We start from the raw sequence: 111,314 nt of genomic DNA on the forward strand, positions 1-111,314 counted from the left end.
TGCCGGGTCCACCACGCCACGGGCGCGGGCATCGGGGTCACCGGCGAGGGCTCGGGCCTGGAAGCGCTGGGCTGCGAGGTGTACGAGATCAAGGGCAGCGGCGTGCAGGTCGCGGCCCGGGCCACCGCGCGGCTCACGGACTGCTCGGTGCACCGCACCTCCGCCGACGGGGTCACGCTCGACACCGACGCCGTCCTCACACTGGCCGGCTGCGACATCCACGACATCCCGGAGAACGCGGTCGACTTGCGGTCCCGCTCGGTGCTCACGCTCAGCCGCACGACGGTGCGCCGCTTCGGCCGCAACGGGCTGTCGGTGTGGGACCCGGGGACCCGGGTCGCCGCCGAGTCCTGCGAGATCCACGACAGCACGGGCGACTATCCGGCGGTGTGGATCAGTGACGGGGCCACCGTCTCCCTCGACTCCTGCCGGGTCCACGACGTGCCGGACGCGCTGTTCGTGCTGGACCGGGGCTCGCGCGTCGACGTCGTCGACAGCGATCTGTCCCAGGTGCGCAACACCGCGGTGTCGGTGAGCGACGGGGCCACCGCGCAGCTCGACGACTGCCGGATCCGGGAGGCGGCCACCGGAGCCTGGTTCCGCGACCACGGCAGCGGCGGCACCCTCGCCAACTGCACCATCGACGCCGTACAGACCGGCGTGATCGTCACCAAGGGCGCCGACCCCACCGTGGAGCGGTGCACGGTCACCTCCGCCGCCGAGTCCGGCTTCTACGTGTCGGCGGGCGGCCGCGGCAGCTTCACGGCCTGCCGGGTGACGGGCAGCGCCGGCTTCGGGTTCCACATCCTCGACGGCTGCCGCACGGCGCTCGCCCGCTGCCACACCGAGCGCTGTGCGCGCGGGGGGTACGAGTTCCCGGAGGACGGGCCGGTCGCCGAGGACTGCACGGGCGACGGCTCCGGCGTCCGGCCGGTGGCCCAGGCGGTCTCGGGCGGTGCGTTCGCCGGGGCGCGGCCGGAGATCCGTACGGTCGGGGCGGCGCAGAGCCCCGTACCGCAGGCGGCGGAGGTTCCCGTGGCGCGGTCGGCGGACGGACGGGACGGTCAGGACGGCGGCGGCCCGGCGGCGGCCCGCGGCTCCGGCGAGGTGCTGGGGCAGCTCGACGCGCTGGTCGGCCTGGACAGCGTCAAGCGCGAGGTGCGTGCGCTCACCGACATGATCGAGGTGGGCCGACGGCGGCAGCAGGCGGGGCTCAAGGCGGCTTCGGTGCGCCGGCACCTCGTCTTCACCGGCTCCCCCGGCACGGGCAAGACCACGGTCGCCCGGCTGTACGGGGAGATCCTCGCCTCCCTGGGGGTCCTGGAGCGCGGGCACCTGGTGGAGGTGTCCCGGGTGGACCTGGTCGGCGAGCACATCGGGTCCACGGCGATCCGTACGCAGGAGGCCTTCGACCGGGCGCGCGGCGGGGTCCTGTTCATCGACGAGGCGTACGCGCTGGCGCCGGAGGACTCGGGCCGGGACTTCGGGCGCGAGGCGATCGACACCCTGGTGAAGCTGATGGAGGACCACCGGGACGCGGTGGTGGTGATCGTCGCCGGGTACACGGCGGAGATGGACCGCTTCCTGACCGTGAACCCGGGGGTGGCCTCACGGTTCTCCCGGACCATCACCTTCGGCGACTACGGGCCGGAGGAGTTGCTGCGGATCGTGGAGCAGCAGGCGGAGGAGCACGAGTACCGGCTCGGGGACGGCACCGGCGAGGCGCTGCTGCGGTACTTCACGGAGCTGCCCAAGGGACCGGCCTTCGGCAACGGGCGCACCGCGCGCCAGACCTTCGAGTCGATGGTCGAGCGGCACGCGGGTCGGGTGGCCCAGCTGGCGGAGCCGAGTACGGACGAGCTCACCCTGCTGTTCCCGGCGGATCTGCCGCCCCAGCCGGCGCCTTGTTGAGCCGCTGACCCGGCACTCCCCCGGCCACCTCCGCCCGCCCCGGTCCGGGAGGACTAGCGGGCCGGGGTCCCCGGGCACGTGCCGCCGGGTCCAGGCGCGCGAGCAGGGCGTCGCGTTCGGCGGCGAAGGCGGGGTCGGCCTGGTAGTCGGAGTGGCCCAGGATCGGCGCGGGCAGCGGGTGGCCGGGGCTTCGGCCGTAGGCGACCGGGTCGGGGAGCGGGCCGCGATCCACGTCCTGCCGGGTGCCGGGGAGCACCGGGCCGCCGATGGGGTCGGTGGCCCGCCACAGGTTGCGCCAGCAGTCGACCTCGTCGTGCAGCGCGATGAGCGGGCCGGGGCCGAAGTAGACCGGGAACCAGCGGCCGTAGAGGCGGCCGAGCGGGGACCCGTAGGTGAGCAGGGCGACCCGGTGGCGGACGGCCGGCGGCAGCTGCCAGACGGCCGCCGCGGCGAGCACGCTGCCCTGGGAGTGGCCGGAGATCACCAGGCGTCCGCCGGTGCGGCCGGTCCAACCGGTCATCCGCCAGGTCAGGTCGGGGACGGCCCGCTCGGCGTAACAGGGCGGGGCGAAGGGGTGGGCGGCGCGCGGCCAGAAGGTGCCGACGTCCCACAGGATGCCGATGGTGCGGCGGGCGGCGGGATCCCGGTAGGCGCGCCGGCCCCAGGTGACGAAGAGGACGAAGCCGAAGCCGATGAGCCAGGACCCGGTGTCCTGGGCGGCTCGGGCGGCGGTCTCCAGGAACGGGCCGCTCCCGCGGGCCGCTTCGCCCGGGACCTGCCCGCCGATCCAGGCTCCGGCGAGTGCCCCCGCGCCGAGCAGCAGGGTGATGCCGGAGACGGCCGCCACGAACCACGGCGCTGAGTCGGTGAGCGCGGCGGCGGCCCGGGCCCCCGCGATCCGGCGGCTCCGGGACCGGTCCGGCGCCTCCCCCGGGTACTCGGCGGCGACGGCCCGGGCGAGCCTGCGCCTGGCTCGGGCTCCGGCCACCCCGAACCAGGCGGCGAGCAGGGCCAGTACGAGGAGCAGCGGTGGCAGCACGGCGGCCTGCCAGGACAGCAGCACGGGCGGCCCGGGGAGCGGCGTCCCGGCCATCCCGGGGGTGGCGCCCCCGTCCAGCCAGTCGGCGACGCGCTGGGCGACCCCGCCGGACATCACCCCGCCGAGCGCGCAGCCCAGCATGGCGATGGCGGGACCGCCCAGGCCGCGCAAGGCGGCGGCCGGATCGGGGGCGCGGCGGTACAGGCGGGCGGCGACCGCGGCGAGGCCGAGCACGCACAGGCCCTGGCCCAGCATGAGCACTCCGAAGGCGAAGTCCCCGGGGAGCCGCCCGGCGGAGGTCCAGCCGGGGCGCGACCAGCAGGCGTACAGGAGGACGGCGGCGAGGAGCGCGACGGCGGCGCCGGGCAGCAGGGTGACGGCGGCCCGGTCGAGCCGGTGGTCGGGCCGGGCCTCGGTGCGGCCGCGCCGGCACACCACCCAGGCCACGGTGAGTCCCCCGGCGGCGAGCAGCGCCTCCAGCGTCCAGCCGAGGGCTTCGAGTACGGGGGCCCCGGCGGCCCGGTCGTGGCGGGCGGTGGGCGCCGCGACGGCCGCGGCCACGGTGAGCAGCCCGGCGGCGGTGTGGGCGGCGCGCAGCCGGGCCACGATCCGTCGCCCGTACCAGAATCCGGGGCGGCCGAGCGCGGGCGCGGTGTCCGAGGCCGTGTCCGGGTCCGGGGCGCCGCCGGGCGGCGGCTGGGACTCGTAGGCGCTCCAGGTGCGGTTCGACAGGAACCAGAGCAGCCCCGTCAGCGCGGCGGGGACCAGCGCGCCGAGGGCGAGCCGGCGCCCCGGCTGGGCCCACCAGCCGCCGTCGGCGAGGAATCGCAGCCAGGAGCGGTCGGCGGTGCAGGTGCCGGATCCCGCGCACTGCCAGGCGAACAGGTCGAGCGCGACCTCGCAGGCGGCCGCGATCAGCAGCACGGTCAGGCTGAGCGCGAGGATCCGTACGAGCACCCCGTACGTGCGCACCGCACGCGGCGCGGGATCGGCGGCGGGCGTGGCCGGCCGGGCCCAGTGGGCGAGGTTGGCCACCATGAAGGGCAGGAGCAGCAGCCACAGGGCGCGGGCCCCGTTGCCGGAGGTGAGCCGGGACCAGCAGTAGGCCTCGGGGACCGGCCGCCCGGCGTACCGCTCGGGGTGGGCCTCGGCGTCGGCGTCCTCGGTGCGGCGGAAGACGGCTGCGGTGGAGTCCCCGGTGACGCGCACGGTGCGCGGGTCGCCGAGCAGTTCGGCGGGGGCGGCGCCGGCGACTCCGTGGACGAGGAGTTCGAGGGCGAGGGGCGGGGTCGGGTCCGGGTGCGGCTTCGGGTTCGGTGGTGTGGGGGTCTCCGGGTTCTCCGGGGTCTCCGGCACAGCTGGGCTCCGCTCGCGGGGCGGGATCGGCTCGGTTCCAGCATCCCCCGCCTCGGGGGCCGGTGGCCAGGGCCCCACGCCGCCCGGCAGCGGAAATCCTTTCCAGAGCGGACATCTGACGGACAGCCAGCTAAGGTGGCGCGCGAAACCGCTCGACGACGGGAGTACCGCCATGGCTCGCCGACTCCGCCCGGTGGGGCTGGACTTCATCGAGGACGCGCCGGTACGGCTGGCCTTCGCCGCCGAGGCGACGGCGCCGCCGGAGGCGGTGTACCAGGCTCTGGCCGCGGAGGTCGTGGCGTGGCCGCGCTGGTTCCGGGCGGTCACCCTGGCCCGTCCCACGCACGGAGGTGCGGGCCGGGAGGTACGGCTGGTGGGCGGGGTGCGCTTCCAGGAGACCATCATGGCGGCGGATCCGGAGCAGCGGTACGCGTACCGGGTGGACGAGACCAACGCCCCCGGCGTACGGGCCCTGTTGGAGGAGTGGCGGCTGACGCCCGCCGGTTCGGGCACGCGCGTCCGCTGGACCTTCGCGGCGGACGGCCCGGCCCCCTTCCGGCTGGCCCTGACGGCCGCCCGACCCGGCCTGGGCCACTCCTTCCGCACGGCGGTCCGCAGCCTGGACGGCCTGCTCGCGGCGCGGCGCGCGGCCGGCCGGTAAGGGCCGGACCCGCAGCGGGCCCGCCCGTCACACCACCGGCTTCGGGTCCTGACAGGGGTACTTGACCCTCGTCCGCGGGCGCTCAGGCGGCCGACGGCTCGCGCCAGACCCCCGTCGTGAGCAGGGTGTCGATGGTCTTCGCGTACGGGGCGATGTCGAGGCCCTGCTCCGCCAGCCACGCGTCGGAGTAGTACTTGTCCAGGTAGCGGTCGCCCGGGTCGCAGAGCAGGGTGACGACACTGCCCTTGCGGCCGTCGGCCACCATCTCCGAAACGATCTTCAGGGCGCTCCACAGGCCGGTGCCGGTGGAGCCGCCCGCCTTGCGCCCTATGGCGGTTTCCAGCGCCCGGCAGGCGGCGACGCTCGCCGCGTCCGGGACCTTCATCATGCGGTCGATGGCGCCCGGCACGAAGCTCGGCTCCATGCGCGGCCGTCCGATGCCCTCGATGCGCGAGCCGCAATCGCTGCTCGCGTGCGGGTCGTCGTTGGTCCAGCCTTCGAAGAAGCAGGAGTTCTCCGGGTCCGGGACGCAGAGGCGGGTGTCGTGCTGCATGTAGTGCACGTACCGCGCGATCGTCGCGGAGGTGCCGCCGGTGCCGGCGGTCGCCACGATCCAGGCGGGTTCGGGGTACCGCTCCAGGCGCAGCTGCTGGTACATCGATTCCGCGATGTTGTTGTTGCCCCGCCAGTCGGTGGCCCGCTCGGCGTACGTGAACTGGTCCATGTAGTGGCCGCCGGTGCGGGCGGCGAGCTCCGCCGACTCCTCGTACATCTTCATCGGGTCGTCCGCAAAGTGGCATGCGCCGCCGTGGAATTCGATGAGGCGGCACTTCTCGGGGCTGGTGGTGCGCGGCATGACGGCGATGAACGGCACGCCGATCAGCTTGGCGAAGTACGCCTCGGAGACGGCGGTGGAGCCGGACGAGGCCTCGATCACCGGGCGGCCGGGACGGATCCACCCGTTGCACAGGGCGTAGAGGAAGAGCGACCGCGCGAGGCGGTGCTTGAGGGAGCCCGTCGGGTGCGTGGACTCGTCCTTGAGGTAGAGGTCGATGCCCCAGTCCTCGGGGAGGGGGAAGCGCAGCAGGTGGGTGTCCGCGGAGCGGTTGGCGTCGGCCTGGACCTTGCGGACGGCTTCTTTCAGCCAGGCGCGGTAGTGCGCGTCGCTGCGGTCGACGTCGATGGTCGTGGCCGTCGCGCCCGGGGCGCCGGTGGTGCCGGTGGTGCCCGTCGTTCCGCTGGTGCCGGTGGTGCTCATGCGCCGTGCTCCTTCGTGCGTGTATTCGCCCCCTGCTTTCGCAATGTACCTCCCTCACCTGCACAAATAGTCACTTTGGGTTTCCATGCGGATCGCTTTCGATCGCGTTCGGTTGCACTGCGGGGCACTGTGGGTGACCCTGGTGGAGCATTACCGAGGGTGCAGCACCCGTAACACTCATGTCGGGGAGTCGCAGCCGTGATCAGTCATTCCCGCAGGCACTGCGTCGTCGAACTGCAAGCCTTGCCGTCGCGTATAGGCCAGATACGCCGGATCGTGTCGGCGCAGCTGCGTCACTGGCAGCTCGATCCGCTCATCGACCGGGCCGCGCTCGGCGTGACGGAACTGCTCAGCAACGTCCACCGCCACGCGCAGCCGGACAAGACCTGCACCGTCGAGATCGAGTTCCGTCTCGGGCGGCTGACGGTCTCGGTCATCGACAGCGATCCGCGGCTTCCGGTGCTCCGGGACGCGGCGATGGACGCTCTGGAGACCGGCGGACGCGGGCTCGCCCTCGTGGAGGCGGTCAGCGAGGCCTGGGGCGCCCGCCACCAGACGGACGGTCCGGGCAAGGTGGTCTGGTTCTCCCTCACGGCGTCCCCCGCCCCGGTGGCTTCGCCGCCTCCGGTACGGATCGAGACCAAGCCCGTACGGGAGCCCGCCCGGACCGCGCTCGTCGCCGTGGACCCGGCGGCCGTCTCGGCAGGCCTGTCGGTGGCGGCGTCGGTCGGCGTCAGGCCCGGGTAGCGCACGGCGCCGCGCCCGCCCGGGGCCGGGCCGGCAGCCTCGAGGCCGCGCCGCCGAGGCCGCGACGGCCGGGCCCCGGCGCCCGGCCGTGGCTCCTGGACCGCGGCTCCTGGACCGCGGCGCCTAGGCCGCGGCGCCCAGGGCCCCCAGCGGGTCGTCGAGCACCGGCTGCCACGCCAGCTCCGCCGCGCCGACCAGGCTGTTGTGGTCCAGGGTGCACGGCAGGATCGGCACGCTCCCGCTGCGTCCCCACAGGCTGCGGTCCGCGACCACCGCGCGCAGCCGTTCCGGATCGGCGTGGAGCAGCTCGCGGTGCAGCCCGCCCAGGATGATCCGGTCCGGGTTGAGGATGTTCACGAGCCCCGCGAGGCCGAGCCCGAGCCGGTCGATGAGCTCCTCGGCGGCCGCCCGTACCGCCGGCTCCGCGTACTCGGCCCTGAGCAGGTCCCGCGCCTGCTGGAGCAGCGACACCTCCGGGCCGGGGGTGCGTCCCGCCGCGGTGAGGAAGGCCAGCGGGTCGGCCTCCACGTCCAGGCAGCCGCGGCTGCCGCAGTGGCAGGCACGCCCCTCGGGGTTCACCGTGAGGTGGCCGACCTCCAGGGCCAGGCCGGAACTCCCACTGTGCAGCCGGCCGTCCAGCACCAGCGCCCCGCCGACCCCGCGGTGCCCGGTGGCCACGCACAGCAGGTGCTGCGCGCTGCGCCCGGCGCCGTGCCGGTGCTCGGCCAGCGCGGCGAGGTTGACGTCGTTGCCGGTCAGCGCGGGGCCGTCGATCCCCGCCGCCTTGACGCACTCCGCGAAGACCGCCCGTACGGGAGAACCTGCAGGCCAGGCCAGGTGCAGCGGGTTGAGCGCCGTACCCTCCGGCTCCGCGACCGCCGAGGGGACCGCGAGGCCCGCGCCGACGCAGCGGCGGCCGGTCTGCGCGAGCAGCACGGCTCCGGCCTCCACCACCGCGCCGAGCACCTGCGCCGGGTCGGCGGAGACGGTGACCTTGCCGGGGGCGGTGGCCACGATCCGGCCGCCGAGGCCGACCAGCGCGGCCCGGAACCCGTCCGGGTGCACCTGCGCGGCCAGCGCCACGGGGCCGTTCTCGTCCACGGAGAGCCGGTGCGAGGGGCGGCCCTGGGTGCCGCCCGCGCCGCCGGGGCGCGAGTCGACCCGGATCAGCCCGAGCGCCTCCAGCTCGGCGGCGACCGCTCCGGCGGTCGCGCGGGTGACTCCGAGCTCGGCCGTCAGGACGGCGCGGGTCGGGGCGCGGCCGGTGTGGACGAGCTCCAGCGCGGGGCCGAGGGCGCCGCGGCCCCGCTCCAGTTTGGTCCTCGCGGAAGCCGTGGACACCGTGGTCACATCCCCCACCCGCGGTGGGGCCCCGTTGCCGTTCATGCACCCGATCCTCGCATGATCGGAGGGTGCCGGACGCCTCCGGCTAGCCGAGCCCGCCGACCCGGAGCGTGATGTTCAGCCGGCCGGTGAGCCCGAGCCCTTGCGGGCCCGTGCCCGGCAGGACCTTCGGCACCCCGTGATAGGCCAGTCGGCTCGCTTTCCCGAAGACGAACAGGTCACCGCTGCGCAGCTGCACGTCCTGGTACGGCCGGCCGCGGGAGGCGGTGTTCCCGAAGCGGAAGACACAGGAGTCGCCCAGGCTGAGCGAGACCACCGGCGCATCGGACCGCTCCTCGGCGTCGCGGTGCATGCCCATGCGGGAGTCGCCCTCGTAGAGGTTGATCAGGGCGATGTCGTACACGACCTCCGGCCCCGGCGGCTTCCCGTACGCCGCGGCCACCGCCTCCCGCCCCAGTTCGGCGAGCCATCCCGGCATCGGCTTGACCGGCGCCCCGTCGCCGTCGACGGCGGTGCGGGCGTAGCCGTACGGGTACCAGTGCAGTCCGAGGCACACCTGGCGGGCGGTCATCGTCCCGCCGCCGGGGGTGCGGACCGTACGCAGGCCCGCGGGCGGGCGGGCCCACGTGCGGCAGGCGGCCAGCAACTCCCGCTGCCCCGCGGCTCCGAGCCAGTCGGGCACGTGCACGGCGCCGGGCGCGATCACGGTCCGCTCGCGCGGGAAGAGTTCCCCGTCCATGCCTTGATTGTCGCGGGCCGGCTGACAGACTTCCCGTATGGAGATCACCGATTTCGTGAAGACCTTGGAGCGGGACGGCGAGCTGCTCGCCGAGCTGGCGGAACGGGCCGGTACGGACGCCCTCGTGCCCACCTGCCCGCAGTGGCGCGTCGCCGATCTGCTCCGGCACACCGGTTCGGTGCACCGCTGGGCGGCCGGTTTCGTCGGGGAGGGGCGGCTGGAGCCGGTGCCGTTCCCGGACGCGCCGGAGCTGACCGGCGCGGAGCTGCTGGCCTGGTTCCGCGAGGGTCACGCGGACCTGGTCCGGACGCTGGCCGGGGCACCGGCCGACGTGCAGTGCTGGACGTTCCTGCCGACGGCGGCGCCCTCGCCGCTGGCGTTCTGGGCGCGGCGGCAGGCCCATGAGACGGCCGTGCACCGGATGGACGCGGAGGCGGCGCTCGGTGTCGCGTTCTCGCCGGTCGCGCCGGAGTTCGCCGAGGACGGGGTGGACGAGCTGCTGACCGGCTTCCACGCGCGGCCGCGCAGCCTGGTGCGGACTCCGGAGCCCCGGGTGCTGCGGGTCAGGGCCGCGGACACGGGTGCGGTGTGGACCGTACACCTGTCGCCGGAGCCGGCCCGTACGGTGCAGGGTGCCACGGACGATCCGGTCGACTGCGAGCTGCAGGGCGAGGCGGCCTGGCTGTACGCGGCCCTGTGGAACCGGCTGCCGCTGGCGGGACCGGGGGTGACCGGCGACCTGGAGCTGGCGCGGCTGTGGAGCGAGACGGCCGGGATCTGAGCGGAGCCTGTGCCCGGCGCGGGTTCTGGCGGCGGGGTTCTGGCGGCTCGGGTTCTAGCCGAGGGTCGCGGCGTGCTCGGTCTGGCTGCGGAACTCCCATGCCGGGCCGGTGTTCCAGGGGTTGGGCATGACCGCGCTGGTCGCGTACGCGTAGCCCGCGCCGCGGTCGAAGGCCGTGCGCAGGATCGTGCGCATCGCGTCGGCGTCCGGGACGTCGTGGACCAGGTGCCAGAACGCCGTGCCGCCCGGGTCGAGTTCGGAGCCGGCGCGGTAGCCGTTCAGGGGGTCGAAGACGTTGCCGCCGAGCCAGCCGCCGCCGGTGTAGGCGGCGTAGGTGTCCTCGTACGTGACGAAGACGTCCGCGGTGCGGCGGCCCGGCTCCAGGTAGCAGTCGGCGATGGCCGTGCCCGGGTTGTTGACGACGAGGCCGGAGGCGGCGGGGTCGACGGCGTGCAGGGCGTCCTCGACGTAGCGGCGCAGCTCCGCGTAGTGGTCGCGGGTGGCGTTGGCGGGGCCGCAGTCGCGGCTGACGACATCGAAGAAGATGCCGTCGACGTGGAGGCGGCCGTCCGGGGCCTTGAGGTAGTTGTCGACGGAGGCCCTGACGGCGGCGGCGTCGCGGTTGCCGTGGTCGGTGTGGACGTAGCCGAGCACCTTGGTCTTCTCGCCGGTGGCGGTGGTGCCGCCGCGCAGGACGTCGGCGCGGGCCCGCCAGGCGGCGTCGAACGGGGCGTCGCCGTTGCCGGGGTTGAGGACCACCACCGAGGCGGCCGGTCCGGTGGCGGTGAGGCCGGCCAGCATGGGGTCGTTCGCCCAGACGTACGCGGGGACGCCGATCTCCAGGCCCCGCACGCCGGGCATCCGCGGCACGGGTGGTGCGGTGGGGCTCGGGGCGGGTGGCAGCGAGGGCGCGCGGTCCGCGGGCGCGGCGTCCGAGGAGGCGGGGCCCGAGGAGGCCGGGCCGGCGGGCGCCGGGTCCGCGCCGCGCGCCGACGCCGGCAGCGTGGCGGCGGGCGACGGCGCGGCGAGTAACGCGGTGACCAGGACGGCGTACAGGGCCTTGACGGCGCGGCGCATGAACGTTCCTCCGGCGGCGGCTGGGGGTGTTCGACCCGAGGAACACTAGACGGGCGGCCCGTACTCCAAGGCTGAACGCCCGCATTCGTCAGACAAACAGAAGAGCGACCTGTCGCCGCATCGCGTGAACCGCGGCGCGTTCCGCACGATCCGCCGGGGTTCACCTCACACGGCGGGCAGTCCCACCCCGTGGGCCAGCCGGCCGGCGGCATGCGCGAAGAAGACGGCCCGGTCCTCGACCACCCGGTTGAACTGGCCGAACAACTCGAAGGAGACCAGGCCGACCAGCTGGGCCCAGGCGGCGACCAGCGCGGCCGTGACCTCCGGGGGCAGACCCTCGGCGAAGTCGGCGGTCATCCGGACGGCCTCGGGGCGCAGGGCCGCCGGGAGCGGCGGGAGGGCCAGGCCGTGGCCCTCGTAGGCGGCGCGGACGATGGCGATCAGGACGTTGCCCACGCGCGAGGCGGGACCGATGGTGTCGGCGGGAGCGCTGTAGCCGGGGACGGGGGAACCGTAGATGAGGGCGTACTCGTGCGGGTGCTCGAGCGCCCAGGCGCGGACGGCCTCGCAGACCGCGACCCATCGGGCGCGGGGCGGGTCCCCGGCGGCCAGGGAACGGGCGTCGGCCTCCTCCGCCGCCGCGCCGACGCTGTCGTACGCGTCGACGATGAGGGCGGTGAGCAGCTCGTCGCGGCTGGGGAAGTAGCGGTAGAGGGCGGAGGATACCATGCCGAGCTCGCGGGCGACGGCGCGCAGGGAGAGCTTGGCGGCGCCTTCGGCCGCGAGCCTGCGGCGGGCCTCGTCCTTGATGGCGGCGGTGACCTCGATGCGGGCCCGTTCCCTGGCCCCTCGCACGGTGTTCATGCGCGTCAGTGTGCCATGCGGCCGGAGCACTGCCCAAGAATCGGAGCGACGCTCCATTTCGAGAGCACTGCTCTTGCTTTGGTGCACCGATCCGTGCACACTGATCTCAAGCGAGAGCAGTGCTCTCGATACGGATTACCGCTCCGGAGGCCACCATGAACGCGTCCCGCCCGTACTACGTCCAGGCCGGCCCGCTCGCCACCCGCTTCAACTCGATCTTCGGCAAGCTGGCCCGGCTCGGCATCAGCCTCGCGGGCACCGCCGAGCTGTCGGTCCGCGGGCGCACGTCCGGCGCGCTGCAGCGGATCCCGGTCAACCCGCACACGTACGAGGGCGCGCAGTACCTGGTCTCGGCCCGCGGCCACTCACAGTGGGTGCGCAACATGCGCGTCGCGGGCGGCGGCGAACTGCGCGTGGGCCGCAAGGTGCGCACGTTCACCGCCACCGAGATCAGCGACCCCGTCGAGCAGGCGGCCATCCTGCGCGCCTACCTGGAGAAGTGGGGCTGGGAGGTCAACCGCTTCTTCCAGGGGGTCACGGCCCAGTCCTCCGATGCGGAACTCCGGGCGGCCGCGGGCGACCACCCGGTCTTCCGCATCACGGTGTCGAGCTGACCCGGCCCCGGCCGCCGCGCGGACCCCGCCGGGGCGCACCGCCCCGGCGCAGCCGGACCCCGGCACCCCGCAGCCCCCTCCGGAGACACCGCCGCCCCCGGAGGGGATCCCGCCCACTCACCGCGGGGGACCCGCGCCGGCCGGGCCTACACCTGGCCGCGGCCGCCGCTGCGGGCCGCCTGCCGGGCGTCCAGCGCCTGCAGCGCCCTGCGCGCCAGCGGGTACGTACGCACCAGGTCGGCCAGGGTCGTCGAGCCCCGCGTGATACGGGCGAAGGCCCGCCACGCCGGCCGGAATCCGGTGATCGTCGCGTGCAGCAGCCCCGGGCGGGCCTCGAAGACGGCCAGCATCCGCTTCCCGACGCCCATCTCCACGCCCAGCCCCGCCTTGACGGCGAAGGCGTAGTTGAGGGCCTGGCGGCGCGCGTCCACCCCGTCCTGCGCCTCCGAGATCTTCACCGCCCACTCCCCCGCCAGCCGCCCCGAGCGCAGCGCGAAGGAGATGCCCTCCCGGGTCCACGGCTCCAGCAGCCCGGCGGCGTCGCCCGCCACCAGTACCCGGCCGCGCGACAGCGGCGAATCGGGCGTGCGGCAGCGGGTCAGGTGACCGGAGGAGACGGCCGGTTCGAATCCGGCGAGCCCGAGCCTGGCGATGAAGTCGTCCAGGTAGCGCTTGGTCGCGGCGCCCTCGCCCTTGGCCGAGATCACCCCGACGGTGAGGGTGTCGCCCTTGGGGAACACCCAGCCGTAACTGCCGGGCAGCGGGCCCCAGTCGATGAGCACCCGCCCCTTCCAGTCCTCGGCGACCGTGTCCGGGACGGGGATCTCCGCCTCCAGGCCCAGGTCGACCTGCTCCATCTCCACGCCGACGTGCGCGCCGATCCGGCTCGCGCTGCCGTCCGCCCCGACCACCGCGCGGGCCAGCACGGTCTCCCCGTCGGCGAGCACCACGGCGACGGTGCGCCGGTCGGGCACGGCCGCCCCGTGCTGTTCGACCCGGGCCACCGCGGTGCCCGTGCGGACCGTCGCGCCGGCCTTCTCGGCCTCGGCGACCAGACCCGCGTCGAACTCCGGCCGGTTGATGAGCCCGAACAGCATGTGCTTCGAGCGCCGGGTCCGGGTCAGCTTCCCCTCGAGCGAGAAGGTGACCGCGTGGATGCGGTCCTTGAGGGGCAGCGCGAAGCCCGGCGGCAGGGCGTCGCGCGAGGGCCCGATGATGCCGCCGCCGCAGGTCTTGTACCGGGGCAGCTCGGCCTTCTCGAGCAGCAGGACGCGCCGCCCCGCCGTCGCCGCCGCGTACGCCGCCGAGGAGCCGGCCGGCCCCGCCCCGACCACGACCACGTCCCACACCTCGCCGGTCTCCCCGCTGCCCCCGGCCGCCTCGTCGTCCGCTCCCCGTGCGGCGTTTCCTGCGCTTGCGTCGCGTACGTCGTCGCTGTCGCTGTCGCTGCTCACGATGTGCTGCTGCTCCTGATCACCCGTTGCTCCGATGCCGGGGAAATCCTACGGCGAGACGCCGCCCCACCCCGCTGTGCGAGGATCGGGACTGTCTTCCGCCGTACCCGGCATACGCGCACCACGCGGATGCGGGCGGCGTACACAGAGCACAACGTCGCACCCAAAAGGAGCGTGCCCATGTCCCAGAATCCGATCGCCGAGACCATCGCCTCGCTGATGCCCCGCGCCAAGCGGGAGCTGACCGAGCTGGTGGCCTTCCAGTCGGTGGCGGACTGGGCGCAGTTCCCCAAGAGCGAGAGCGAGGGCGCCGCGAACTGGGTGGCGGACGCGCTGCGCGCCGAGGGCTTCCAGGACGTCGCGCTGCTCGACACCCCCGACGGCACGCAGTCCGTGTACGGCTTCCTGCCCGGCCCCGAGGGCGCGCCGACCGTTCTGCTCTACGCGCACTACGACGTGCAGCCGCCGCTGGACGACGCCGCCTGGATATCCCCCGCGTTCGAGCTGACCGAGCGCGACGGCCGCTGGTACGGGCGCGGCTCCGCCGACTGCAAGGGCGGGTTCATCATGCACCTGCTGGCGCTGCGCGCCCTGAAGGCCAACGGCGGCGTGCCGGTGGGCGTGAAGGTGATCGTCGAGGGTTCCGAGGAGCAGGGCACCGGCGGCCTCCAGCAGTACGCCGAGGCGCACCCCGAGCTGCTCGCCGCGGACACCGTCGTCATCGGCGACGCGGGCAACTTCCGTCTCGGCCTGCCGACGGTGACGGCCACGCTGCGGGGGATGACCCTGATCAAGGTCAAGATCGACACCCTGGGCGGCAACCTGCACTCCGGCATGTTCGGCGGCGTCGCCCCCGACGCGCTGGCGGCGCTGATCCGGCTGCTGGACTCGCTGCGCGCGGCGGACGGTTCGACGACCGTGGACGGGCTGGCGTCGGACGCGGTGTGGGAGGGCCTGCAGTATCCGGAGGCGGACTTCCGCGCCGACGCGAAGGTGCTGGACGGGGTCGAGCTGATCGGCGAGGGCACGATCGCGGACCGGCTGTGGGCCCGCCCGGCCGTGACCGTACTGGGCATCGACTGCCCGTCGGTGGTCGGCGCGACGCCGTCGGTGCACGCGAGCGCCGGCGCGCTGATCAGCCTGCGGGTGCCGCCGGGCGTGGACACCTTCGTGGCCATCAAGCTGCTGGAGGCCCACCTGACGGCGCACACCCCGTGGCAGGCGAAGCTGGAGCTCGAGGTCGTGGGCCAGGGGCAGCCGTTCCAGGCGGACACGAGCAGCCCGGCGTACGCGTCGATGGCGGCGGCCATGCAGGTGGCGTACCCGGGTCAGGAGATGCAGGTCGCCGGCATGGGCGGCTCGATCCCGCTGTGCAACACGCTGACGCAGCTGTACCCGGACGCGGAGATGCTGCTGATCGGGCTGAGCGAGCCGGAGGCGCAGATCCACGCGGTGAACGAGAGCGTCTCGCCGCAGGAACTGGAGCGCCTTTCGGTGGCGGAGGCCCTGTTCCTCGTCAACTACGCGGAGTCCAAGCGCGGTTGATGCCGGTCGCGCCGCTATCGGCGCCGCACACCACGGTGCGGCGCCCCTGCGCGGGCGGCCCCGGCTGCGCCCGGGCCCTACCGGGCCCCGCCCAGTCGGCGGGTCCGCTCTGAGCGGACTCCGCTCCTGGTGAAGTCGCGGGTTCGGGGCACGCGCGGGGCGGCGCGGGTCCGTACGTTCTCGGTATGGATCTCGTCGAAGTACTCCCGAACCGGCTCCACATGCTCCGCTTCCCCATCGGCCAGGCGTACCTCTGGCAGGACGGCGAGGCGCTGACCCTCATCGATGCGGGCAGCGTCGAGTCCGCCGGCGAGATCGAGGGGGCGGTACGGTCCCTCGGGCTGCTGCCGGAACGCCTGGAGCGGATCGTGCTCACCCACTGCCACCGCGACCACGTCGGCGCGGCCGGTGAGCTCGCCGCCCGCTGGGACGCGCGGATACTGGCGCACCGGCTGGACGCGCCCGTGATCCGCGGCGAGCGGCCCGTGCCCGAGCCGGTGCTGCTCGACTGGGAGGTGCCGCTGTACGCGCACGGCCTGACCGTCCCCGAGGCACCTCCCACGCCGGTCGACCAGGAGGTGGAGGACGGTGACGCGCTGGGCTTCGGGGACGGGGCGTACGCGGTGCACGCCCCGGGCCACACCGACGGCAGCATCGGCGTCCACCTCCCGCGCCACGGCGTGCTGTTCACCGGGGACTGCGTCGCCGCCGTCGGCCCGCTGATGCTGGGCGTGTTCAACGTGGACCGCGCCAGGGCGGTCGGCTCGTTCCGCCGGCTGGCCGCGCTGTCCCCCACCGTCGCCTGCTTCGGCCACGGCGACCCGCTGACGACGGACACGGCGGCCGCGCTCGCGAAGGCCGCGGCCGAGACCGAAACCTGAGGTTCCGGTCAGCCGACCGGGACACCCGCCTCCAAGTACAGCGGACGCCCGCGTTCCCGGGCGCGCAGGGCCCAGCGCAGGCGCTCGTAACGGTGCTGCGGGAGCATTCCGGCGGCCTCGGCCTCCGTGACGAAGCGCCAGGCCCGCAGTTCCGGGCCGGGCAGCCGGAGCCGGGCCTCCGCGCCGTCCGGGAGGCGGCCGCCGTCGAAGAGCAGCCGCAGGCCCCCGTAGCCGGGCGGCTGCGGGCGCTCCCAGTCGACCACCAGCAGTCCGGGGGCGCGGTCCAGTTCGAGTCCCAGTTCCTCGGCGACCTCCCGTACGGCCGCACAGGCCGGGGCCTCGCCGGCTTCGACGACGCCGCCCGGGAACTCCCAGCCCGCCTTGTACGTCGGGTCCACCAGCAGCACCCGGTCCTGCTCGTCGAAGAGCAGCACCCCGGACGCCACCGTCTCCCGGGTGGGCTCCGGGGTCTGCACGATGTCGCAGACGGAGGCCTCCTCGGTGCGCACGGCTTCGGCGATCCGCTCCGCGGTCTCCCGCACGCTCAGGGCGCCGTTGTCGATGACGTGCGCGTCGGCGGTGAGCCAGCCGAGCGCGTGCTGGTAGGCGGGGATGTGGTCGTAGGCCCACTGGCGGACCCGCAGGTCCTGGTCCTGCGGCGCGACGCCCGGCTCCTCCCGTGTCGCGATCCGATGCCGAAGGATCGTTTCCGCAGGGGCCAGGAGCACATGGCGCACCGGGATCCGCCGGGCCGCCAGAGCGCCGAAGATCTCGTCCCGGTACTCCTGCCTGAGGAGTGTCATCGGTACGACGAGCACCCCGCCCAACTCTGTGAGCATCGCCGCCGCCGTGTCCACCACCAGGCGCCGCCAGCTCGGCAGGTCCTGGTAGTCGGAGACCTCCGCCAGGCGCTTGCGCGGCAGCAGCACCCGCAGCGCGTCGCCGATGAACTCCGGGTCGAACAGGGTGCTGTCCGGCAGGATTCCGGTCAGTTCGCGGGCCGTGCTGGTCTTCCCGGCGCCGAATGTGCCGTTGATCCAGACAATCACGTCTACCCCTCTCCCCATGGCTCGTCCGGAGCCCCCAGTGGCTTGCCCGTCCCACCCTGGCACGGAAACCTCACTATCGGCCGAGTGCTTATCCTCAAGGTCAGCAGCCCGCCCGATATCTCCGGAGGTTTCCCCACCGTGCCCCACAGCCGCCGCCCGTCCGACCCCCGTTACGGAAACCGGCCGACCATGAAGGACGTGGCGGCCCGTGCGGGTGTGGGCCTGAAAACGGTGTCGCGCGTGGTCAACGGGGAGGCCGGAGTCACCCCCGACACCGAACGGCGGGTCCAGGAGGCCATCGACGCCCTGGGCTTCCGCCGCAACGACAGCGCGCGCGTGCTGCGCAAGGGCCGCACCGCCACCGTGGGCCTGGTCCTGGAGGACCTCGCCGACCCGTTCTACGGTCCGCTGAACCGGGCGGTGGAGGAGGTGGCCCGCGCGCACGGGGCGCTGCTCATCAACGGCTCCAGCGCCGAGGACCCGGACCGGGAGCGGGAGTTGGCGCTCGCGCTGTGCGCGCGCCGGGTGGACGGGCTGATCGTGATCCCGGCGGGCGACGACCACCGCTACCTGGAGCCGGAGATCCGGGCCGGCGTGGCCACGGTGTTCGTGGACCGCCCCGCCGGCCGGATCGAGGCGGACGTCGTCCTCTCGGACAGCTTCGGCGGAGCCCGGGACGGGGTGGCCCACCTGATCGCGGGCGGCCACCGCAGGATCGGCTTCATCGGCGACCACCCCCGCATCCACACGGCGGCGGAGCGTCTGCGCGGCTACCGGGCGGCGATGGCGGACGCGGGCCTGCCGCCGGCCGAATCCTGGGTCTCGCTCGGCTCCACGGCCCCCGAACGGGTGGCGGCGGCGGCCCGTTCGATGCTCACGGGCCCGGACCCGGTGTCGGCCGTCTTCGCCGGCAACAACCGCGTGACGGTCACGCTGGTACGGGTCCTCACCGCCCTGGACCGCCCGGTGGCCCTGGTCGGCTTCGACGATTTCGAACTGGCCGACCTGCTGCGCCCCGGCGTGACGGTGGTCGCCCAGGACCCGGCGGCCCTGGGCCGGGTGGCCACGGACCGCCTCTTCCAGCGCCTCGCGGGAGCCGACCTCCCCGCGTCCCGCATCGAACTCCCGACCCGCCTCATCATCCGCGGCTCGGGCGAACTCCCGCCGGTCAGCGGATGAGCGTACGCAGCACGGGCACGGCCCCGCCGGCGGCGGTGAGCCCGGCGAGAACCGCAAGCGCGGGCGGCACCCCGCCGAGGTGGCTCAACGCGCCGGTGACGATGCCGGCGAACAGGGCGCCGAGGAGCACGACAGTGGTGTGCAGGGTCAGGAAGGGCGGCTCGGTGTCCGAAGGTGTGGTCATACCCCGATTTCACTTCCCTTCGTGCCCGCGCACTGTCCGCACCGAACGACCCGGACCGCCTCCGAACACCGCCGGACACCGGCACTGACCGGCGCCGTTCCGCGCTGTTCGGGATTGTCCGGCGGAGCGCCCGGCACGGCCCTAACCTGTGCGGTGATGGACAGCGTGCGTGCATTCAGCGAAGAACTGGAGTCGTTCGCGGCGGACTTGCGTCGGCTGCGGCTCGACCGGGGCAAGCCGTCGTACCGCGAACTGGCCACGCGTGCGGCGAAGTCCCAGACCGGGATCCGGCTTCCCGTGTCCACCCAGAGCGACGCGTTCCGCGGTGACCGCCTTCCGGGCCTGGACCGCCTCATGGGCCTGGTCAGGATCCTTCACTCCTACGACGAGTTCGGGCAGGAGCGGCCCGTCCCGCCCCACAACTCCCCCGAACTGGAACCCTGGCGCCGCCGCTGGCGCGACCTGGCCGCCCTGGATCCGGTCCGGCGCTCGCCAGCACCTAAGTCCGTCACGGCTCAGCGAGCCCCCCTTCCAGGACCCGCACCCGTTCCCGTCGGCAGGAACGGCTTCGCCGTGGCCCACGTTCTCACCACACGCGGGAACAACAACTGGTGTGCGGTGTTCTCGCCCGACGGCCGGATCCTCGCCGTGTCCGGGGAGACCGAGGAGAGCGCAGTGGTCCAACTGTGGGATCCCGTCCGCGGAGTCGCCATCGGCGAGCTCGGAGGCGGATGCGTTGCATTCTCATTGGCGTTCTCCCCCAGCGGCCACCTCCTGGCCGTCGGAGACGACGGGGGCGCGGTCACCCTGTGGGATACCGAGACGCTCGAGCGGGCAGGGCCGCCCCTGCTCGGCCACCACAGCTCCATCGACGTGGTCGCCTTCGCGGCGGACGGCCGGACACTGGTCACGGCCGACGACGAGATCGTCCACCGTTGGGACACGGCGACCGGAGAGCCCGCCGGATCGCCTCTGATCGGCGAAATCAAGGCAATGTTCTGCCGTCCCGACGGGAGCATCCTGGCCGCGCTCCGGACCAGGCACACGCTACGTCTGTGGGATCTCGCGACCAGTGCGAGTATCGGCAAGCCCCTCATCGAGACGCTCCCTGAGACCATCGGGGCCGCGTTCTCCGCCGACGGCGCCCTGTTGGCCACGACCGTCAGGGAGGAGACCCTGCTGTGGGACACCGCGACCGGCACCGTAGCGTGCAGGCTGCCCGAAGCGGCCGGCCGTGGGGACACCATGGCCTTCTCCCTGGACGGCCGCCTGCTGGCCACCATGAGCGACCACGGCACCGTACGCCTGTGGGACCCTTCGACCGCCACTCTCCTGGGCCCGCCCCTGGCGGGGCACAAGGGTCCGTTCGACCGGTTGGCCATGTCCCCCGACGGCCGTATGCTCGCCGTCTGCGGCGAGGCCGACACCCTGGTGGTGTACCATGACGCGCCCGACGCGGCACCCTCGCCTTCTGCGCCGCTCGCGGCACGGGCCCTCGACACCGCCTTGCGTCAGCGTCAGGCCGTGCCTCTGCCTCCCCTGTCCGGGATGAGCGGAGTCGCCCTCCGCAGGCTGGCCTTCTCGCCGGATGGCAACCGGCTCCTGGTCCGCACCGAGGACGGCCGGATCCTCACCTGGGATCCGGCCGCACGCGTCCGGCTGCCCGAGACCCTGCCCGTGCCAACCGGCACAGCCCCCTGGGGGCTGGACTTCCCCGCCGACGGCGGCCCGGCCTGCCTGTGGACCCCTGGCGGGGCGCCCGACCGCCCCGTGTCCCTGGTACAGCACGTCGCGTTCTGCGACGCCACCCGGCAGGTGGCCTTGATCGGTGCGGAGGGACGGGTGCTGGTCCTGGACGTATCCGACGGCCGGACGGCCGCCGCCGCGAACGTTCCAAACAGGGTGTCGGATGTCTTCGGACTTGCCGCCGCTCCGGACGGAAGCATGCTGGCCGCCGCGATGGGCGAGCGGGTGGTGCTATGGGACCCGGCCGCCCCAGAGGGGTGCGACCTGGAGCTGGAGGCCCACCTGAGCACCGTCGGTGCCATGGCCTTCTCCCCGGACGGCCGCCTGCTGGCGACCGGCGACGTCGAAGGACACGTCATGCTGTGGGACGTGAGCAGCCGCACGGCTCAAGGCCGCCGCCTCTTCGGGCACACCGGCTCGGTGTACGACCTGGCGTTCTCCTTGCAGGGGCACCGTCTCGCCAGCGCGGGCGCGGACGGCACCGTACAGCTCTGGGATCCTGCCACGGGCGAGGCCGCCACCGGCTTGCCCTTGACCGGTCACAGTGGAGCCGTCCGCGGTGTCGCCTTCTCCCCCGACGCAAGTCTGCTGGCCGCTTCCGGGGACGACGGCACCCTGCGCTGCTGGCTGCTGCCCCACTCTCCCGGCATGCCGACGGCCCGGCTCCCGTGATCCGGGGCCGGGCCGCGCGTGGATCGGATCAGGCGGACGCCGTCAGGGTCGCCGAGCGGCGCGGGATGGCGAAGGCGTCCAGTTCGGCGCGGCTCAGGCCGGTCAGGGCGGTGACCTCCTCGGTGCCGACCGCGCCGCAGTCCAGGCCGCGGACCAGGTAGCCGGCCAGCGCCTTGGCGGTGGCGGGCTCGTCCATCACGTCGCCCTCGATCTTGGCGACGTACGCCTTCAGGCGCGCGGCGGCGGCCTCGAGGCCCTCGCGGTAGAAGGTGAAGACCGCCGCGTAGCGGGTCGGGAGGTGCGCGGGGTGCATGTCCCAGCCCTGGTAGTAGGCGCGGGCCAGGGCGCGGCGGGTCAGGCCGTAGTGGAGCTTCCAGGCCTCGTGGACGTGCTCGGTGGTGCCGATCGGCAGCACGTTCGTGGAGCCGTCCGACACGCGTACGCCGGTGCCGGCGGCCGCGACCTGCATGATCGCCTTCGCGTGGTCGGCGGCCGGGTGGTCGCTCGACTGGTACGCGGCGGAGACGCCGACGCAGGCGCTGTAGTCGAAGGTGCCGTAGTGCAGGCCGGTGGCGCGGCCCTTGGAGGCCTCGATCATCCGGGCGACGGTTGCGGTGCCGTCGGAGGCGACGATGGACTGGCTGGTCTCGATCTGGATCTCGAAGCCGATCCGGCCCGGGCGCAGGCCGCGGGTGGTCTCGAAGGCCTCCAGCAGCTTGACGAAGGCGCTGACCTGTTCGGCGTAGGTGACCTTGGGGAGGGTCAGGACGAGGCCGTCGGGCAGGCCGCCGTGCTCCAGCAGGCCGGACAGGAAGATGTCCGTGGTGCGGATGCCGCGGTCGCGGACGTTGGACTCCATGCACTTCATGCGGATGCCCATGTACGGGGCGTTCGTGCCGTTGGAGAAGGCTTCGGAGACCAGGCGTGCGGCGCGGGCCGCGGCCTGGTCCTCCTCCTCGTCGGAGCGGACGCCGAAGCCGTCCTCGAAGTCGACGCGCAGGTCCTCGATCGGCTCGGAGGCGAGCTTGGCGCGGACGCGGTCGTAGACCGGTACGGCCAGCTCGTCGGAGATGCCCAGCACCTTGGCGAAGGTGGCGGCGTCCGGGGCGTGCTGGTCGAGCGCCGCGAGCGCCTGGTCGCCCCAGGAGCGGATGGTGTCGGCGGCGAACACGTCACCGGGCACGTAGACGGTGTGGATGGGCTGGCGGGTGCCGGGGTCGCCCGGGTAGTGGCGCGCGAGTTCCGCGTCCACCGGCGCGAGGGAGGCGCTGATGCCCTCGCTGACCGCGCCTGCGAGGCTCGTCGCCACCTTCTCCTGCTGACCCATCGTGCACTCTCCTCTTTTCCGCTTCACGGAAGCTTAGATCCGCATAGCAGAATTTAGTCACGGGGTTCCGCTCAGTCAATGGTCCCCCCGCCGTCCTGGACAAACGACTCGGGGCCGCGTGGTGACAATCACCACACGGCCCCGGAGGCGGAGAGATACGCAGGTCAGGGACTAGCCCTTGCGCGCCTTGATCTCCTCGGTCAGCTGCGGGACGACCGTGAAGAGGTCGCCGACCACGCCGTAGTCGACCAGGTCGAAGATCGGGGCCTCGGCGTCCTTGTTGATGGCCACGATGGTCTTCGAGGTCTGCATGCCGGCCCGGTGCTGGATCGCGCCCGAGATGCCGGAGGCGATGTACAGCTGCGGGGAGACCGACTTGCCGGTCTGGCCGACCTGGTTGGAGTGCGGATACCAGCCGGCGTCGACGGCGGCGCGCGAGGCGCCGACGGCCGCACCGAGGGAGTCCGCGAGCTCCTCGATGATGTGGAAGTTCTCGGCGCCGTTGACGCCGCGGCCGCCGGAGACCACGATCGCGGCCTCGGTCAGCTCGGGGCGGCCGGTCGACTCGCGCGGAGTGCGGCCGGTGACCTTGGTGCCGGTGGCCAGGGCGCCGAAGGTGACGGCGAGCGCCTCGACGGTGCCGGCGGCCGGGGCGGCCTCGACCGGAGCCGAGTTCGGCTTCACGGTGATGACCGGGGTGCCCTTGGAGACGCGGGACTTGGTGGTGAAGGACGCGGCGAACGCGGACTGCGTCGCGACCGGGCCCTCGTCACCGGCCTCCAGGTCGATCGCGTCGGTGATGATGCCCGAGCCGATGCGCACGGCCAGGCGGGCGGCGATCTCCTTGCCCTCGGCAGAGGACGGAACGAGCACCGCGGCCGGGGAGACGGCCTCGTACGCGGCCTGGAGCGCGTCCACCTTGGGTACGACGAGGTACTCGGTGAACTCGGGGGCGTCGGCGGTGAGGACCTTGACGGCACCGTGCTCGGCGAGCACGGCGGCGGTGGCCTCGGCGCCGGCGCCCAGGGCGACGGCGACGGGCTCGCCGAGGCGGCGGGCCAGCGTCAGCAGCTCGAGGGTGGGCTTGCGGACGGCGCCGTCCACGTGGTCGACGTAGACGAGAACTTCAGCCATGGGACTGCTCTCCTGCTATTGCGAAGTGTCTGGGGGCTAAGAGGGATGACCGAAGTTCTTAGATGAACTTCTGGCCGGCCAGGAACTCGGCCAGCTGCTTGCCGCCCTCGCCCTCGTCCTTGACGATCGTGCCGGCGGTGCGGGCCGGGCGCTGGGCCGCGGAGTCGACCTTGGTCCAGGAGCCTTCCAGACCGACCTCGTCGGCCTCGATGTCCAGCTCCTCCAGGTCCCAGGACTGAACCGGCTTCTTCTTGGCCGCCATGATGCCCTTGAAGGACGGGTAGCGGGCCTCGCCCGACTGGTCCGTCACCGAGACGAGCGCGGGGAGGGAGGCCTCCAGCGTCTCGCTCGCGGTGTCGCCGTCGCGGCGGCCGGTCACGGTGCCGTCCTCGACCTTGACCTCGGAGAGCAGGGTGACCTGCGGGACGCCCAGGCGCTCGGCCAGGATCGCCGGGAGCACGCCCATGGTGCCGTCGGTCGAGGCCATGCCGGTGATGACCAGGTCGTAGCCGGCCTTCTCGATCGCCTTGGCGAGCACCAGCGAGGTGCCCATGACGTCGCTGCCGTGCAGGTCGTCGTCCTCGACGTGGATGGCCTTGTCGGCGCCCATCGACAGCGCCTTGCGCAGCGCGTCCTTGGCGTCCTCGGGGCCCACCGTCAGGACGGTGATCTCCGCGTCGTCGGCCTCGTCGGCGATCTGCAGCGCCTGCTCGACGGCGTACTCGTCGAGTTCCGACAGCAGGCCGTCGACGTCGTCACGGTTGACGGTCAAGTCCTCGGTGAACTGCCGGTCGCCGGTGGCGTCGGGCACGTACTTCACACAGACAACGATCCTCAGGCTCACGCCGGCTCTCCTACCGCATCGTCTTTTCTGGTACCGCCTTGTGCAGGCAGCATAGGCGCCTTGTCGGGCGGATCCCGGTCGGGGCGGCCCGCGCTCCGAAGGGAATGTTACTCGTCAGTACACCGTGGGTCCCGCGCGGGCGCAAGCTCGGTGAACTGTGATCTGTCCAACGCCGCCCCGACCCGCCCCAACAGGCACGATTCAGTCGCGCAGCGCGTTGAATCGGCCCTGGTGGTACAGCAGGGGGCGACCCTCCCCGGCCGGATCCCCCGCAACCGCCTCCGCGATGATCACACGATGCTCGCCCGCGGGCACCCGCGCCACCACCCGGCAGACCAGCCACGCGAGCACGCCGTCCAGTACCGGGACCCCGTGCGGCCCGGTGCTCCAGCCGGTGGCAGGGCCGAAACGGTCCGCCCCGCTCCGGGCGAACAGGCCCGCGAGCTCCCGCTGGTGCTCGCCCAGTATGTGGACCCCGAGGTGGTCGCTGTCGCGCACGGCGGGCCAGCTGGAGGATCCGGTGCCGATCGTGAACGACAGCAGCGGCGGATCCGCGGAGACCGAGTTGAGCGAGGTGGCGGTGAAGCCCGCCGGGCGCCCGCAGGTCTCGGCGGTGATAACGGCGACCCCGGCGGCGTGCCGCCGGAACACGGAGCGCAGGAGGTCGGGCGAGCCGGGGTGGCCGGCGCCGAGTCGGGGGGACGAAGGCGTCGGGGACGAAGCCGTCAGGGACGGGGTCATCGGGGACGAGGTCGTCGGGGCCGCAGGAGCGGTCATCGGGGCACTTCCTTCTGCCGCGGAGCACGCGGGCGCTGTCGGAGATCGGGGACCGGGGGCGTTCAGTGATCCCGACAGCGCGCGCTCGCGTAGCGGACGAGGTCCACGTGGACACGTCCGTAGAGCAGGGGTTCATACGGCATGCGGCCAGCCTGGCGATCTCCCGTGTACACAGTCAAGCGGGATCCGTCAGATGTCAGGCGCGTCACGCTGCGTACGGGCCCGCGCGACGGCGCGTGTACCGGCGCTCGCGTCATACGGCGGCGCCCAGGGCCGCGATCACATCCGCCTTGCGCGGCATCCCGGCCGCCTGCCGGACGATCCGGCCCGCCGCGTCCAGGACGAGCACGGTCGGGGTCTTCTCGATGCCCAGCGCCCGCACCAGCTCGAGGCGGTCCTCTGCGTCGATCTCGATGTGCGCGACCCCCTCGACCATCCCCGCGACCTCGGCGAGGATCCGCCGGGTGGCCCGGCAGGGCTGGCAGAAGGCGCTGGAGAACTGCACCAGGCTGGCCCGCTCGCCGGGCTCCGCACCCAGTTCCGCGGCGCCCAGCCGGCCCTGGCCGCCGTCACCGCCCTGGTCCCGGCCGTGGTCCCGGCCGTCGTCCTGCGCGCGCACCCGCGCTCCCCTCGCCGCCCTCGCTTACGCGCACCCTGCCCGTACGCTCGTACTCTGATCGCAGCGCCCGGCGCGGGCACCGCATTCCCGGCGTGACGAGAATCTCGCCGGGCACACTCGTCTGGGCTGGCCAGCAGCGCGCGTTTGGGGCACGATCCCCCATGGGTCGCGTACCTACGCTTCCGTAACTTCCGGCCGGGAGCACCTCCCCAGGCAGAAAGCGGGGTCTCCCCACCATGGCTGAGCTCGTCTATCCTCCCGTGATCGGCGCCGCGCACGGGCTGTTCCGCGCGCTGGACATCCGTATCGACATGCAGGGCACCGAGAACATCCCGCGCAAGGGCGGAGCGGTCCTGGTGTCGAACCACATCGGCTACCTCGACTTCATCTTCGCCGGCCTGACGGCGCGGCCGCAGAAGCGCCTGGTGCGCTTCATGGCGAAGGAGTCGGTGTTCCGGCACAGGGTGTCCGGTCCGCTGATGCGCGCGATGAAGCACATCCCGGTGGACCGCAAGCAGGGGGAGACGGCATACCAGCACGCCCTGGACTCGCTGCGGGCCGGCGAGATCATCGGGGTGTTCCCGGAGGCGACGATCTCCCAGTCCTTCACCCTCAAGAGCTTCAAGTCGGGTGCGGCGCGCATGGCCCAGGAGGCCGGCGTCCCGCTCATCCCGGTGGCGCTGTGGGGCACCCAGCGACTGTGGACCAAGGGCCGCCCGAAGAACCTGAAGCGCAGCCACGTCCCGGTGACGATGCGGGTGGGCGAGCCGATCGAGGCGCCGACGGACCAGTACGCCGGGGCCATCACCCGCCGGGTGCGCGAGCGCGTGCAGGAGTTGCTGGACGCGGCGCAGCGCGCCTACCCGGACAAGCCCAAGGACGCGACCGACTCCTGGTGGCTGCCGGCCCACCTGGGCGGCAGCGCGCCGACGGCGGCCCAGGTCAAGGAAGCCGGCTGACCCGGACGCCGGAGCGCGGCCCGTCCCCCTGGGGGGCGGGCCGCGCTCTCGCGGCCCCGCTCAGTTGGGGTTCTCGGCGTGGGTCAGGGTCTCCCAGGCCTCGAAGTGGTTCTCGGTGCCCGCCGGGCGCCGCCCCTCGGTGAGCCTGCGGGTGTTCTCCATGGTGATGCCGAGCCGGGTGTGCAGGGCGTTGTAGCCGACCTCGGTGGCCGGGCCGATGCCCTTGGCCAGACTTCCGCCGCAGAGCCAGGACGGCACGGCCTCGCCGAGTTCGTACCTCGCGTGGAAGCCCAGCGCGTGCCGGAAGCGGTCCTTGAACTGCGGGTACAGGTCGCGGCCCTGGATCCGCGAGGTCTCGGCGACGTGCATGGTCGCCGCGATGCCCATGCCGGTGTGGCCGAAGTCCCGGCAGGTCTCCTGTGCGAGGCCGTCCACGAAGGTGGTCTGGTCGTGCCAGTACTTGATCAGCTCGCTGCGGCTGTCGATGCCGGAGCGGGGCGGGTAGAGGGGCTGCGGCCCGTCGGACGCCAGGTAGAAGTAGGCCGGGACGCGGCCGAGGTAGATGCCCATCGCCTTGTCGTAAGCGGCCCGGTCGTCGAGATGGACCGCGATGCCGACAGCGGCGTCCATCATGATCAGTTCCCAGTTGCCGTTGCTGTTCGGCCTCCCGTTGATCACCTCGGGCAGGTAGACCTCGCGCAGCATGGTGGCGAACCGCGTCCGGTTCGCCCAGCCGCCGGTGTACGTGTGCTTGATGATCTCGGCGGCGCGCGGCCAGGTCGATCCGGCCCAGCCGCTCTGCAGGGGCGCGTTGCTGTTGGTGTGGTCCTTGATCGTGGCGGACCAGGCGTCCATCAGCTCGATCGACTTCTTGGCGTGCTTCGCGTCTCCGGTGAGGTACCAGGCGAGCGCGTGGCTGTACGCGGCGATGGCGTCCTCGCGCTCCTCGGAGCAGCCGTTGTTGGGGTTCGAGTACGAACCGCACTCGACGACGGCGCGCGGCTTGGGCGTGCGGGTCAGCGATCCGTACTTGCTCGCGAGCATGGCGTCGAACGCCTGCTTCCAAGGTTGTCGGCCCGCTTGCACCCGGTCCCGTACGAAGTCCAGCTGAGCGCGGCTGTTGAGCACTCCGGGGTGGGCGAACTGGGCGGGGGCGGCGGAAGCCGAGGGGGCCGGGGGCGCCGCGACGGTGGGGGCGGGGACCACCGCGACAAGTAAGCCGAGGGCCAGGGCGGCGAGCCCGGCGGGGAGTCCGAAACGCATGGGGGCCTTCCGGTAGGGGGGTTCCGGTAGAAGGGGTTCCGGTGGCCCGAAGATACTCATGCTCATGCCAAGCTGACAACGAGATCTGACAAGAAAGTTTCCTGTTGTTCCGCAGAACCCCGTCGGACCGTCAGGCTTCGCGCTTGCGCCGGCGATGGGCGGCCACCCGCGCGCGGCTGGAGCACGTGGTGGAGCAGTACCGGCGCGCACTGCCCGGCCCGGTGGCGAGGAAGAACCGTCCGCAGCCCTCGGCGGCGCACGCGCCCCAGGCGATCCGCCCGTACTCGGTGAGCAGTTGGGCGAGCGCGAGGGCGCCCGAGGCGAGGAACCAGTCGCCCCAGCCCGCCTCCTCGCCCCGGTCCACGTGAAGGTGCCAGGCGTGCCCGTCGTGCCGGGTCAGACGGGGCCGGGTCGCACACTCCTCCAGCAGCGCGTTGAGGGCCTCGGCGGCCCGGTCCTCGTCGCTCTCGCCGAGGACCCCCGCCATCCGCCGGGCTGCGGCCCGCAGTTCGGCGGCGCCCGCCTCGGGGAACGCCGCCTCGGTGAGGTCCGCCGGACGCTCCCCGTGCCCGGCGAGCAGCTCCGCGAGCGCGGCGCGCGGCAGTGCGGGGTCCGCGCGCACCGCCTCGGCCAGGTCGATCAGCCGCCGGGCCGCCGAGAAGCCCCCTCGCGAGTCCGCCATGCCGGATCCTTTCCCGGTACACCCGAATGCCGTAACGTCTTTATCCGTTATCACGTTACAGCAGTGGGGAGGGCCGGGATGAGCGGGTTCGGACGGTACCTGGCGGCGGCACTGGCCGCGCGGTTCGCTTCCGAGGGCATGGGCATGGCCGTGGTGCTGCTGGCCCTGGAGCGCACCGGGAGCGCCTCGTACGGGGCGTTCGTCCTGACGGCCTGGCTCGCGCCGCACGTACTGGCGGCCCCGCTCGCGGGGGCGGCCGCAGGCCGGACCGGCCGGCCGCGGCTCTTCCACGCGGGCACCCTGGCCGGGTTCACGGCCGCCGTGGCGACGCTGGCGCTGCTGCTGGGCCGGGCCCCGCTGCCGCTGGTCCTGGCGGTGGCGGTGCTCGGCGGGAGCTGCGGGCCGATGGTGACGGGCGGGCTGTCCAGCCTGGTCACGGGGCTGGTCCCGGCGGGCGCCGGGCGGGACCGGGCCTACGGCTGGGACGCCTCCACCTACAACGCCGCCGCGGTGACCGCGCCCGCAGCGGTCAGCCTGGTCACGGCACTGGGCTCGGCGGCTCCGGCGATGGCCGTCCTGGCCGCCTCCGGAGCGCTGGCTGCCGTGCTGGCGGCGACCCTCCCGTACGGGGCGCCGGGCGCGGGCGCGCCCCGGGACGGACGCCGGGCCGGGCTGGGTGCGGGGCTCGCGGCCCTGTGGCGGGTCCGGGAGCTACGGGCCGTCACCTCGGCGACGACGCTGGCCTTCGTGGGCATCGGCTCCCTCACCACCGCCTCGGTCCTGGTGGCCACCGGGCTGGGCAGCCCGGGCGCCGGGGGCGTGCTGATGACGGCGTTCGCGGTGGGCGCCCTGGCGGGCTCGCTGACGCTGGGCCGGATGACGGCCGTGGAGCCGGGCCGGCTGGTGCGGTGGGCCCTGGCCGGGACCGGGGCGGCGCTGGCGGCGGCCGCGTTCGCGCCGTCCGTCGCCGTCACGGCGGCGCTGTTCGCCGTGGCCGGGGTGTGTGACGGACCGCTGCTCACCGCCACCCTGCGGATCCGCTCGGAGCACGCCCCGGACGCGGTGCGGACGCAGGTGTTCACCCTGGGCGCCGGGCTCAAGGTGACGGCTGCGTCGGCCGGGGCGGCCCTGGTGGGGTTCGCGGCCGACGCGCCCGCGTGGACGCTGCTGACCGGGATCGCCGGGCTCCAGCTCGCGGCGGCCCTGCTGCACGCCCTGACGGCCGCGCGGGGGCCCGTACCGGCGGCCGTGGTCACAGAGCGGTCGGCAGGTTCTCCCACAACTGCGGCCGGTCGGCGGAGTCCTGGAGCGCCTTGAGCGTGGCCGGGTGCGGGGCGGCGTACAGCCCGGGATAGTCGACCTCGCCGAGGTCCGGGCGTACGGGGAAGGCCAGTTGCTCCACGTCGAGGCTGAACCGGGCGTCCACACCGGGCTTGTTGCCGCGCGGGTCCACCCGGGCCCAGCGCCCACCGCCGGGCAGCCGGAGCGCGACCAGGCCGTGGACCACGGGGTTCGATCCCCCGGGGCAAGCCCCGGCTCCACTGGAGCAGCTGTCGCTGCACGAATGATCGTCGGCGAGCAGCTGATAGCACAGGGCGGCCGGGATGCCCCGGGCGCGCAGCAGGGCGACGAGGGCGTGGGACTTGGCGTAGCAGATGCCGTTGCGGGTGGCCAGAACGTCGGAGGCGCGCCAGGAGACGCGCGTGTCGCCGGAGTCGGCGGAGTGCGGGATGGCGTCGCGAACGAACGCGAAGACCGCCTCGGCGTATGCGTATGCGTTGCCGGCCGTGGCGGTCCAGAAGGCATCGGCGGTTTCCCGGACCAGAGGATGCTCGTGATCTATGGCTTGGTCCGCCGCGAGGTAGGCCGCAAGGTCGGGATGCTCCTGGATCAGTTCCATGATCCAGGAGCATACCTATGCAGCATTCCACATGACTATCGATTTATGCGGCTCAGCGCGCCAGCTCTTCCTTCAGCGCCTGGAGGAAGCCGTCCACGTCCTCCTCCTGGGTGTCGAAGCCGCACATCCAGCGGACGTCGCCCGCGGCCTCGTCCCAGAAGTAGAAGCGGTACCGCTCCTGCAGCCGCCGCGACACCTCGTGCGGCAGCCGCGCGAACACCGCGTTCGCCTGCACCGGGTAGAGGATCTCCACCCCGTCGGCCTCGCGCACGCCGGCCGCGAGCCGCTGCGCCATCGCGTTGGCGTGGCGGGCGTTGCGCAGCCACAGGTCCTTGGCGAGCAGCGCCTCCAGCTGCACCGACACGAACCGCATCTTGGACGCGAGCTGCATCGACATCTTGCGGATGTGCTTCATCTGCCGGACCGCGTCCGGGTTGAGCACCACCACGGCCTCGCCGAACATCATGCCGTTCTTGGTGCCGCCGTACGACAGCACGTCCACGCCGACCGTGTTCGTGAAGGTGCGCATCGGCACGTCGAGCGAGGCCGCGGCGTTGGCTATCCGGGCCCCGTCGAGGTGCACCTTCATGCCCAGGCCGTGCGCGTGCTCGCAGATGGCCCTGATCTCGTCCGGGGTGTAGACCGTGCCGAGTTCGGTGTTCTGGGTGATCGAGACGACCTGGGGCATCGCCCGGTGCTCGTCCTCGAAGCCCCAGGCCTCCTGGTCGATCAGCTCGGGGGTGAGCTTGCCGTCCGGCGTCGGCACGGCGAGCAGCTTGATGCCCGCCATCCGCTCCGGCGCGCCGCCCTCGTCCACGTTGATGTGGGCGGTCTTGGCGCAGATCACGGCGCCCCAGCGGTCCGTCATCGCCTGGAGGGCGGTGACGTTCGCACCGGTGCCGTTGAAGACCGGGAAGGCCTCCGCGTACGGACCGAAGTGGCTGCGGATGACCTTCTGCAGGTGCTCGGTGTACTCGTCCTCGCCGTACGCGACCTGGTGGCCGCCGTTGGCCAGGGCGATGGCGGCCAGGACCTCCGGGTGCACCCCCGCGTAGTTGTCGCTCGCGAAACCGCGCACCGCGGGATCGTGGTGGCGACGGGCGTCGGTCTTCCCTGTATCGGTTCTCACGGTTGCGGAGTGAGCCACAGACGCTGTCCGTTCACATCGATTGCGGGCCGCTCCCAGACGCCGGCGATGGCCTCGGCCAGCTCCTTCACGTCGGTGAAGCCCGCGAACTTCGCATTGGGACGCTCGGCGCGCATCGCGTCGTGCACCAGTGCCTTGATCACCAGGATCGCAGCTGCCGCCCCGGGGCCGTCGTCTCCCCCGATCTTGCGGAAGGAGTCCGCCATGGCGAGGGTCCACGCCTCGGCGGCCGCCTTGCCCGCGTTGTACGCGGCGTTGTTGGCGACCGGCTTGTGCGCGCCGGACTGGCTGACCAGGACGTAGCGGCCGCGGTCGCTGCGCAGCAGTCCGTCGTGGAAGGCGAGCGAGGTGTGCTGGACCGTGCGGATGAGGAGCTTCTCCAGGAAGTCCCAGTCCGCGAGGTCGACGTCGGTGAAGGTCTTGCTGCCGCGCCAGCCGCCGACGAGGTGGACCAGCCCGTCGATCCGGCCGAACTCCTTCTCCGTCTGCTCGGCCCACACCTTGGTGGCGGCGAGGTCGAGCAGGTCCACGGTGTCACCGGTGATGGTGGCGCCGCCGTGGGCGTACCGCGCCGCGTCCACCGCCTCGGCGAGCCGCGCCGGATCGGCGTCGGACGCGACGACCACGGCACCCGCCTCGGCGAGGCGGAGCAGGGTGGCGCGGCCGGCGGGGCCACCGGCCCCGGCCACCGCCACTACCGCTCCGTGCAGCTTTCCGTTGCCGTTCCCGGAGCCGTTCATCTGTACAGCCTCCTGTGGGCGGTCGCTCACGCGGCGACTCGCTCGGCCTGCTCGGCATTGAGGGCGGTGATGCCCTTGGTCGAGGCGATCACGCCCTTGAGCTTCTTGGCGAGCGCCTCATAGAACATGCTGAGCGGAAACTCGTCCGGAAGCACGTCGTCCACGAGCTTGCGCGGAGGCTGCGTCATGTCGAGGGCGTCGGGGCCCTTGGCCCACTTGGACCCCGGGTGCGGGGCGAGGTACGTCGAGACCAGCTCGTAGGCCTTGAACCAGTGGACGAGCTTGGGGCGGTCGATGCCGGCCCGGTAGAGGTCCTCGATGTCGGCGCACAGCTGGTTGGTGACCTGCGGGGCGCGCATCCAGTCGATCTTCAGCTTGTTGTCCGTCCAGCGCACGACGTCGTGCTTGTGGAGGTACGCGAAGAGCAGCTGGCCGCCGAGTCCGTCGTAGTTTCGGTTGCGGTCGCCGGAGACCGGGAAGCGGAACATCCGGTCGAAGAGGACGGCGTACTGGACGTCGCGGCCGTGCTCGTTGCCCTCGGACTCCAGCTTCACGGCCTCCTTGAAGGCGGTGAGGTCGCAGCGCAGCTCTTCGAGGCCGTACATCCAGAACGGCTGGCGCTGCTTGATCATGAAGGGGTCGAACGGCAGGTCGCCGTGGCTGTGGGTGCGGTCGTGGACCATGTCCCACAGGACGAAGGCCTTCTCGCAGCGCTCCTGGTCCTGGACCATGGCGGCGATGTCCTCGGGCAGCTCGATGCCCAGGATGTCGACCGCGGCCTCGGTGACCTTGCGGTAGCGGGCGGCCTCGCGGTCGCAGAAGATGCCGCCCCAGGTGAAGCGCTCGGGGGCCTCGCGCACGGCGATGGTCTCCGGGAAGAGCACGGCGGAGTTGGTGTCGTAGCCCGGCGTGAAGTCCTCGAAGGTGATGCCGAGGAAGAGCGGGTTGTCGTACCGGGTGCGCTCGAGCTCGGCGAGCCACTCGGGCCACACCATGCGCAGGGCGACGGCTTCCAGGTTGCGGTCCGGGTTGCCGTTCTGCGTGTACATGGGGAAGACCACGAGGTGCTGGAGCCCGTCGACGCGCTCGGCGGCCGGCTGGAAGGCCAGCAGGGAGTCGAGGAAGTCCGGCACGCGGAAGTCGTCGGCGACCCACTTGCGCAGGTCCTTGACGAGCGCCTGGTGGTACGCCTCGGCGTGCGGGAGCAGCGGAGACAGCGCCTCGACGCCCTCGATCACGCACGCGACCGCGGCCTCGGCCTCGGACCGGGTGGGGGCACCGGCGGCCTCGAAGTCGATCGAACCGTCCTTGGCCTGCCAGGGGCGGATCTCCTCCACGGCGGCCTTGAGCGCGGGCCACGCGGGGTGGTCGACCACCCGCGCCCCGGCGGTTATCACGGCACCGCCGGCACCCGGCACAAGAGTTTCCGTCATGTCACTTCCTCCACAGGAGAACCTCACGTCAAGGCAGGGTAAGCGGCGGAGGCTCTCCCGTTCAAGAGGGATCTCGGGAAATTATCCTGTGACACCCCCCGCTTCACCGGAAGTCTTCCCGTTCGTCAGGGTGGAATCGATGGCTCCGCCCAGTCGCACCATGGCTTCCCGGGCCTGCGGCAGTACGCCGGCCAGCGCCAGGAAGCCGTGGAACATCCCGGGGTGGCCGTCCAGCACGGAGGGGACGCCGCACTCGGTCAGCCTGCGGTGGTAGGCCTGCCCCTCGTCCCGCAGCGGATCGCAGCCGGCGACCACCAGGTACGCGGGCGGCAGCCCGGCCAGGTCCGCGCGCAGCGGGGAGGCCAGCGGATGCCCGCCGTCGCCGCCCGGGCCCAGGTACTGCTCCCAGAACCAGCGCAGGTGCGCGGCGGTCAGGAAGCAGCCCTCCGCGTACGTCCGGTACGACGCCGTGTCCTGGGCGGCGTCCAGCACGGGATAGACCAGCGCCTGGAGCGCGACGGCCGGCCCCCCGCGCTCGCGGGCCAGCAGCAGTGCGGCGGCGGCCAGGTTGCCCCCGGCGCTGTCCCCCGCGACGACCAGGGCGCCGGGTTCGCCGCCCAGCTCGTCGAGGTGCCCGCCGGCCCAGCTCAGGGCGGCGTGGGCGTCCTCGACGGCGGCCGGGAAGCGGTGCTCGGGAGCCCGCCGGTAGTCCACGGAGACCACGGCCGCGCCGGCCGCCCGGGAGAGGGCGCGGGCGGTGGTGTCGTGCGTGTCCAGGTCGCACAGGACGAAGCCGCCGCCGTGGAGGAAGACCACGGTGGGGCGCGGCCCGGGCCGCTCCCCGGGGTCGGGCAGGTAGATCCGTACGGGGACCGGCGGGGCTCCGGGCGGGCCCGGGACCGTCCGGTCCTCGACGGCTCCCACGCGGGGCGGGTCGGCGGGCGGCCGGGGCGCGGCAGCGAGTATGCGCCGGGCCTCGCGGGCGTCGGTGACGCTGCCGCCGAGGTCGGGGAAGGCGGCGGTCAGCGCCTCGAGGAAGGGCAGGACGGCGGGGTCCAGGCCGTCGGCCGCGCCGGGTCGGCAGTCGGTCATCGCCGGCCCCGGAAGTGCGGGATGACCTTCTCGCCCCACTGGCGCAGGGTCTCCAGGCAGGCCTCCTGTTCCACGGTGCCCATCTGGATCAGGCACATGACCTCGTCGGCGCCCGCCTCCCGGAGCCGTTCCACGTACGCGATGGCGTCGTCGGCGCTGCCGTAGGCGTGGTCGGCGTTGAAGGTGGCGGTGGAGGTGGGGCGCACGGGGATGTCCAGCTCGTGCAGCCGGGCCACCACCTGCTCGGCCGCCTGGCGCATCCGCGCGGCCTCGTCGGCGCCCGCGACCACGGCCTCGTCGGGGATGCCCGCGCCGCCGTACCAGTGGCCGATGGACTGGGCGAAGAAGCGCTGGCCGCGGATGCCGATCCGGCGCGCCTCCTCGCGGTCGTCGAGCACGATGGTCGGGCAGAGCACGGAGAAGTGGTCGTTGACGACGGTGGACACGAACCGGCTGCCGTCGCGCCCGGCGATCGCCGTGTCGTAGACGGCCCGCATCCCCGCGATCGACTCGGGTCCGGCGAAGCCCATCACCAGGGCCCCGATCCCCAGTTCGGCGGCCCGCACCAGGGTCTCGCCGCGGCTGCACGCCAGGAACAGCGGCGGGTGCGGGGTCTGCGCGGGCCGCGGCAGGATCGGGTGCGGGTCGATGTCGATCAGTTCGCCGTGGTACTCCAGCTCCTCCTCCTGCCAGGCCTTGCCGATGATCCGCAGGGCCTCCTCCACCTCCGCCGTGGTGCGCTCCCGGTCCACCCCGCACAGCGAGGTCTCCTGTTCGGTGCCGCCGCGTCCGGCGCCGAGGTCGAGCCGCCCGCCCGAGAGCAGGTCGAGCATCGCCGCCCGTTCGGCGACCCGGACCGGGTGGTTGAAGTTGAAGGGCATGCACACGACGCCGTGCCCGATGCGTATGGTGCTGGTCCTGGCCGCGACCCAGGTCAGGAATATCTCGGGGGCGGACATGTGTGCGTACCACTTCAGCGAGTGGTGCTCGACCGCCCAGATGCGGTCGAAGCCCATCCGCTCGGCGAGCACGGCCTGCTCCACACAGTCGCGGATCACCTGGTGCTCCCGCTCCACGGTCGGGTCGGCGAGCTGAGCTTCGAAGATCACGGAGAATTTCACGGTGCCTCCAGGGTTGCGTCCCGTGCCCGGCCTTACTTCAATAAGGAATATGACTAGTAGTCAGAAGTCGAAGAAGCAAGAGCTGCCGCAGACCGCGTGGGCGGTTCTCGGCCTTCTTTCGTTCCCCGGGGAGCGCACGGGCTACGAGCTGAAGAAGTGGGCGGACTCCTCGCTCCGCTTCTTCTACTGGTCGCCCGCGATCAGCCAGATCTACGCCGAGCTGCGCCGCCTCGAGGAGCTGGGTTACGCGGCTTCCGCCCGCTCGGGGCCGGAGGAGGCGCGGACCAAGCGGCGGTACGCCATCACCGACGCGGGACGCGAGGCGCTGGCCGGCTGGGCCGCGGACACGGCGGAGGCCGGTCCCCCGGTGCTCAAGCACGGGCTGCTGCTTCGGGTCTGGCTGGGACACCTGGCCGATCCGGAGCGGCTGCGCGCGATGGTCGACGAGCACCTGGAGCGCACCCGGGCCGAGCTGGCTTCCGTACGGGAGGCCGTGGCGCAGGCGGGCGAGGTCCCGGAGTGGGCCTTTCCGGCGCTCGCGCTGCGCTGGAGCGAGCGGCAGCACCTTGCGGAACTGGAGCTCGGCGAAGCCCTGCTGGCCGACCTGGCCGGGCTGACCGGCGCGGTCCGTCAAGCCGACGGGGACGCGCCCACGCCCGGGTGACGACGGCGGCGGCGCAACCGGAGCCGAGACGGCTCACAACCCCGACGGGAAGCGGCCGGTACGCCCCTGCGGGGCCTTGCAAGGGCGGTCCCTTCGCACCCTCGGCGCACTAGCATGCGTCCTCATCGCGCGCGGCCGGTCGGGACACCGCGTCCGCGCGGGGAGCCGCCGTCGACGGAAGCGAGAGAACCTTGACTTTCCTCACCATCGGTCACCGCGGGGTCATGGGTGTCGAACCGGAGAACACCCTGCGGTCGTACCTCCGAGCGCAGCGGTCCGGCATGGACGTCATCGCTCTGGACGTCCAGCTGAGCAAGGACGGCGCCCTCGTCGCCCTGCACGACCCCGAGGTGGACCGGACCACCGACGGCTCGGGTGCCGTCGCCGATCTGACCCTGGCCGAACTGCGCGGACTGGACGCGGGTCAGGGCGAGCGCGTGCCGGTGTTCGAGGACGTGCTGGACGCCGTGCGGACCCCGCTCCAGGTGTCCGTACGGGACCGGGCCGCGGCCGGGGCGCTCGCGGAACTGCTACTGAACCGCGACCTGACCGCCCGGGTGGAGGTCGCCTCCTTCGACGAGGCGCTGCTCGCCGAGGCCGCGCGGCGGGTGCCGGGCGTCCGGACCGTGCTCCACGCGGCCGCTCCCCGCGACGGTGCCGGGGACGTCGTGGGCCGGGCGACGGCCGCCGGCGCGGCGACGGTCGCCCTGGACATCCGGCGGCTCACCCTGGAGGCCGTCGAAGCGGTGCACGCCGCCGGACTGCGGGTGACCGGCCGGGACGTCAACACGCTCGACCTGCTGCGGCTCGCGCGCGCGCTCGAACTGGACGGTGCGATCACCGACTTCCCGGAGATCCGCAGCACCGGCCGCTTCACCGCGTAGGCCCGGTCCGGCTACAGCGACTTGACCAGCAGCTCGAAGGCCAGGTCGTCGCGGAGCGGGACGCCGAAGCGCTCGTCACCGTAGGGGAAGGGGCTCAGCTCGCCGGTGCGCCGGTAGCCGCGGCGCACGTAGTAGGCGATGAGCTCCTCCCGTACGTTCACCACCGTCATCCGCATTTCCTTGGCGCCCCACGTGTCACGGGCCCGACGCTCGGCCTCGGCCAGGATCTCCTTGCCGAGGCCCGCGCCCTGGAGCCCGGGGCGGACCGCGAACATCCCGAAGTAGACGTGGTCCCCGCGGTGTTCGAGCTGGCAGCAGGCGACGAGCTCCCCCGCGCGCTCGACGACCACCAGCGTGCTGTCGGGCGCGGCGATGATCTGGCGGACCCCGTCCGCGTCGGTGCGCTGCCCGTCCAGGTAGTCGGCCTCCGTGGTCCAGCCGCCGCGGCTGGCGTCGCCCCGGTACGCCGACTCCACGAGGGCCACCAGCTCGCTGACGTCCGCCTCGACGGCACTGCGGAAGCCGAGGGCGGCGGGGTGGGCGGTCGACATCGGTGACTCCGTTCTGCGCGGTGGCACGTGACATGCCCGGTACGGCAGGGAGAGCGTATCCCGGGGCCGCGTGAAGGCGGTGTGAGAGGGGCATCTCTTCCCGTGACGCCGACGAACCGGGAGGTTCCGCCGTGCACGGTTCCGCCATGTCCTCCGCCGACTTGGCCTTGGCCTGGCTGCTCGTCGTGCTGTGCGCGGTGAGCGGGGCCTACTGCCTGCGGCAGGTGCGCAGATCGGGCGGCGTCGCGGCCGGGGAGGCCGTGATGGCGTTCGGCATGGCGCTGATGGCGGTGCCCCTCGGGAACCGGGACGGGTGGCAGGCGGTCGTGCTCGCGGCGGTGTTCTGCGGCGCCGCCCTGCACGCCGTGTGGCTGCTGCGCGGCGGGGTGCACCACGCGCACCACCTGGTGGGCTCGCTGGCCATGGCCTGGATGGCGCTGACGGCGGCCGCAGGGTCCGGGCACGGCGGGGGGCCGTCCCCGGTCACCGGACTGCTGCTGCTCTACTTCGCGGGGTACGTCCTGCTCGGCGGGACCCGGCTGGTGGCGGCGGGCGGCGCCGTACAGGGCACCTACCCGGTGGTTGCGACCGAGCTGACCCGGGCCTGCCGACTGGCCATGGGGATGGGGATGTTGACCATGCTGCTCATGATGTGAGGGCTTTGGCGCACGTGTCCTACGTCACCAATGCCCCGTGACCGTACCCGCAGGTAGTCCCGCGCTCATAGGCTGGCGGCCATGATGGTCCCCGCCGCTCTCCTGCTGCTCGGCGTCCTGACCGCGGTGCTCGCGCCCCGGCTGCTCGCCCGGGCCCGATGGCCCGAGCGCGAACCCGTCGTGGCCCTGTGGGTGTGGCAGTGCGTGGTGGCCGCGGTGCTCCTGTGCTTCGGGCTGTCGATGCTGCTGAGCGCGGCGGCGGCCTGGCAGGCGGTGCGCGGGCGGCTCTTCGCCGCCGCCCCGCACGGGGTCGTCGACGCGTACGCCCTGGGCGCTTCCGGCGGTCCCTGGGCCGCCGGCACCGCGCTCGTGCTGGCGGGCGGTGCGCTGTGGACCGCGGCGATGCTGGCCCGGGAAGTGCTCCGGGCGCGGGCCCGGCGGCGCGCCCAGGGCAGCGAACTGCTGGTGCGGGCCCCGCTGCTGCCCGGGGAGGAACCCACGGGCGCGCGGCTCGTCGTACTGGAGGGCCCGCGGCCCGACGCCTGGTGGCTGCCGGGGGCGGCCCCGCAGCTGGTGGTCACGACGGCGGCGCTGGGCCGGCTCAAGGGCAGCCAGCTCGACGCCGTCCTGGCCCACGAGCAGGGGCACGCGGCGGCCCGGCACGACTGGCTGCTGCACTGTTCGCGGGCGCTGGCCGGGGGTTTCCCGCAGGTGCCGGTCTTCGCGGCGTTCGAGGCGGAGATGCACCGCCTCGTCGAACTGGCCGCCGACGACGTGGCCTCCCGGCGGTACGGGCGGCTCACGATCGCGCTGGCCCTGGTCGGACTGAACGAGGACCGCGGGGTGTTCGGGCCCTCGGCGGCCCCGCAGGCGCACGTCCAGGAGCGGGTGCGCCGGCTGCTGTCGGCCGCGCCCCGGCTGTCCGCGATGAACAGGCTCCGGCTGACGGCCACCGCCGCCCTGGTCCCGGCGGTACCGCTGCTGGTGGCCCTGGTGCCCGGGCTGAGCGTTCTGGCGTAGGCCCGGCCGGCGCGACGCGCTGTCGGAGGCCGGGGGCGGTCGGTGCGAGGATCACCCCATGCGGAACGATCACTTGCGTCACGTGAGGCCGGCCGGCATCGGCTGTGCGCTGCTCGCGACCGTCCTGACGGCGCTGGTGGCGGCGCGGTGGCGGCCGCTGCTCTCGTTCGACGACCGGGTCGTCCGGGATCTGCACGGCCACGCCCTCGCCCATCCTGCGGTCACCCACACGATGCGGATCCTGACCGACTGGGTGTGGGACCCCTGGACCATGCGCGCCCTGGCCGCCGCGGCCTGCCTGCTGCTGTGGTGGCGGGGCCGGCCGGAGCGGGCGGTGCGGGTGGCGGTGGCGACGCTCGCGGTGACCGCCGTGCAGCAGGGTCTGAAGGCGGTGGTGGGGCGGGAGCGTCCGGTGTGGCCGGATCCCGTGGACTCGGCGTACTTCGCGGCCTATCCCTCGGGCCACGCCATGACGGCGACGGTGGTGTGCGGACTGCTGCTGTGGCTGCTCCCCCGCGGGACCCCGGCGTGGGCGGTGCGCACCGCCTGGGCCGCGGCCGTGGTCTCGGTGGTCGGGGTCGGCTTCACCCGGATCCACCTCGGAGTGCACTGGCCCTCGGACGTCTTGGGCGGATGGCTGCTGGGCGCGGCCCTGGTGGCACTCGCGGTGACCGTTCCCGGCATGCCCCGTGGATGTGCCTGCCCTGGGCGATCCCCCGTGTCACCCAGAGCAGGCGGCCCCGCGCGCTGAGTATATTGGCTCCGAGCCAGTCAACGCAGGAGTAAGCATGTCCCCGCGCAGCGCATCGGTCAATGAAGAATTGCGCAGACGTTCCCGGGAGCGGCTGCTCCAGGCCACGGTCGAGCTCGTCGCCGAGCGCGGCTACGAGGCCACGACCCTCGGCGACATCGCCGACCGGGCGGGTGCGGCACGCGGCCTGGTCTCGTACTACTTCCCGGGCAAACGGCAGTTGCTGCAGTCGGCGGTGCACCGGCTGATGCACCTCACCCTGCACGCCGCACTGGAGCGCGAGCCGCGCAGCGACGACGGCCGGGAGCGGCTGGCGCGGGCCATCGACGCGATCCTCGGGCTGGCCCGGGACGAGCCGCTGCTGATGCGGACGCACATGGCGGGCATCCTCACGGCCGAGGGCTTCGTGCAGTGCCCGGAGCAGCAGCGGCTCGCCGAGCTGCTGCGGGACACCGTCAGCCGGTACGGCTCGCCGGACGTGGACGCGGACTATCCACTGCTGCGGGCGCTGCTGATGGGCGCCGTGGTGGCCGTCCTGCTGCCCGGTGCGCCCATGCCGCTGGCGCGGCTGCGGGCCGAGCTGTTCCAGCGCTACGGGCTGGACTGGGAGCTGGGCGTTCCGCCGGGCGGCGGACCGCCCGGCGGAACGATTCGCTCAGGTCATCACTAGGTCACGGGGTCTCAGCGGTACTCGGGCTGGCTCTGCACGTTGAGCCGGTCCATCCACACCCGCTTGGCGCTCTCGGTGCGCCAGTCGTCGAGCCTCAGCACGTCGAAGCCCTTGGCTATGTCGTTCGAGTAGATGTGACCGTTGTAGTAGTACGCCGACCAGGATCCGCCGGTTCCGCCGGTGCTCAGCGGGCCGCGTTCGAAGTACCCGATCTCCTTGGGCTGGGCGGAGTCGGTGAACTCCCATATCGAGACACCGCCCTGGTACCAGGCCTGCACCATGATGTCGCGGCCGCCGCCGACCGGGATCAGCGAGCCGTTGTGGGCCACGCAGTTCTCGGTGTCGGCCTGATGGCGCGGGATCTTGAAGTAGCTGCGGAAGGCGAGCTTGCGCTGGTCCCCGCTGCCGGTGATGTCGTAGATCCCGTCAGCGCCCCGGTTGGGGCCGGTGGCCGCGTTGCAGGTGGCGCCGCCACCGCCGCCGAGTTCGTCGGTGAACACCACCTTGTTCGCCTGCTCGTTGAAGGTCGCCGAGTGCCAGAAGGCGAAGTTCACGTTGTCCTGCACCCGGTCGATGACCCTCGGCTGCTCGGGCTCGCTGATGTCGAAGAGGATGCCGTCGCCCATGCAGGCTCCGGCGGCCAGGTTCTTCGAGGGCAGCACGGTGATGTCGTGGCAGCCGGTGGTCTTGGAGACGCCGGGGTTGGTGGGCCCGCCCGGGTTTCCGCCGTCGGGGAACAGGATCGGGAAGGCGACGACCGCGGCCTGGGTCGGCGCCTTCTTCGGGACCTTCACCACCGAGATGCCGTCGTGCGGCGGCTTGCAGTCGGGGAAGGCCTCGTTCGGGGAGTACGAGGCCACGTAGAGGTAGATGTCGCGGCCGCCCGGCACCAGGGTGTGGGTGTGGGAACCGCAGGCCGTCTCCACGGACTTGATGTACTTGGGGTTCTTCTTGTCCTTGATGTCGAAGATCTTGATGCCCTCCCACGAGGACTTCTCCGTCGCGGGCTGCGAGACGCTGTTGCAGGAGTCGTCGCTGCGCGAGGAGTCGGTGGAGAGGAAGAGCAGGTCACCGAGGACGGAGATGTCGTTCTGGCCGCCGGGGCAGAGCACTTGGCTGACGGTCTTCGGCGCCTTCGGGTTGCCGATGTCATAGATCGTGAAGCCGTTGTAGCTGCCCGCGTAGGCGTACTTCCCCTGGAACGCCAGGTCGGAGTTGGTGATTCCGGCGAAGCTGCTGGGGACGTTGGCCAGGGGTGTGATGTTGCTGCTGTGGACGATCTCGTCCGGGCCGGGAATCTCGCCGGGGGCGAGGTCCCTGCCCTGGGCGATGCCCGCGTTCTGGCCGGAGCCGATGCCCGGAACTAAGTCGCCGGGGTCGGGCGTGGCGGCGGCGGGTCCGGCCGCCAGCAGGGTGGTGAGGAGCCCTGCCGCCGCGACGGCCACTCCCAGACTCCTGTTCCGCACTCTGGTGGTGTGCAACGAGGTCACTGTGCCCTCCCATGGGAGTCCGATCGGTTCCGCTCTGGGTGGGAGCGGAACGAGGACCCCGGCAGTATCTTCCTTTCCATGGACATGGCAAAAGACCCCCGGGGCCACAAGCCATTACGAGCGCGCTCGGGACGACTTCTCGCAGCGGCCTCGGCCGCCGGTCTCCTGCTCGTACTCGCCGGCTGCCAGGGAGACGGCGGGACGAGCGCGGCGAAGGACGGACAGGACGTGGTGATCGCACCGGGCAGACCGGGCGAGCAGTCGCGCACCCTCTCCCCCGAACAGGCCGCCGAGGAACAGCCCGACGACAGCCCGAACGCCGCCGACCACGCGTACGTGCAGGGCATGATCGAGCATCACCGGCAGGCCCTGACGATGAGCGCGCTCGCGCCTACGAGGGCCTCGGCGGAGGGCGTCAAGCGGCTCGCGGAGCGGATCGCGGCGGCGCAGAAGCCCGAGATCGGGGCCATGGAGGCCTGGGTGGACCGCCATCCGGCGCCGGCCGGGGGCTCGGGCGCCCACGACCACGGCGCCATGCCGGGCATGGCGACGGAGCAGCAGCTGCGGGAGCTGGCCGGGGCCGCGGGCGCCGACTTCGACCGGCTCTTCCTGAAGCTGATGACCGCCCACCACGAGGGCGCGCTGAAGATGGCGGGCCAGGCGCTGGCCGGCGGCAACAACGTGGCGGTGGAGGAGATGGCCACCGAGGTGGTGGCCACCCAGACCGCCGAGATACACCGGATGCGCGCGATGGGCTGACGGCCGGAGCACCCGGTGTCATGCTGGGACCACCTGCGGGAGGAGCTCCGCCGTGCTTCGTATCGCCGTCGTCGGATCGGGCCCCAGCGGGGTCTACGCGGCCCAGACGCTGGTTCAGCAGCGCGAGGTGCCGGGCGTGCGCGTCGACGTCCTGGACCGGCTGCCGGCTCCGTACGGGCTCGTGCGGTACGGGGTCGCGCCCGACCACGAGAAGATCAAGTCGCTGCAGGGCAACCTGCGCGGCGTGCTGGAGGACGAGCGGATCCGCTTCCTGGGGAACGTCGAGGTCGGCGGGGAGCTGCTGTCCACGGAGCGGTTGCTGGAGCTGTACCACGCGGTGGTGTACTGCGTGGGCGCGGCGCGCGACCGGATGCTGGGGATCCCGGGCGAGGAGCTGGCCGGGGTGCATTCCGCCACGGCTTTCGTGTCCTGGTACAGCGGCCACCCGGACGCCGTCGCGGAGGCGTTCGGCCTGTCCGCGGTGGACTCGGCGGTCGTGGTCGGCGCGGGCAACGTCGCGGTGGACGTGACACGGATCCTGGCCCGCGGCGAGTCCGAGCTGGCGCCGACGGACATGCCGCAGCCGGCGCTCGGCGCACTCGCGGACAGCGGGGTGCGGCGGGTGGCGATGGTGGCCCGGCGCGGGCCCTCGCAGGGCAAGTTCACCACCAAGGAGCTGCGGGAGCTGGGCACGCTCCCGGACGTGGACGCCGTGGTGGACCCCGCCGAGGCGGCCCTCGACCCGGTGTACGGCGATCCGGCCGCGGCCGCGGCGCTGCCCGCGGTGGCCCGGCGCAACCTGGAGGTGCTGCGCGACTGGGCGGAGCGGGGCCCGGGCGAGGCCCGGCGCCGCATCGACCTGCGGTTCTATCTGCGCCCGGTGGAGGTCCTGGGCGGGCCGGACGGCCGGGTGAGCGGCATGCGCTTCGAGCGGACCGCGCCGGACGGCCGCGGCGGGGTGACCGGGACGGGCGTGTACGAGGACATCGAGGCGCAGCTGGTGCTGCGCTCGGTGGGGTACAAGGGCGTCCCGCTGCCGGGCCTGCCCTTCGACCCGGCGAAGGGCACGGTCCCGCACGCGGCGGGCCGGGTGCTCCGCGCGGGCCGGGCCTCGGTCGGCGAGTACGTGGCGGGCTGGATCAAGCGCGGCCCGACCGGGGTGATCGGCACGAACCGGCCCTGTGCCAAGGAGACGGCGTCCTCGCTGCTCGAGGACGCGGGGGCGCTGGCCCGGCGCGAGCTCCCCGACGACCCGCTGGACGCGCTGCGCGCGGCGGGCCTGCGGCCGGTGGAGTGGCCGGGCTGGCTGGCCATAGAGGCCGCGGAAGCCGATCTGGGCCGCTCCCTGGGCCGCCGCTCGGTGAAGATCCCCGACTGGCAGGGCCTGCTGGGCGCGGCCGGGCTGGTGCCCTGACCGGAAGGGTTCACCCGGCCTAGCAGTTCTCGCTGATCACGTCCTCCAGCGTGGAAAGTGACAGGCGGTCCTCCTCGATCTTCTTGTTGAGGGCCTCCAGCGTCTGCTTGAGGGCGTTGATCTGCTTCTCGTCCGGATCGGGCTGCGCTTCCAGCTCGGCGATCCTGCGCGCCAGCTCGGCCGCATTGGTCTCGGCGGCCTTGATGCTCGCCCTGAGCTCCTTGGCGATGCGCTTCATCAGATCGCACCCGGATTCGCCCGCACTCGGTGAGTTCACGTCGGCACTCCCTCGTCATGGCGCCCCGTCGTCGGCGCGCCCGCGCGGCCAGTATCGAAGTCCCCGCCTGACCGCACCCGGCGAAGTAGCCCATCTGGACCGTGACCCGCCGGCCCCTCACCCGAAGCCCGGCGGGCTCAGTCCTCGCCCAGTCGGGCTTCCTCGGCGGCGGCCGCCGTGAGGACGCTGTCGAGGAGCCCCGGGAAGAGCTCCTCCAGCTCCTCGCGGCGCAGCTCGTTGAGCTTGGTGGTGCCGCGGTAGGTCTGGCGGACGACACCGCTCTCCCGCAGGACGCGGAAGTGGTGGGTGGTCGTGGACTTGGTGACCGGCAGCTCGAAGGAGGAGCAGGCGAGCGCCGAGTCCGAGCCGTCCAGATCCCGGACGATGGAGAGCCGGACCGGGTCGGAGAGCGCGTGCAGCACACCCTCCAGGCGGATCCCGGCCGCCTCGGGGTGGGCGAGGGCGCGGGCCGCGTCACGTTCCGTCATGTCCCTGCTCCACTCGCTCGGCTTGGTCGGGCCCCCATCGTACGAGAGTCGTCGTATGAACAGGGCCGGGTGCGGCCCTGCCGTCACCAGGACCGGTGGTACGGGGCGGGCGTACGGACCTCCGCGCCCAGTTCGGCGGCCGCGCGGCGGGCCCAGTACGGGTCGCGCAGCAGCTCCCGGCCCAGCAGGACCGCGTCGGCCTCGCCGTTGGCCAGGATCTTCTCGGCCTGCTCCGGTTCGGTGATCAGGCCGACGGCGGCCGTGGGCAGGCTGGTCTCCGCCTTGACCCGGGCCGCGAACGGCACCTGGTAGCCGGGGCCGACCGGGATCGTCACCCCGGGGGCGAGGCCGCCGGTGGAAACGTCGAGGAGGTCCACCCCGTGCTCCGCCAGCAGCCCGGCCAGCCGGACCGTCTCGTCGGCGGTCCAGCCGTCCTCCTCCAGCCAGTCGGTGGCGGAGATCCGGAAGAACAGCGGGAGCTCCTCGGGCCACACGGCCCGTACCGCGTCGACGACTTCGAGGGCGAAGCGGGTGCGGTTCTCGAAGGAGCCGCCGTACGCGTCGGTGCGCCGGTTGCTGTGCGGGGAGAGGAACTCGCCGATCAGGTACCCGTGGGCGCCGTGGATCTCCACGACCTCGTAGCCCGCCGCGAGGGCGCGCCCGGCCGCGGCCGCGAACAGGCCGACGATCTCGCGGATCTCATCGGCCGTCAGCTCGTGCGGGACCGGGTGGCCTTCGGAGAACGGCACGGCGCTGGGCGCGACCGTCGGCCAGCCGTGCGCCTCGGGGCCGACGGGGCCGCCGCCCTTCCAGGTGCGGTCGGTGGAGGCCTTTCGTCCGGCGTGGGCGATCTGGATGCCGGGGACGGTGCCCTGCGCCTTGAGGAAGGAGGTGATCCGGCGCAGCGCCTCGACCTGGGTGTCGTTCCAGATGCCGAGGTCGTAGGGGGAGATGCGGCCCTCCGGGGAGACGGCGGTGGCCTCCTGGACGATCAGGCCGGTGCCGCCGACGGCGCGGGCGGCGTAGTGGGCGAAGTGCCACTCGTGCGCCACGCCCGCGTTCGGGCCGGCGGGGTCGGCGCTGTACTGGCACATCGGGGCCATCCACACGCGGTTCGGGATCGTGACCGAGCGGAGGGTGTACGGCGCGAACAGGGCAGCGAAAGCGGCGGGGGCAGCACTCATCAGGGCTCTCCAGACGTCACCGGGCGCACCGGGGATCGGCGGTTAAGTACGAGAGTCACCGTACTACGAAATCTCTCGTACTACGAGACCTCTCGTACAAGCGCGTCGAGCTCGGCGCGCAGCGCCTGGGCCAGGGCGGGCAGGTCCGGGACGGCGGCCGCGTCGGCGACGAGGCCGTAGTGGGCGGTCCCCTTGTAGGTGGAGACCGCGACGGCCAGGGACTGGCCGTGGGCCAGCGGGGCGAGCGGGTAGACCTCGCGGACCCGGCTCCCGCCGAGGGAGAAGGTCAGGCCGGGCAGCGGGACGCTGGTGACCAGGATGTCGAAGAGCAGCCGGGCGGCCTGGGCCACGAACGGGCCGCCGAGGCGGTGGCCGAGCGGGTGGACGTGGTCGGCGAGCAGGGCGACGGCCCCCGCGCCGCGGGCGGGTCCGGCGTCCTTGTTGCGGTCCATCGCGGCCCGTACGCGGTACAGGCGCAGCAGCGGGTCGCGCTCGGCGAGCGGAAGCCGCAGCAGGTAACCGGAGAGCCGGTTGCCCCCGCCGCCTCCGGGCCGGCCGCGGCGGGACACGGGAATCAGCGCGCGCGGGCCCGGCCCGCGGGGCGCGGGGTCGCCCCGGCCCTCCAGCCAGCGCCGCAGCGCGCCCGCGACCACGGAGATCAGCACGTCGTTGACGGTGCCCCCGGCGGCCTTGCGGACGAGGTTGACCTCGTCCAGGTCGAGCGCGAGGCCCGCGACCGTACGGGCTCCCGTGCCGGAGGCGCCGGCGGTGAGCGCCTCGGGACCGCCCGGGAAAGGGCGGGCGAGCGGCAGCCCGGCGCGGGCCACGGCGGCGCCGATCTCCAGGGCCTGGCCGACTTCCTGGAACCGGGCCGCGAGGGCTCCGGGCAGCCGCCGCAGGGCGGCGCCGGCGCGCTGCTCGGGAACAGGGACGGGAACGGGCGCGGGGGCGGTCCGCGCGGCCGGCCGCAGGGCCGGGCCCTCGTCGAACAGCGCCGCGGCCAGGGCGAGCGCGCCCAGGCCGTCGGCGAGGGCGTGGTGGAACTTGAACAGCACGGCGAAGGAGTCCGGGTCGGGCCCGGCCAGTACGTGCGCCTCCCAGGGCGGCAGGTCCCGGTCCAGCGGCCGCGCCATCAGCGGGCCCGCAGCGGTGTGCGCGGGCTCGTCCGTCCGTACGAGGAAGACGTGCCGCGCCGGGTCGAAGCGGGGGTCGGGGGACCAGGCGGCGGCGCCGACCGGCAGCAGGACGTCCCGGATCCGGCGGCGCAGGCCCGGTACGGCGGCGCAGCGGGCGGCGAGCAGTTCGGCGGCGTGCTCGGCGGCGCTCGGGCCGGCGCCGGATCCGCGGCCGCCCGCGGCCGTGAAGACGGCGAGGGCGCCGAGGTGCATGGGGTGGGCGGCGGATTCGATCCGCCAGAAGGCGAGGTCGAGCGGGGACAAGTGCTCGGTGGCCACGTAGGTCCTCTCGCGTGCGGCTGAGATGGCCTGAAGTCAACCCATTCCGAACACCTACAAGCAAGCAGCAACCATTCCACAGTCGTAAATGAGTGGTAAATGATCAGTATCGATCTGCCGAGTGGACCCGTCCGCCGCGTGCCGGGCCGCTGTCAGTGGGCGGGTGCAGACTGGCCGGAAAGCTCTGGAAGCTTGGACGACGAAGTCCGGAGGTGCCGGCCATGGCCGACGTACTGCTGCTCGTGGGTACCCGCAAGGGACTCTTCATCGGCCGCCGCCAGGACGGGGCGGCATGGGCGTTCGACGGTCCCCACTTCAACGCCCAGGCCGTGTACGCGGCGGCCATCGACCGGCGGGGTCCCGCGCCCCGGCTGCTGGTCGGCGGGGACAGCTCGCACTGGGGGCCGTCCGTCTTCAGCTCCGACGACCTCGGGGCCACATGGCGGGAGCCCGCCGTGGCCGCGGTGAAGTTCCCCAAGGACACCGGAGCCTCGCTGGAGCGGGTCTGGCAGCTCCACCCCGCCGGGCCCGAGGCCCCCGACGTGGTCTACGCGGGGACGGAGCCGGCCGCGCTGTTCCGCTCGGCGGACCGCGGCGAGTCCTTCGAGCTGGTCCGCCCGCTGTGGGAGCACCCGAGCCGGGGCAGCTGGCAGCCGGGCGGCGGCGGGGAGGGGCTGCACACGGTGATCACCGATCCGCGCGACGCGGACGCGGTGACGGTGGCCGTCTCCACCGCCGGAGTGTTCCGGACCAAGGACGGCGGGGCCAGCTGGGAGCCCTCCAACGACGGGGTCTCCGCGGTGTTCCTGCCCGATCCGCACCCCGAGTTCGGCCAGTGCGTCCACAAGATCGCCCAGGACGCCGGGAACACGGATCGGCTGTACCTGCAGAACCACTGGGGCGTCTACCGCAGCGACGACGCGGGGGCCCGGTGGACCGACATCGGCGGCGGACTGCCCTCCGACTTCGGCTTCGCGGTGGCCGCACATCCGCACCGGCCGGACACCGCCTACGTCTTCCCGATCAACGCCGACTCCGACCGGGTGCCGGCCGAGCACCGGTGCCGGGTCTTCCGCACCCGGGACGCGGGCGCCAGCTGGGAGCCGCTCTCGAAGGGCCTGCCGGCCGGGGAGCACTACGGCACGGTGCTCCGCGACGCGCTGTGCACGGACGACGCCGATCCGGCGGGAATCTACTTCGGCAACCGCAACGGCGAGCTGTACGCCAGCCACGACGACGGGGAGACCTGGCGGCTGCTGGCCGAGCACCTGCCCGACGTGCTGTGTGTGCGGGCGGCGACGATCGGCCAGTAGAGTGATCCACCGTGGCAGCACGACCGTTGAACGAGATCGTCGAGCCGGGCTGGGCCCGGGCTCTGGAGCCGGTGGCGGGGCAGATCGCCGCGATGGGCGACTTCCTGCGCTCCGAGATCGCGGCCGGCCGGACCTACGTCCCGGCCGGGGCCAACGTCCTGCGCGCCTTCCAGCAGCCCTTCGACGAGGTAAAGGTCCTCATCGTGGGCCAGGACCCGTACCCCACCCCCGGGCACGCGGTGGGCCTGTCCTTCTCGGTGGCGCCCGAGGTACAGCCGGTGCCGCCGAGCCTCGACAACATCTTCCTGGAGCTGCACCGGGACCTCGGTACCGGCCGCCCCGCGAACGGCGACCTCACCCCGTGGACCCGGCAGGGCGTGCTGCTGCTCAACCGCTCGCTGACCACCGCGCCCCGCAGGTCCAACGCCCACCAGGGCAAGGGCTGGGAGGCCGTCACCGATCAGGCCATCCGGGCGCTCGCCGCGCGCGGCAAGCCGCTGGTGTCCATCCTCTGGGGCCGGGCGGCCCGCAATCTGCGGCCGCTTCTCGGCGAACTGCCGGTGGTGGAGTCCTCCCACCCCTCCCCCAAGTCCGCCGACTTCGGCTTCTTCGGGTCCCGGCCGTTCAGCCGGACGAACCGGCTCCTGGCGGACCAGGGCTCACAGCCTGTGGACTGGCGCTTGCCGTCCGTCAGTTGACCCTGTCTGCCCTTCACCGGATAAATACGGACAGATGCCACCGGAGAAGGCCCTGCCCGAACACCCGGTTCCGATAAGCCAGTAGCATGCGGCGCCATGAGCTCCCCCACTGGGCCCGCAAATGGCCTGCCCGTACGAATGCCGCGACCCCGCCAGACCGGGCGGCACCGCCGGCCCGAGCCCGCGGTGGCGCCCGAGGGCGCGCCCGCGCTGGTGCTCGCCGTGCCCGGTGTCCCTTCGGCCGCCTCGCGCGGGCTGGCGGAAGAGATCATCAGCATCGGCCGCTCCGAGCTGCCGGGCCTCGATGCCCGCATCGGCTTCCTCGAGGGTGACGACGCCTCCGAGTTCCCGTCCCTGTCGGGCGTGCTGACCGCCGTCGCGACCGAGCGTGCCGCGCGTGCGGAGTTCGCCCGCGCCGCCGGCCACGAGGTGCCCGCGCCGACCGGCCCGGACGCCGTGGTGGTCCCGCTGCTTGCCGGTCCCGACGGCGATCTGCTGCGCCGGGTCCGCCAGGCCCTGATGGACTCCTCGGCCGCGGCCGAGCTGGCCGACGTGCTCGGCCCGCACCCGCTGCTCGCCGAGGGCCTGCACGTGCGCCTGTCCGAGGCGGGCCTGGCCCGCGCCGACCGCGCCCGGCTGTTCACCGTGACCACCGCCGCCGACGGCATCGTCCTGGCCACCACCGGTGGCGAGGAGGCCGTACAGGCCGCCGGGATCACCGGGATGCTGCTCGCCGCCCGGCTCGCCGTACCGGTCAAGGCCGCCGCGCTCGACGAGGAGGGCTCGGTGGCCGCCGTCGCCGAGCAGCTGCGCCGCGAGGGCTCCACGCAGCTCGCGCTCGCCCCCTACCTGATCGGCCCGGAGGCCGCCGACGGGCTGCTGGACACCGCCTGCAAGGAGGCCGACTGCGCGGCCTCCGAGGTGCTGGGCGCCTACGGGGCGCTCGGCAAGCTCGCCGTCGCGCAGTACTCCGCGGCTCTCGGGATCACCCAGGGCGCCTCGACGCACTGACCTTTCCCATCGCGCCCTATCGCGGCTAAGGGCCCCCGCCGGTCGGCGGGGGCCCTTAGCCGTTCCGGCGTCAGCCGAAGACCACGCAGGTGGCGGCGGGCACGGCCACCGAACCGGCCTGGTCCGGGTGGCCGGTCACGGGATCGACGTCGAACCAGGTGACGTCCCCCGAGCGCTCGTTGGCCGCGTACAGGCGGCGCCCCGCCGGGTCGGCGGCGAGATCCCGCGGCCAGCTGCCGCCGCAGCCCACGGCGCCGGTGAGCTCCGGCTTCTCGGCGCCTCCGGCGAGGGAGAGCGTGGCGATGGTGTCGGCGCCGCGGATCGCGGCCCAGACGAACCGCCCGTCGGGCGAGGCGACGACCGCCGAGGGGTAGGCCCGCACGGCCCCTGAGGGGCCCGCAGGGGCGATCGGAACCTCGGCGACCGGTTCCAGTTGCCCGGAGGCCGCGTTCCAGCGGCAGACGGTCAGCTGCGGCTCCAGCTCGTGCAGGACGTAAGCGACCGCGCCGTCCGGGTGGAAGGCGAGGTGGCGGGGTCCGGTCCCGGCCCGCAGCGCGGTCTCGGTGTGCGGCCGCAGCCCGCCGGTGGCCGGGTCGAGCGCGCAGACCCGTACCGAGTCGGTGCCGAGGTCCACGCTGAGCACCCAGCGGCCGCTCGGATCGGGCAGCACCTGGTGGGCGTGCGGCCGCTCCTGCCGGTCGGCGTCGGGGCCGGAGCCCTCGTGCGCGAGGACGGCGGCGGGGCCGCCGGGGCTCCCGTCGGCGGCGAGCGGGAGGCTGCTGACGCCGCCCGAGGTGTAGTTGGCGGTGAGCAGCCGCCCCCCGGCGAGGCTGAGGTGGGTGGGGCCGGAGCCGTCGACGGGGACGGGCGCGCCGAGGGGGGCGAGGCCTTCGGCGGTGGGCGTGAAGGCGGCCACCGCCCCCTGTCCGGTCTCGCTCACCGCGTAGAGCACGCCCGTGTCGCGGGCGAGGGCCAGGTACGAGGGGTCCGCTACGGCGGCGCCGGTGGCGGAGAGGGGGGTCAGGGCCCCGGTGGCCGGATCCACGGCCGCGGTGGTGACACCGCGGCCGCCCCCCGAGGTGAACGAGCCGATGTAGGCCCGGTGTCCGCCGCTTCGGTCCGTGCTGTCCGCGCCGTCCACGGGATGCCCCTCTCCGCCGTTCCGGATCCGTCCGGGGCCGACGGTAACAGAAGGTCTATACCAAATCCCGCCCCTGGGCCCGATCCTGGGCGCCGGGGTGGTGCACGTACGAGGTGCTGCTCGGCCGGTCCTCGTAGGTGCGGTGGAAGACCGGGGTCGCCGAGCCGGAGATCGGAGGCACGATCCAGGACCAGTCAGCGCCCACCTCCCGGCCCTTGCGCTCCTCCCGTTCCAGGTGGGACAGGAAGCGCCGGGACTCGGAGTGGTGGTCGGCGATGGTGACGCCGGCGCGGTCGAAGGAGTGCAGGACCGCCCGGTTGAGCTCGACGAGCGCGCGGTCCTTCCACAGCGAGCGCTCGCTGGAGGTGTCCAGGCCGAGCCGGCGGGCCACGGCGGGCAGCAGGTTGTACCGGTCGGTGTCGGCGAGGTTGCGGGCGCCGATCTCGGTGCCCATGTACCAGCCGTTGAACGGCGCGGCCGGATAGTGGATGCCGCCGATCTCCAGGCACATGTTGGAGATGGCGGGCACCGCGTGCCAGCGCAGTTCCCAGTCCGCCCAGCCCTCCTCGTCGGGGTGCCCGATCGGGACCTCCAGGACCGCGTCCCGCGGGGTGTCGAACCAGCGGGGCTTGTCGTCGACGCCCTGCACCACGAGCGGCAGCAGGTCGAAGGGGGTGCCGGGGCCGCCGGACCAGCCGAGCCGCAGCAGCGCCTCCGTCAGCGGGGCGTTGCGGGCGTCGCCGACGGTGACGGAGTGGTGGTCCCCGTAGCCGGCGTACCGGACGAGCTGCTCGCTCCAGATCAGCGGCCCGGGGCGGTCCGGGGCGTCCGGGGCGAAGACCGTGATCGTCGGCCGGACCCGGCCGCCGTTGGTCGCCTCGCGCAGGTGCTCGAAGCACTGGGCGGCGATGTCGTCGGCGTCGGCCAGCTCCCGGCGGTCACGGACCCGCAGGGAGTTCCAGTAGAGCCTGCCTATGCAGCGGTTGCTGTTGCGCCAGGCCACCCGGGCCCCGTGGACCAGCTCCTCGGGGGTGTGCCGGTACGTGCCGGTCTCCGCGAGTTCGGCCCGCACGGCGGCGAGCCGGTCACGCGGATCGCCCGCATGGTGGTTCTCCCTGTGGAAGAGTCGGATGAACTCCTCGGCCGCTTCCCACACCTGAGCGGTGGTGGAGCGCTGTTGAAGTATTTCCATTCCGGGCGGTTACCCCCTGTCCGGCCAGATCCACCCTGTACGTGCCGGATGAATGTGCAATGAACAATCACCCGTTGTACATGCCGCAGGTCAGCGCCGCGGGCAAGGCCCGTCCGGAACACTCCTCCGAGTGATCTTCACGGATCGGCCTGCGGGCGGGATCCGACGGGGCGTACGATCCGCCGCAGCGCGGGAGTTGGCCCCTGCCGGGCCCCTTCAGCGACAGGGCCGGCTCATGAACAGCGCCTGCTCCCCGGCAGCGGGCGTGCCGCCGTACAGGGTGGTGTCGAGACCGCACAGGGTGAATCCCATGCGCCGATAGGCGTGCACCGCAGGGGCATTGACGGAGCTCACCTCCAACCAGAGGCGTTCGGCGCCCCGTTCACGGGCGAAATCCGCCGCGCACTCGATCAGCGCGCGGCCTATGCCGCGGCCCCGGTGTCCGGGCGAGACCTCGATGTCCTCGATGGTCAGCCGCCGGTTCCACGCGGCGTAGCCCACCGCGGCGAAGCCGCACACCCGGCCGCCGTCCACGGCCACATAGGTCCGCGCGTCCCCGCCGGTGCCCGCGCCGCCGCCGGACCCCTGTTCGTCGTGCTCCTCGGGCGGGAACTCCTTGTACAGGGGCGGGTCCGCGGGGACCTCGCGGAGCAGGAACCCCAAGCCGGCGACGCCGTCGTCGGTGCCGCCGGAAGCAGCCACCTCGAAGACGGTGTCGGTGGTGAAGGAACCGTCGACGGCCTCGATGGCCCCCGCGTCCTCGGGGCGGGCGAGGCGGTAGACGATGCCGTCGGCGGAGCGGTGTGCGGTGGTCATGGGATCCACGGTACGCAAAAAATCCCCCGGCGGAATTCGCTGCCGAGGGAGGAGAGAGCGTATATTCAATGGTTCATGACTTCACTTGGAAAGGAAGTCATGAGGAAACTTCCGAGGACACTGTATCGCGGCAGGAGTGCAATTGTCAACCGAGGAATTCCGGAATGAGCAGCAATTCGTCACCGACCTCTATGTCCGCCTCGACCACCTGCGTGACCAGGCCGAACACGCTGTCGAGGGAGCTTTGCGCGAGGTCGGGAACGGTGCTCAGGCACGGCTGGAGCGCGATGTCCTGGTCGCCGAGCAGTCCGGCCTGCTTTCCGCTCTGAATGCGGGAGAGAACGGCCTGTGTTTCGGCCGTCTGGAGTTCTCCGACGGCCGTGACCACCACATCGGCCGGATCGGAATCCGCGCCGACGACGCGGAGCGCACGCCGCTGGTCCTGGACTGGCGCGCCCAGGTGGCCCGCCCGTTCTACCTCGCCACCGGCCACACCCCCATGGGCCTGCGCCGCCGGCGGCACATCAGCAGCCGCGGGCGGGTGGTCACCGCCCTGCACGACGAGATCCTCGACCTGGCCGACGCGGAGCGCACCGGGTACGAGGGCGCCGACGCGGACGCCGTCCTGCTCGCCGCGCTGGACGCCGCCCGGACGGGCCGGATGCACGACATCGTGCGCACGATCCAGGCCGAGCAGGACCGGGTCATCCGCTCCACGCACCGCGGGGTGCTGGTCGTCGAGGGCGGTCCCGGCACCGGGAAGACGGCGGTGGCCCTGCACCGGGCCGCCTACCTGCTGTACGCGCACCGCGAGCTGCTCGCCAAGCGCGGGGTGCTGATCGTCGGGCCGGGCCCCGCGTTCCTGGGCTACATCGGCGGGGTGCTGCCGGCGCTCGGTGAGACGGGTGTCCTGCTCGCCACGCCGGGCGAGCTCTATCCCGGTGTCCACGCGACGGGCACCGACCGGCCCGGCGCGGCCGCGGTGAAGGGCCGGGCCTCGATGGCGCAGGTCCTGGCCCGCGTGGTCGAAGACCGGCAGTGCCTGCCCGAGAGGGTGCCGGCGGGCACCGGCGAGGAGTACGACAAGGTCCCCGAGCCCGCGCTGGAGATCGACCACGACGACTACGGGACGCTGCTGCTGGACCGCACGATGGCGTACGAGGCGCGGGACCGGGCCCGGGCCACCGGGCTGCCGCACAACCAGGCGCGGCCCTCCTTCGCCTTCCGGATCATCGACGCGCTCACGGCGCAGCTCGCCGACCGGCTGGGGGCGGACCCCTACGGCGGCCCGAACCTGCTGGGCTCGGACGACGTGGCCCAGCTGGACAAGGAGATCGCGATGAGCCCGGCCGTGCACGCGGCGATCGACTCGCTGTGGCCCTCGCTCACCCCCGAGCGGCTCGTCGCGGACTTCCTGGCCGAGCCCGCGCACCTGCCGGCGCACGAGGCGGAGCTGATCCGGCGCGAGCCGTCGGCGCGCCCGGACTGGACCCCGGCCGACGTGCCGCTGCTGGACGAGGCGGCGGAGCTGCTCGGGGAGGACGACAGCGCGCGGCGCGCCGCCGAGGAGCGCGAGCGGCAGCGGCGCATCGCGTACGCGCAAGGGGTGCTGGACCTGTCGGAGGGTTCCCGGTCGTACGAGTTCGAGGACGAGGAGAACGAGTACCTCGCGGCGCACGACATCATCGACGCCGAGCGGATGGCCGAGCGCCAGGAGGAGGCCGACCACCGCAGCGCGGCCGAGCGGGCCGCCGCGGACCGCACCTGGGCCTTCGGGCACGTCATCGTGGACGAGGCGCAGGAGCTGTCGGAGATGGCGTGGCGGCTGCTGATGCGGCGCTGTCCGACCCGTTCCATGACGCTGGTCGGCGATCCGGCGCAGACCGCCGAGGAGGCGGGCTGCGGATCGTGGGAGCGCATCCTCGGCCCGTACGTGGGCGCGCGCTGGGAGCTGGTCCGACTGGGGGTCAACTACCGTACGCCCGCCGAGATCATGGAGGTGGCGGCCGCCGTGCTGCGGGAGCGCGATCCCGGTTTCGCCCCGCCGAGTTCGGTGCGGGCCACCGGCGTACGGCCGTGGGCGCGGGCGGCGGACGACCTGGCGGGGGCGGTCGCGGAGGCCGTGCGGCAGGAGCTGCCCGCGGAGGGGCGGCTCGCGGTGATCGCGCCGCGGGAGCTGCACGCCGCGCTGGCCGGGGAGCTGCCGGGGGTACGGGCCGGGGCGCAGCCGGATCTGACCCGGGAGGTCGTGCTCCTCGACCCGCGCCAGGCGAAGGGGCTGGAGTTCGACACCGTGATCGTGGTGGAGCCGGCCGACCTCCAGCCGAGCGACCTGTACGTGGCGCTCACCCGGGCCACTCAGGCCCTCGGGGTGGTGCACACGGCGGGCAGGCTGCCGGCGGGGCTGGAGGCGGCCGGGGAGGGACTGCTCAGGCGCTGATGACCAGGGGGGCCCGCGGGTCGGTGCGCAGCGGGGCGGCGAGTGCGACGAGGGCGTGCTCGAGTCCGTGCAGGTGGGCGAGGGCCGGTTCCGCGGGCTCGGCGGGCCGGGGCGGAACGATGAGCTCCGGGGTGCTGTCGGGGGCGGTGAGCGCCTCGACGGCGGCCTCCACCCGCCAGCAGGCGGCGGCCAGCCGGGCATCGTGCGAGGCCTGCGGGTCGGCGGCGACGGCGACCAGCCCGCGTACTTCCCGGGCGCAGTCGTCGAGCAGTGCCAGGACCTGCCGGGCCCGGGCCTTGCGGGCGCGCAGCGGGCTCAGCGGGTGGACGAGGGGCGCGAGGGCCATCCGTACGCGGCCGAGCAGCAGTTCCAGCTCGGCGGCGTGGGGGGCCGGGTCGGCGGCGGGGTTCCCCGCGAGCCGGTCGAGGGCGGCCGCGGTGGAGGCGCGGACGCAGTGCAGGGCGCGCTGGATCCAGGCGTCGTTGGCGGCGTGGGTGGTCACCGGGAGGATGATCACGACGGCCAGTGCGGCGCCGAGCGCGCCGATCGCGGTCTCCTGGAAGCGCAGGAGCAGCAGCCCGGGGTGCAGGACGCCGAGGAGTCCGTAGAGCAGTCCGGCCATGACGGTGACGAAGAACATCATCCAGGAGTAGGAGGGGGCCGCGGTGTAGAAGATCCCGAAGACGCACACGGCGACGAGTGCGGCGGTCGGCGCGGGCGCGCCGTGCAGCGGTACGGCGACCAGCAGCCCGGCGGCGATGCCCAGGACGGTGCCGAGGACGCGGCGGAAGCCCCGTACGAGGGTCTCGCCGCGGGAGGCGGTGTTCACGAAGATCCACCAGGCGGTGCCGACGGCCCAGTACCAGCGGTCCTCGGAGAGCGCCTGGCCGATGGCGAGGGCGAAGGCGCAGGCGGCGGTGGCCTGGAAGGCCTGGCGGGTGGTGGGCCGCGCGAGACCCGTACCCGGCAGTCCGGGCGGGGCGGCGGCGGGCGGGGTGCGCCGCTCGATGGGCCACAGCACGAAGCGCACGGCCCCGGAGGCGAGGAGGGCCAGCCCGACGGCGGCGTACAGCTCGGGCAGCTGTCCGGGGAGGGCGTGCAGGAACTGGGTGACGAAGAACATCATGAAGCCGAAGATGCCGAGGGCGTGGCCGCGCGGGCCCCAGCGGCGGGCGTAGACCCCGGCGAAGACGACGGCGAGGAAGGCGGCGTCCCGGGCGAGGGGCACCCCGTGCAGGGTGGTGGCCAGCGCGAGCACGGGGAATCCGGCGGCGGGCAGCAGGGCGGTGGTGGCGCGCTGGGCGCGCACGCTCGGGTCGACCACGGTGAAGAGGGCGAGCAGGGCGGCCAGTCCTCCGGTGATGGAGGCGGTCAGGGAGAGGCCGCAGAGCTCCGCGAGGGCCACGGCGGCGGCGACGCCGATCACCGCGCGGGCCGAGTTCCGCAGTCTCATACGCCCCGGGTCCGGAGCCACGAACATCCTCTTCACGGCGGTGTGCCGCCCCCCTTGCAGTGGTGCGCGCCGGCCCGGCGGCCGCCCGGGGGTGGTGGGCGGCGAACGGTTACGGCGAAGGCGCCGCGCTCCGGGTCCGGCCTCGTTGCCGTCCGGCGCTGCGCGGCGCCAGTAAGTACATGGATATGACACAGATAAGCATCTGTGGGCCCACTGGCTCAACCGCGCACCACAGCACTGGGCCATTGGTCCATCGACACGCCGTGATCCTCGGCCATGGGGGTGCCAACGGACCGGTCCGGCGGCGGTGGCCGGCGTTCCTGCCGTCCGGGCCGGCGGACACCGTGCCCGTGCCCGTCACGAATATTCGTCGCGAACCGTGGAACGGTGGTGGAATGCTCCCCGACGGGCGGCGGGCCCGGGAACGGGTGACGCTGGCATGGTGTCGGAGCGCGACGGCTTGGAGGCGCGGCTGCGCGCCGTGGAGGACGCCCTGGAGCGGATCGGTACGTCCGGCGACGAGCGGGAGACCTGCCGGGAGCTCGCCGGATTCCTGTTCCGGACGCTGTGTGACGCCGCCGCCGTGGACATGACCGGTTCGGGCGCGGTGGGCGACCGGGTGGCGGAGGCCGGTGCGGCGGACCTCCTGCGGGCACCCTCCTCCGAGTCCCCTCCCGTGCTCCGGACCCTGGAACACGGGCATCGCGTGGAGACCTGGACCGGGCGGGCCGCGGGCCGGCCCCTGTACCTGGTGTCGCTGCCGCTGGCCGGGCCGGACGGGGGCGAGGTGTACGGCAGGCTCCTCGTCGGACGGACCGGCGAGGACTTCAGCGACCACGAGACGGCGACGCTTCGGTTCGCGGCGCGGCTCGCGAGCGTCCACCTCGGGCACGCCCGGCGGCTGGCGGCCACCGAGAAGACGGCGCTCGACCTCCAGCGTGCCCTCGTGTCCGAGCCGGGCCGGCCGCACCCGAACCTGGACATCGCCAGCCGCTACCTCCCGGTCGGGGTGCGCGCCCTGGTCGGCGGGGACTGGTTCGAGACCGTCCGGCTGCACTTCGGCCGCACGCTGCTGGTGGTCGGAGACGTCATGGGGCACGGCCTGGACGCCGCGGCCGACATGAACGCCTACCGCTCCGTGCTGCGTGAGGTCGCCTCCACCGAGCTCGCCCCGCACCGGGTGCTGCGCCGCCTCGACACCCTGTCCGCCGCGGACGACCGGCGGCGGCCCGCGACCTGCCTGCTGGTACGGATCGACCCGGCCCGCGGCACGGCCGTGTACGCGAGTGCGGGGCACCTGCCGCCCGCCGTGTTCGGCGGCGACGGCACGGGCGAGCTGCTCGACGTGCCCGTGGGCCCGCCGCTGGGCACGGGCATCGGCGGCTACGAGGCCCTCGCCCGGCCGATCACCGCCGACCAGACCCTTCTGCTCTACACGGACGGCCTGGTGGAACGGCGGGGCGAGGACATCGACACCTCACTGGCCAGACTCGCGGGCCTGCGCCTGGCGCCGGGCGCACCCGTCGAGGACATCGTGACCGCGGTCTGCGACGGACTCGACGCGCAGCACGCCGAGGACGACGTCGCCGTGCTCGCCGCGCGCCTGCATCCCCGCCCATCTCAGCACGCCCGTAGGTAAGTTCCCGGCCACCTTCCGGCCACCCTACGCAAATCAGCCAATCGGGGAGGTGCCGTGCCGCCTCGGCGCGGGCTCGCGCACGGCTGGCGGGCAGGCGGCGTACAGGCCCTGGCGGCGCGGACAGCGGGTCGCCCCCCTCGGAACGACGGGTCGGGCGGGGAGCCATTTCAGGACAGCACGTCCCACGCCAACTAAGGCGACGGCTCCGCATCATGACCTGTTGTCAAGAGTCATGTGCTGAACGGATAAGATCCCGGGCTGTTGTCCAATGATCTTTCGCATTCGATCGTTTGAGGGTTCTGATGGTTCGAGAGGGATCGTCGCCCGGCAGTCCAGGGCCCACCTCACCCGTCGTATGGGCGTTGCCCGCCCTGCTGACCGCGGCGCTCGCAGCGGCCACCGTGGTGCTGGTCTCCGCACCCGCCCGCACGCCCGTGGCGTGGGTCGGTGCCGCGGCGTTCGTCGCCGTCGCGCTCGCGTGTGGTGAGGCCGCCCGGCGCGGCAAGGCGGTCGCGGCGCTGCGTGCCACGGTCGCCGTGCAGGAGGCTGCTCTGTCACGGCAGCAGACCGAGACCGTACGGCTGGCCGAGGCACTGCTGCCCGACGTCGTGGCGCGCCTGCGCAAGGGCGAGTTCCCGGAGGACGTGCTCGCCTCCCTGGAGGACGCCAGTACCTACCAGCCCGGGCTGACGCCCGCGTTCCGGGCCGCCCACCACGCGGTGCTGCGCGCGGTGCTCGACGCCGTGGTCGCGGAGGAGGACCTGCGCGACTCGGCGCAGCGGGCCTTCGTGAACATCGCCCGCCGCGTCCAGGCGATCGTGCACCAGCAGGCCCAGGAGCTGCGGGAGATGGAGGACCGGCACGGCCAGACCCCGGCCGTCTTCGGCGATCTGCTCCGGCTCGACCACGGCACCGCGCTCATCGGCCGGCTCGCCGACTCCATCGCCGTGCTCGGCGGCGCGCGGCCCGGCCGCCAGTGGAACAAGGCCGTGCCGCTGTACAGCGTGCTGCGCGGTGCCATGTCCCGGATCATCGACTACCAGCGCGTCGAACTGCACTCCGTCTCGCAGGTCGCCGTCGTGGGCCCGGCGGTCGAGCCGCTCATCCACGCGCTGGCGGAGCTGCTGGACAACGCCACCCGCTACTCCCCGCCGCAGACCAAGGTGCACCTGACCGCCGTCGACGTGAACTCGGGCATCGCGATCGAGATCGAGGACGGCGGCCTGAGCATGAGCGAGGAGGCCCGCAAGCGGGCCGAGCGCATGCTGCGCCAGGCGCAGGAGGGCATCGACCTCACCGACCTGGGAGAGACCCCGCGACTGGGCCTCGCCGTGGTCGGCCGGCTCGCGCAGGCGTACGACTTCCGGGTGTCGCTGCGCTCCTCGGCGTACGGCGGGGTACGGGCCGTCCTCGTCGTCCCGCAGGGCCTGATCACCACCGTGTCGACCGCGACCGGTGTCGCCCACGGCATCGGCACCTCCTCGGGGCCCCGCGCGGCCCTCGCGCCGGCGGCGCAGCCCGCGCAGTCCGCGCCCGTGCAGCCCGCGCCCGTGCAGCCGCCCCGGTCGGCCACGGGCCCGCGGATTCCGGCGGAGATGGACGAGGTTCCCGTCGTGACCGAGCGGACCGTGAACGGGCTGCCGCAGCGCCGCCGCAAGGCGCGCGCCACGGCTGCCGAAGAGCCCGCCGCCGCACTGCAGACCACTGCCGAGGTCCCGGACCGGACCGAAGCACAGCCCGGGATGTGGCTGGCCGCCTTCCAGAGCGGCCTGTCCGGGGACAGCCGGACCGACGGGAGCCACATCGCGGACAGCCAGACACCAGACGCCTCGCCGGCCTCGGCGAGCAAGGGGGAACAGCCATGAGTCAGCTGCAGACCAATATGGACTGGATGCTCAAGGACCTGGCCGAGAGCGTTCCGCAGACCCGGCACGTCATCGTGCTCTCCGCCGACGGCCTGCGGATGGCCCAGTACGGTGCGGAGACCGACACGGCCGACCGGCTCGCCGCCGCCTGCGCCGGACTGCAGAGCCTGGCCGGCGCGGTCGCCTCCGAACTGCCCAACAGCAAGGGCCGGATGAGGCTGGTCGTGATCGAGATGGACGGCGGGTTCTTCTACCTGATGGCAGCGGGCGCCGGTGCCTATCTGGCGGTTCTGGCCGACGAGGGCGTCGACGCGGGGCTGATGGGCCAGCGCATGCGCGACCTCGTGGCACGGATCGGAGAGCACCTCAGCAGCCCGCCGCGCAGCGACAGGCAGACCGCGTGAGAGACCCGGGCAACACCTGGGAGGACGGCAGCCCCGAGCGGCTGTACGTCATCACGGGCGGTCGCAGCGCACCGTTAGTTCCCAGCGGCCTCGACCTGGTCACACTGATCGTCGCCAAGTCGGGGCCCAAGCCCGGTATGCAGCCGGAGCACGCGGCGATCATGCGGCTGTGCCAGGCGCCCCTCTCGGTGGCCGAGATCTCCGCGTACATCGGCCTGCCGGTGAGCGTGGTCACCGTCCTGATCGACGACCTGCTCACCGCGGGCAAGGTGCTCTCCCGCGCACCCGTGGCCCGCGCCCAACTCCCCGACCTGGCATTGATTGAGGCAGTGATCGATGGACTTCGAAAGCTCTGAGGCGTCGCCCGCCGGGCCGCGGCGCGAGGACGTACTGCCGGCCACGGCCGCCGCCGCGGTCAAGGTGGTGATCGTGGGCGGGTTCGGGGTCGGCAAGACGACCCTGGTCGGCGCGGTGAGCGAGATCCGGCCCCTGACCACCGAGGAGACGATGACCCAGGCCGGGGTCGGCGTCGACGACACGGCGGGCGTGGAGCGCAAGACGTCCACCACCGTGGCCATGGACTTCGGCCGGATCAGCATCAACGAGGAACTGGTGCTGTACCTCTTCGGCACCCCCGGCCAGCAGCGCTTCTGGTTCCTCTGGCGCGGCCTGTTCGAGGGCGCGCTGGGAGCGGTGGTCCTGGTCGACACCCGCCGGCTGGAGGTCAGCTTCGATGTGATCGGCCGGCTGGAGGAGCGCGGGGTGCCCTTCGTGGTCGCCGTCAACTCCTTCCCCGACGCTCCCCAGTACCCGGTCGAGGAGCTGCGCAGCGCCCTCGACCTGCCCGCGGCCGTGCCGCTGGTGCTCTGCGACGCCCGGCGCCGCGACTCCAGCCGTGACGTCCTGATGACGCTGATGCGCTATCTGCACTCCCTCGCCGTGACCCCGGAGGCATCGTGACCACTTCCCCCTCCCCCGCCGCTTCCACTCCGCCGCCGGGCTGCCCCGCGCACCGGCTGTACGGCCCGGAGGCCGAGGCAGACCCGATGGGCCTGTACGAGAAGCTGCGCGCCGAACACGGCGCGGTGGCCCCCGTCCTGGTCCAGGGCGACCTGCCGGCCTGGCTGGTGCTCGGCCACCGCGAGAACCTGGACGTGGCCCGTACTCCGTCGCGGTTCTCCCGGGATTCCCGCCGCTGGCGCGACATGCAGGAGGGGAACGTCCCGGCCGACCATCCGCTGACGCCGGTGGCCGCCTGGCAGCCGGTGTGCAACTTCCAGGACGGCGTGGAGCACGAGCGGCTGCGCGGCGCGGTCACCGAGTCGTTGGAGCGCTTCGACCGGCGTGGCGTCCGCCGCTACGTGACCCGCTTCGCCGACCAGCTGATCGACTCGTTCGCCGAATCGGGACGCGCCGATCTGGTGCGTGACTTCGCCACGCCGCTGCCGATGCTGGTGATGACCCAGCTGGTCGGCATGCCGGACTCCTACGGTCCGCGCCTCGTCGAGGCCGCCCGCGACATGCTCAGGGGCACCGAGACGGCCGTCGCCAGCAACGCGTACATCACGGAGGCGCTGACCCAGCTGGTGAACCGCAAGCGGGTGGTTCCCGGGCGGGACTTCACCTCGTGGCTGCTGGAACACTCCACGTCGCTCTCCGACGCGGAGATCATCGAACACCTGCGGCTGGTGTTGATCGCGGCCTTCGAGACGACGGCCAACCTGATCGCCAACACGCTGAGGATGGTGCTCACCGACGGCCGCTTCCGCGCGAACCTCTCCGGCGGCCACATGACCCTGCCCGACGCCCTGGAGCAGGTGCTGTGGGACGAGCCTCCGCTCACCACCATTCTGGGCCGCTGGGCCACCGGCGACACGGAGCTCGGCGGCCAGCGGATCAAGGCCGGCGACATGTTGCTGCTCGGCCTCGCCGCGGGCAACGCGGACCCGGAGATCCGTCCCGACCTCTCCGCACCGGTGCACGGGAACCGTTCGCACCTGGCCTTCAGCGGCGGTCCTCACGAGTGCCCCGGTCAGGACATCGGGCGGGCCATCGCGGACACCGGCATCGACACCCTGCTGGCGCGCCTGCCCGACCTGGAACTGGGCTTCGCAGAGGACGACTTGAGGTGGACCTCCTCGCTCATGTCCCGCCACCTGGTGGCACTCCCCGTGAGGTTCACCCCGCGCGGCGCCACGGTCACGGGCACCACCCCCGTACCGCCGGAGGCGGCCGCGCCGCCGGCCGCCCCGCGGTTCGAGGAGCGGCCGCCGGCCCGGGCACCGTGGTGGGCGCGGCTGCTGCGACGCCGCTGATCAGTCGTCGAGCTGCTGCCACCACCAGGCGATGGCCGGGATCGGCAGCGGCTCACGACTCGGGTCGCTGGGCGTGTCCCGCCAGGTGATCTCGTACGACGCACCCTCGACGGGGAGTTCGTTGCGGTTGCGGGGGCTGGCGTAACGAGGTGCGAGGTTCTGCCACTCGATGCAGCCCGACACGTAGTGGCCGAGCGAGTCGAGATAGCGGCGGAGCGGCTCGTCGGCGTCCCTGGCGAGCTGCTCGCGCAGCCGCACGAAGAGAGTCATCGCACGGTCCCGGAGGGCCACGGCCGGGACCAGCGCCTCGCGCGGAGTGCATCCGTGGTGCCGGGCGACGACGTTGAGCAGATTCTGCTCCCAGGGGTCCTGGTGGTCCTCCTTGTTGTACGAGTACAGGTCGTTGTCGCAGGAGACGATGAAGCCCGCGGCATCGGTGAGGGCCTGTACGGACGGCGAGTACAGGACCTCGGCCGGCACGCGGATGCCGTTGGCCGCATCGCACCATGTGAGGGTGAAGCGCGTGCCGTTGACCGACATCCGCATCGCCGCGAAGTCGTTGAGGGACGGCATGACCCCGCGCTCGGCATTGGAGGTCTGCCAGCCGGCCCCGAACAGCCAGTCCCGGGTTCCCTCGGTGAACCTGCGCAGCTGGAAGGGTGTGAGCATGGCGCGGGTGCGCGTCACCAGGTCATCGAGGGCATGGGTGAGCGGGCCCCTCGGGAGCAGCCCGGAACCGGGGGCCTCGATGGAGCGGACCAGTCGCATGCTGTGGTCGGCGATGTCCGCGGTGCGGGTGGCCGTGGAACCGGAGTCCTGCCAGTCGTCGACCGCGTTGGCCCAGTAGTTCCACTCGATGAACAGCAGTACCGGCTCCACGTCGCCGTACGGGATGATCCGGCTGGTGAAGTCGGCGCTGTGGGTGGCCAGGCCCCAGGCGCGCTCGGTGGCGTCGGGGTAGACGCCGAACGCGTCGATCCACGCGGTCGCCCGCTCTTCGAGCTCGGCGGCCTTGGGATGTATCAGCTTCTCGTTGAACGGGCAGTAGAACGGCGGCAGCTGCCAGCCGATGCGCGAGGGGCGGCTGCCCTTGCCGTACACGGGCGGCATCGTCAGTTTCCCCCGCCCAGCCGGAAGAGCAGCAGACGGGTCTCCAGCGCGTGGTCGCGCCAGATGCGGAACAGCTTGCCGTGCGTGATGGTGGACTCGCGGAGCCGCTCGCGGGACCAGACGGAGGGCGTCCCGGTGTCCTCGATCCGGTCGAGCTCGGCGGTGTTCCAGGCCATGGACTGGACCCAGAACTCGGCGACCCGGTCGGTGAGGTCCTCGTCCTGCTCCAGCTCGAACCCGGCGGCCTCCGCGGCCGCGATGTACTCGGTGAGGGTGCCCAGGCGGGTCTTGTAGTAACCGTCGATGAACTCGGTCCACTCGGGGCGGCGGACGAAGTGCTCCTGTATCCCGAACCAGCCGCCCGGCTTCAGGGCTTTGGCGACCACCTCGAAGAGCCGTGCGCGGTCCATGTAACCGGAGCTCTCGTTGGCGTAGGCGGCGTCGTATCTTCGCTCGGCGGCGAACTCGTGGACGTCGGCGAGCAGCGGTGTCACCCGGTCCGCGACCCCGGCCTGGCGTGCGAACTGCTCGATGAGCGGCACGTGTTCCGCCGCGACGGTGAGGCCGGTGACGGTCGCACCGTGTTCCTGCGCCCAGTAGAGCGAGCCGCCGCCGACCCCGCAGCCGATGTCGAGGAGGCTGCCGGGCGGGGTGGCGTACGCGCCCCAGGACCGGGCCGCGTGGTCGACTATCGCCTCCTGGGACTCGATGATGCGGCACTTGAGCACGCGCTGGGAGACCGTGGTGTTCGGTGTCGCGCCGGGAGCGAAGAGCCCCATGTGGAAGTGGACCCGCGGCCCCGGGCCGTATTTGTGGAGGATGTCAGCCGTCTTGCGGCTGTAGTAGAGAGGAACTTGACTCTCGTCGAAAGCCTGGCCACCAGGGTGGGGCTGGATGACAAGGTTGCTGTCCATCGGTTCTCCGGTCCTGCGGTCACGTGGGGGTGTTGATCGGCCGCCCCACTCTGCCCATCTGTGATCGATAAAACGCTGTGATCACACAGGCATTGAGCATAGTGACACATGAAATGGCGCGAATTCCGGCCAAGTTGGTTGTTCTTGTTGGCTCTTCAGACCGTTTCGCCGCTGTGCTCCGTCGGTACGCACAGCACCGGGACCGGCGAGAGGTGCAGGAGCTTGTGCGGGGTGGAGCCCAGCAGGGCGCCGCGGATCGGGCTGTCGCCCCAGGTGCCGACGATGATGACGCGGGCGTCGTGCCGCCGGGCGGCGTCGAGCAGGGCCTGCGCGGGCTTGTCGTCGACCACCTCCACCGTCGAGGGCACACCCGCCTCGTCGGCGGCGTCCACGGCGCGCGCCAGGGCGCTTCGCCCCGCCTGCCGGACGGCTTCCCGGTGCGCCCGGTACTCCTCGCCGGCGGCGCCGGGCGCGGCGGCCCCGTAGACGAGGACGAGGGGCTCCCCGAAGGCGGTGGCGACCTCCAGCGCCACGCGCAGCGCCCGCTCCGCGCCGGGCGACTCGTCGTATCCGAGGACGACGGACATGGGGACTCCTCAGCTCTTCCGGCCGCGGACCAGGTCCGGATCTGCCACTCCGCGGCGCTCCTGCCAGAACGTGCCGTCCCGCAGCCGCCAGTAGCACATGACGAGGACGCCGACGACGGCGATCGCGATGCCGATGACCAGGGGCGGGCCGAGCCCGAACCAGGAGACGCCGCCCGCCGAGTTCTCCGGGTCCGACATGTCGACGACCGACTCCACCAGCAGCCAGCCGAGCAGACCGGCGCCGAGCACCGGGCCGAGGCCGATGAGCAGGAAGTTGTGCGCGTTCTCCAGCAGGTGGCGCCGGTAGTAGACGGCGCAGGCCAGCCCCGTGAGCGCGTAGTAGAAGGCGATGAGCAGGGAGAGCGCGGTCAGCGAGTCCAGGAGTGCGTTCTCGCTGATCTGGTTGACGACGAGGTACCAGCCGATCGCGATGCCCGCCACCCACCACGTGCTCACGTCCGGGGTCCGGAACCGCGGGTGGATGTGCGCGAGCCCGTGCGGCAGCGCGTGGCGGCGGGCCATGGACAGGGCGGTGCGGGAGGCGGGGATGATCGTGGTCTGGGTGGAGGCGAGGGCCGAGGTGCAGACCGCGAGGAGGACCACCCAGTCCCAGCCGCCCATGACCTCGTGGGCCAGTACGGCGAAGACGGCCTCCTCCTCGGCGGCGTTCTCGGCGAGGAAGGCGGTGCCCGCGTAGCCGACGACGGCGAAGCCCACCGACAGGTAGGTCACCAGCAGGACGACCGTCGACCAGATGCCGGCCTTGCCGGGCGCCGTGGCCGAGTCCTGGACCTCCTCGGTGAGGTTGACCGCGGACTCCCAGCCCCAGTAGATGAACACCCCGAGCAGCAGTCCGCCGGTCAGCGCCGCACCGCCGGCGCCGAAGGGGTTGAGCCAGGTGACGGACGGCTCGATCGCGTCGAGGGTGCTGGTGCCGGCGTAGATCCGGTAGATGGCCACCACCGCGAAGGCCAGGAGGAAGAAGACCTGGGCGAGGATGAGGACGTCCTGGAAGTGGGCCGACAGCTCGGTGCCGATGACGCAGACGGCGGTCATGGCCACGATCACGGTGACGGTGAGGGTCTGGCGGACCACGTCGTGGGCGGCCCAGTCGTCGAGTCCGGCGGCGAGCAGGCCGAAGGTGACGGCGACGTCCGCCAGCGAGCCGATGACCAGGACGCCGGTCATGGCGATGGCCCAGCCGCCGAGCCAGCCCGCCCAGGGGCCCATGGCCCGGGTGACCCACGAGAAGGTCGTGCCGCAGTCCTGGTCGACCTTGTTGAGGTAGTAGAAGGCGGCGGCGATCAGCAGCATCGGGACGAAGGAGGCCAGCATCACGCCCGGCGCGTAGATCCCGACGAGGGCCACGATCGGCCCGAGCACGGCGGCCAGGGAGTAAGCGGGCGAGGTGGAGTTCAGGCCGATGACCAGCGCGTCGAGGAATCCGATCGCGTTGGCCTTGAGCCCCGGCTCCGGGGCGGCGGCCTGCGGGCCGTCCCGGCCCGCGCTGTCTTCGGCCATGTACGCATCCTCGCCCGCGGGCGGGGACCGCGCGAGGCGGGAGACTCCCACCGAGCTAGGGGCGGGTGTTCCAGCCCGCGATCACGGGGAGGCCGTGCTCCGTGGAGAGCACGCTGACCGTGCCGGTGCGCAGCAGGAAGAGCCGGCCCTCCGCCGGATCCAGGCCCAGGTAGCGGGCGGTGAGGACGCGCAGGAAGTGGCCGTGGGCGACGATGACGACATTGCCGCCGTGTCCGCCGTCCGCGCGGAGCACCGGGGCGACCCGGGCCAGGGCGCGGTCCGCGCGGGCGCCGACCTGGGCGGCGCTCTCGCCGGGGTGCTCCGCGTCGCCCGGAGGCACCCCGTGGGTCCACAGGGACCAGTCGGGGGTGGTCCGCTGGATCTGCGCGGTGGTGACGCCCTCGTAGCCGCCGTAGTCCCACTCGTACAGGTCCGGGTCGGCGACTCCGCCGGTGAGCCCCGCGAGCTCCGCCGTCGCGACGGCCCGGCGCAGCGGGCTGGTCAGGACCAGCGCCGGACGGCGGTCCCGGAAGAAGGGGGCCAGCGAGACGGCCTCCTCGACCCCGCGGGCGGTCAGCGGGACGTCGGTGCGCCCGGTGTGCCGCCCGTCGGCGCTCCACGCCGTCTCGCCGTGCCTCACCAGCAGCAGGTCGCTCATCCTCCGGACCCTAGCCTCCTGCGTGTCCGGCGCCGGAGGACTCCGCGCGCGTGTCCCTGCCCGGCCTCATGAAGGTGCGCGCGCCCGGCTGCCGCCGGACGAACCGGGCCATTGGTACAGTCGCGGCATGGCGGTGGACGAGCTGGACACGAGGATCCTGCGCCTGCTGATCGAGCAGCCGCGCACCAGCGTCCGCGAGTACGCCCGCATCCTCGGCGTCGCCCGCGGCACGCTGCAGGCCCGGCTGGACCGGCTGGAGCGCACCGGGGTGATCACCGGGACGGGGCCCTCGCTCTCCCCCGCCGCCCTGGGGCATCCGGTGCTGGCCTTCGTGCACATCGAGGTGACCCAGGGGCACCTGGACGACGTGGGCGAGGCGCTGGCGGCCGTTCCCGAGATCATCGAGGCCTTCTCGATCACCGGCGGCGGGGACCTGCTCACCCGCGTGGCGGCCCGGGACAACGCGCACCTGGAGGACGTGATCCAGCGGCTGATCCAGCTGCCGGGGGTGGTCCGCACCCGCACCGAGGTGGCGTTGCGCGAGCGGGTCGCGCACCGGTTGCTGCCGCTCGTCGAATCCGTGGGACGGGCCGCTCGCAAAAGCTGACAGGATGGCCAGGACAGGACACGACCGGCAGGACGGGCACAGCGGATGATTTCCGTCATATTCGATCTCGACGGCACCCTCGTGGACAGCGAGCCGAACTACTTCGAGTCGGGGCGCCGCACCCTGGAGCGGCACGGGGTCCCCGCGTTCACCTGGGAACAGCACTCCCGCTTCATCGGCATCGGCACGTTGGAGACGCTGGAGATCCTCAAGGAGCGGTACGCGATCCAGGCACCGGTGGAGCAGCTGCTCGCCGAACAGAACGCCTCCTACCTGGAGCTGGCCCGCACCGGGACGGAAGTCTTCCCGCAGATGCGCAAGTTCGTGGAGCGGCTGCACGCCGAGGGGGCGGCGATGGCGGTGGCCTCCGGTTCCTCGCGCGAGGCGATCGACGCGGTGCTGTCCGGTACCGGTCTGGACGCCCTGCTGACGACGGCGGTCTCCGCCGAGGAGGTCGCGCACGGCAAGCCCGCCCCCGACGTGTTCCTGGAGGCGGCCCGCCGGCTGGGCGCCGAGCCCGCCGACTGCGTGGTCGTCGAGGACGCGGCGCCGGGAGCCCTGGCCGTCCGCGCGGCCGGGATGGCGTGCGTGGCGATCCCGTACGTGGCGGAGACCGCACACGACGCCGCCTTCGCGGAGGCCGGGCTGCTCTTTCCGGGCGGGCAGCGGGAGTTCACCGCGGACGCGGCGTACGACTGGCTGGCCGCGCGCGCCGCGGCCTGACTCCGCCGGGGCAGCGGAGCGCCGTTCACCGAAGGGCGGTGCGGCCCTCTGGTACACGGCCCTCCGGTACACGGGCCTCTGGTGTCCCGGGACAGTGGCTGCCACGATGCCTGCGTGACCGCCACCACGCTGCCCCGGGGCGCCGGGAGCGGGCCGCGCCAGTGGCCCCTGCTCGGGAATCTGCCCGCCTTCGCCCGCGACCCACTGGCCTTCTTCGAGTCGCTGCGCGACGACTACGGGGACTGGGTGCCGTGGACCCTCGGGCCGAAGCGCAACGTCCTGATCTCGCGTCCCGAGCACGCCGGCGAGCTGCTCGGGGCCGTGGAGGGCACCTTCAAGCCGATGGAACTGGGCTGGGCCTTCCACCAGTTGCTGGGCGACGGGGTCGTCGTGGCCACCGGGGACGACTGGCGGCGCAAGCGCGCCCTGGTCCAGCCGGCCGTGCGGCCGCGCCAAGTGCGCTCGTACGCCGCCACGATGGTGGAGTGCGCGGACGCGCTGTCCCGGAGCTGGCGCGAGGGCGACCGGATCGACGTGCACCGGGAGATGGCCGGGCTCACCCAGCGGATCGCGGTGCGCACGCTGTTCGGGAGCGACGCCGCCGGCCGGGAGGCGCCCATCAGCGCGGCCATGGCCACGGCCCAGCGGGAGCTGGGGGCCGAGTTCCGGGGCGTGACGCTGTTCCTGCCGCCGTGGGTGCGGACGCCGGGCCGGCGCCGGATGCGGGAGGCGGTGGCCGTCCTGGACCGGGAGATCGAGCACGTCATACGGGAGCACGAGGCGGCCTCGGCGGCCGGGGCAGAGCGGGACGACCTGCTGAGCCGGCTGCTCGCGGCCCGCGACGAACAGGGCGCGCCGCTGTCCCGCAAGGAGCTGCGGGACGAGTCGATCACCCTCTACATCGGCGGCCACGAGACCACCTCGACCACCCTGACCTGGGCCTGGCAGCTGCTGTCCGGGGCGCCCGAGGCGCGGGCCCGGCTGACCGGGGAGCTGGACCGGGTGCTCGGCGGGCGGCTGCCGACGTACGACGACTACGCGCGGCTCACCTGGACCCAGCAGGTGGTCAAGGAGTCGCTGCGGATCTATCCGCCGATCTGGCTGATCTCGGCGGTGGCCCAGGAGGGCGCGAGCATCGGCGGGCGGCCGGTACCCGCCGGGACCGGGGTGTGGACCAGCCCGTGGTCGATGCACCGGGACAAGCGCTGGTTCCCCGATCCGGAGGCCTTCCGGCCCGAGCGGTGGGATGCGGACGCCGCGCATCCGGCGCCCGAGCACGCCTGGATCCCTTTCGGCGGCGGCCCGCGGGCCTGTCTGGGCGCACGGTTCGCGCTGGTGGAGGCGGCGCTCGTGCTGGCCGTGCTGGCGCAGCGGTTCCACCTGGACAGCGGGAGCGAGCGGGCCGGCGTCTTCCCGGGGCTCACCCTGCAGCCGTCCGGACCGGTGCGGGCGACGCTGCGCCCGGCCCGGGGCCCTGCCGGGGAAGATCCGGCCGCGCCCGACAGTTAGTAGAACTGTGAACAATGTGATGCGGGACGCGGCCGCCGCCGTGGACGTGGACGTGATGGTGGTCGGGGCCGGGCAGGCGGGGTTGTCCAGCGCGTACCACCTGGCCCGGGCGGGGATCGACCACGTGGTCCTGGACCACGCGCCCCGTCCGGGCGGGGCCTGGCAGTTCCGCTGGCCCTCGCTCACCTACGGCCGGGTCCACGGGATGCACGCGCTGCCCGGCATGGAGCTGACCGGCGCCGACCCGCTGCGGCCCTCCTCCGAGGTGATCGGGGAGTACTTCGCCGCCTACGAGGACCGCTTCGGCCTGCGCGTACGGCGGCCCGTGGACGTCTCGGCGGTCCGCGCCGGCGCCGACGGGCGGCTCCTGGTCGAGTCCTCGGCCGGCACCTGGTCCGCCCGGGCCCTGATCAACGCCACCGGAACCTGGGACCGGCCGTTCTGGCCGCGCTACCAGGGGCAGGAGACGTTCCGCGGCCGGCAGCTGCACACCGCGAACTACCCGGGCCCCCAGGAGTTCGCCGGAGCACGGGTGATCGTCGTGGGCGGCGGCACCTCGGCGGTGCAACACCTGTTGGAGACGGCGCAGGTGGCAGCGGAGACCACCTGGGTGACCAGGCGGCCCCCGGTCTTCCGCGACGGGAGCTTCGGCGAGGCCGAAGGCCGGGCCGCGGTCGCCCTGGTGGACGAGCGCGTCCGCCGGGGACTGCCGCCGCAGAGCGTGGTCAGCGTGACGGGGCTCCCGCTGAACGCGGCCGTACGGGCCGGACTCGACTCGGGGGTGCTGGAGCGCCGGCCCATGTTCGACCGGATCACCCGCACGGGCGCCGCCTGGGCCGACGGCAGCCGGGTGGAGGCGGACGTCATCCTGTGGGCGACCGGCTTCCGCGCGGCCGTCGACCACCTGGCCCCGCTGCGCCTGCGCGAGCCGGGCGGCGGCATCCGGGTCGAGGGGACCAGGGCCGTGCGCGACGAGCGGATCCACCTCGTCGGCTACGGCCCGTCGGCGTCGACCATCGGCGCCCATCGCGCGGGCAGGGCCGCGGTCCGCGAGATCCGTCGGCTGCTGACCGGGCCGACGGGCCTTGACGGCGCCGGCGGCTCCTCGAGGGGGACCTCCCGGGCCGGGGTGTCCGCCTCGCACGCGTCGGGGGTCGCGTACACGTAGCCGGTTCCGTCCGCCCGTCGGCCCTCATTTCCCGGCAGCGGCCCCCTGGGTCGGGCGGGAGCCCGCGCGGGCGCGGATCCGGTTGAAGTCCGCCACGTGCTTCTTGTGCTCCTCGTACGTCGCCGAGTAGCGGGTGTCCCCCGGTTTCACGGTGACGAAGAACAGCCAGTCACCGGGTGTCGGCGCGACCGCGGCCGTCATGGCCTCCAGTCCGGGGCTGTCGATCGGCGTGGGCGGCAGTCCCTGGCGTTCGTAGCTGTTGAAGGGGCTGTCGATCCGGGTGTCGCTGAGGGTGGTGTCCACGGTGCTGCGGTTCAGCGCGTAGTTGATGGTGGAGTCCATCTGGAGCGGCATCGACTTCGCCAGCCGGTTGTGCACCACCCGCGCGACCTTGCCCATGTCGGCGCGGCTGCCGGCCTCCGCCTCGATGATGCTGGCCAGGGTGGCGGTCTGGTAGGGGGTCATCCCGTGGGCCCTGCCGCCGTCCGCGACGGCCCGGGTGGCGAGCTTCTCGTTCGCCGTCCGCACCATGGCGGCGAGCAGCATGCCCGGGGTGGTCGTCGAGGTCAGCGGGTAGGCGGCCGGGAAGAGGTAGCCCTCCGGGTTGCCCTTCGCCTCGGCGGGCAGCGCCAGGTCCGCGGTGGCCACGGCCGCCTTGGCGGAACCGGGCCGCAGCTTCAGCTCGCGGTCGATCGCCGCGTACACCTGGGACGCCCGCCAGCCTTCGGGGATCAACAACTGCCGTGGCTTCTCGGGGGCTTCACCACCCCTCAGCAGCGGGACCAGGGTGACCGCCCCGATCACGAGCAGCGTGCCGAAGAAGAGCGCCAGCCGGCCCCGGCGAGTGAGCCGGGAACGGCGCTGTGGCGGCCGGTACTCATGACGCATGCGGGAACGCTAACCCGCACATCGCCCTAAGTCCGGCATCCAGTCCGTGCGCCGGTCATACGGTCACACATTCACCGGAGCCAGCTCGGCTTCCGGCGCCGACTCCGGCGGCAGCGCGGCGTCCCGGTCCCGGCGGACCAGGGCGGCGTACCGGCCGTCCGCCTTCAGCAGTTCCTCGTGGGTGCCGCGCTCGACTATGCGCCCCCCGTCCAGGACCACGATCTGGTCGGCGTCGCGGACCGTGGACAGGCGGTGCGCGATGGTGATGGTGGTGCGGCCCTGGGAGAGGTTGTCGATGGCCCGCTGGACGGCGTGCTCGGTGCGGGTGTCGAGGGCACTGGTGGCCTCGTCCAGGATCAGCACGGGCGGGTCCCGCAGGATGGTGCGGGCGATCGCGAGGCGCTGCTTCTCGCCACCGGAGAAGCGGTAGCCGCGCTCGCCCACCAGGGTCTCGTACCCGTCGGGCAGGGACTCGATGTGGTCGTGGATCTGGGCGGCCCGGGCCGCCTCGGTGATCTCCTCGTCCGTCGCGTCCGGCTTCGCGAAGCGCAGGTTGTCCGCGACCGAGGCGTGGAACAGGTAGGTCTCCTGCGAGACCACGCCGATCGACCGGGCCAGCGAGTCGAAGTCGAGGTCGCGCACGTCCACCCCGTCGAGGGCGACCCGTCCGCCGGTGACGTCGTAGAGCCGGGGCACGAGGTAGCTGAGCGTGCTCTTGCCGGAGCCGGTCGGGCCGACCACGGCGAGCGAGCCGCCTGCCGGGACGGTGATGTCGATTCCCGTGAGGGTCGGGCCGCTCTTCGCGTCGTACGCGAAGTGCACGTCCTCCAGCCGGACCTCGCCCTCGGCCCGGTCCAGGCGTACCGGGTCGGCGCGCTCGGTGATGTCCACCGGCAGGTCGAGGTACTCGAAGATGCGGGAGAACAGGGCGAGCGAGGTCTGGATCTGCACGCCGGTCGACAGCAGGCTGACGGCGGGCCGGAACAGGCCCTGCTGGAGGGTCACGAAGGCGACGAGGGTGCCGACGGAGAGCGAGGGGGCGCCCGTCTGGAGGGCCATGCCGGCGGCCCAGTAGATGAGCGCGGGCATGGCGGCCATGACGATGCCGATGGTGGACATCCGCCAGCGCCCGGCCATGCTGGAGCGCACTTCGAGGCTGACGAGCTTCTCCGACTCCTCGGAGAACGCGGCGGTGAGGGACTCGGAACGGCCCATCGTGCGGCCCAGCAGGATCCCGCTCACCGACAGCGACTCGGTGACGGTCGCGGCCATGGCGGCCATCTGCTTCTGCCGCCGGGTGGTGATCTTCTTGCGCTCGCGGCCGACCCGCCGGCTGATCCACACGAAGACCGGGAGCAGGAGCAGCGAGACGAGGGTGAGCCGCCAGTCGAGGGCGAGCATGGCGACGACGGAGGCGACGACCGCCGTCAGGTTGGAGACGAGGGAGGTCGCGGTGGAGGTGACGGTGGCCTGCATGCCGCCGATGTCGTTGGCTATGCGGGACTGCACCTCGCCGGTGCGGGTCCGGGTGAAGAAGGCCAGCGGCATCCGCTGGAGCTGCGCGTAGACGGCGGTGCGCAGGTCGTGCATGACGCGCTGGCCCACCGTGGTGGAGATCAGGGTCTGGAGCACGCCGAAGACGCTGGTGACGACGGCGGTGAGGATCATGCCGAGCGCGAGCAGGCTGAGCAGCCCGGTGCGGCCCTGCGGGATCGCGACGTCGAGGATCTCCTTGAGCAGGAACGGCGAGGCGACGCCGACCAGCGAGGAGGCGCCGACCAGCAGGCCGACGACGGCGAGGCGGCCGCGGTACGGGCGGAAGAGTCCGACGATCCGGCCGAGCTCGCGCGGCTGCTCCGCCGGGGCGGGACGGCTCGGGTCGAGGGCTTCCTTCGATGGGGTCCACTTCGGTTCGTCGTGACGCATGGGCACCCTCTCGGGGTCGGAGGTCAAGGCCATTGGAGCATAGGTCATTGTTACCTATACTCACAATGAACGGCATCCTGTTATTGTTCCCGCATGAGCTCCGCCTCCGACACCGATCGCCTCCTCGCCGAACAGCTGCTCCGCCTGACGCGCAGGCTCCACCGGATCCAGAAGCGCCACATGGAACCGCTCGGGATCACTCCCGCCCAGAGTCGGCTCCTGCGCCTGGTCTCGCACTACGAGGGCGATCCGGCACCCCGAATGGCGGATCTCGCGGCCCGCCTGGAGGTGGTGCCCCGCGCCGTGACCACCCTGGTGGACGGCCTGGAGGCGGCCGACTGCGTGCGGCGGGCGCCCGACCCCGCGAACCGCAGGGTCATCCGGATCGAGCTCACCGACACCGGCCGCGCCACGCTGCGCCGTCTGCGCAACGCGCGAACCGACGCGGCAGAGGAGATCCTGGCTCCATTGACCGCCGATCAGCGCGAGGTGCTCGGCGGTCTGCTGAACGCCCTGTCGGACGCCCCGGCGGAGCGCAGCTGCTGACGACGAGGCCGGCCACAACTGCGCGGGCCGCGAGTGAGGCGAGGGGTCGCACATGCCGCTGCTGGAGCCGAAGCCGGGGGCCCTGCGCCCGCGCAGTGTCAGCGGCCCCGCCCACGACCGGCTGCCGGACCACCGGGCCGCCGGCACCCCGGAACCGCTGCGCACCGAACTGACCGAACTGCTGGGCGCCGAGAAGGTCCTGTGGAAGGTCTCCGACCTGGTCCGCTACGCCTCCGACGCCTCCCCCTACCGCTTCGTCCCCCAGGTCGTGGTGGTCGCCGAGGACATCGACGACGTCTCCGCCGTCCTCTCCTACGCCCGCGGCCGGCAGCGCGAGGTCGTCTTCCGCGCCGCCGGCACCTCGCTCAACGGCCAGGCCCAGGGCGAGGACATCCTGGTCGACGTACGCCGCCACTGGGCCGGCGTCGAGGTGCTGGAAGGCGGTCGGCGCGCCCGGATCCGGCCCGGCACCACCGTTCTGCGGGCCAATGCCGCCCTCGCCCGGTACGGCCGCGTCCTCGGCCCCGATCCGGCCAGCGCCCTCGCCTGCACCCTCGGCGGCGTCGTCGCCAACAACGCCTCGGGCATGACGGCGGGCACCACCAGGAACTCGTACCGCACGCTCTCCTCGCTCACCCTCGTCCTCCCGGGCGGCACCGTCGTCGACACGGCGGACCCGCTGGCCGACGAGGAGCTGGCGCGCGCCGAGCCCGCCCTGTGCCACGGGCTGATGGAGATCAAGAAGGAGATCGAGGCCGACGCGGAACTGGTGGCCCGGATCCGCGCCAAGTACGAGATCAAGAACACCACGGGCTACCGGCTGGACGCCTATCTGGACGGCACCACCCCCGTGGAGATCCTGCGCGGGCTGGCGGTCGGCTCGGAGGGCACCCTCGGCTTCATCTCCGAGCTCGTCTTCGACACCCTCCCCCTGGACCGCGAACTCTGCTCGGCCCTGCTGTTCTTCCCCTCGCTCCCCGCCGCGGCCGCGGCCGTGCCCCTCTTCAACGAGGCGGGCGCCCTCGCAGTGGAGCTGATGGACGGCAACACGCTGCGCGCCTCGGTCAGCGTCGCGGGCGTGCCCGCCGACTGGGCGGACCTGCCCAAGGACACCACCGCCCTGCTCGTGGAGTTCCGCGCTCCGGACGAGGCCGGGCGGGACGCGTACGAGAGCCGGGCGGCGCAGCTGCTCACCGGGCTCGACCTGGTGGCGCCGGTGGCCTCGGTCACCAACGCCTTCACCCGGGACGCGCACACCATCAACGGCTACTGGAAGGCCCGCAAGGCCTTCGTCACCGCCGTGGGCGGCGCCCGCGCCCCCGGCACCACCCTGATCACCGAGGACTTCGCGGTACCGCCGCCGCGCCTCGCCGAAGCCTGTGCGGCGCTCCTCGAACTCCAGGCGCGGCACGGCTTCGACGCGGCCGTCGCCGGGCACGCCGCCCACGGCAACCTGCACTTCCTGCTCGCCTTCGACGCCGCGAACCCGGCCGACGTCGAGCGGTACGCGGCCTTCATGGACGCCTTCTGCCGGCTGACCGTGGAGCGGTTCGACGGCTCCCTGAAGGCCGAGCACTCCACCGGACGCAACATGGCGCCGTTCCTGGAACTCGAGTGGGGGCCCAAGGCGACCGAGCTGATGTGGCGCACGAAGCGCGTCGTCGACCCGGACGGGGTGCTCGCCCCGCGCATCCTCCTCGACCGCGACCCGCAGGCCCACCTGCGCGGGCTGAAGACGATCCCGCGGGTGGAGGCGGTGGCCGACCCGTGCATCGAGTGCGGGTTCTGCGAACCGACCTGCCCCAGCGAGGACCTGACGACCACTCCGCGCCAGCGGATCGTGCTGCGCCGCGAGATGATGCGCCAGCAGCCCGGCTCCAGGGTGCTCGACGGGCTCCTCGACTCCTACGGCTACGACGCCGTCGACACCTGCGCGGGCGATTCCACCTGCAAGCTCGCCTGCCCGGTGGGCATCGACACCGGCGCGCTGATGAGGGACTTCCGCCACCGCCGGCACAGCCCCCGCGAGGAGCGCGCCGCCGCCCTGGCCGCGGAGCGGTTCGGGGCGGTGGAGGCCGCCGCCCGGCTGGCCGTGGCCGCCGCCGGCCGGCTGCCGGACCGGATCGGGGACGGGCTGCTCGCCGCGGTCACGGGGGCCGCGCGCAAAGCCGTACGACCGGACCTGGTTCCGCGGTGGCTGCCGCAGATTCCCGGCGCCGCCGCACGCGGGCTCCCCGTCACCCGGCGGGCCGGCGCCTCGGCCGTGTACTACCCGTCCTGCGTCAACCGGATCTTCGGCAATCCCGACGCCCGGCCCGGCCCGTCCCTGCCGGAGGCCGTGGTCGCGGTGTCGGAGCGGGCCGGGAGGCCCGTGTGGATCCCGCGGGACGTGACCGGCACCTGCTGCGCGACGATCTGGCACTCCAAGGGCTACGAGGCGGGGAACCGGGTGATGGCCAACCGCATCGTCGAGTCGGCATGGGGCTGGACCGCGGGCGGGCGGCTGCCCCTGGTCGTCGACGCCTCCTCCTGCACGCTGGGCATCGCGCACGAGGTGGTCCCCTTCCTGACGGAGGAGAACCGGGCCCTGCACGCGGAGCTGCGGATCGTCGACTCGGTCGTCTGGGCGGCCGAGGAGCTGCTTCCGCACCTGGAGATCCGCCGCACGGTGGGCTCCGCCGTCCTCCACCCCACCTGCTCGATGCGGCACTTGGGCGACGAGGCGCAGCTGCGGGCCGTCGCCGCGGCGTGCGCCGACGAGGTGGTGGTCCCCGACGACCTGGGGTGCTGCGCCTTCGCTGGAGACCGGGGCATGCTGCACCCCGAGCTGACGGCCTCGGCGACGGCACGCGAGGCGGCCGAGGTGACGGCCCGGCCCTTCGACGCGCACCTGTCGGCGAACCGGATGTGCGAGGTGGGGATGGACCGGGCGACCGGACGCTCCTACTCCTCGGTTCTGCTCGAACTGGAGCACGCCACGCGCCCGTGAGCGCCGGTGCGCGCGCCCCACCTGACCTGCTGCTCCCGCGTCCGACGTGCCCGCAAAGCCGCGTACGGCACGCCTCCGCCGACGGAAAACCGATTGCCCGGCTCCGGTCCGGAAGGCGAACCTTGCACGGTTTGGACCACTCGAGCAGTCATGGGGCGTCATGCAGATCAGCGATCTTCCGTATGCGGATCCCGGGGTACCTGACGCTCGCTCCGGTCCCCGTTTCCTGCTGTGGCTGGGCCGGGGCCAGCTGGGCGGACAGTTCAAGAGCCTGTGCTGGGGACTGGTGCACTTCTCCGGAATCGCCGGACTCCCGTACGCGGTGGGCTCGGGCGTCGACGCGGTCGTCGACCGCGACTCCACCCGGCTGCTGCTCGTCGGCGGGCTGCTGGCGCTGCTGGGTGTCGCCATCTCGGTCGGCGACGCCATGCTGCACCGCACCGCCGTCACCAACTGGATCACCGCCGCGGCACGCGTGCAGCAGCTGCTGGCGCGCAAGACCGCCGAACTGGGCTCCGCGCTGACCCGCCGGGTCGCCGCGGGCGAGGTGGTCGCGGTCTCCACCGGGGACGTCGAGAAGATCGGCTGGTTCGTCGAGGCCGTCTCTCGCTTCCTGGCCGCGCTGTTCGCCGTCGTCCTCCTCTGCGCCGGCCTGCTGTTCTACGCACCCGACCTGGGCGTCGTCGTGGCCATCGGCGTACCGCTGGTCGCCCTGGCGGCGCTGCCGCTGCTGCCCCGCGCCACCCAACGCGCCGACATCCAGCGGGAGAAGGCGGGCAAGGCGACCGAGCTGGCCTCCGACACCGTCGCGGGCCTGCGGGTGCTGCGGGGCATCGGCGGCGAGGAACTGTTCCTCGGCCGGTACCGCGAGGCCTCCCAGGAGGTCCGCGAGGCGGCCGTGCGCAGCGCCCGGATGTGGGCGCTGATCTCCGCGATCCAGGTGCTCCTGCCGGGCGCGCTGCTGATCACGGTGGTCTGGTACGGCGCCACGCTGGTGGTGGACGGGCGCATCGCGGTGGGTGAACTCGTCGCCGCGTTCAGCGCGGTGGCGACGATGCTCTACCCGCTGCGGCACTTCGAGGAGATCGCCATGGCGTACTCCTTCTCTCGGCCCTCCGCCACGCGGGCCGCCCGGGTGCTGTCGCTGACCCGTACGGACGCCGCCGAGCGGCCGGCCGCCGCCGTCGCGCCGAAGGCTCCCGCTCCGGGCGGGGACCTGTACGACCCGGAGACCGGGCTGCTGGCCCGGGCAGGCCGGTTCACCGCCGTCGTGTGCGGGGACCCGGACCTGGCGGGACGGCTCGCGGAGCGGCTCGGCGGCCATCCCATGGACGCGGCAGCCGACGGGCCCTCGGTGCTCCTCGGCGCAGTCGCGCTGGACGAGCTCGAACTGGACACCGCGCGCAGGCTGGTCCTCGTGCAGGACAAGGATCCGGTGCTGCTGTCCGGAACCCTGCGCGAGCTGTTCGCCGTGCCGGCCCCCGGGACGGTCGAGCCAGGCGCCGCCCTGGCGGCGGCCCAGTGCGCGGACGTGCTGGACGCACTGCTCCAGTCGGCGCCGGACGGGGTCGGCGATCCGATGGACGCGCGGATCACCGAGCGCGGCCGGTCGCTGTCCGGCGGGCAGCGCCAGCGCCTGGCCCTGGCGCGGTCCCTGGTCACGGACCCGGACGTGCTGGTGCTGGACGAGCCGACCTCGGCGGTCGACTCGCACACCGAGGCACGGATCGCGGACGGGATCGCGGCGCTGCGCGCCGGGCGCACCACGGTGGTTCTGGCGTCCTCGCCGCTCCTGCTGGACCGGGCCGACCGGGTGGTCCTCGTCCACGAGGGCGCGGTGGCGGCGGCGGGTACGCACCGCGAGCTGCTGCACCGCGAACCGCTCTACCGCGCGGTGGTCACCCGCGAGACGGAGGACGAGCAGCGGATCGCCCGGGTGGACCTGGCACAACTGGACGAAGCACTCACAGAAATCGAGGAATCCGCATGATCGGCGTGGCACGGCCCGATCACGATCCGGCGGCCCCCGAGTCGGCCGCGACCCTGCCCGTGGGCACGTCGGCGACCGTACGGGGCTATGTGCGCGGCCTGTTCCGGCGCCACCGGCGGGCCTTCGTGGTGCTCGTGACGGTCAACGCGGTCGCGGTGATCGCCTCCATGGCCGGCCCGTACCTGCTGGGCCGGGTCGTGGACGATCTCGCGGCGGGGGCCCGCGAGCTCCATCTCGGGCGCGTGGCGCTGCTGTTCGCGCTGGCGCTCGCCGTGCAGACCTTCTTCGTGCGGCTGGTCCGGCTGCGCGGGGCGATGCTCGGCGAGGAGATGCTCGCGGATCTGCGCGAGGACTTCCTGGTGCGGTCGGTGGGGCTGCCGCCGGGCGTACTGGAACGGGCCGGTACCGGTGACCTGCTGTCGCGGATCACCACCGACATCGACCGGCTGGCCAACGCGATGCGCGAAGCCGTGCCGCAGCTGGCCATCGGCGTGGTGTGGGCGGGGCTGCTCTACGGGGCGCTGGCCGTGACCGCGCCGCCACTGGCGCTGGCCGCGCTGCTGGCGCTGCCGGTGCTCGTGCTCGGCTGCCGCTGGTACTTCCGGCGGGCGCCCTCGGCGTACCGCTCGGAGGCGGCCGGATACGCGGCGGTCGCGTCCGCGCTCACCGAGACGGTGGACGCGGGCCGCACGGTCGAGGCGCACCGCCTCGGGCCGGAGCGGATCGCGCTGTCGGAGCGCCGGATCAAGGAGTGGACGGCGTGGGAGCGGTACACGCTGTTCCTGCGGACGGTCCTGTTCCCGGTCGTCAACGTCACCTACATGACGATCCTCGGCTCCGTGCTGATGATCGGCGGCTACTGCGTCCTGCGGGGCTGGATGTCAGTGGGGCAGCTGACCACGGGTGCGCTGCTGGCCCAGATGATGGTCGATCCGATCGGCCTGATCCTGCGCTGGTACGACGAGCTGCAGATCGCCCAGGTGTCGCTGGCCCGGCTGGTGGGCGTGCGGGAGATCGAGCCGGACGCCGGGGACCCGAAGGGGGGGCCCGACGGCCGGGACGTACGGGCGGACGACGTGCGCTTCGGCTACCGGGAGGGCGTGGACGTACTGCACGAGGTGTCGATGTCCGTGCCGCCGGGCACCCGGATGGCGCTCGTCGGCCCCTCGGGCGCGGGCAAGTCCACACTGGGCCGGCTGCTCGCGGGCATCTACGCGCCGCGCACCGGTGAGATCACCCTCGGCGGGGCGCGGCTGTCGCAGATGCCGGCGGAGCGGGTGCGCGAGCACGTGGCGCTGGTCAACCAGGAGCACCACGTGTTCGTGGGCTCGCTGCGGGACAACCTGCGGCTGGCCAGGGCGGGCGCCGCGGACGCCGAGTTGTGGGCGGCGCTGGGCGCGGTGGACGCGGACGGCTGGGCGCGCGCCCTGGAGTCCGGTCTGGACACCGGGGTCGGTTCCGGCGGGACGGCGCTGACCCCGGCCCAGGCGCAGCAGATCGCGCTGGCCCGGCTGGTGCTGGCGGACCCGCACACGCTGGTGCTGGACGAGGCGACCTCGCTGCTGGACCCGCGGGCCGCGCGGCACCTGGAGCGGTCACTGGCCCGGGTGCTGGACGGGCGAACGGTCATCGCGATCGCCCACCGGCTGCACACCGCGCATGACGCGGACGTGATCGCGGTGGTCGAGGGCGGCCGGATCAGCGAACTCGGCTCGCACGACGAACTGGTCGCGGCCGATGGCGCGTACGCGGCCCTGTGGCGCTCCTGGCACGGGTGAGCCGCGTTCCGCGGGGGCGGTCCGGCCGCCCCCGCGGGAAGTCGTCCGCCTAGATGAAGCCGAGGGCCGAAGCTCCGCCGAAGCCGCCCAGCAGGACGAACACCGGCATGAGGAGCTTGAGCTCCACCCAGCTGCCGGCGCGGAAGCGCATCATCTTCGGCGGGCCGATCGGGTACCAGCGCTTGCCCGCTATCGGGAGGGGCCACAGGACGGGGCAGCCGGAGACCGTCAGGGCGTCGCCGATGTCGTGGACGAGGGCGCCCAGCAGGATCGGCAGGCCGAGCCAGAGGTACTCCTGGCCCGGTCCGGTGAACAGCCAGCCCGCGCCGTTGCCCGGCTGGTCGAGCACCCCGGCCAGGATCCACGCGCTGGTGGCGCCGAGCAACCAGACCAGGACGTCGCTGGACATCCGGGCGGCCCGCCACAACAGGCCCTCCACCGCCAGCACGAGGTGGACGAAGAGCAGCGCGAGCACGCCCCAGCGGTCGGCGGTCACGGCGAGCGCGGAGGCGCCGCCGCCGATCAGGACGGCCCAGAGCCAGGTGTGGGTGAGGGTGCGGTGGCCGCCGGTGCGGCGGGCGTCCTTCGGGGAGCGGGTGGCCTTGTAGACGGCGTAGGAGATCTTGTCGACCACCTCGCACAGTCCCCGGGAGAGCGGCCCGAAGGCGCGCGAGATCGTCGCCGACTTGTGGTCGAGGTCGGGGGCGAGGGCCGCTCCGGCGCAGATCAGCGCGCCGACGACGAGCACCGGCCACGGCATGGGGTGCCCGGCCGCCGCGGTCGCCGCGCCCACCCCCAGCCAGGCCGCTGCCCCCGAGAGTGAATGCGCCGGACCCATCATGGTCGTTCCCCGCCCCGGTGGTGTGGTGTCTGATGTCGTGCTCGGGCCCTGTCGACGGTTTCGCCTGGGCCGTTTCGACGGCACAGCGTACCGTCGATGATCTTCCTTCCGTCCGCCGGTTCCCTCATCCGGGGGGAAGCCAGGCAAGATGGGGGGTGTGACCCTCATTGATCAGCTCCCGCCGAACGCCGACCCCGACGCCCTCTTCGAGGCTTTCTCCTCGTGGGCGGAGGACCAGGGCATCTCCCTGTACCCGGCTCAGGAGGAGGCGCTGATCGAGGTCGTCTCCGGGGCGAACGTGATCCTTTCCACCCCGACCGGCTCGGGCAAGAGCCTGGTCGCCGCCGGCGCGCACTTCACCGCCCTGGCCCAGGACAAGGTCACCTTCTACACCGCCCCGATCAAGGCCCTGGTGTCGGAGAAGTTCTTCGACCTGTGCAAGCTCTTCGGCACCGAGAACGTCGGCATGCTGACCGGCGACGCCTCGGTGAACGCCGACGCCCCGGTGATCTGCTGCACCGCCGAGGTACTGGCCTCCATCGCCCTGCGCGACGGGAAGCACGCCGACATCGGCCAGGTCGTGATGGACGAGTTCCACTTCTATGCCGAGCCGGACCGCGGCTGGGCCTGGCAGATCCCGCTGCTGGAGCTGCCGCAGGCCCAGTTCATCCTGATGTCGGCGACCCTCGGCGACATGAAGCGGTTCGAGGAGGACCTGACCCGGCGCACCGGCCGGCCCACCACCGTGGTCCGCTCGGCGACACGGCCCGTCCCGCTGTCGTACGAGTACGTGACCACGCCGATCACCGACACGATCACCGAGCTGCTGGAGACCCGGCAGGCTCCGGTGTACATCGTGCACTTCACCCAGGCCCAGGCGGTCGAGCGGGCGCAGTCGCTCATGAGCATCAACATGTGCACCCGCGAGGAGAAGGACAAGATCCAAGAGCTGATCGGCAACTTCCGCTTCACCACCAAGTTCGGCCAGAACCTCTCCCGCTACGTCCGGCACGGCATCGGCGTGCACCACGCGGGCATGCTGCCCAAGTACCGGCGCCTGGTCGAGAAGCTCGCGCAGGCCGGCCTGCTGAAGGTGATCTGCGGAACCGACACCCTCGGCGTCGGTGTCAACGTCCCGATCCGCACGGTGCTGTTCACCGCGCTCACCAAGTACGACGGCAACCGGGTCCGCACGCTGCGCGCCCGCGAGTTCCACCAGATCGCCGGCCGCGCCGGCCGGGCCGGCTTCGACACGGCGGGCTATGTGGTCGCCCAGGCGCCCGAGCACGTCATCGAGAACGAGAAGGCGCTTGCCAAGGCGGGCGACGACCCGAAGAAGCGCCGCAAGGTGGTGCGCAAGAAGGCTCCCGAGGGCTTCGTCGCCTGGTCGGACATCACCTTCGAGAAGCTCATCGCCGCCGACCCGGAGGCACTGACCTCGCGGTTCAAGGTCACCAACATCATGCTGCTGTCGGTCATCGCCCGTCCGGGCGATGCCTTCCAGGCGATGCGCCACCTCCTCGAGGACAACCACGAGCCGCGCAAGGCACAGCTGCGGCACATCCGCCGGGCTATCGCGATCTACCGCTCGCTGCTCGACGGCGGTGTGGTCGAGAAGCTCGACACCCCGGACGCGGAGGGCCGCACCATCCGGCTCACCGTCGACCTCCAGCAGGACTTCGCGCTCAACCAGCCGCTGTCCACCTTCGCGCTCGCCTCCTTCGACCTGCTGGACCCGGAGTCCCCCTCCTACGCGCTGGACATGGTGTCCGTCGTGGAGTCCACGCTGGACGACCCGCGGCAGATCCTGGCCGCCCAGCAGAACAAGGAGCGCGGCATCGCGGTCGGCCAGATGAAGGCCGACGGGATCGAGTACGAGGAGCGGATGGAGCGGCTCCAGGACGTCACCTATCCCAAGCCGCTCGAAGAGCTGCTCTTCCACGCCTACGACGTGTACGCCAAGAGCCACCCGTGGGTGCGCGACCACCCGGTCTCTCCCAAGTCGATCATCCGCGACATGTACGAACGCGCGATGACCTTCACCGAGTTCACCTCCTTCTACGAGCTGGCCCGCACCGAGGGCATCGTGCTGCGCTACCTGGCCAGTGCGTTCAAGGCGCTGGACCACACCATCCCCGACGACCTCAAGTCGGAGGACCTCCAGGACCTGATCGAATGGCTCGGCGAGCTGGTCCGCCAGGTGGACTCCAGCCTGCTCGACGAATGGGAGCAGCTGGCTAACCCGGAGGTGGAGACGGCGGAGCAGGCCCAGGAGAAGGCCGACCAGGTCAAGCCGGTCACCGCCAACGCGCGCGCCTTCCGCGTCCTGGTCCGCAACGCCATGTTCCGCCGGGTGGAGCTGGCCGCCCTGGACCACGTCAACGTGCTGGGCGAGCTGGACGCCGAGTCCGGCTGGGACGCGGACGCCTGGGGCGAAGCCATGGACGGCTACTGGGACGAGTACGACGACCTCGGCACCGGCCCCGACGCACGCGGCCCGAAGCTGCTCCAGATCGAGGAGGACGCGGCGCACGGCCTGTGGCGCGTCCGCCAGACCTTCGCCGACCCCAACGGGGACCATGGCTGGGGCATCAGCGCCGAGGTCGACCTGGCGGCCTCCGACGAGGAGGGCCGGGCGGTCATCCGGGTCACCTCGGTCGGCGAGCTCGGAGCCCTCTGACCGCCTGCTGCACCCCGCCCGACCCGCCGGACCCCACAGTGACCAGGGAGATCCTCTGATGACGAACCCCGCCGAGAGACTCGTCGACCTGCTCGACCTGGAGCAGATCGAGGTCAACATCTTCCGCGGCGCCAGCCCGCAGGAGTCCCTCCAGCGCGTCTTCGGCGGCCAGGTCGCCGGCCAGGCCCTGGTCTCCGCGGGCCGCACCGTGGAGAGCGACCGCCCGGTGCACTCTCTGCACGCGTACTTCCTGCGCCCCGGCATCCCCGGGGTGCCGATCGTGTACCAGGTGGAGCGGGTGCGCGACGGGCGGTCCTTCACCACGCGCCGGGTCACCGCGGTCCAGCAGGGCAAGACGATCTTCAATCTCACCGCCTCCTTCCACCATCCGGAGGAGGGCAGCATCGAGCACCAGCTGCCTCCTCACCACGTCCCCCATCCGGAGACGCTCCCCAAGGTCGCGGACGAGATCCGCGAGCACCTCGGGGCGCTGCCGGAGTCGCTGGAGCGGATGGCCCGCCGCCAGCCCTTCGACATCCGGTACGTCAACCGGCTCCGTTGGACTCCCGAGGAGCTCAAGGACGCCGACCCGCGCAGCGCCGTGTGGATGCGGGCGGTCGGCCCGCTGGGCGACGACCCGCTCGTGCACACCTGCGCCCTCACCTACGCCAGCGACATGACCCTCCTCGATGCCGTGCGCATCCCGGTGGAACCCCTGTGGGGGATGCGCGGTTTCGACATGGCGAGCCTCGATCACGCCATGTGGTTCCACCGGCCGTTCCGGGCGGACGAGTGGTTCCTGTACGACCAGGAGTCCCCCATCGCGCACGGCGGCCGGGGCCTGGCCCGGGGCCGCATCTACGACCTGGAGGGCAGACTGCTGGTCTCCGTGGTGCAGGAAGGCCTCTTCCGTCCGTACCCCGCCACGCCTCCCCGGCCCGCCCAGTAGTCCGGGCGACTCCCGTAGCCCCCGACCCCCACGAGGAACCGAGCACACCCATGCCCACCCCGGCTGCCCTCCCCTGCCCCTGCGGGCTGCCCGCCCCGTACCCGGAGTGCTGCGGCCGCTTCCACTCCGGTGCCCGGCAGGCACCCACCGCGGAACGCCTGATGCGCTCCCGGTTCAGCGCCTTCGCCGTCGGAGACACCGCCTACCTGCTGCGCTCCTGGCATCCCTCGACCCGTCCGGCCCGGCTCGACCTGGACCCCGGTCAGCGCTGGGAGCGGCTGGAGATCCTCGCCACCGAGCGCGGCGGGATGTTCGAGACCGAGGGCTCGGTGGAGTTCCGGGCGCACTACCGCGAGGGCGGTCACACCGGCTCACTGCACGAGCACAGCACCTTCTCCCGCGAGGCCGGGGCCTGGGTCTACGTCGGCCCCCTCTCCCCCGTCGAGTTCGACTGACCGCGGGCCCCGGTCAGGGCGAAGTCCAGGCTGGTGCGGTACCAGTGGATCTCCTCCGGCGGCTCGGCCTTCAGCAGCCGCAGCGCCACGGCCGCGGCCGCCGGCGCCTGCGGGTGCCCGTACGGCGGGGGCGGCGCGAGGGCTGCCAGTACGATCCGCTCCGCCGGGTCGGGCACAGCCCGCCACAGCTCTTCCTCCGGAAGTACGGACGCGAGGACCGCGGCACGCTCCCAGGGATCGGCGGTCCGTCTCAGCAGCAGCCCGACGTGCCGCCCGCGCCACTTCCGCGGGCGCAGGTCCGCCCTGGCCTCCAGCAGCCGACGGTCCGCCGGCGGTGCGACCCCGCGCAGCCGCGCCGGCTCCCGCGCCGCGAACTCCCGTAGCTCCGCGGTCAGGTAGAGCCACACCACCGCCCGGTACCGGTTGATCCGGTAGCCGACCGGGGTGAGGTGCCCGCAGCGGGCGAGCCGGGTGAACCGGCTCGGTCCGACCCCCAGTACCCCGGCCGCCGCCTCCGCTCCGGCGACGGTCGCCACCCGCTCGCGCAGCGCCTGCGGCCCGTCCCCGCCCGGTCCTCCCCCGGCGGCCTTGACCCGGTCCAGCTCGGCCCGCGTGTAGCGGGCGGCGCGGCCGGCTGCCGAAGACCCGGCGCGCACGATCCCCAGCTGGACGGCGCGGGCGAACTCTCCCCGGGTCAGCCCCAGTTCCCCGGCGGCCTGTACACCGCCTACCAACACCTCGGCCTGCGCGTCCGCACGTACACCGGCACCGGCATCCGTATCCGTATCCGCCTGGGCATCGACATCGGTGCGTCGCGCCATCGTCGTCATCATCATCACGGTCTCCCCCCACGAGCGTCGATCACTCTGTGTGAAGACCGTAACTCAGCGCAACGACAGCCCGCGAGGCCTGTGGATAACTCAACCGCCCGTGACGCGCCGCTCCGCGACGCCGAGGTGCTCACCCACCCGGTTGACCAGCAGCGTCATCTCGTACGCGACCTGCCCGATGTCCGACTCCGAGGCGCTCAGCACGCACAGGCTGCTGCCCGCGCCCGCGGCCATGACGAAGAGCACCCCCTCGTCGTACTCGACCATCGTCTGCCGGACCTCCCCGGCCCTGAAGTGCCGGCCCGACCCCTTCGCCAGGCTCTGCAGTCCGGCCGCGACGGCCGCCAGGTGCTCCGCGTCCTCCCGTGCCAGCCCGGCGCTCGCGCCCGTCACCAGGCCGTCGTTGGACAGCACCACCGCATGCCGCACCTGCTGGACCCTGCGCGTCAAGTCGTCCAGCAGCCAGTCGAGCTGCTTGTCCAGTGCCATTCCGAGCCCCTCCCCGTCGACGCCGCCCACCTGGCCGCGCCGCGCCCCGCGTAGTCGTCCCGCAAGCCTTCCCCACCAGTGCCTTTCCGGCAAGGAGGATGTACTCATGGCGAAGAAGATGACTCAACAGGAGTGGCGGGCGTTCGTCTCCCACTCCACCCGCACCGGAAAGCTCTCCACCGTCCGCGAGGACGGCAGCCCCCACATCGCTCCCATCTGGTTCGTACTCGACGGCGACTCCTTCGTGTTCAACACCGGCAAGGACACCGTGAAGGGGCGCAACCTGGCCCGTGACGGCCGGGTCGCGCTGTGCGTGGACGACGACCGCCCGCCGTTCTCCTACGTCGTGCTCCAGGGGCGCGCCGAGATCAACGAGCATGGTGACGACCCCGATGCGACCCTGCACTGGGCGACGAGGATCGGCGCCCGCTACATGGGCGAGGAGCGTGCGGAGGCCTTCGGCCGCCGCAACGCCGTTCCGAGCGAACTCCTCGTCCGGGTCCCGATCGACAAGGTGATCGCCTTCGCCGGGATCTCGGACTGACCGACCGCGTGCAGCCGCACGCCGGTTCACACCGAATCGGCCTGCGGCTCCACCGAGTCCAGCAGCCTGGCGGTGTGCACCCGCCCGGCGTACTCGACCAGCCTGATCAGTACTTCCTTCCCCGAGTCCTTGTCCCGCGCGTCGCACAGCACCACCGGCGTCCCCTGGTCCAGGTCCAGCGCCCTCGACACGTCGTGGGCACCGTAACGCCGCGCGTCGGTGAAGCAGTTGACGGCCACCACGAACGGGATGCGGCGGTGCTCGAAGTAGTCCACCGCCGGGAAGCAGTCCTCCAGCCGCCGCGTGTCGGCGAGCACCACGGCGCCCAGCGCCCCTTGGGACAGCTCGTCCCAGAGGAACCAGAACCGGTCCTGGCCCGGCGTGCCGAACAGGTACAGCGACAGCCCGGACCGGATGGTGATCCGCCCGAAGTCCATGGCCACGGTCGTGGTCGTCTTCTGGTCCACCCCGCCCGTGTCGTCGACGCGTTCGCCCGCCTCGCTCAGCAACTCCTCCGTCCGCAGCGGCCTGATCTCGCTCACCGCGCCCACCAGCGTGGTCTTGCCGACCCCGAAGCCGCCCGCAACGAGGATCTTCAGCGCGAGCGCCGCCAGTTCGGTGTCGTCCCCGGGACCGGGATCCGCCGGTCCGTCGTCATGCAGTCCCATCACAGCGCTCGCAATCCCTCGATGACTTCCCGCAGAATCCGCTCGTCCGGCAGCTGCGCGGGCGGTACCGGCCTGCTGACCTTGACGTGCCCGCCCTCCAGCAGGTCGCCGAGGAGCACGCGCACCACCCCCACGGGCAGGTCGGCGTCGGCGGCGAGCTCCGCCACCGACTGGGTCTCCGACCGGCAGAGTCCGAGCAGGGCCCGGTGTTCCGGGCCGAGCAGCGACTCGGCAGCCGCGTCGGTGCCTTCCGGATCCACGACGACCAGAGCGATCAGGTCGAAGCGGACTCCGTGGGGTCCCGGCTTCGTACGCCCGCCGGTCATCGCGTACGGACGCACGAGCGGGCCCGCGTCGGCGTCGTACCACTGGCCGTTCATGTGCCGGACCGCCGCCCTCAGCCGGCGGCCGGCGGCCGCGCCGCGAACCGGGGCGGGGTGTACAGGTGCTCGCCGACCCGCTTCACCAGGCGGGCCATCTCGTAGGCGATCAGCCCGATGTCGGCCCCGGCGCCGCTCAGCACGGCCAGACAGGATCCGTCGCCGGCGGCCGCGACGAAGAGGAAGCCCTCGTCCATCTCGACCATCGTCTGGCGCACGCCCCCGGCGTGGAAGTGCCGGCCCGCGCCCTTGGCCAGGCTGTGGAAGCCGGAGGCCACGGCGGCCAGGTGCTCCGCGTCCTCCCGGCTCAGCGCGCTGGAGGCACCGACCGGCAGGCCGTCGTTGGACAGGACCACGGTGTGCCGGACCTCCCGGACCCGGAGCACCAGGTCGTCGAGCAGCCAGTCCAGTTCGCCGGACCTGCGGACGACGCCGTCGAGGCCGATCCTCTGGTGTTCGATCATCACACTTCTCCTTTGCTGCCTGCGTTGCCTTCGCGGCCCTCGTGGCCCTCGTGGCCCTCGTGGCCTTCGCGGCCTGCGTGCGGGGAGTTCTCCTCGGCGCCGCGGACCCATCCGGCCCGGTAGGCGGCCATCCGGTCCCGGGCCTGCTCCGGGCTGCGCCCCGGCGGATCCTCGGCGAGGCGCGCGCCCTCCGGGGCCTTGTGGGCGGGGGTCTCGCGCAGCTGCGGGACGAGGCTGGCCTGGCGGACCCGGCGCGGCAGTTCCGTCACCGAGGCGGCCGGGGCCGCGGCGGCGTGCGCACCGGTGACCGCGCCGCCCGGAGTGCGCGGCCGCAGCGCGGCCACGGGGGCGGGGCGGGTATCCGGGTCCCCGAGGGCGCGCGCGTCCTCCCGTACGACGGTCATCGCGGGCGGCTGGTCCGCCCTTTCGACCGCCTCCGGGGCCGGTGCCGGCGCGGCCGCCGCCATGGCTGCCGGTGCCGCGGCCCGCGCCCCGTCGGTCGCCCCCGCTCGGGGCTCCGGCTCGGGGGCGCCGGCCGTGATCGCCCCCTGGAGCATGGAGTTCGGCAGCAGCACCACGGCGGTGGTGCCCCCGTACGGTGACGTCCGCAAGTGCACCTTCACACCGTGCCGGGACGAGAGGCGGCTGACGACGAAGAGTCCGAGCCGGTCGCTGTCGAAGAGGTCGAGCGCCTCGGACTGCTCGATGCGCCGGTTGGCGTCGGCCAGGGTCTCGCGGCCCATGCCGAGCCCGCGGTCCTCGATCTCCAGGACGTAGCCGGCGCCGACCGGCTCGCCGCTGACCCGGACCTTGGTGTGCGGCGGGGAGAACTGGGCGGCGTTCTCGATGAGTTCGGCCAGCAGGTGGGTGAGGTCGGCGACGGCTCCCCCGACCACGGCGGCCTCCGCGAGCTGGCGCACCTCCACACGGGGGTAGTCCTCGATCTCGGAGACGGCGGCCCGTACGACGTTCGTGAGCGGGACCGGCATCCGCCAGGCGCGTCCGGGGGCCGCGCCGGAAAGGATGATCAGGCTCTCGGCGTGCCGGCGCATCCGGGTGGTCAGGTGGTCCAGGCGGAACAGGTCGCCGAGCTCGTTCGGGTCGTCCGCGCGCCGTTCCATCGAGTCGAGCAGGGTGAGCTGCTTGTGCACGAGGACCTGGCTGCGGCGGGCGAGGTTGACGAAGACCCCGGAGACCCCGCTGGCCAGCTCCGCCCGTTCGACGGCGGCGCTGAGCGCGGCCCGGTGGACGGTGGCCAGCGCCTCGCCGACCTGGGTGATCTCGTCGTCGGCGGGCGGCCCGGCCGGAGTCTCGGCGGCGATGTCGATCTCGTCGGCGCGGCCCGCGCGGAGCCGCTCCATGGCGTACGGGAGTTTGCGGTGGGCGATCTCCAGGGCGGTGTTGCGCAGCGAGACCAGCTCCACCACCAGGACGCGGCCGATGCGGACGGAGATGACCAGCGAGGCGGCGACGGCGGCGAGGCCCAGCAGCACGGCGGCTCCGGCCGGGCTGAGCGCCCCCTCGGCGAGCGGGTCGGCCCGGTCGGCGGCCGCGGCGTGCGCCGCCACCTCGATCTCGCGCATCGAGGCGGCGATGCCGGTGTGGGCGGCCTCCCATCCGGCGGGCACTGCGCGCACCTCCTTGGCGGTGCCCGCGGCCAGCGCCCGGTCCTCGGCGGCGGTGAGGTCGGCGTAGGCGGCGCTCTTGGCCGCGGACTGCCAGGCGGCCTGCTGGGCAGGGGGCAGGTCACGGGCGGCGGTGGCGGTCAGGGCGCGGCGGGCCTCGATGGTGCCGGTCAGCTGCCGAAGCGTTTCCGCGCTGCGCGGGCCCGGTACGGCGAGCAGCGCGTCCTCCCGGGAGAGGAGTTCCGCGGCCCGGGCGAATTCCAGCAGGACCCGGGAGTCGGGGCCGAGTTCGGCGCCGTCCCCGCCGGTCAGGGCGCCGCCCACGGCGAGGGCGGAGTCGACCACGCGGGTGTAGATCTCGTAGGCGGCTTCGGGGGTGGCGCGGCGCCCGGTGACGTCCTTGCGGGCGGACTCCAGTGCCTCGGCGTCGGCGACGAACGCCCCCAGGCGGACCACGACGTCCGAGCCGTAGTCGCCGGAGTCGGCGGCTGTGTTGCGGTCTCCGAGCCGCAGGCGCCGGACGGCGGTGTCGGTGCGGCGGGCCTGCTGGTCCAGGGCGGCCGGGTCGGCGGAGGGGTCGGCGAGGAGGCGGACGGCGGCGCGCCGTTCGGCCTGGAGTTCGGTGACGGCGGCGGCGACGGGGCTGCGTATCTCGGTGTCGACCTGCTGGACGCGGTTGAGCCGGGCGATGTCCTGGGCGGTGCTGACGGTGGCGAAGGCCCAGAGGGCGAGCAGGGAGACGACGGGGACCATCAGCAGCGAGACGATCTTCGCGCGGACGGTGGCGGGGCGCAGCCGCAGACGCCGGCCCCGGTCGTACGGTGGCGGGCCGGCCGGAGCGGCCGGGGCGGGCTGGTGGAGCGCCTGCTCCAGGTGCTCGTCGGCCGGCGGACCGGCGTGGGCCCGGCGGCCGGTCCCCGCGCCGTGGCCGCGGCCGCCCGCCGGCGCGGGGAGCCGCGGCGCCGCTGCTTCCGGTTGTCTGCGGGGTGTGCGCATGGGCTCCTCGTTCCGGGGCGGTTCCGACAGGTGCGGGTGGTTCGGCGTGCGTGCGGATGGGGGTGCGGATGGGGAGTGCGGGGTGCGCTGCGCGCAAGCGGCCGCCGCCAGCCCTACGCGCCCTGTGTTCAGTGGGCGGCCGCGGCCCGCTCCCCCAGCCTGCGGACGGAGTCGGAGGCGGCCCGCTCGTCGGCGGTCGGCGACAGCGCGACGAAGGCGGCGGTGATGAACAGGTAGGAGCCCAGCCCGACGGCGAGCGGGAAGATGAACTGCATGGCCGTGGCACCGGGCAGGGCGGCGTCCGAGGGGCTGACGCTGACGGCGACTGCGGTCATCCCCGTGTAGTGCATGCTGCTGACCGCGGCGCCCATGACGAGCGAGGCGACGGCCACGGCCACCGGCGACTTGATGTTGAGCGCGGCCCACAGGGCGGCGGTGGCCGCGACCACGGCGATGGCGACGGAGAGTCCGACGGTGAGCGGGTCGTAGGAGACGTGCCCGTGCAGGCGCAGGGCCGCCATGCCCAGGTAGTGCATGCTGGCGACGCCGAGGCCGGTGGTGAGGCCTCCCAGGACGAGGGCCCGGCCGCGGTCCTTGCCGTAGCCGACGGCGAACACTCCGGCGCCGACGACCAGCATGGCGACGATGAGGCTGAGGATGGTGAGCGGCACGTTGTAGTGGATCTCGGTGCCGGTGACGTCGAAGCCCAGCATCGCGACGAAGTGCATCGTCCAGATGCCGGTGCCGATCGCGGAGGCCGCGGTGAGGAGCCAGTTGCGGCGGGAGGCGCCCGTCGCGGCGAGCGCGCGGACGGTGCAGCGCAGCCCGAGGGCGGCGCCGATCGATGCCATCACGTATGACAGCACGGGTGTCAGCCAGCCGTAGGCGGCGTGGTCCAGGTGTCCCAGGTGTCCCATGGCCACCGGACGCTAGTCCGGGTGAGGGCGCGAACAGGGGACGCATTTCGAAAGCCGCTGTAACTGCTGGAATATGACAGAGATACGTTCGTCTTCGATCACGCCGCGCACCACCTTGCGTACCGTCCGCAGAGCCGCGCGCGCCCGCCGGTGCGGGATCATGGGCGTATGAGCGAAGACCACACGCACGTACAGGAGTTCTTCGGAGCGCGCGCCGCCGACTGGGACCGCAAGTTCCCCGGGGACGCGCCCGCCTTCGCGACCGCCGTGGCCGAGTTCGGGCTGCGGCCCGGGGACCGCGTGCTGGACGCGGGCTGCGGCACCGGGCGGGCGCTGACCCCGCTGCGCGCCGCCGTCGGGCCCGCCGGCATCGTGCTCGGGGCCGACCTCACCCCGCAGATGCTGGCCGCCGCCCAGCGGGAGGGCCGGGGCTCGCAGGGTGCACTGCTGCTCGCGGACGTGGCCCGGCTGCCGCTGCGCGACGGGGCGCTGGACGCGGTGTTCGCCTCCGGGCTCGTCGCGCACCTGCCCGACCCGCCCGCGAACCTGCGCGAACTGGCCCGGGTGGTCCGCCCCGGCGGCCGGCTCGCGCTGTTCCACCCGATCGGGCGAGCGGCCCTCGCCGCCCGCCAGGGCCGCGAACTGACCCCGGAGGACCTGCGGGCCGAGCCCAACCTCGGCCCGCTGCTGGCCCGTTCGGGCTGGGAGATGACCTCGTACTCGGACGAGGACGCCCGCTTCCTGGCGCTGGCCGTACGCCACCGGTGACCCCTGTGACACAGATGGTGTACGTCGGCACCTTGCCCGGGATGCGCGGAGGCACCCCGGATCACGCCGGAGGCTGAGCCTCGGCTCCGGCGGGCCGGCGGGGATGCGGAACGGGGCAGCCGCTTGTTCCGGGCACGGGAAACGTGCCGAGCTCGCCCACGTCGTAGCCACCGGGGTAGCTCTTGATCTCCGGGTTCTGCCGGGCGTAGTGCGGGGCCTTGCGCGGGGGCAGCAGCCGTACCGCGCGCCCGCGCAGCCGCAGGGCGCCCTGGACCAGCCGCTGCACCCGGGGGTGCGGGCGGGTGAACCGGAAGGCGTCCAGAAGCGGCTCGTCGAGGAGGGCGAGGCTCGCGCCGCGGACCACGGGGGCGAGCGGCGCGGGGTACCAGGAGGCCATCAGGTCGAGAGTGGAGTCCGCGACCTTCCGCGCGCCCTCGTCCCAGCCGAAGTGCGCCTCCTCGTAGGCGTTCAGCACGGACTCGAACTCCTCGAAGGAGCCGGGAATGTCCGTGATGCCCAGGTGGCGGCCGAGGGTGGCGTAGTAGTTCGCGGAGGCCCGGCGCTCGTGGTGGGTCAGCGGACGCCAGCCGAACGCGTCCAGCCAGCGCGACGGAATCACCACGAACGTGCACAGGACGTAGCGCATCTCCTCGTTGGAGATGTCGTAACTGCGGTGCATCTGGTTGACGCGGCGGATCGCGGTGCGCGCGGTGTCGCTCTCGAATCCGTGCTCCACGACGGCGTCGAGGAGCAGCGCGGTGTCGTCGTAGCGCTTCTGGGTGCGGTCCGTGAACTCGGCGGTCTCGGCCAGCAGGCCGCCGATGGACGGCACGGCGTACGTGCGGAACAGGGCGAGCTCCAGGGCGCGGGTGAAGTCCCACGGGAACTCATAGGTGGCGGTGAGCCGGTAGATGGCGAGGAAGTCCTTGTCGGGGTCGAGACGGAGGATCTCCCTCAGCCGGTCGTAACGCTGCACCGGGTGTCCCTTTCTGTGGCGGGCCCCCAACTCTACGTGCAGGCAGCGGCCTTGGAAATCGTCGGCCGCAGGCCCTCGACGGGCGGGTTACCCGCTGGTTAAGGTGCGCCGACAAGAGAGCTACCGGGAGGCCAGGTGTCCGACGACGAGGGTGGCGGCTCGCTGTACGTGCTGACCGCCGTGCTGCTGACCCCCGCGCAGTTCCCCAGCGTCCTGGGCGACGACTTCCCCGAGGCCTGCTCCCTGCTGGGCGTGGCGCCGAACGGGGAGGGCTACGGGCTGGTGCTCGGCCAGGACGAGGAGGGCGCGCGCTGGACGGTCGTCGTGGACGACGTCTCGCTCGTGGCCACGGCCATCGCCTCCTGGGACTGCGGGATGGACTACGACCTGTCCCCCGACGAACGCTCGATCGTGGTCTCGCTGGCGGGCTGGCCGCTGGAGCTGTCGGTGGCGGCCTCGGGGATCCCGGAACCGCACGATCCGGAGCAGGGCGCGGACGGCACCGGGCGGGTGCCGCTGGCGCCGCCCTCGGCGGAGGCCTGGGGGCCGGTGCAGCGGCGGATGGCCGCGGACCAGATCGCCCGGCAGTGGGGCGAGTGGCGCGAACGCGAGGCGCTGGACGGCGGCGCGGCGGCCGCCGCCCATCCCGGGCTCGCACGGGCGCTGGAGGAGGCCGCGGGGTACGCGGTGACCCCGCCGCCGCCCGGGCGGGTGCGCTCCTCCTTCGCGGGCGAGAAGGCCCGGACGCTGCGGGCGGACGGTCCCGGCTGGTCGCTGGTGGCCCGCACCGGTGACACCGCCTTCGTCCTGCTCGACGAGGAACCGAGCGGGGTGCTCGCGGTCCCGCGCGGCGGGGAGACCGACGTGCCGGCACTGCTGGCGGCGCTCGACCGCGTCGCGGTGCGCCCCGTGTGAACACGAACGACGTGAACAGAAATCCGAAGGGTACGGGGGAACGATGACGGTGGAGTGCGAGCCGGTGGGCGTGGTCGTGGGCGGCCGCGCGGAGGTGGTCGACGACGACTGGGGACGCGAGACGGCGGTGATCCGCCTGGACGCCGGCCGGTTCGGTCCGGAAGCCCTGTACGGGCTGGAGGACTTCTCGCACGTCGAGGTCGTCTACCACTTCGACCGGGTCCCGGTGGAGAAGGTCGAGACGGGCGCGCGGCGCCCGCGCGGCAACCCGGACTGGCCGCTCGTCGGCATCTTCGCCCAGCGCGGCAAGAACCGGCCGAACCGGCTCGGCGTCTCGCGGTGCCGGGTGGTGAAGGTGGACGGCCTCGACGTCCACGTGGCGGGCCTCGACGCGGTGGACGGCACCCCGGTCCTCGATCTGAAGCCGTACATGGCCGAGTTCGGCCCCCGCGGCGAGCTGCGGCAGCCGGAGTGGGCGACGGCCCTGATGCGCGACTACTACTGAGCCGGCTGCTGCCGAGCAGGCCCTCGGATCGGCCGGGCTCCGCGCGGGAGCGCGGGTGCGGCCGATCCCCCGGGCGTCAGCGGCCGATCTGCTTCCTGGATATACCCCGCAGTCGACGCCTCTGTGAGGAGTCCAGCAGGAGATAGGCGGCAGCGGGCACACCGATCAGGACCAGCAGCCCTGCCCAGAACCCGACCGTCCAGAACAGCACGATGGCTGCCGCGACTCCGGCAACCGCGACTTTTCCGCTCGTGGACATCTGCGGACACCTCCACCCGTCGTCGACCACTCACCCCCTCAACGCACCACCGCGACTCCGCGTTCCCGGATATCCGAACCGCCCGTGAAGTGACCCGGGTCACGGCCGGGTCCTGGCCTTCCGGCGCCTGCGGTGGGGTAGCCTCGGCGGCTCCGAACCCCAGTAGTCAAGTTTGAGGAATGCGTGCTCCCCGAGATCTCCGGCCTCATCCACTGCTCGGCCGTCTTCCTTCCCGCCGACCCCGCCCGCGGCGGCCGGATCGCCTTCTGGCGCACGGACGGCCGGTCTCCAGGCGGCACCGTCGGCACCGGCAGCGCCCACGAGGAGCTGCACGTCGTCACCTCCGACCTGCGGCGGACCGCCGTGACCGCGCTCGTGCTGCCCGTCGACGAAGCCCTGCCGCTGCTCACCCGCGCCCGCACCGCCGCCGCCAACCCCGCAATCGGAACCGGGATGGGAACCGGTACCGGAACCGGCCCGTCGGCCGGTGCGGCCTTCTGGGGCGCGGCCGCACTGCTGGCCCTGCGCTTCCTCGCCCGCGGGCAGCTGCTGCCCGGGCTGAGCCCCCTCGGCCATGACGCCTGGCGGGCCGGCCCCCTGGACGCCACCGACCTCGAAGACGTCCGGGAACTGGCCGCCGCAATGCCGCCCGAGGCCCACTGCGTACCCCTGGACGCGGAGGGTCCGCCCCGGCTGCCCGCACCGGAGCCGCTGCTGCGCGCGTTCCTCGACGCCGTCGCCGACACCCTGCCGCGCTCCCCCGCCGCGCCCGCGGCCACCAACGGGTCCGCCTACGCCGCCCGCCCGCCCCGGCCCCACCCCGCACTGCGGGACTGGGCCGCCGAGGTGGCCGCCGGACACGACGCCGGTGTGCGCATCTCCCTGCGGATCGAGCTCGACGGCGACCTCGACGGCGGCCCCGACGCCGCCCCCGCCTTCCGGGCCGTCCTCCAGATGCACGGCCTGGCCGACGCCGCCCCGGTCGCCGACGCCGCCGATGTCTGGGCCGGATCCGGAACGGCCGCGGCCGCCTTTCCGCCCGGGGCCCGGATGGACGCGCTGCGCGCCCTGCGCCGCGCCGCCCGCCTCTGGCCCCCGCTCGGCCCGCTGCTCACCGCCGCCGTACCGGACGCCGTCGAACTCGCCGACGAGGACGTCGCGGAGCTGCTCGGCGAGGCCTCCGCCGCCCTCGCCGCCGACGGCGTGCAGGTGCACTGGCCGCGCGGTCTCGCCCGTACCCTCACCGCCCGCGCCGTCGTGGGCTCCCCGAGGCCGGGTTCCCCAGACTCCCCGAACTCCCCGCGGCACCCCGATTCCACCGCATCGGCCCTCCCCTCCGGCCTGCTCTCCCCCGGCGCTCTGCTCTCCTTCAGCTGGCGATACGCCCTCGGCGGCCAGGACGACCTGACCCGCGCCGAGCTCGACCGCCTCGCCGAGGCGAACCGCCCCCTGGTCCGGCTGCGCGACCAGTGGGTCCTGATCGACCCCGCCGAGGCCCGCCGGGCCCGCGCCCGGCAGGGCAGCGAGCTCACGGCCGCCGACGCGCTGGCGGCCGTACTCACCGGGTCGGCGGAGATCGACGGCAAGCGGGTCGGCGTGGAGGCCGCCGGTCCCCTCGAGCGGCTGCGGGCGCGGCTGACGGCCGATCCGCAGGCGCCCGACGAACCCGCCGTATCCGCGCCCCCCGAACTGCGCGCCACCCTGCGCGACTACCAGCTGCGCGGACTGCGCTGGCTGGACCGGATGACCTCCCTCGGCCTCGGCGCCTGCCTCGCCGACGACATGGGCCTCGGCAAGACCGTCACCCTGATCGCGCTCCACCTGCACCGCAACCGCAACACCGGCACCGACACAGACACAGACCTCGGCCGCTCCGCGCCGACGCTCGTCGTCTGCCCCGCGTCCCTCCTCGGCAACTGGCAGCGGGAGATCGAGAAGTTCGCCCCCGGCACACCCGTCCGCCGCTACCACGGCCCCGCCCGCAGCCTCGCGGACCTCACCGGCGGCTTCGTCCTCACCACCTACGGCACCCTGCGCGCGGACGCGCCCCGGCTCGCCGCCACCGGCTGGGGCATGGTCGTCGCCGACGAGGCCCAGCACGTCAAGAACCCGCACTCCTCCACCGCGAAGGCCCTGCGCACCATCCCGGCCCCGGCGCGCGTCGCGCTCACCGGCACCCCCGTCGAGAACAGCCTCTCCGAGCTGTGGGCCGTCCTCGACTGGACCACACCCGGGCTCCTCGGCCGCCTCGGTACCTTCCGCGCCCGCTACGCCGAGCCCGTGGAAAGCGGCCGCGATCCGCAGGCGGCGGCCCGGCTGAGCGCCCTGGTACGCCCGTTCCTGCTGCGCCGCAAGAAGTCCGACCCCGGCATCGCGCCCGAGCTGCCGCCCAAGACGGAGACCGACCACCCCGTCACCCTCAGCCGCGAACAGACCGTGCTGTACGAGGCCGTCGTGCGCGAGACCCTCGCCGCGATCGCCTCCTCGGACGGGATGGAGCGGCGCGGTCTGGTGGTCAAGCTGCTGACCTCCCTCAAGCAGATCTGCAACCATCCCGCGCAGTACACGAAGGAGCCGGCGGGCGCCCGTTCCGGCAAGCTGGACCTGCTCGACGAGCTCCTCGGCACGATCCTCGCCGAGGGCGGCTCGGTCCTCGTCTTCACGCAGTACGTGGCGATGGCCCGGATCCTGGAGAAGCACCTCGCCGCACGCGGTATCGCCGCGCAACTGCTGCACGGCGGGACGCCCGTGCCGCGCCGCGAGGAGCTCGTCGACCGCTTCCAGGCGGGCGAAGTCCCCGTCTTCCTGCTCTCCTTGAAGGCGGCGGGCACCGGCCTGAACCTCACCCGGGCCGGCCACGTCATCCACTACGACCGCTGGTGGAACCCGGCCGTCGAGGAACAGGCCACCGACCGGGCCTACCGGATCGGGCAGACCCAGCCCGTTCAGGTCCACCGGCTCATCGCCGAAGGCACCGTGGAGGACCGGATCGCACGGCTCCTGGAGCGCAAGCGGGCCCTCGCGGACGCCGTCCTCGCGGGCGGCGAGGGCGCGCTGACCGAACTGACCGACGCCGAACTGGCCGACCTCGTGGCGCTGCGCCCGACCCCCGGGGAGTGACGGATGAGCACCCGAGACCCGTACCCGTACCCGTACGAGAAGACCTTCGCGGCGCTCCCGACCGCCCCCGGCCGCGGTTTCGCCGGTACCTGGTGGGGCCACGCCTGGCTGCGCGCCCTGGAGGACAGCGCGCTCGACGGCGAGCAGGTCAGGCAGGGGCGCCGGTACGCGCGTGCGGGCGCGGTCGGGGCCGTCACCGCGCGCCCGGGCGGGCTGACGGCGGTGGTGCGCGACCGGGACGGGACGGCGCACCGGACGGACGTGCTGGTCCAGGAGTTCACCCCAGCGGAATGGGACCGGCTGCTGGGCCTGGCGGCCGCGGAGTCGGGGTACATCGCCGCGCTGCTGGACCGTGAGGTGCCCCCGGGGCTGGCCGAGGACGCGGCGGCGGCCGGGGTGGACCCGCTGCCGGGCATCGGGGACCTCGACCCGCGCTGCGACTGCGGCGAGTGGGACCACTGCCCGCACACGGCGGCCCTCTGCTACCAGGTGGCCCGGCTGCTGGACCAGGACCCGTTCGTGCTGCTGCTCCTGCGCGGCCGCGGCGAACGGGAGCTGCTCGGTGAGCTGGAGGAGCGGAGCAGCGCGGAAGCGGAGGCTCCGCAGGCACCCGCGGACGAGGGGGTCCCGGCGGCGGACGCCTTCGGGGCGGCGGCCCTCCTGCCGCCGCTGCCCGCGCTGCCGGAGCTGCCGCAGGCGCCGGGCCGGCCGCCGACGCTGGACACCGAGGCCGAAGCGGAAGGGCTGGACGTGGACGCGGTGGAGTTCCTGGCGCAGGCGGCGGCGTCGGAGGCGTACCGGCGGCTCGCGGAAGCGCTGGCTCCGGGCCATGCCGAACGCGTCCCTCCGGCCCCCCTCACCGCTGCCGAAGACGTCGTACGACTCACGGCCGAGGCCCATGACATCCGGCTCCGCGCCCGCCTGTCGGCGGCTTCCGGTCGCGAGCGGGCCGCGATGGACCGGGCCGTACTGGCCTGGGGCTTCGGCGGATCCGCGGCCCTCGCGGCGCTGGAGGACGACTGGACGCCGGACCGGACCACACTGAGCCGGGCCCGGGCGGCGCTGGCCGCGGCCTGGGCGGACGAGGAAGCTCCGGTACTGCGGCGGGTCCGCGCCCGCTGGACGGAGGCGGACACCGGCCGCCAGCTCCGGCTGGGCCGGGACGGGCGGTGGTGGCCGTACCACCGCGAGGCGGGCCGCTGGATCCCTACGGGCCCGTCGGCCCCGGACCCCGCCTCGGCGCTGGCTGCCGCCGATCCCGCGTAGGCCCTGACCGGGCTGACGGGGCTGACCGGGCCGACCGGCCTGGTCGGCCCGGACAGGTCCCGGCCGGTTTCGGCGCCGACTGGCCGACGTACCGCTTGTCGGGGGCCGGTACCGGGACGACGATGGGGGCGCTCCGGGTACCGCGGCACCACGGGAGGGTGAACATGGACGATCCTTCGGTGGCACTGCCGGGCGGCACCGATCCCGCCGAGCGCACCCGCGAACTGCGCCGGGCGCACACCGCGTTCACCCGGGACGGGCGGGTGGAGGCCCCGGTCCGGGCGGTCATCGCGCGGTCCTGGCGGCGGTGCGCCCGGGCCCGGGTCAGCCCCGAGTGCGCGCCCCGGGTGGAGTTGGCGGAGGCGCGGCTGCGGCCGTACCGCGAGGGGCACCCGCTCTCCCGCGTGATGCCGCTGTTCCGGGACCTCGTCGGGGCGTTCGCGGCGCACGGGGCACACCTGCTGGCGGTCTGCGACGCCCAAGGCAGGCTGCTGTGGGTCGAGGGCGAACCGGGCACGCTGCGGCGGGCGGAGGGGCTCGGGTTCGTGCCGGGCGCGCGCTGGGCGGAGACGGCGATGGGCACCAACGCGCCCGGTACGGCGGTGGCGGTCGGCGAGCCCGTCCAGGTCTTCGGAGCCGAGCACTTCAGCCGCCGGGTCCATCCGTGGACGTGCGCGGCGGCCCCGGTGCGCGATCCGCGGACGGGCAGGCTGCTGGGTGCGGTGGACATCACGGGGGGCGACGGTCTCGCCCACCCCCACTCCCTCGCCTTCGTCCAGGCGGTCGCGCGGGCGGCGGAGGCCCAGTTGGCCCTGATCGACCCCGGGCCGCCGGCGGCGGGTGACACGCTCACCGCCCTCGGCCAGGACGAGGCGCTGCTGGTCGCCGGGGGCCGCCCGGTGCGGCTGGGGCGGCGGCACAGCGAGATCATGGTGCTGCTGGCGCACCATCCGGCGGGGTTGTCGGGCGAGGAGCTGGCGATCGCGCTGTACGAGGACGAGTCGGTGTCACCGGTGACTCTGCGCGCCGAAATCTCCCGCCTGCGCACCCTGTTGGGTCCGGCCGCCCCGCTCTCGCGGCCCTACCGCACGGCCGGTCCATTGGACGCCGACTTCACGGCCCTGACCCGGCAGCTGGCCACCGGCGCGGTCTCCGCCGCGCTCCACCACTACCCCGGCCCGCTCCTGCCCGCCTCCACCGCGCCGGGAATCGTCCGGCTGCGCCGGCGGATCGAGGACCAGGCGCGGGCAGCCGTGATCGCCCGCGCGGATGCCGGGCTGCTGACCGACTGGGTGTGCAGCCCGTGGGGCGCGGACGACCCGGAGGCCTGGCGGGCCCTTGCGTCGGCGCTGCCGCCCGAGGACCGGTCGGCCGCGCTGGCCCGCGTACGCGCCCTGGACGGCGAACTGGGCCTGGGCGTCGGGTTCGGCCCCGGCGGCGAGCTCGGCGCGCGCGGGGTTCCCGTACGGCCGCTCGCGGGTCCCGCCGGCCGAGGGCGTGCAACGTATCCGCAACCTGCCCGCTCCTAGCCTCCCACCGAGCGCTGTCCGACGGCGGCCGGCGCCCGGCAAGGGGAGGACACCCATGGCCCGTTACGCTGCGCCCGGTACCGAGGGGGCGCTCATGTCGTACGCGTCCCGCTACGGCCACTTCATCGGCGGCGAGTACGTCGAGCCCGCCCGGGGCCGGTACTTCGCGAACCCCTCCCCCGTCACCGGGGAGGCCTTCACGGAGGTGGCGCGCGGTACGGCGGAGGACGTGGAGCGGGCACTGGACGCGGCGCACGCGGCGGCGCCCGCGTGGGGGCGGACCTCCGTCACGGAGCGGTCCACTGTCCTGCTGCGCATCGCGGACCGGATGGAGCAGAACCTGGAGGCGCTCGCGGTCGCGGAGAGCTGGGAGAACGGCAAGCCGATCCGCGAGACGCTCGCCGCCGACATGCCCCTGGCGATCGACCAGTTCCGCTACTTCGCGGGGGCGCTGCGCGCACAGGAGGGGGCGCTGAGCCAGCTCGACGACGACACGGTGGCCTACCACTTCCACGAACCCCTGGGCGTGGTCGGCCAGATCATCCCGTGGAACTTCCCGATCCTGATGGCGGTGTGGAAGCTGGCCCCGGCGCTGGCTGCGGGCAACACGGTCGTCCTGAAGCCGGCCGAGCAGACCCCGGCCTCCGTCCACTACTGGCTGAGCCTGGTGGCGGACCTGCTGCCGCCGGGCGTGGTGAACATCGTCAACGGCTTCGGCGAGGAGGCCGGAAAGCCGCTCGCCTCCAGCCCGCGCGTCGCGAAGGTCGCCTTCACGGGGGAGACTTCGACCGGGCGGCTGATCATGCAGTACGCGGCCGAGCACCTGACGCCGGTCACCCTGGAACTCGGCGGCAAGAGCCCGAACCTGTTCTTCGACGACATCTGGACGGCCGACGACGACCTGCGTGACAAGGCCCTGGAGGGGTTCACCATGTTCGCCCTCAACCAGGGCGAGGTGTGCACGAGCCCGTCGCGCGCCCTGATCGAGCGCGGCCGGTACGGGGACTTCCTCGACGCGGCGGTGGCGCGCACCGAACTCATCGTTCCGGGGCACCCGCTGGACACGGACACGATGATCGGCGCGCAGGCCTCGGAGGAGCAGCTGAAGAAGGTCCTGTCGTACGTGGAGATCGGCCGGCAGGAGGGCGCGAAGATCCTCACCGGCGGGGAGCGCTTCGACCACGGCGGGGACCTGGCGGGCGGCTTCTACGTCCAGCCGACGATCTTCGAGGGCGACAACCGCATGCGGATCTTCCAGGAGGAGATCTTCGGCCCGGTGGTCTCGGTGACCTCGTTCCACGACTTCGACGACGCGGTGCGGATCGCGAACGACACGGCGTACGGCCTGGGCGCGGGCGTCTGGACCCGCGACGTCAACACCGCGTACCGCGCGGGCCGCGCGATCCAGGCGGGCCGCGTCTGGACGAACTGCTACCACGCCTACCCGGCCCACGCGGCGTTCGGCGGCTACAAGCAGTCGGGGATCGGACGCGAGACCCACAAGATGATGCTGGAGCACTACCAGCAGACGAAGAACCTCCTGGTCAGCTACTCCCCCAAGAAGCTCGGCTTCTTCTAAGAGCCTGCGCATGGCCTCTGACCCGCACAAGAGAGCGGTCAGAGGCCGTCGTCAGGGTGCCCCGGCCGCTTTGGGGCTGCCTGCTTCCGGAGTCGGCTGGTCGGCGCGCGGAGGAGGCGGCAGTGGCGTCCCGGCGGGTAGCAGTTCGGTGGTGATGAAGGCGATCACCGCCGCGAGGATGGCGATGGGCATCATGGCGGAGCTGCCCAGCAGCAGCACGACGAGGACCACGCTGCTGACCGGCAGCCGCAGCGTGCTGGCCGTGGCGGCCGCCATTCCTGCCGCCATGGCCGGTACGGGGCCCAGGCCGGGCAGCGGGGCCAGCAGGACTCCGGCGGCGGCTCCGAGGAAGAGGGCGGGGAAGACGGGGCCGCCGCGCAGGCTGCCCAGGCAGAGGGTGTACGCGGCCCCTTTGAGCAGCAGGACGGCGAACAGGGCGCCCACGCCCCAGGCGTGCGGGTCGGCGGCCAGCCGGGCCAGGGCGGTCTGGCCGGACAAGGCGACGTCTGCGGGGGTGCGGCCGGTGATCAGGGCGTAGAGGGCTGCGCAGACCCCGGCGGCCACGGCGCACAGGACGGTGCGGGAGAGCACACCGCCCGCGATGTACGCGGCGACGCGCCGGGCCGCCGCCAGTACCGGGTGCAGGAGGACGGCGAGGGCGATGGCGATGGGTATCGTCCACAGCACGTCACCGCCGTCCAGGCGGGGAACGGGCGTGGGCAGCTTGAGGCTGAGGCTGCCCGTCTCCAGCCCGGTCCAGCGTCCGAAGCCGGTGAAGACCAGGGCACCCACTCCGCTGGAGAGCAGGGCGGGCAGCATGACCGCGAACAGCTGCGGCCCGCCGACCCCGGCCACCTCGATCAGGAGCACTGCGGCGATCAGCGGGTTGCCGAAGATCGCCGCGATGGCAGCGGCGGCGCCGGCGGCGCCCAGCAGCGCGGTGCTCTGCGGGGTCGCCGGAGCCCGTGTGAGGTCGTGGAAGAGCAGCGCCAGGCCGCCGCCCAGAGCGATCAGCGGTGCCTCCGGTCCCAGAACGGCGCCGAAGGGCAGGCTCGCGGCCGCGGCCAGCAGGACGCCCGGCAGGGTGACCGGCGAAGCCCCGCCGGTGTGGAGGCCGGACGCGGGGACGTGCCCGCCGGCGCCCGGCAGATGTGCGGCGACCAGGCCGACGACGGCCCCTGCGACCAGGAGCAGGGGGAGCGGCCACCACCACGGCGGAGCGTCCCAGCCCAGCTCGTGCGGAAGGTCCCTCCACAGGACGTGCTCCAGTTCGTGCAGTCCCACGAGGAACCAGAACGCGATCAGGGAGACCGGGATGCCGATGAACGCGGCGAAGGCGAGCACCTTGAGGTAGCCGGGAGCGCGGAGGATTTCGCGCAGCCGGTCCGCCTCCTGCGGCTGCTGCCCGACGCCGGCGCCCGCGGGTGTGCTGGGCTCCGTCATGGATGGCCTTCTTCCTTGCCCATCACCAGGAATCTTGGCGTTGGCCAGGAGCAGGGAACCCTGACCGAGGCGGAGTTCGCGGAGCAGAAGAGGAGCATCCTCGGCACCTGACCGGGCCGGGAAGCCTGGGGCCGCGTGCCCTGCGCCGAAAGGCGCATCGGTGGCCGGTACGGCTCTGTTCTCATTGCAGCATCCGCCGTGAGGCCCCGCACCTCCGCACCGCGGCCAGGGGTACGGGCCGATGTCAGCGGGTGAGTTGGTAGAGGCTCCTGCCCACGAGCCACAGGCCCAGGAAGAGGCAGATCACGACGATCGCCGGGTCCTTGTGGCGTTCCAGCCACGCGCGCAGGCCCAGCAGGGAGAGCTGGGCCTTTGCGGGCGAGAACACCATGTACAGCTCCATGGCCAGCAGGGTGGAGGTGGCCACGAGGCAGAAGGCGACGAGGGCCAGGAACGACTCGCCGTGGGAGAGGTCGGCCTGGACCACGGTGGCGGCAGCGGCGGCGACCATCCCCCAGGGCTGGAGGAGAACGGCGAGGGCGGCTGCGGACCATCCGGTGGTGTCGTCCGCCCGGGACGGAGCGGACGCCCCTGAAGCCGCAGCCCGCTCCCCCGGGGAGGGATCCGGAGCTGTGGCTTTTCGGCGGCTCCGGCGGCGCCGGTACGCGCCGTACGCGACCAGGCCGACACCGATGACCAGCGTGGCCACGAGTGCCGCGATGGACGGCGGAGAGCGGGGCGGGGGCGGCTGCCCGTCGGTGAGGACGAGGACGACCGCTATCACCGCCACGAGGCACGCCAGCCAGCCGAGGATGAACGCCAGGCCCTTGCGCACCCCGCGCGGAGCGGACACCACGAGTACGAAGGCCATGACGGACAGCGGGATCAGCGCTATTGCCAAGCCGATGAGAAGCAGGTCGAGCACCATCCGACCATCGTGATCCCCCTCTTGACCGGAGTGCAAAAGATGATGCGGCGGCTGCTGCGGGGCGCTAGGCGGCGCTTGCGGCGTGGTCGAGTTCGGTGTCGAGAGCGAGGGCTGCGGTGATGAGGGCGAGGTGGGTGAAGGCCTGGGGGAAGTTGCCGAGCTGTTCGCCGGTCAGGCCGACCTCTTCGGCGAAGAGCCCGACGTGGTTGGCGTAGGTGAGCATCTTGTCGAAGGCGTAGCGCGCCTGATGGATGCGGCCGGCCCTGGCGAGGGCGTAGACGTACAGGAAGGTACACAGGGAGAAGGTGCCCTCGGAGCCCGCGAGGCCGTCGGGGGAAGCCTCCGGGTCGTAGCGGTAGACGAGGCTGTCCGAGACGAGTTCGGCGTCCATGGCGTCGAGGGTGGAGAGCCAGCGCGGGTCCTTGGAGGTGATGAAGCCGACCAGGGGCATGAGCAGCAGGGAGGCGTCCAGGACGGTGCTGTCGTACTCCTGGACGAATGCCTGGCGTTCTGCGCTCCAGCCGAGGGTCATCACCTGCTCGAGGATCGCGTCCCGGGTGGCGGTCCAGCGGGTCAGGTCGCCGGGGCGGGCGGTGGCGGTGGCCTGGCGGATGCCGCGGTCGAGGGCGACCCAGCACATGAGGCGGCTGTAGGTGAAGTCCTTCTGGCCGCCCCTGGTTTCCCAGATGCCCTCGTCGGGGCGGTCCCAGTTCTCGCACAGCCAGTCCAGCAGGGCGGCGCAGCGCTGCCAGTCGTCGAAGCCCACCGCATCGCCGGCCTGGCCGGCCTGGGAGAGGGCGTAGACGGCCTCGCCGTAGATGTCCATCTGCAGTTGGTCCGCGGCGCCGTTGCCCGCGCGCACCGGTACGGAGCCCCGCCAGCCCTCCAGGTGGCCGAGGACCTCTTCCCTCAGGTACGGGTCCCCGTCGACGCGGTACATGATCTGCAGGGGTTCGCCGTTGGGAGCTCCGCCGTCCCTCAGCCGCTGAATGAGCCAGCTCCGGAAGGCGTGCGCCTCCTCGGTGAAGCCGAGGTCGCGCATGGCACGCACCGCGAGGGAGGCGTCACGGACCCAGGTGTAGCGGTAGTCCCAGTTGCGCTCCCCGCCCTCCTGCTCCGGCAGGCCCATCGTGGCGGCGGCGATCGGCGCGCCGGTCGGTGCGTACGTCATCAGCTTGAGGGTGATGGCGGAGCGGTTGACCATCTGCTGCCAGCGGCCGCGGTAGGTGCAGCGTCCGATCCAGCCGTGCCAGAAGTCGCGCACGGCGTTGAACTCCTCCACCACGTCACCCGGGCTCACCGGCGGCGGGGCCGCGCTGCCTGCGTCGCAGACGGTCAGCAGGACGGCCGCGCGTTCACCCTCGGCCAGGGTCACGGTTGCCCGCACGTCCGTCCCGTCGGCTTCCAGGGCCACGGGACCCAGGGCTTGCAGGTGCGCGGCGATGCCGTGTCCGTCGAAGCGGGCGGTGTCACCACCGCACGTGAGGTCGTGGGGAGCCCGGCCGTAGTCGAAGCGCGGGCGGCACTCCAGGGTGAAGCGCACGGTCCCGCGTACCACCCGGACAACGCGCACGACTTGGTGTCGGTCGGTGGGGGTGTGCGGCTCGCGGACGGGCATGAAGTCGATGACCTCGCCGACGCCTTCGAGGGTGAGGAAACGGGTGATGAGGACTGCGGTGTCGGCCATGTAGAGCTGGCGGGTGACGACGTCGGCGTTGTCCGGCGGCTCGTCCTGAGGGGCGCGGACGGGGTCGGCGGTGATCGCGAAGTAGCCTCCTCGGCTGCCGTCGAGCAGGCCGGCGAAGATGCTGGGCGAGTCGAAGCGCGGCGAGCAGAACCAGTTGAGCACTCCGTCGGACGAGACCAGGGCACAGGTCTGCAGGTCTCCGATCAGGCCGTGCTCGGCGATCGGCGGGTAGGGGCGCATCAGCCCTCCGCTGGGGGGTGGGAGCTGCCCGTCCGGGCAGCGGCGCGGGCTGGGCCGACGAGTCCGGTGCCGGCCACCGCGCCGTCGGCTCAGGAAGCGAGAACCTTGGCCTTGGCCTGCTCGTACTCAGCTGCCGTGATGTCGCCGCGGTTCTTGAGTTCGGCCAGCCGGGACAGTGCCTCGGCGTGGTCGGCCGCGCCGGCGCTTTCGCGTACGTAGGAGCGGAACGCCTGCTCCTGCTGGTGGGCCCGCCTGAGCTCTCGTTCGCCCATCCCGCGTCCTCGGACGATCAGATAGACGAGGACGCCCAGGTAGGGAAGCAGGATGACGAAGAGGGTCCATCCCGCCTTGCCCCAGCCGTTCAACTCGTCGTCACGGATGATGTCGCCGATGACGCGGAAGAGCAGCATGAACCAGAGCACCCAGAGAAACACCAGCATCATGGTCCAGAACATGTTCAGCAGGGGGTAGTCGTACTCCTCTGCCAGGTAGAGCAGCGAATTCTGCATGGTCCGGTCTCCTGTCGGTTGTTCAGGGGGCCCGGAAGGCCCTGGAGCAGTCCGCGACCGAGCGTCCGCGGTCGTGTCATGCGGGCGCTGGGGCGAAGGGGTACAGCTCGTCGGCGCCGGGCTGGACGACGCCGTAGCTGCTGTCCGGTA

At 73.1% G+C, this 111,314-nt stretch carries 103 protein-coding genes (2 of these 103 only partly in view); 48 read left to right on the forward strand and 55 right to left on the reverse strand.

Going from position 1 to position 111,314, the window contains the following annotated elements:
• On the forward strand, positions 1-1,911 hold the 3' portion of the coding sequence (locus tag ACIPUC_RS09960; protein ID WP_446588225.1) for a right-handed parallel beta-helix repeat-containing protein. 546 nt of this gene lie to the left of the window's left edge; 1,911 of the gene's 2,457 nt are visible here — the last part of the coding sequence; its start codon lies off the left edge, out of view; the stop codon is at positions 1,909-1,911.
• Here ACIPUC_RS09960 and ACIPUC_RS09965 read toward each other — a convergent pair.
• On the reverse strand, positions 1,862-4,306 hold the full coding sequence (locus ACIPUC_RS09965) for a hypothetical protein (protein ID WP_446588227.1): 2,445 nt from the start codon (positions 4,304-4,306) through the stop codon (positions 1,862-1,864). The two genes, ACIPUC_RS09960 and ACIPUC_RS09965, sit on opposite strands and share 50 nt — an antisense overlap.
• A 172-nt stretch (positions 4,307-4,478) precedes the next feature.
• Between ACIPUC_RS09965 and ACIPUC_RS09970 the strand changes: the two genes are divergently transcribed.
• On the forward strand, positions 4,479-4,967 hold the full coding sequence (locus ACIPUC_RS09970) for an SRPBCC family protein (RefSeq protein WP_446588229.1): 489 nt from the start codon (positions 4,479-4,481) through the stop codon (positions 4,965-4,967).
• A gap of 82 nt (positions 4,968-5,049) precedes the next feature.
• Here ACIPUC_RS09970 and ACIPUC_RS09975 read toward each other — a convergent pair whose 3' ends face one another.
• Complete coding sequence (locus tag ACIPUC_RS09975; RefSeq protein ID WP_446588231.1) at positions 5,050-6,225, reverse strand: PLP-dependent cysteine synthase family protein; 1,176 nt, start codon at positions 6,223-6,225, stop codon at positions 5,050-5,052.
• Between the two features lie 198 nt (positions 6,226-6,423).
• On the opposite strand from ACIPUC_RS09975, the gene ACIPUC_RS09980 reads away from it, so the two are divergent.
• Positions 6,424-6,972: an ATP-binding protein gene (locus tag ACIPUC_RS09980; RefSeq protein WP_446588233.1), complete on the forward strand. Its 549-nt coding sequence runs from the start codon at positions 6,424-6,426 to the stop codon at positions 6,970-6,972.
• Positions 6,973-7,095: 123 nt separating this feature from the next.
• On the opposite strand, the gene ACIPUC_RS09985 is transcribed toward ACIPUC_RS09980, so the two are convergent.
• The gene (locus tag ACIPUC_RS09985; protein ID WP_446588234.1) at positions 7,096-8,358 is read right to left on the reverse strand and encodes an ROK family protein; all 1,263 of its coding nucleotides are present in this window, start codon (positions 8,356-8,358) and stop codon (positions 7,096-7,098) included.
• A gap of 43 nt (positions 8,359-8,401) precedes the next feature.
• Positions 8,402-9,055: an alpha-ketoglutarate-dependent dioxygenase AlkB family protein gene (locus ACIPUC_RS09990; RefSeq protein WP_446588236.1), complete on the reverse strand. Its 654-nt coding sequence runs from the start codon at positions 9,053-9,055 to the stop codon at positions 8,402-8,404.
• Between the two features lie 37 nt (positions 9,056-9,092).
• Here ACIPUC_RS09990 and ACIPUC_RS09995 point away from each other — a divergent pair, with 37 nt between their 5' ends.
• Positions 9,093-9,836 carry a maleylpyruvate isomerase family mycothiol-dependent enzyme gene (locus tag ACIPUC_RS09995; protein WP_446588238.1) on the forward strand — a complete coding sequence of 248 codons (744 nt, stop codon included), beginning with the start codon at positions 9,093-9,095 and terminating at the stop codon, positions 9,834-9,836.
• Between the two features lie 54 nt (positions 9,837-9,890).
• Here ACIPUC_RS09995 and ACIPUC_RS10000 read toward each other — a convergent pair whose 3' ends face one another.
• Positions 9,891-10,913, reverse strand: a complete 1,023-nt coding sequence (locus tag ACIPUC_RS10000) for a spherulation-specific family 4 protein (RefSeq protein ID WP_446588240.1) — start codon at positions 10,911-10,913, stop codon at positions 9,891-9,893.
• Between the two features lie 165 nt (positions 10,914-11,078).
• A complete protein-coding gene (locus tag ACIPUC_RS10005; RefSeq protein WP_446588242.1) occupies positions 11,079-11,777 on the reverse strand; it encodes a TetR/AcrR family transcriptional regulator in 699 nt (232 codons plus the stop codon).
• Between the two features lie 155 nt (positions 11,778-11,932).
• Here ACIPUC_RS10005 and ACIPUC_RS10010 point away from each other — a divergent pair, with 155 nt between their 5' ends.
• A complete protein-coding gene (locus tag ACIPUC_RS10010) occupies positions 11,933-12,391 on the forward strand; it encodes a nitroreductase/quinone reductase family protein (protein WP_446588244.1) in 459 nt (152 codons plus the stop codon).
• Positions 12,392-12,537: 146 nt separating this feature from the next.
• Here the strand turns inward: ACIPUC_RS10010 and ACIPUC_RS10015 are convergent, their stop codons facing one another.
• Positions 12,538-13,845, reverse strand: a complete 1,308-nt coding sequence (locus tag ACIPUC_RS10015; RefSeq protein ID WP_446588246.1) for a geranylgeranyl reductase family protein — start codon at positions 13,843-13,845, stop codon at positions 12,538-12,540.
• Positions 13,846-14,025: 180 nt separating this feature from the next.
• On the opposite strand from ACIPUC_RS10015, the gene ACIPUC_RS10020 reads away from it, so the two are divergent.
• Together ACIPUC_RS10020 and ACIPUC_RS10025 are read left to right on the forward strand one after the other, a co-directional pair.
• Entirely contained in the window at positions 14,026-15,390 is a 1,365-nt protein-coding gene (locus ACIPUC_RS10020; RefSeq protein WP_446588247.1) for a M20/M25/M40 family metallo-hydrolase, read from the forward strand.
• Positions 15,391-15,575: 185 nt separating this feature from the next.
• Positions 15,576-16,271: an MBL fold metallo-hydrolase gene (locus tag ACIPUC_RS10025; protein ID WP_446588249.1), complete on the forward strand. Its 696-nt coding sequence runs from the start codon at positions 15,576-15,578 to the stop codon at positions 16,269-16,271.
• 8 nt (positions 16,272-16,279) lie between these two features.
• On the opposite strand, the gene ACIPUC_RS10030 is transcribed toward ACIPUC_RS10025, so the two are convergent.
• Entirely contained in the window at positions 16,280-17,320 is a 1,041-nt protein-coding gene (locus tag ACIPUC_RS10030; protein WP_446588251.1) for an NUDIX domain-containing protein, read from the reverse strand.
• A gap of 189 nt (positions 17,321-17,509) precedes the next feature.
• Between ACIPUC_RS10030 and ACIPUC_RS10035 the strand changes: the two genes are divergently transcribed.
• A complete protein-coding gene (locus ACIPUC_RS10035) occupies positions 17,510-18,499 on the forward strand; it encodes a LacI family DNA-binding transcriptional regulator (protein ID WP_446588914.1) in 990 nt (329 codons plus the stop codon).
• Here ACIPUC_RS10035 and ACIPUC_RS10040 read toward each other — a convergent pair.
• Entirely contained in the window at positions 18,489-18,683 is a 195-nt protein-coding gene (locus tag ACIPUC_RS10040; RefSeq protein ID WP_446588253.1) for a hypothetical protein, read from the reverse strand. The two genes, ACIPUC_RS10035 and ACIPUC_RS10040, sit on opposite strands and share 11 nt — an antisense overlap.
• Positions 18,684-18,839: 156 nt before the next feature.
• On the opposite strand from ACIPUC_RS10040, the gene ACIPUC_RS10045 reads away from it, so the two are divergent.
• Entirely contained in the window at positions 18,840-21,101 is a 2,262-nt protein-coding gene (locus ACIPUC_RS10045; protein ID WP_446588255.1) for a WD40 repeat domain-containing protein, read from the forward strand.
• Positions 21,102-21,129: 28 nt separating this feature from the next.
• Here the strand turns inward: ACIPUC_RS10045 and ACIPUC_RS10050 are convergent, their stop codons facing one another.
• The 6 genes from ACIPUC_RS10050 to ACIPUC_RS10075 form a co-directional block, all read right to left on the reverse strand.
• On the reverse strand, positions 21,130-22,428 hold the full coding sequence (locus tag ACIPUC_RS10050; RefSeq protein WP_446588257.1) for a DUF6986 family protein: 1,299 nt from the start codon (positions 22,426-22,428) through the stop codon (positions 21,130-21,132).
• Positions 22,429-22,599: 171 nt separating this feature from the next.
• The gene (locus tag ACIPUC_RS10055; protein WP_446588259.1) at positions 22,600-23,562 is read right to left on the reverse strand and encodes an electron transfer flavoprotein subunit alpha/FixB family protein; all 963 of its coding nucleotides are present in this window, start codon (positions 23,560-23,562) and stop codon (positions 22,600-22,602) included.
• A 58-nt stretch (positions 23,563-23,620) separates the two neighbouring features.
• A complete protein-coding gene (locus ACIPUC_RS10060; RefSeq protein WP_446588261.1) occupies positions 23,621-24,406 on the reverse strand; it encodes an electron transfer flavoprotein subunit beta/FixA family protein in 786 nt (261 codons plus the stop codon).
• A gap of 201 nt (positions 24,407-24,607) precedes the next feature.
• The gene (locus tag ACIPUC_RS10065) at positions 24,608-25,147 is read right to left on the reverse strand and encodes a flavin reductase family protein (RefSeq protein WP_446588916.1); all 540 of its coding nucleotides are present in this window, start codon (positions 25,145-25,147) and stop codon (positions 24,608-24,610) included.
• A 98-nt stretch (positions 25,148-25,245) separates the two neighbouring features.
• Positions 25,246-25,440: a putative leader peptide gene (locus ACIPUC_RS10070; RefSeq protein WP_446588263.1), complete on the reverse strand. Its 195-nt coding sequence runs from the start codon at positions 25,438-25,440 to the stop codon at positions 25,246-25,248.
• Positions 25,437-25,802, reverse strand: a complete 366-nt coding sequence (locus ACIPUC_RS10075) for a TlpA family protein disulfide reductase (RefSeq protein ID WP_446588265.1) — start codon at positions 25,800-25,802, stop codon at positions 25,437-25,439. The genes ACIPUC_RS10070 and ACIPUC_RS10075 overlap by 4 nt, the downstream gene beginning before the upstream one ends.
• A 236-nt stretch (positions 25,803-26,038) precedes the next feature.
• Here ACIPUC_RS10075 and ACIPUC_RS10080 point away from each other — a divergent pair, with 236 nt between their 5' ends.
• On the forward strand, positions 26,039-26,761 hold the full coding sequence (locus tag ACIPUC_RS10080) for a lysophospholipid acyltransferase family protein (RefSeq protein ID WP_446588267.1): 723 nt from the start codon (positions 26,039-26,041) through the stop codon (positions 26,759-26,761).
• A 60-nt stretch (positions 26,762-26,821) separates the two neighbouring features.
• Here ACIPUC_RS10080 and ACIPUC_RS10085 read toward each other — a convergent pair whose 3' ends face one another.
• Positions 26,822-28,024, reverse strand: a complete 1,203-nt coding sequence (locus tag ACIPUC_RS10085) for an alginate lyase family protein (protein ID WP_446588269.1) — start codon at positions 28,022-28,024, stop codon at positions 26,822-26,824.
• Positions 28,025-28,154: 130 nt separating this feature from the next.
• Positions 28,155-28,706 carry a CGNR zinc finger domain-containing protein gene (locus ACIPUC_RS10090; protein ID WP_446588271.1) on the reverse strand — a complete coding sequence of 184 codons (552 nt, stop codon included), beginning with the start codon at positions 28,704-28,706 and terminating at the stop codon, positions 28,155-28,157.
• Between the two features lie 78 nt (positions 28,707-28,784).
• On the opposite strand from ACIPUC_RS10090, the gene ACIPUC_RS10095 reads away from it, so the two are divergent.
• Complete coding sequence (locus tag ACIPUC_RS10095; RefSeq protein ID WP_446588273.1) at positions 28,785-30,023, forward strand: MFS transporter; 1,239 nt, start codon at positions 28,785-28,787, stop codon at positions 30,021-30,023.
• Here ACIPUC_RS10095 and ACIPUC_RS10100 read toward each other — a convergent pair.
• The 6 genes from ACIPUC_RS10100 to ACIPUC_RS10125 all read right to left on the reverse strand — a co-directional run bounded on the left by ACIPUC_RS10100 (position 29,959) and on the right by ACIPUC_RS10125 (position 36,139).
• Positions 29,959-30,606 carry a transglutaminase-like domain-containing protein gene (locus ACIPUC_RS10100; RefSeq protein ID WP_446588275.1) on the reverse strand — a complete coding sequence of 216 codons (648 nt, stop codon included), beginning with the start codon at positions 30,604-30,606 and terminating at the stop codon, positions 29,959-29,961. The two genes, ACIPUC_RS10095 and ACIPUC_RS10100, sit on opposite strands and share 65 nt — an antisense overlap.
• Positions 30,607-30,658: 52 nt before the next feature.
• A complete protein-coding gene (locus ACIPUC_RS10105) occupies positions 30,659-31,753 on the reverse strand; it encodes a threonine aldolase family protein (RefSeq protein WP_446588277.1) in 1,095 nt (364 codons plus the stop codon).
• Positions 31,732-32,493 (reverse strand): SDR family NAD(P)-dependent oxidoreductase, encoded by a 762-nt coding sequence (locus ACIPUC_RS10110; protein WP_446588279.1) that lies wholly within the window; start codon positions 32,491-32,493, stop codon positions 31,732-31,734. The genes ACIPUC_RS10105 and ACIPUC_RS10110 overlap by 22 nt, the downstream gene beginning before the upstream one ends.
• A 26-nt stretch (positions 32,494-32,519) precedes the next feature.
• Positions 32,520-33,926 carry a DUF6421 family protein gene (locus ACIPUC_RS10115; protein WP_446588281.1) on the reverse strand — a complete coding sequence of 469 codons (1,407 nt, stop codon included), beginning with the start codon at positions 33,924-33,926 and terminating at the stop codon, positions 32,520-32,522.
• Between the two features lie 81 nt (positions 33,927-34,007).
• The gene (locus tag ACIPUC_RS10120; RefSeq protein ID WP_446588283.1) at positions 34,008-35,018 is read right to left on the reverse strand and encodes an alpha/beta hydrolase; all 1,011 of its coding nucleotides are present in this window, start codon (positions 35,016-35,018) and stop codon (positions 34,008-34,010) included.
• Positions 35,015-36,139 carry an LLM class flavin-dependent oxidoreductase gene (locus tag ACIPUC_RS10125; RefSeq protein ID WP_446588285.1) on the reverse strand — a complete coding sequence of 375 codons (1,125 nt, stop codon included), beginning with the start codon at positions 36,137-36,139 and terminating at the stop codon, positions 35,015-35,017. Before ACIPUC_RS10125 ends, ACIPUC_RS10120 begins: the two co-directional genes overlap by 4 nt.
• A 49-nt stretch (positions 36,140-36,188) precedes the next feature.
• Between ACIPUC_RS10125 and ACIPUC_RS10130 the strand changes: the two genes are divergently transcribed.
• Positions 36,189-36,803 carry a helix-turn-helix transcriptional regulator gene (locus ACIPUC_RS10130; RefSeq protein WP_446588287.1) on the forward strand — a complete coding sequence of 205 codons (615 nt, stop codon included), beginning with the start codon at positions 36,189-36,191 and terminating at the stop codon, positions 36,801-36,803.
• A gap of 191 nt (positions 36,804-36,994) precedes the next feature.
• Positions 36,995-37,687 carry a glycerophosphodiester phosphodiesterase gene (locus tag ACIPUC_RS10135; RefSeq protein ID WP_446588289.1) on the forward strand — a complete coding sequence of 231 codons (693 nt, stop codon included), beginning with the start codon at positions 36,995-36,997 and terminating at the stop codon, positions 37,685-37,687.
• Between the two features lie 11 nt (positions 37,688-37,698).
• Here the strand turns inward: ACIPUC_RS10135 and ACIPUC_RS10140 are convergent, their stop codons facing one another.
• The gene (locus ACIPUC_RS10140; RefSeq protein ID WP_446588291.1) at positions 37,699-38,238 is read right to left on the reverse strand and encodes a GNAT family N-acetyltransferase; all 540 of its coding nucleotides are present in this window, start codon (positions 38,236-38,238) and stop codon (positions 37,699-37,701) included.
• Positions 38,239-38,384: 146 nt separating this feature from the next.
• Between ACIPUC_RS10140 and ACIPUC_RS10145 the strand changes: the two genes are divergently transcribed.
• From ACIPUC_RS10145 to ACIPUC_RS10160, 4 genes are all read left to right on the forward strand, one after another.
• On the forward strand, positions 38,385-38,894 hold the full coding sequence (locus tag ACIPUC_RS10145; protein WP_446588293.1) for a DUF5134 domain-containing protein: 510 nt from the start codon (positions 38,385-38,387) through the stop codon (positions 38,892-38,894).
• 81 nt (positions 38,895-38,975) lie between these two features.
• Positions 38,976-39,914 (forward strand): M56 family metallopeptidase, encoded by a 939-nt coding sequence (locus ACIPUC_RS10150; RefSeq protein WP_446588295.1) that lies wholly within the window; start codon positions 38,976-38,978, stop codon positions 39,912-39,914.
• A 58-nt stretch (positions 39,915-39,972) separates the two neighbouring features.
• Entirely contained in the window at positions 39,973-40,665 is a 693-nt protein-coding gene (locus tag ACIPUC_RS10155) for a phosphatase PAP2 family protein (protein ID WP_446588297.1), read from the forward strand.
• Between the two features lie 37 nt (positions 40,666-40,702).
• On the forward strand, positions 40,703-41,335 hold the full coding sequence (locus ACIPUC_RS10160; RefSeq protein ID WP_446588299.1) for a TetR/AcrR family transcriptional regulator: 633 nt from the start codon (positions 40,703-40,705) through the stop codon (positions 41,333-41,335).
• A gap of 11 nt (positions 41,336-41,346) precedes the next feature.
• Here ACIPUC_RS10160 and ACIPUC_RS10165 read toward each other — a convergent pair whose 3' ends face one another.
• Positions 41,347-42,825 (reverse strand): LVIVD repeat-containing protein, encoded by a 1,479-nt coding sequence (locus ACIPUC_RS10165; RefSeq protein WP_446588301.1) that lies wholly within the window; start codon positions 42,823-42,825, stop codon positions 41,347-41,349.
• A 78-nt stretch (positions 42,826-42,903) separates the two neighbouring features.
• Between ACIPUC_RS10165 and ACIPUC_RS10170 the strand changes: the two genes are divergently transcribed.
• Complete coding sequence (locus ACIPUC_RS10170; protein ID WP_446588303.1) at positions 42,904-43,584, forward strand: DUF305 domain-containing protein; 681 nt, start codon at positions 42,904-42,906, stop codon at positions 43,582-43,584.
• A gap of 52 nt (positions 43,585-43,636) precedes the next feature.
• Complete coding sequence (locus tag ACIPUC_RS10175; protein WP_446588305.1) at positions 43,637-44,998, forward strand: FAD-dependent oxidoreductase; 1,362 nt, start codon at positions 43,637-43,639, stop codon at positions 44,996-44,998.
• A 19-nt stretch (positions 44,999-45,017) separates the two neighbouring features.
• Here the strand turns inward: ACIPUC_RS10175 and ACIPUC_RS10180 are convergent, their stop codons facing one another.
• The 4 genes from ACIPUC_RS10180 to ACIPUC_RS10195 all read right to left on the reverse strand — a co-directional run bounded on the left by ACIPUC_RS10180 (position 45,018) and on the right by ACIPUC_RS10195 (position 48,401).
• Complete coding sequence (locus ACIPUC_RS10180) at positions 45,018-45,275, reverse strand: hypothetical protein (protein ID WP_446588307.1); 258 nt, start codon at positions 45,273-45,275, stop codon at positions 45,018-45,020.
• A gap of 137 nt (positions 45,276-45,412) precedes the next feature.
• Positions 45,413-45,763, reverse strand: a complete 351-nt coding sequence (locus ACIPUC_RS10185) for an ArsR/SmtB family transcription factor (RefSeq protein ID WP_446588309.1) — start codon at positions 45,761-45,763, stop codon at positions 45,413-45,415.
• Positions 45,764-45,846: 83 nt separating this feature from the next.
• Entirely contained in the window at positions 45,847-46,947 is a 1,101-nt protein-coding gene (locus ACIPUC_RS10190; RefSeq protein WP_446588311.1) for an NADH:flavin oxidoreductase/NADH oxidase, read from the reverse strand.
• Positions 46,948-47,027: 80 nt separating this feature from the next.
• The gene (locus tag ACIPUC_RS10195) at positions 47,028-48,401 is read right to left on the reverse strand and encodes a wax ester/triacylglycerol synthase family O-acyltransferase (protein WP_446588313.1); all 1,374 of its coding nucleotides are present in this window, start codon (positions 48,399-48,401) and stop codon (positions 47,028-47,030) included.
• A 221-nt stretch (positions 48,402-48,622) separates the two neighbouring features.
• On the opposite strand from ACIPUC_RS10195, the gene ACIPUC_RS10200 reads away from it, so the two are divergent.
• From ACIPUC_RS10200 to ACIPUC_RS10210, 3 genes are all read left to right on the forward strand, one after another.
• Entirely contained in the window at positions 48,623-49,714 is a 1,092-nt protein-coding gene (locus tag ACIPUC_RS10200; protein WP_446588315.1) for a WD40/YVTN/BNR-like repeat-containing protein, read from the forward strand.
• Between the two features lie 11 nt (positions 49,715-49,725).
• Positions 49,726-50,412, forward strand: coding sequence for a uracil-DNA glycosylase (locus ACIPUC_RS10205; protein ID WP_446588317.1), 687 nt, complete (start codon positions 49,726-49,728; stop codon positions 50,410-50,412).
• 96 nt (positions 50,413-50,508) lie between these two features.
• A complete protein-coding gene (locus tag ACIPUC_RS10210; RefSeq protein WP_446588319.1) occupies positions 50,509-51,423 on the forward strand; it encodes a sirohydrochlorin chelatase in 915 nt (304 codons plus the stop codon).
• Positions 51,424-51,493: 70 nt separating this feature from the next.
• On the opposite strand, the gene ACIPUC_RS10215 is transcribed toward ACIPUC_RS10210, so the two are convergent.
• The 3 genes from ACIPUC_RS10215 to ACIPUC_RS10225 form a co-directional block, all read right to left on the reverse strand.
• On the reverse strand, positions 51,494-52,564 hold the full coding sequence (locus tag ACIPUC_RS10215; RefSeq protein WP_446588321.1) for a lactonase family protein: 1,071 nt from the start codon (positions 52,562-52,564) through the stop codon (positions 51,494-51,496).
• Positions 52,565-52,619: 55 nt separating this feature from the next.
• Entirely contained in the window at positions 52,620-53,756 is a 1,137-nt protein-coding gene (locus ACIPUC_RS10220; RefSeq protein ID WP_446588323.1) for a nitric oxide synthase oxygenase, read from the reverse strand.
• 216 nt (positions 53,757-53,972) lie between these two features.
• Complete coding sequence (locus ACIPUC_RS10225; protein ID WP_446588325.1) at positions 53,973-54,572, reverse strand: GNAT family N-acetyltransferase; 600 nt, start codon at positions 54,570-54,572, stop codon at positions 53,973-53,975.
• 1,993 nt (positions 54,573-56,565) lie between these two features.
• Between ACIPUC_RS10225 and ACIPUC_RS10230 the strand changes: the two genes are divergently transcribed.
• On the forward strand, positions 56,566-57,012 hold the full coding sequence (locus ACIPUC_RS10230) for an ATP-binding domain-containing protein (RefSeq protein ID WP_446588918.1): 447 nt from the start codon (positions 56,566-56,568) through the stop codon (positions 57,010-57,012).
• On the opposite strand, the gene ACIPUC_RS10235 is transcribed toward ACIPUC_RS10230, so the two are convergent.
• Entirely contained in the window at positions 57,002-58,492 is a 1,491-nt protein-coding gene (locus tag ACIPUC_RS10235; RefSeq protein ID WP_446588920.1) for an FUSC family protein, read from the reverse strand. The genes ACIPUC_RS10230 and ACIPUC_RS10235 overlap by 11 nt on opposite strands.
• 412 nt (positions 58,493-58,904) lie before the next feature.
• Between ACIPUC_RS10235 and ACIPUC_RS10240 the strand changes: the two genes are divergently transcribed.
• The 6 genes from ACIPUC_RS10240 (at position 58,905) to ACIPUC_RS10265 (ending at position 64,688) form a co-directional block, all read left to right on the forward strand.
• On the forward strand, positions 58,905-60,104 hold the full coding sequence (locus ACIPUC_RS10240; protein WP_446588327.1) for a PP2C family protein-serine/threonine phosphatase: 1,200 nt from the start codon (positions 58,905-58,907) through the stop codon (positions 60,102-60,104).
• A gap of 302 nt (positions 60,105-60,406) precedes the next feature.
• Positions 60,407-61,969, forward strand: coding sequence for a sensor histidine kinase (locus tag ACIPUC_RS10245; protein ID WP_446588329.1), 1,563 nt, complete (start codon positions 60,407-60,409; stop codon positions 61,967-61,969).
• Entirely contained in the window at positions 61,966-62,373 is a 408-nt protein-coding gene (locus tag ACIPUC_RS10250; RefSeq protein WP_446588331.1) for a roadblock/LC7 domain-containing protein, read from the forward strand. Before ACIPUC_RS10245 ends, ACIPUC_RS10250 begins: the two co-directional genes overlap by 4 nt.
• Entirely contained in the window at positions 62,370-62,729 is a 360-nt protein-coding gene (locus ACIPUC_RS10255; RefSeq protein ID WP_446588333.1) for a DUF742 domain-containing protein, read from the forward strand. The genes ACIPUC_RS10250 and ACIPUC_RS10255 overlap by 4 nt, the downstream gene beginning before the upstream one ends.
• A complete protein-coding gene (locus ACIPUC_RS10260; RefSeq protein ID WP_362298403.1) occupies positions 62,710-63,333 on the forward strand; it encodes a GTP-binding protein in 624 nt (207 codons plus the stop codon). The genes ACIPUC_RS10255 and ACIPUC_RS10260 overlap by 20 nt, the downstream gene beginning before the upstream one ends.
• A complete protein-coding gene (locus tag ACIPUC_RS10265; RefSeq protein ID WP_446588335.1) occupies positions 63,330-64,688 on the forward strand; it encodes a cytochrome P450 in 1,359 nt (452 codons plus the stop codon). The genes ACIPUC_RS10260 and ACIPUC_RS10265 overlap by 4 nt, the downstream gene beginning before the upstream one ends.
• Here the strand turns inward: ACIPUC_RS10265 and ACIPUC_RS10270 are convergent, their stop codons facing one another.
• The 5 genes from ACIPUC_RS10270 to ACIPUC_RS10290 form a co-directional block, all read right to left on the reverse strand.
• On the reverse strand, positions 64,689-65,798 hold the full coding sequence (locus ACIPUC_RS10270) for a terpene synthase family protein (RefSeq protein WP_446588337.1): 1,110 nt from the start codon (positions 65,796-65,798) through the stop codon (positions 64,689-64,691).
• 2 nt (positions 65,799-65,800) lie between these two features.
• On the reverse strand, positions 65,801-66,712 hold the full coding sequence (locus ACIPUC_RS10275; protein WP_446588339.1) for a methyltransferase domain-containing protein: 912 nt from the start codon (positions 66,710-66,712) through the stop codon (positions 65,801-65,803).
• Between the two features lie 155 nt (positions 66,713-66,867).
• Positions 66,868-67,299, reverse strand: coding sequence for a universal stress protein (locus ACIPUC_RS10280; protein WP_446588341.1), 432 nt, complete (start codon positions 67,297-67,299; stop codon positions 66,868-66,870).
• A 9-nt stretch (positions 67,300-67,308) separates the two neighbouring features.
• Complete coding sequence (locus ACIPUC_RS10285; protein WP_446588343.1) at positions 67,309-68,820, reverse strand: APC family permease; 1,512 nt, start codon at positions 68,818-68,820, stop codon at positions 67,309-67,311.
• Positions 68,821-68,875: 55 nt separating this feature from the next.
• Positions 68,876-69,478 carry a histidine phosphatase family protein gene (locus ACIPUC_RS10290; RefSeq protein WP_446588345.1) on the reverse strand — a complete coding sequence of 201 codons (603 nt, stop codon included), beginning with the start codon at positions 69,476-69,478 and terminating at the stop codon, positions 68,876-68,878.
• A gap of 127 nt (positions 69,479-69,605) precedes the next feature.
• Here ACIPUC_RS10290 and ACIPUC_RS10295 point away from each other — a divergent pair, with 127 nt between their 5' ends.
• From ACIPUC_RS10295 to ACIPUC_RS10310, 4 genes are all read left to right on the forward strand, one after another.
• Positions 69,606-70,085 (forward strand): Lrp/AsnC family transcriptional regulator, encoded by a 480-nt coding sequence (locus ACIPUC_RS10295; protein WP_446588347.1) that lies wholly within the window; start codon positions 69,606-69,608, stop codon positions 70,083-70,085.
• Between the two features lie 45 nt (positions 70,086-70,130).
• On the forward strand, positions 70,131-70,808 hold the full coding sequence (locus ACIPUC_RS10300; protein WP_446588349.1) for an HAD family hydrolase: 678 nt from the start codon (positions 70,131-70,133) through the stop codon (positions 70,806-70,808).
• 114 nt (positions 70,809-70,922) lie between these two features.
• Positions 70,923-72,317, forward strand: coding sequence for a cytochrome P450 (locus tag ACIPUC_RS10305; protein WP_446588351.1), 1,395 nt, complete (start codon positions 70,923-70,925; stop codon positions 72,315-72,317).
• Between the two features lie 19 nt (positions 72,318-72,336).
• On the forward strand, positions 72,337-73,485 hold the full coding sequence (locus ACIPUC_RS10310) for an FAD-dependent oxidoreductase (RefSeq protein ID WP_446588922.1): 1,149 nt from the start codon (positions 72,337-72,339) through the stop codon (positions 73,483-73,485).
• A gap of 24 nt (positions 73,486-73,509) precedes the next feature.
• Here the strand turns inward: ACIPUC_RS10310 and mltG are convergent, their stop codons facing one another.
• Both mltG and ACIPUC_RS10320 read right to left on the reverse strand, forming a co-directional pair.
• Positions 73,510-74,373, reverse strand: coding sequence for an endolytic transglycosylase MltG (gene mltG / locus ACIPUC_RS10315; protein WP_446588353.1), 864 nt, complete (start codon positions 74,371-74,373; stop codon positions 73,510-73,512).
• A 63-nt stretch (positions 74,374-74,436) separates the two neighbouring features.
• The gene (locus ACIPUC_RS10320; RefSeq protein WP_446588355.1) at positions 74,437-76,299 is read right to left on the reverse strand and encodes an ABC transporter ATP-binding protein; all 1,863 of its coding nucleotides are present in this window, start codon (positions 76,297-76,299) and stop codon (positions 74,437-74,439) included.
• Between the two features lie 93 nt (positions 76,300-76,392).
• Between ACIPUC_RS10320 and ACIPUC_RS10325 the strand changes: the two genes are divergently transcribed.
• The 4 genes from ACIPUC_RS10325 (at position 76,393) to ACIPUC_RS10340 (ending at position 83,602) form a co-directional block, all read left to right on the forward strand.
• Complete coding sequence (locus tag ACIPUC_RS10325) at positions 76,393-76,845, forward strand: MarR family winged helix-turn-helix transcriptional regulator (protein WP_446588357.1); 453 nt, start codon at positions 76,393-76,395, stop codon at positions 76,843-76,845.
• Between the two features lie 52 nt (positions 76,846-76,897).
• A complete protein-coding gene (locus ACIPUC_RS10330; RefSeq protein WP_446588359.1) occupies positions 76,898-79,834 on the forward strand; it encodes an FAD-binding and (Fe-S)-binding domain-containing protein in 2,937 nt (978 codons plus the stop codon).
• A gap of 160 nt (positions 79,835-79,994) precedes the next feature.
• Complete coding sequence (locus ACIPUC_RS10335; protein ID WP_446588360.1) at positions 79,995-81,824, forward strand: ABC transporter transmembrane domain-containing protein; 1,830 nt, start codon at positions 79,995-79,997, stop codon at positions 81,822-81,824.
• The gene (locus tag ACIPUC_RS10340) at positions 81,821-83,602 is read left to right on the forward strand and encodes an ABC transporter ATP-binding protein (protein ID WP_446588362.1); all 1,782 of its coding nucleotides are present in this window, start codon (positions 81,821-81,823) and stop codon (positions 83,600-83,602) included. The genes ACIPUC_RS10335 and ACIPUC_RS10340 overlap by 4 nt, the downstream gene beginning before the upstream one ends.
• A gap of 49 nt (positions 83,603-83,651) precedes the next feature.
• On the opposite strand, the gene ACIPUC_RS10345 is transcribed toward ACIPUC_RS10340, so the two are convergent.
• Positions 83,652-84,443 carry a metal-dependent hydrolase gene (locus ACIPUC_RS10345; RefSeq protein WP_446588364.1) on the reverse strand — a complete coding sequence of 264 codons (792 nt, stop codon included), beginning with the start codon at positions 84,441-84,443 and terminating at the stop codon, positions 83,652-83,654.
• 157 nt (positions 84,444-84,600) lie between these two features.
• Here ACIPUC_RS10345 and ACIPUC_RS10350 point away from each other — a divergent pair, with 157 nt between their 5' ends.
• Genes ACIPUC_RS10350 through ACIPUC_RS10360 form a run of 3 tightly spaced genes read left to right on the forward strand, consistent with a single transcriptional unit; the run spans position 84,601 to position 88,527 of the window.
• The gene (locus ACIPUC_RS10350; protein ID WP_446588366.1) at positions 84,601-87,123 is read left to right on the forward strand and encodes a DEAD/DEAH box helicase; all 2,523 of its coding nucleotides are present in this window, start codon (positions 84,601-84,603) and stop codon (positions 87,121-87,123) included.
• 58 nt (positions 87,124-87,181) lie between these two features.
• On the forward strand, positions 87,182-88,072 hold the full coding sequence (locus ACIPUC_RS10355; RefSeq protein WP_446588368.1) for an acyl-CoA thioesterase: 891 nt from the start codon (positions 87,182-87,184) through the stop codon (positions 88,070-88,072).
• A 50-nt stretch (positions 88,073-88,122) separates the two neighbouring features.
• Complete coding sequence (locus tag ACIPUC_RS10360; RefSeq protein WP_446588370.1) at positions 88,123-88,527, forward strand: YchJ family protein; 405 nt, start codon at positions 88,123-88,125, stop codon at positions 88,525-88,527.
• Here ACIPUC_RS10360 and ACIPUC_RS10365 read toward each other — a convergent pair.
• The gene (locus ACIPUC_RS10365; RefSeq protein WP_446588372.1) at positions 88,491-89,348 is read right to left on the reverse strand and encodes a DUF6397 family protein; all 858 of its coding nucleotides are present in this window, start codon (positions 89,346-89,348) and stop codon (positions 88,491-88,493) included. The two genes, ACIPUC_RS10360 and ACIPUC_RS10365, sit on opposite strands and share 37 nt — an antisense overlap.
• A gap of 99 nt (positions 89,349-89,447) precedes the next feature.
• Positions 89,448-89,846 (reverse strand): roadblock/LC7 domain-containing protein, encoded by a 399-nt coding sequence (locus ACIPUC_RS10370; RefSeq protein WP_446588374.1) that lies wholly within the window; start codon positions 89,844-89,846, stop codon positions 89,448-89,450.
• A gap of 106 nt (positions 89,847-89,952) precedes the next feature.
• Here ACIPUC_RS10370 and ACIPUC_RS10375 point away from each other — a divergent pair, with 106 nt between their 5' ends.
• Entirely contained in the window at positions 89,953-90,390 is a 438-nt protein-coding gene (locus ACIPUC_RS10375) for a PPOX class F420-dependent oxidoreductase (protein WP_446588376.1), read from the forward strand.
• Positions 90,391-90,416: 26 nt separating this feature from the next.
• Here ACIPUC_RS10375 and ACIPUC_RS10380 read toward each other — a convergent pair whose 3' ends face one another.
• The 5 genes from ACIPUC_RS10380 to ACIPUC_RS10400 all read right to left on the reverse strand — a co-directional run bounded on the left by ACIPUC_RS10380 (position 90,417) and on the right by ACIPUC_RS10400 (position 95,431).
• A complete protein-coding gene (locus ACIPUC_RS10380; RefSeq protein ID WP_446588378.1) occupies positions 90,417-91,058 on the reverse strand; it encodes a GTP-binding protein in 642 nt (213 codons plus the stop codon).
• Positions 91,058-91,438 (reverse strand): DUF742 domain-containing protein, encoded by a 381-nt coding sequence (locus ACIPUC_RS10385; RefSeq protein WP_069919003.1) that lies wholly within the window; start codon positions 91,436-91,438, stop codon positions 91,058-91,060. The genes ACIPUC_RS10380 and ACIPUC_RS10385 overlap by 1 nt, the downstream gene beginning before the upstream one ends.
• Positions 91,439-91,455: 17 nt before the next feature.
• Positions 91,456-91,902, reverse strand: coding sequence for a roadblock/LC7 domain-containing protein (locus ACIPUC_RS10390; protein WP_446588380.1), 447 nt, complete (start codon positions 91,900-91,902; stop codon positions 91,456-91,458).
• Positions 91,902-94,523 carry a sensor histidine kinase gene (locus ACIPUC_RS10395; RefSeq protein ID WP_446588382.1) on the reverse strand — a complete coding sequence of 874 codons (2,622 nt, stop codon included), beginning with the start codon at positions 94,521-94,523 and terminating at the stop codon, positions 91,902-91,904. Before ACIPUC_RS10395 ends, ACIPUC_RS10390 begins: the two co-directional genes overlap by 1 nt.
• Before the next feature lie 128 nt (positions 94,524-94,651).
• Positions 94,652-95,431: an MHYT domain-containing protein gene (locus ACIPUC_RS10400; RefSeq protein ID WP_446588924.1), complete on the reverse strand. Its 780-nt coding sequence runs from the start codon at positions 95,429-95,431 to the stop codon at positions 94,652-94,654.
• Between the two features lie 177 nt (positions 95,432-95,608).
• Between ACIPUC_RS10400 and ACIPUC_RS10405 the strand changes: the two genes are divergently transcribed.
• Positions 95,609-96,208 (forward strand): class I SAM-dependent methyltransferase, encoded by a 600-nt coding sequence (locus ACIPUC_RS10405; protein WP_446588384.1) that lies wholly within the window; start codon positions 95,609-95,611, stop codon positions 96,206-96,208.
• Between the two features lie 61 nt (positions 96,209-96,269).
• Here the strand turns inward: ACIPUC_RS10405 and ACIPUC_RS10410 are convergent, their stop codons facing one another.
• Positions 96,270-97,184 carry an oxygenase MpaB family protein gene (locus tag ACIPUC_RS10410; protein ID WP_446588386.1) on the reverse strand — a complete coding sequence of 305 codons (915 nt, stop codon included), beginning with the start codon at positions 97,182-97,184 and terminating at the stop codon, positions 96,270-96,272.
• Positions 97,185-97,319: 135 nt separating this feature from the next.
• Here ACIPUC_RS10410 and ACIPUC_RS10415 point away from each other — a divergent pair, with 135 nt between their 5' ends.
• Complete coding sequence (locus ACIPUC_RS10415) at positions 97,320-98,099, forward strand: hypothetical protein (protein WP_446588388.1); 780 nt, start codon at positions 97,320-97,322, stop codon at positions 98,097-98,099.
• 43 nt (positions 98,100-98,142) lie between these two features.
• A complete protein-coding gene (locus tag ACIPUC_RS10420; RefSeq protein WP_446588390.1) occupies positions 98,143-98,604 on the forward strand; it encodes an SAM-dependent methyltransferase in 462 nt (153 codons plus the stop codon).
• 76 nt (positions 98,605-98,680) lie between these two features.
• Here ACIPUC_RS10420 and ACIPUC_RS10425 read toward each other — a convergent pair whose 3' ends face one another.
• Positions 98,681-98,863 carry a hypothetical protein gene (locus ACIPUC_RS10425; RefSeq protein WP_446588392.1) on the reverse strand — a complete coding sequence of 61 codons (183 nt, stop codon included), beginning with the start codon at positions 98,861-98,863 and terminating at the stop codon, positions 98,681-98,683.
• A 183-nt stretch (positions 98,864-99,046) separates the two neighbouring features.
• Here ACIPUC_RS10425 and ACIPUC_RS10430 point away from each other — a divergent pair, with 183 nt between their 5' ends.
• From ACIPUC_RS10430 to exaC, 4 genes are all read left to right on the forward strand, one after another.
• Positions 99,047-101,983, forward strand: a complete 2,937-nt coding sequence (locus ACIPUC_RS10430; protein WP_446588394.1) for an SNF2-related protein — start codon at positions 99,047-99,049, stop codon at positions 101,981-101,983.
• A 3-nt stretch (positions 101,984-101,986) separates the two neighbouring features.
• Positions 101,987-103,249, forward strand: coding sequence for an SWIM zinc finger family protein (locus tag ACIPUC_RS10435; protein WP_446588396.1), 1,263 nt, complete (start codon positions 101,987-101,989; stop codon positions 103,247-103,249).
• Positions 103,250-103,413: 164 nt separating this feature from the next.
• Complete coding sequence (locus tag ACIPUC_RS10440) at positions 103,414-104,778, forward strand: GAF domain-containing protein (protein ID WP_446588398.1); 1,365 nt, start codon at positions 103,414-103,416, stop codon at positions 104,776-104,778.
• A 55-nt stretch (positions 104,779-104,833) separates the two neighbouring features.
• Positions 104,834-106,357 (forward strand): acetaldehyde dehydrogenase ExaC, encoded by a 1,524-nt coding sequence (gene exaC / locus ACIPUC_RS10445; RefSeq protein ID WP_446588400.1) that lies wholly within the window; start codon positions 104,834-104,836, stop codon positions 106,355-106,357.
• Positions 106,358-106,408: 51 nt separating this feature from the next.
• On the opposite strand, the gene ACIPUC_RS10450 is transcribed toward exaC, so the two are convergent.
• The 5 genes from ACIPUC_RS10450 to ACIPUC_RS10470 all read right to left on the reverse strand — a co-directional run.
• Positions 106,409-107,800, reverse strand: coding sequence for a chloride channel protein (locus ACIPUC_RS10450; RefSeq protein ID WP_446588402.1), 1,392 nt, complete (start codon positions 107,798-107,800; stop codon positions 106,409-106,411).
• A 244-nt stretch (positions 107,801-108,044) separates the two neighbouring features.
• Positions 108,045-108,728 (reverse strand): GAP family protein, encoded by a 684-nt coding sequence (locus ACIPUC_RS10455; protein WP_446588404.1) that lies wholly within the window; start codon positions 108,726-108,728, stop codon positions 108,045-108,047.
• Positions 108,729-108,792: 64 nt separating this feature from the next.
• Positions 108,793-110,655, reverse strand: coding sequence for a glycoside hydrolase family 15 protein (locus ACIPUC_RS10460; protein ID WP_446588406.1), 1,863 nt, complete (start codon positions 110,653-110,655; stop codon positions 108,793-108,795).
• Positions 110,656-110,744: 89 nt separating this feature from the next.
• Entirely contained in the window at positions 110,745-111,164 is a 420-nt protein-coding gene (locus ACIPUC_RS10465; RefSeq protein ID WP_446588408.1) for an SHOCT domain-containing protein, read from the reverse strand.
• A gap of 76 nt (positions 111,165-111,240) precedes the next feature.
• Positions 111,241-111,314, reverse strand: the 3' portion of a protein-coding gene (locus ACIPUC_RS10470; RefSeq protein ID WP_446588409.1) for a class II glutamine amidotransferase. 763 nt of this gene lie beyond the right edge of the window; 74 of the gene's 837 nt are visible here — the last part of the coding sequence; its start codon lies beyond the right edge, outside the window; the stop codon is at positions 111,241-111,243.

Source organism: Streptomyces sp. LARHCF249 (genome assembly GCF_052871255.1).

Bases quoted from the DNA above. Each gene is read 5' to 3' on its own strand.
- ACIPUC_RS09970 (WP_446588229.1), top strand. From the start codon at position 4,479: ATGGCTCGCCGACTCCGCCCGGTGGGGCTGGACTTCATCGAGGACGCG.
- ACIPUC_RS09975 (WP_446588231.1), bottom strand. From the start codon at position 6,225: ATGAGCACCACCGGCACCAGCGGAACGACGGGCACCACCGGCACCACC.
- ACIPUC_RS09985 (WP_446588234.1), bottom strand. From the start codon at position 8,358: ATGAACGGCAACGGGGCCCCACCGCGGGTGGGGGATGTGACCACGGTG.
- ACIPUC_RS09990 (WP_446588236.1), bottom strand. From the start codon at position 9,055: ATGGACGGGGAACTCTTCCCGCGCGAGCGGACCGTGATCGCGCCCGGC.
- ACIPUC_RS09995 (WP_446588238.1), top strand. From the start codon at position 9,093: ATGGAGATCACCGATTTCGTGAAGACCTTGGAGCGGGACGGCGAGCTG.
- ACIPUC_RS10000 (WP_446588240.1), bottom strand. From the start codon at position 10,913: ATGCGCCGCGCCGTCAAGGCCCTGTACGCCGTCCTGGTCACCGCGTTA.
- ACIPUC_RS10005 (WP_446588242.1), bottom strand. From the start codon at position 11,777: ATGAACACCGTGCGAGGGGCCAGGGAACGGGCCCGCATCGAGGTCACC.
- ACIPUC_RS10010 (WP_446588244.1), top strand. From the start codon at position 11,933: ATGAACGCGTCCCGCCCGTACTACGTCCAGGCCGGCCCGCTCGCCACC.
- ACIPUC_RS10020 (WP_446588247.1), top strand. From the start codon at position 14,026: ATGTCCCAGAATCCGATCGCCGAGACCATCGCCTCGCTGATGCCCCGC.
- ACIPUC_RS10025 (WP_446588249.1), top strand. From the start codon at position 15,576: ATGGATCTCGTCGAAGTACTCCCGAACCGGCTCCACATGCTCCGCTTC.
- ACIPUC_RS10035 (WP_446588914.1), top strand. From the start codon at position 17,510: ATGAAGGACGTGGCGGCCCGTGCGGGTGTGGGCCTGAAAACGGTGTCG.
- ACIPUC_RS10040 (WP_446588253.1), bottom strand. From the start codon at position 18,683: ATGACCACACCTTCGGACACCGAGCCGCCCTTCCTGACCCTGCACACC.
- ACIPUC_RS10045 (WP_446588255.1), top strand. From the start codon at position 18,840: ATGGACAGCGTGCGTGCATTCAGCGAAGAACTGGAGTCGTTCGCGGCG.
- ACIPUC_RS10050 (WP_446588257.1), bottom strand. From the start codon at position 22,428: ATGGGTCAGCAGGAGAAGGTGGCGACGAGCCTCGCAGGCGCGGTCAGC.
- ACIPUC_RS10055 (WP_446588259.1), bottom strand. From the start codon at position 23,562: ATGGCTGAAGTTCTCGTCTACGTCGACCACGTGGACGGCGCCGTCCGC.
- ACIPUC_RS10065 (WP_446588916.1), bottom strand. From the start codon at position 25,147: ATGACCCCGTCCCTGACGGCTTCGTCCCCGACGCCTTCGTCCCCCCGA.
- ACIPUC_RS10070 (WP_446588263.1), bottom strand. From the start codon at position 25,440: ATGACGCGAGCGCCGGTACACGCGCCGTCGCGCGGGCCCGTACGCAGC.
- ACIPUC_RS10080 (WP_446588267.1), top strand. From the start codon at position 26,039: ATGGCTGAGCTCGTCTATCCTCCCGTGATCGGCGCCGCGCACGGGCTG.
- ACIPUC_RS10085 (WP_446588269.1), bottom strand. From the start codon at position 28,024: ATGCGTTTCGGACTCCCCGCCGGGCTCGCCGCCCTGGCCCTCGGCTTA.
- ACIPUC_RS10090 (WP_446588271.1), bottom strand. From the start codon at position 28,706: ATGGCGGACTCGCGAGGGGGCTTCTCGGCGGCCCGGCGGCTGATCGAC.
- ACIPUC_RS10095 (WP_446588273.1), top strand. From the start codon at position 28,785: ATGAGCGGGTTCGGACGGTACCTGGCGGCGGCACTGGCCGCGCGGTTC.
- ACIPUC_RS10100 (WP_446588275.1), bottom strand. From the start codon at position 30,606: ATGGAACTGATCCAGGAGCATCCCGACCTTGCGGCCTACCTCGCGGCG.
- ACIPUC_RS10110 (WP_446588279.1), bottom strand. From the start codon at position 32,493: ATGAACGGCTCCGGGAACGGCAACGGAAAGCTGCACGGAGCGGTAGTG.
- ACIPUC_RS10115 (WP_446588281.1), bottom strand. From the start codon at position 33,926: ATGACGGAAACTCTTGTGCCGGGTGCCGGCGGTGCCGTGATAACCGCC.
- ACIPUC_RS10120 (WP_446588283.1), bottom strand. From the start codon at position 35,018: ATGACCGACTGCCGACCCGGCGCGGCCGACGGCCTGGACCCCGCCGTC.
- ACIPUC_RS10130 (WP_446588287.1), top strand. From the start codon at position 36,189: ATGACTAGTAGTCAGAAGTCGAAGAAGCAAGAGCTGCCGCAGACCGCG.
- ACIPUC_RS10140 (WP_446588291.1), bottom strand. From the start codon at position 38,238: ATGTCGACCGCCCACCCCGCCGCCCTCGGCTTCCGCAGTGCCGTCGAG.
- ACIPUC_RS10145 (WP_446588293.1), top strand. From the start codon at position 38,385: ATGTCCTCCGCCGACTTGGCCTTGGCCTGGCTGCTCGTCGTGCTGTGC.
- ACIPUC_RS10150 (WP_446588295.1), top strand. From the start codon at position 38,976: ATGATGGTCCCCGCCGCTCTCCTGCTGCTCGGCGTCCTGACCGCGGTG.
- ACIPUC_RS10155 (WP_446588297.1), top strand. From the start codon at position 39,973: ATGCGGAACGATCACTTGCGTCACGTGAGGCCGGCCGGCATCGGCTGT.
- ACIPUC_RS10160 (WP_446588299.1), top strand. From the start codon at position 40,703: ATGTCCCCGCGCAGCGCATCGGTCAATGAAGAATTGCGCAGACGTTCC.
- ACIPUC_RS10170 (WP_446588303.1), top strand. From the start codon at position 42,904: ATGGACATGGCAAAAGACCCCCGGGGCCACAAGCCATTACGAGCGCGC.
- ACIPUC_RS10185 (WP_446588309.1), bottom strand. From the start codon at position 45,763: ATGACGGAACGTGACGCGGCCCGCGCCCTCGCCCACCCCGAGGCGGCC.
- ACIPUC_RS10190 (WP_446588311.1), bottom strand. From the start codon at position 46,947: ATGAGTGCTGCCCCCGCCGCTTTCGCTGCCCTGTTCGCGCCGTACACC.
- ACIPUC_RS10200 (WP_446588315.1), top strand. From the start codon at position 48,623: ATGGCCGACGTACTGCTGCTCGTGGGTACCCGCAAGGGACTCTTCATC.
- ACIPUC_RS10210 (WP_446588319.1), top strand. From the start codon at position 50,509: ATGAGCTCCCCCACTGGGCCCGCAAATGGCCTGCCCGTACGAATGCCG.
- ACIPUC_RS10220 (WP_446588323.1), bottom strand. From the start codon at position 53,756: ATGGAAATACTTCAACAGCGCTCCACCACCGCTCAGGTGTGGGAAGCG.
- ACIPUC_RS10225 (WP_446588325.1), bottom strand. From the start codon at position 54,572: ATGACCACCGCACACCGCTCCGCCGACGGCATCGTCTACCGCCTCGCC.
- ACIPUC_RS10230 (WP_446588918.1), top strand. From the start codon at position 56,566: ATGGAGGTGGCGGCCGCCGTGCTGCGGGAGCGCGATCCCGGTTTCGCC.
- ACIPUC_RS10235 (WP_446588920.1), bottom strand. From the start codon at position 58,492: ATGTTCGTGGCTCCGGACCCGGGGCGTATGAGACTGCGGAACTCGGCC.
- ACIPUC_RS10240 (WP_446588327.1), top strand. From the start codon at position 58,905: ATGGTGTCGGAGCGCGACGGCTTGGAGGCGCGGCTGCGCGCCGTGGAG.
- ACIPUC_RS10245 (WP_446588329.1), top strand. From the start codon at position 60,407: ATGGTTCGAGAGGGATCGTCGCCCGGCAGTCCAGGGCCCACCTCACCC.
- ACIPUC_RS10250 (WP_446588331.1), top strand. From the start codon at position 61,966: ATGAGTCAGCTGCAGACCAATATGGACTGGATGCTCAAGGACCTGGCC.
- ACIPUC_RS10260 (WP_362298403.1), top strand. From the start codon at position 62,710: ATGGACTTCGAAAGCTCTGAGGCGTCGCCCGCCGGGCCGCGGCGCGAG.
- ACIPUC_RS10270 (WP_446588337.1), bottom strand. From the start codon at position 65,798: ATGCCGCCCGTGTACGGCAAGGGCAGCCGCCCCTCGCGCATCGGCTGG.
- ACIPUC_RS10275 (WP_446588339.1), bottom strand. From the start codon at position 66,712: ATGGACAGCAACCTTGTCATCCAGCCCCACCCTGGTGGCCAGGCTTTC.
- ACIPUC_RS10280 (WP_446588341.1), bottom strand. From the start codon at position 67,299: ATGTCCGTCGTCCTCGGATACGACGAGTCGCCCGGCGCGGAGCGGGCG.
- ACIPUC_RS10285 (WP_446588343.1), bottom strand. From the start codon at position 68,820: ATGGCCGAAGACAGCGCGGGCCGGGACGGCCCGCAGGCCGCCGCCCCG.
- ACIPUC_RS10290 (WP_446588345.1), bottom strand. From the start codon at position 69,478: ATGAGCGACCTGCTGCTGGTGAGGCACGGCGAGACGGCGTGGAGCGCC.
- ACIPUC_RS10295 (WP_446588347.1), top strand. From the start codon at position 69,606: ATGGCGGTGGACGAGCTGGACACGAGGATCCTGCGCCTGCTGATCGAG.
- ACIPUC_RS10300 (WP_446588349.1), top strand. From the start codon at position 70,131: ATGATTTCCGTCATATTCGATCTCGACGGCACCCTCGTGGACAGCGAG.
- ACIPUC_RS10310 (WP_446588922.1), top strand. From the start codon at position 72,337: ATGCGGGACGCGGCCGCCGCCGTGGACGTGGACGTGATGGTGGTCGGG.
- mltG (WP_446588353.1), bottom strand. From the start codon at position 74,373: ATGCGTCATGAGTACCGGCCGCCACAGCGCCGTTCCCGGCTCACTCGC.
- ACIPUC_RS10320 (WP_446588355.1), bottom strand. From the start codon at position 76,299: ATGCGTCACGACGAACCGAAGTGGACCCCATCGAAGGAAGCCCTCGAC.
- ACIPUC_RS10325 (WP_446588357.1), top strand. From the start codon at position 76,393: ATGAGCTCCGCCTCCGACACCGATCGCCTCCTCGCCGAACAGCTGCTC.
- ACIPUC_RS10330 (WP_446588359.1), top strand. From the start codon at position 76,898: ATGCCGCTGCTGGAGCCGAAGCCGGGGGCCCTGCGCCCGCGCAGTGTC.
- ACIPUC_RS10335 (WP_446588360.1), top strand. From the start codon at position 79,995: ATGCAGATCAGCGATCTTCCGTATGCGGATCCCGGGGTACCTGACGCT.
- ACIPUC_RS10340 (WP_446588362.1), top strand. From the start codon at position 81,821: ATGATCGGCGTGGCACGGCCCGATCACGATCCGGCGGCCCCCGAGTCG.
- ACIPUC_RS10345 (WP_446588364.1), bottom strand. From the start codon at position 84,443: ATGATGGGTCCGGCGCATTCACTCTCGGGGGCAGCGGCCTGGCTGGGG.
- ACIPUC_RS10355 (WP_446588368.1), top strand. From the start codon at position 87,182: ATGACGAACCCCGCCGAGAGACTCGTCGACCTGCTCGACCTGGAGCAG.
- ACIPUC_RS10360 (WP_446588370.1), top strand. From the start codon at position 88,123: ATGCCCACCCCGGCTGCCCTCCCCTGCCCCTGCGGGCTGCCCGCCCCG.
- ACIPUC_RS10365 (WP_446588372.1), bottom strand. From the start codon at position 89,348: ATGGCGCGACGCACCGATGTCGATGCCCAGGCGGATACGGATACGGAT.
- ACIPUC_RS10370 (WP_446588374.1), bottom strand. From the start codon at position 89,846: ATGGCACTGGACAAGCAGCTCGACTGGCTGCTGGACGACTTGACGCGC.
- ACIPUC_RS10375 (WP_446588376.1), top strand. From the start codon at position 89,953: ATGGCGAAGAAGATGACTCAACAGGAGTGGCGGGCGTTCGTCTCCCAC.
- ACIPUC_RS10380 (WP_446588378.1), bottom strand. From the start codon at position 91,058: ATGGGACTGCATGACGACGGACCGGCGGATCCCGGTCCCGGGGACGAC.
- ACIPUC_RS10385 (WP_069919003.1), bottom strand. From the start codon at position 91,438: ATGAACGGCCAGTGGTACGACGCCGACGCGGGCCCGCTCGTGCGTCCG.
- ACIPUC_RS10390 (WP_446588380.1), bottom strand. From the start codon at position 91,902: ATGATCGAACACCAGAGGATCGGCCTCGACGGCGTCGTCCGCAGGTCC.
- ACIPUC_RS10395 (WP_446588382.1), bottom strand. From the start codon at position 94,523: ATGCGCACACCCCGCAGACAACCGGAAGCAGCGGCGCCGCGGCTCCCC.
- ACIPUC_RS10405 (WP_446588384.1), top strand. From the start codon at position 95,609: ATGAGCGAAGACCACACGCACGTACAGGAGTTCTTCGGAGCGCGCGCC.
- ACIPUC_RS10420 (WP_446588390.1), top strand. From the start codon at position 98,143: ATGACGGTGGAGTGCGAGCCGGTGGGCGTGGTCGTGGGCGGCCGCGCG.
- ACIPUC_RS10425 (WP_446588392.1), bottom strand. From the start codon at position 98,863: ATGTCCACGAGCGGAAAAGTCGCGGTTGCCGGAGTCGCGGCAGCCATC.
- ACIPUC_RS10435 (WP_446588396.1), top strand. From the start codon at position 101,987: ATGAGCACCCGAGACCCGTACCCGTACCCGTACGAGAAGACCTTCGCG.
- ACIPUC_RS10440 (WP_446588398.1), top strand. From the start codon at position 103,414: ATGGACGATCCTTCGGTGGCACTGCCGGGCGGCACCGATCCCGCCGAG.
- exaC (WP_446588400.1), top strand. From the start codon at position 104,834: ATGGCCCGTTACGCTGCGCCCGGTACCGAGGGGGCGCTCATGTCGTAC.
- ACIPUC_RS10450 (WP_446588402.1), bottom strand. From the start codon at position 107,800: ATGACGGAGCCCAGCACACCCGCGGGCGCCGGCGTCGGGCAGCAGCCG.
- ACIPUC_RS10455 (WP_446588404.1), bottom strand. From the start codon at position 108,728: ATGGTGCTCGACCTGCTTCTCATCGGCTTGGCAATAGCGCTGATCCCG.
- ACIPUC_RS10460 (WP_446588406.1), bottom strand. From the start codon at position 110,655: ATGCGCCCCTACCCGCCGATCGCCGAGCACGGCCTGATCGGAGACCTG.
- ACIPUC_RS10465 (WP_446588408.1), bottom strand. From the start codon at position 111,164: ATGCAGAATTCGCTGCTCTACCTGGCAGAGGAGTACGACTACCCCCTG.